Raw genomic sequence first — 112,641 nt, forward strand, 5'->3', positions numbered from 1 at the left:
CCTTGGCCCCCTGCCTGCGCTGCAGCTGCAGCAGCGGCACGAAGCTGGCCGGCTCGTACACCGTGTGCCGGATGCCTTGCCCATCCTGCGTGTGCACCAGCCGGTCGCCGTCCCAGCCGTAGTGGGTAGTCTCCTGATGTCCTTCGCGAACCACGGTCTTGCCCAGACGCCGCCCGAACGCGTCGTAGCGGTAGCGCGCCACCGGCGTCCAGCCCGGCTCACCCGGCGCCTGCTCGAACACCGCCGTCAACTGGTGCAGCGCGTCGTACTCCAGCCGCAGCGTGCGCCCATCGGCGTGCTGCGCCTGCACCCGGTTGCCGAAGGCGTCGTAGCGGTAATGGAGGGTGCCCCCTTCCGCTGCGCTGCTCCAGCCGATGCGGTTGCCCGGCCACTGCTGCACCGGCCCGCCCGCGCGGCCTGGCGCACCGCCCTGCGGCTGCAGCAGATCGAAGCCCGGGTCGTGCAGGTTCTGCTGCACCTGGCTCGCCCAGTCCTGGCGGTCCGCACCCGGGGTTGCCTCCTGGCCCGAGGGGTCCGGCAGCCGGTTGCCCGCCGGATCGAGCCGCCAGCGCCGCTGCTGCACGGTGTCGGCGACCGCATGCGCCACGCCGGTCAGGCGCTGGTGCACGTCGTAGTGGTAGCGCGTGGCATCCAACGGGGTCTGCACGCCCACCAGTTGGCCCAGCGCGTCGTAGGTGTAGCGGCGCACGGCCAGGGCGGCGAGCGGGCCCGGTGCCTGCGCCGCGCCTGCCGAGGGCAGCCCTTGCCAGTCTTGCTGCAGCAGCCGGCCCATGGGGTCCAGGCGCCGGGTCTGGGTGACTGCGGCATGGACCCGTTGCGCGCCGCCCTCCAGCTGCACGCTGCGCGCGACCTCCCGGTGCAGCGCATCGCGTTCGATGGCCAGCACCGGGGTCTTGTCCAGCAGCAGCCCGTGCACATGGCCCGAGCCGTAGGCCAGCCAGTCCAGCTCGCCCAGGCCCTGCAGCTGGCTGCCCAGCCGCTGCCCCAGCGCCCCCAGGCGGTGCGCGATGCGGTGTTCGAACTCGGGCTCTGGTTCGCCGCCCCGCAGGGGCGCGGCATGCGCCTGCCGGTACAGGGTCTGCGCCTCGCCCGTGGCCCGGCCGAAGGCGTCGCGCTCCAGGGCCACGCGCGTGTCGGCGATGAGGCGCTCGGCCTGCAGGCGCTGCGCGGCTTCGGCCAGGGCCGGATCGGGCTCTGCGGCAGAGGTTGCGCCCAGGGCCAGCAGGGCTTGCAGCAGCGGGGCGGGAACGTCCAGCCATTGCTCGCCCAGGGTCTGGGGGTGGGCGCGGCCTTGTTCTGCCGCCCAGGGCAGGTGCGCGCTCCACGTGCGGGCCACGGCGAGGGCGCCGCGGTCGTCGTACTCGTAGGCCTGGATCTGCAGGCTCTCGCCGCGGTCATGGGCGCTGGCGTCGTTGCCCTGCGCGCTTGGCAGGCCCGGGGAGCGGACCAGGACACGGGCCACGATGCGTCCACCTGCATCGTGGTGGTTGCGGCTCCTCACGGTGGCGCCCAGCCCTTGGGCAGCCGTCCCCTGCCCGGCCATTCCTTGCCCAACCATTCCCTGCACGCCCGGGTGGTGGCCCTGCCCGTGCCCATCGCTCTTGCGCACAAGCTGGCCGGCCGCGTCGTAGCCATAGACCTGCACGCGCCCGTCGAATCCCACCTCTTGCACCAGCCGGTCCTGCACGTCGTGCACGAAGCGGGTGACGGCCTGGTTCTCGTTGATGAGCTCCACCAGACGGCCCGCCACGTCGTAGCGCAGCGCGAATCCCTGGCCGGCCTGGGTTTGCGCGACGACGCGGCCCCACAGGTCGTGCCCGTAGGTGACGGAGGTGCTGGGCAAGGCGCTGTGGCCCGCGGCATCCCCCTCCCCCACGGGCTGCGCACTGTGCGTGGCCGCCTGCAATTGGCCGTTCGGGCCCCAGCGGTATTGCACCTGCGAGCCGTCGGGCGCCATGACGCGGGTGGGCCGGCCCGCGCCGTCGTATTGGTATCGCGTGCGCTGGTTCAGGGCATCGATGCTCTCGCGCACTTCGCCAAAGGCGCCGTAGTGCCAGGCATGCACCCGGCCCGAGCAGTCGGTGTGGCGCGTGAGTTGCCCGCAGCCGTTGTAGGCCAGTTCCTTGCGCCCGCCCTGCGCGTCGATGACGGCCACGGGCTGGTCGCACCAGGGCTGCGTGGCGGGGTCGATGGCGCCCTCGGCCGTGAGGGGGGCGTATTCGAAGCGGGTGGCCAGGGCCGGGGCATCCAGGCCCTGGGGATCGCCCACGGTCACCTGCCGCAGCCGGCCCCAGGCGTCGTAGTCCATGTGGGTTGGCAGCGCCCCCAGGCCCACGCTCTGCAGCAGCAGGCCGTCCTGCGCCGAGCCCGCCTCGCCCCAGCGATAGCGGGTGCTGCGCCCGTCGGGGTGCTGCGTGCCCAGCAGCCGCCCGGCGCCGTCGTAGCGCCACCAGGTGGTGCGCCCCAGCGGATCGGTGTGCGCCACGCGCCGGCCCGCGCTGTCGTAGCGGTCGCGCTGCTCGGCGCCATCGGGCAGCACGAGCCGCACCAGGCGCTTGTCTCCGCCCGCGCCTTCGAAGTGGTAGCGGGTGAGCCGGTTCAGGCTGTCGCGCACGCGCACTTCGCTCACCGGCACGGGCTGCGGCATGGACGGCGGCATGGGCTGCGGGGTGTCGGGGACTGGGGTGTCGGGGTCCGTCTCGGACTCGCCGATCGCAGCCGGGGTGGCGGGAGGGATGGCGGGGGGATCGCGGTATTCGAAGAGGTACGACAGTCCCTGCTCGTTGTGCTGCTCCACCACGCGGGCGCCGGGCCGGGGCATGGCCACGCCCTGGTCTTCATAGACGTAGGTGTGCAGCGGTCCGCTGCGCACCCGGTGGCGCACCATGCGGTGCACCCGGTCGTAGCCGAACTCGCGCGTGCGCTGGCCGTCCCGCCCCAGTACCTCCACCAGGTCGCCCGCGCTGTCATACCGGTAGCGCACCAGCGGCACCCGGTAGCCCGGGCCGGTGCAGGCCGCATCCAGCGGGTTGTGCACGCAGTCCACGCCGGTCAGGCGCTCGCCGCTGTCCGGGCCGAGCAGCGGGTGGGCGGTGGCGGTGGTAGTGGCGGTGGTTGGGGCCGCGGCGGCAGCCCCCTCCCGCTCCCGGTTGTAGTGCAGCGCATAGCGCCGCCCGCTGCCGTCGGTGATGCCGGCCAGCCGCCCGTGCTCGTCGTATCCGTAGTGCTGGCTGCGCCCGAAGCGGTCCAGCACCCGGCCCACGCGGTGGCACCCGTCCACCCCCGGCCACAGCAGCCACGCGGTGGTTCCGTTGCCCGAGGCGGCGATCACGCACCGCGCGTCGGCCCGGGCCTCTTGGGGCACGTGGGCCCAGCGCGGCTGCCAGGCCCAGGGCTGCAGTTCGCTAGGGATGCGCGAGGCAGGCGCGCCGGCAGGCAACGCGCTGCCTGCACCGCCACCTCGCATCAGCCACAGGTCTTCGCTGGCGCTGTACAGCGCTTCGCCGGGCGCCAGCGGCTCGCCGAAGGTGATGGCCCGCCCCCCCGGTGTCCAGCAGCACGGTGCGCCCTGCCTCCAGCCGCACGGCGATCTCCATGGGCAGCTTCCAGCCGTAGCCCAGCAGCCCGCAGGCCGCCCCATGTTCTTCGTTGACGTAGCTGCTGTACTGGCGCTGCCACACGAGCGGCATCGGCCCGGGCAGGCTGAAGTCCAGCTCGTCCCCGCCCATCAGCACCTTGGCCCCCAGCGCCGGGTTGACGGGGCTGCCCACCGCCATGCCGCCCGGGCACACGGAGCACGCCACGCCCCCCGCCGAGCCGATCAGCACGGTGGCCGAGCCCTGAACGATCGGCCCGCCCTTTTGGGTCATGTCGCTTTGCCGTGCCGCTGGTTTGCCACTCATGCTGTCGCTCTTTCTTGGGATCGTTTGCCGGGTTCAGGCAAGGGGGAGAGGTAAGGTCTTTGCGCCAATCGCCTCGGGGCTTCCGGCCATCGCATCGGGTTTGGGGCCGCGCCAGCGCGCGAAGGCCATGCAGGGCAGCCCCCGCCGGCCCGCCTCAGCAGTTGAGCTTGTCCAGGCTGGACAGCACTTCGATCAGCGCCGGCGTGAGCCGCACGGTGCTGGCCCCGCAGCGCAGGGTGATCTCCTGGTCCGCCTCCAGCGTGATCTGCTGCGCCTTCACGGCCAGCGCCTTGCCCACCTGCAGGCTGTCGCCGCCCGTCACCTGCGCGCTGCGGTCCCCGCCCACGCTCACGCTGTCGTCCTTGCCCACGCTGCGGCTCCAGTGCATGCCCACCAGGTCGTTGCGCACCATGCCGACGTTCACGCTGTAGGCCATGCCGATGTTCATCATCTTGGCCATGCCGACGTTCTGCAGGGCCACCATGCCCACGGTCTCGGTTTTCATCTTCCCGACCTGGATGGTCCAGTTGCTGCCGATCTGGTCTTTCTCGTTCTTGCCGATGGTCTTGCTGCGGTTCTTGCCGATGCTCACCGTCTCGTCGATGCCGACGTCCTCGCTTCGGTTGTCGCCGATGCTGATCTTTTCGTCGTGGTCCACCCGCTCGGTGCGGTTGGAGTGGACGGTGATGGTCTAGTCGCCATCGACTTCCTCGGTGCGCCAGCCGTGCACGGTGATCTTTTCGTTGCGGTCCACGGTCTCGGTGCGGTCGCGGTGGATGACGTTGGTCTCGTCCCGGTCGATGGTCTTGCGCCGGTCGTTGCCCACCCACTTGTCCTCGTCGTTCTCCACTTCGGTGAGCTGGTCCTTTTGCGCATGCAGCCACAATTGCTCGGCCCCGGCCTTGTCCTCGAAGCGGATGGCGTTGGCATCGCCCGCCCCATTCTTCAATCCGTCGCCGAAGGCCCCGCCCTTGCTCGATTGGGTCTTGATGCCCGACTGCGTGGCGTTGCCCGGCAGCGCCCACGGCGGCATGTTGTCGGCGTTGTACACGCAGCCGGTGATGAGGGGGTGGTCCGGGTCGCCATTGAGGAAGTCGACCACGACTTCCATGTTGATGCGAGGAATGAACATAGCCCCGAAGCCGGAGCCGGCCCAGCTGCTGGAGACCCGCACCCAGCAACTGGAGTTCTCGTTCATGGCACCCACCCGGTCCCAGTGGAACTGCACCTTGACGCGCCCGTACTGGTCGGGCCAGATCTCCTCGCCCGGCGGGCCGACCACCACGGCGGTCTGCGGGCCGGTGGTCCTGGGCTTCGGCGTGGTGCGCGCGGGGGTGTAGGGCACACTGGTGGGCTGGGCCAGCAGGGTGAATCGCTGGAACGAGCCTTCTTCCTGCGCCGTGCCCTTGGGGCCCGGCGCAGCAGCGCTGACCTGGGGGTTTTCCTTGAAGTGGTATTCGAGACCGGTGAGCAGGTAGGCCTGGTTCTGGTCCTCGCGCGGGTAGTTCTCCAGCGTGAAGGTGTAGCCCGGGGCCAGCGCCCGGTGGCGCGACTGGCCCCGCACGGTGCTGTGCCCGGTGAGGCTTTCCTGCAGCCGCACCCGGGCATAGGCTTCGCCGTCGCCGAATTCGGTGTAGCCGCCCGGCCATTCGTAGATTTCGTGGGCGTCGTGCGCATGCCCCGGCGGGGTCTGGCGCATGTTGGACAGGTCCGCGCGCGGTTTCTTGAAGTCGTAGTCGTCGTTGTAGTGCCGCCCCGAATGGATGGCCTGGTGCAGTTCCCAGGCGTGGATGTTCTCCTTGTCGGCGACGGCGGCCTTCTCGGGCGGGTAGAACGGGATGACAGCCGCCCCGGGCAGCGGGCTGTGCGAGGCGACGATGTCGTCGGCCAGGGTCAGGATGTGCTGGCCGGCGCTGTGCTGGTGGTAGTAATAGATGCCTTCGTGCTCCATGAGGCGCGAGACGAAGGCGCAGTCGGTCTCGCCGTACTGCACGCAGTAATCCCAGCTGCGATACGCCCGCGTGAGCCGCTTTTGCAGGGGGTGGCCGTATTTGCCGAGCACCTCTTCGATGATGTCGGGGACGGTCTTGTTCTGGAATATCTTGAAGTCGCTCTTGCGCGTGGCCAGCCACAGCCAGGGGTTCAAGCGCAGGCGGTAGGAGTAATACCGGTGGTCTTCGCCCTGCAGGCCGAACCGGGTGACGATGCCGTCCAGGTAGCGCCGGCCGCCGCCTTCGGTCTCCACCTCCACCGTGGCGTGCTTGCCCAGCAACGCCTTGGGGTCGAGGGATTTGCTCTCGCTCAGCAGGTCCACATCCAACGCAAACAGCTCGCTCAAGGATTCCCGGCCCTGCAGGCGGCGAAACTGCAGCTGTTCTCCCAATGGCGTTTGGATCGTGACGCGGCGTGTCATTGGCTGACGGTCTTTGGACCGCTCCCTCTCTTGATTTAGTGGCGCGGATGATAGCGATCTATCGCCTTTTCAAAAGAGGTAATAAGTATTTTCTATGCGTATTTTTTGTTTCAAGATGAAATGGCTTTTTCAGGTTATCTGATCGGATTAACGACCGCCGAATGTCAAGGGTCACCCATGCTGATCTGGCATTGACTCCAATGTCAACCGCATAACCACACAGTCCAAACCATTACCCATATCGGCCCCTTGCCGACCTTTCGTCAGGAATCGGTTTTTGCCTGCCATGCTTTATGGTGAAAATAATTCCAGAGTACCGGACGCGTTTCGCACACGGTGGCTGCCCGAACTCAAAACTGTGCCCGCCATGCGAACGCTGACACCACCCTTTTGTTGGCCGAAATAAGCACATAGCCAATGCGTTGTTCGGACGCCGGGCACGCGGTGCAAGAATGGCCCGCACCGCGTTGCGCAGGCCTTGCCTGCGCTTCACGCACTCTGTTCCCGTCACCCCAGAAAGAGACAACCCATGCGGATCGAAACCCTCGCCGTCCATGCCGGACAGTCGCCCGACCCCACCACCAAGGCGGTGGCCGTGCCCATCTACCAGACGGTAGCCTATGCCTTCGACAGCGCCCAGCACGGCGCCGACCTGTTCGACCTCAAGGTGCAGGGCAACATCTACACGCGCATCATGAATCCGACCAACGACGTGCTGGAAAAGCGCGTCGCGGCGCTGGAGGGCGGCATCGCCGCGCTGGCCGTGGCCTCGGGCATGGCAGCCATCACCTACGCGATCCAGACCATCGCCGAAGCCGGCGACAACATCGTCTCGGCCAGCACGCTCTACGGCGGCACCTACAACCTGTTCGCCCACACGCTGCCGCAGCAGGGCATCACCACGCGCTTTGCCGACCCGCGCGATCCGGCCAGCTTCGCGCAGCACATCGACGCGCGCACCAAAGCCATCTTCATCGAATCCATCGGCAACCCGCTGGGCAACGTGACCGACATCGCGGCGTTGGCCAAGGTGGCGCACGACCATGGCGTGCCCCTGATCGTGGACAACACGGTGCCCAGCCCCTACCTGCTGCGCCCCATCGAACACGGCGCCGACATCGTGGTGCATTCGCTCACCAAGTACCTGGGCGGCCACGGCAACAGCGTGGGGGGCGCCATCGTGGACAGCGGCAAGTTCCCCTGGGCGAAGCACAAGGCGCGCTTTCCGCGCCTGAACGAGCCCGACGTGAGCTACCACGGCGTGGTCTATACCGAGGCGCTGGGCGAGGCGGCCTTCATTGGCCGCGCGCGCGTGGTACCGCTGCGCAACACCGGCGCGGCCCTGGCCCCGCAGAACGCGTTCCTGATCCTGCAGGGCATCGAGACGCTCGCGCTGCGCATGGATCGCATCTGCGAAAACACGCTGGCCATCGCGCGTGCGCTGCAAGGCCATCCCAAGGTGGAGTGGGTGCGCTACGCCGGCCTGCCGGACCACCCGGACCACGCGCTGGTGCAGCGCCAGCTGGGCGGGCGGGCGTCGGGCATCCTGTCGTTCAGCCTGCGTTCGGAAGAAGGCACGGACCCGCGTGCGGCAGGTGCGCGCTTCCTGGATGCGCTGCAGCTCTTCACGCGCCTGGTGAACATCGGCGACGCCCGCTCGCTGGCCACCCACCCCGCATCGACCACGCACCGCCAGCTCGATGCCGGCGAGCTGGCCAAGGCCGGCGTCACGGAAGGCATGGTGCGGCTGTCCGTGGGGATCGAGCACATCGAGGACCTGCAGGCCGACCTGGCGCAGGCGTTGCAGGCGGTGTGACCGCCACGTGGCCAGGACGGCGGACGGCGGCCGCCCCCATGCGATCCATGGTCTTTTTGGCCTCCAGCACAATCAGTACTATGGCATACCGCTATTAATTCAATAGCAAATCAATCCCGTCACAGATCCCGAGCCAGCCGCAGCCCCGAGAACTGCCAGCGCGCGGTGGCGGGAAAGAAGTTGCGGTAGGTCGCCCGCACGTGCCCGGCCGGCGTGGCGCACGAGCCGCCGCGCAGCACGTATTGGTTGACCATGAACTTGCCGTTGTACTCGCCCACCGCGCCCTCGGCCACGCGGAAACCGGGGTAGGCGGCGTAGCTGGACTGCGTCCACTCCCACACGTCGCCGAACATTTGCATCAGGCCCCGCCCGGCATCAGAGGCCGGCCGCGGGTGCAACGTGCCGCCGTCGGCAAAGTGGCCGCTGGCAGCGTTCGCCCCCTGCACGCCCTGGGAGGTGGCCGCTACCTCCCATTCGGCCTCGGTGGGCAGGCGCGCACCGGCCCACCGTGCATAAGCGTCTGCCTCGTAATACGAAAGGTGCACCGCGGGTGCGTGGGGTTGGAGCGGGCGCGGCCCGGCCAGGGTGAACTCGTACCAGGCTGCGCCCTGGCGTTGCCAGTAGATGGGGTGCGACAGTTGCTGCGCCCGCACCCAGTCCCAGCCCTCGGCCAGCCAGTGGGCGGACTCCTGGTAGCCGCCGTCCTCGACGAACGCCAGGTACTCGGCGGTGGTCACCGGCCGGTTGGCCAGCTCGAACGGCTGCAGGTAGACGCGGTGGCGCGGCCCTTCGTTGTCGAAGGCGAAGCCACCCCGGTCACCGCCCGGATGGCCGATCTCGCACACGCCCCCTGCAAAGGGCTGCCAGGCCAGCGCGACGCCGCCGGCCGGTGAGGGCTGGGCCTGCTGCTGCGACTGTGCCTGTGCATGCCCCGGCAGGCGGTAGGCCGGCCACAGCGGGCTGCACGACAGCAGGTGCTTGACGTCGGTGAGGATCAGTTCCTGGTGCTGCTGCTCGTGCTGCAGGCCCAGTTCGACCAAGGCCGCCAGCGCGGCGTCGTCCGGCCGCTCGGCCATCAGGCGCGACATGCGGCCGTCCACGTCGGCCCGGTAGGCCAGCACCTGCGGCAGTGCGGGCCGGGTGAGCAGGCCGCGCTGCGGCCGCGGGTGCTTGTCGCCCACGCCGTTGTAGTAGGAATTGAAGATCACCCGGAAGGCGGGGTGGAACGGCGCGAAGCCGGGCTCGTTCGGCTCCAGGATGAAGGTCTCGAAGAACCAAGTGGTGTGCGCCAGGTGCCATTTCACAGGGCTGGCGTCGGGCATGGATTGAGCGCAGCAATCCTCGTCGGACAACGGCAGCGCCAGGGCCATGGAGGCGCGGCGCACCTCGGCGTAGCGGGCGCTCAGCGTGCAGGGCGCCACGGCATGGGGGGAGCGGGTGGCGAAGTTCATGGCTGGGCATGCACCACGGCGAACCAGCCCCGCTCGTCCGTCCAGGCCTGCGCGCGCGAAAAACCCGCGCGCGCCAGCAGCGCCTGGAAGGCCGTGAGGCTGTATTTGTAGCTGTTCTCGGTGTGGATGCGCTCGCCCGCGGCAAAGTCGCGCCCTCCGCCGGGCCAGCGCACCTGCGCACCCTCGCGGGCCTCCAGGTGCATTTCGATGCGCGACTGCTCCCCATTAAAGAAGGCCCGGTGCTCCCACGCCTCGGGCGTGAAATCGCTGCCGATGAGCCGGTTCACATGGGCCAGTACATTGCGGTTGAACGCGGCCGTGACGCCGGCGGCATCGTCGTAGGCCGCCTGCAGCACGTCCACGTCCTTGGGCAGGTCGATGCCGATCAGCAGTGCGCCATCGGCATCCACCAGCGCACGCATGCGCGACAGCAGTTCCAGCGCCTGGGGCGGGTCGAAATTGCCGATCGAGGAGCCGGGGTAGAACACCACGCGGCGTGCGCGGGGAATGTCCGGGGGCAGTTGGATGGGACGGGTCAGATCGCCCGCCACCGCATGGGCCTGCAGTGCGGGCAGGTCGCTGCACAGGCGGGCCACGCCCTCGCGCAGGAAGTCCGCCGAGATGTCCACGCCCACGAACCGCTCGGGCTGCAGCAGGCGGCACAGCGTGCGCGCCTTCTCGCAGTTGCCGGCGCCCAGTTCGATGACGGTGCCGCCCTGCCCCACGGCACGGGCGATGTCGTCGCCGTGCGCCCGCATCAGCGCATGCTCGGTGCGGGTGGGGTAGTACTCGGGCAATCGGGTGATTTCCTCGAACAGCTGGGAGCCCCGCTGGTCGTAGAAATACTTGGGGGAAATGCACGCGGGACGGCGGGCCAACCCCTGGAGGATGTCGTGGTGCGGTGTGTTCTGCATGTCGCTCGGGGGATGGGTCTGTCGGATCGCGGCGCACCGGGGGCGGCGCGGCTGCAACGCATGGCCCTCTCCGATCGCTCTTCGGCAACCTGAAACGGCCATGTAACAGAGCATTACAGACGCCCCGCCACCCGGATGTAGGACACGTCCGCAAATCCATCAGCGCCATCCGGCAGCACATCGGCTGCGCTTTCCAGGACACGCATCGCCATCATCCCCGCCACCGCACGGTTTTTTTCGCAGGCCCCATGGCGCGCCCGCGCGGCTGCGCCACACTCCGCCGATCGACACCACCGGCCGGCTACCACGGCCTGCTTCGCCGCCATGGATTCCTTGACCCAGATCGCCCTTGGTTCCGCCGTTTCGCTCGCCGTGATGGGCCGGCGCACCGCCCCTTGGAAAGCCGCGCTGTGGGGGGCGGTGGCGGGCACGCTGCCGGACCTGGACGCGTTCATCGACCATGGCAACGCCATTGCCAACATGGTCGAGCACCGGGCGGAAAGCCATGCCCTGCTGTACCTCAGCCTGTTTTCGCTGCCCCTGGGCGCGCTCGTGGCCCGCCTGCATGGCGAGCAGGCCGGCTGGCGAAGGTGGTGGCTGGCGATGTGGCTCGCGCTCGTCACCCACCCGCTGCTGGATGGCATGACGGTGTACGGCACCCAGCTTTGGAAGCCGTTCACCAGCCACCCGTACGGGGTGGGCAGCATCTTCATCATCGACCCGCTGTACACCGTGCCGCTGATCGTCGGCGTGGTCGCCGCGCTGGCGAGCGGCCCGCCGGTCGGGGCCCGCTGGAACCGCTGGGGCCTGGCGCTCAGCACGCTCTACCTGGCGTGGAGCGCGGGCGTGCAGCAGCACGTCACCGGCGTGGCGATGGCATCCTTGCGCACGCAGGGCCTGCCGGTGCAGACGGTGCTGGTGACGCCCACCCCGTTCAACACCCTGCTGTGGCGGGTGGTGGCGGTCACGCCCACCCAATATGCCGAAGGCTTCTATGCCCTGGCCGACGGCAACAGGCCCATGCAATGGACGGTGCACGAGCGCGGGACCCCGCTGATCCAGCGCTACGGAACCGTGCCGGACGTGCAGCGGGTGGCGCGCTTCAGCCACGGCTTTTATCGCATGCGTTCGCGGGACGGCCGCGTCTTCGTGACCGATCTGCGCATGGGGCAGGAGCCCGACTACAGCTTCCAGTTCGATCTCGGCACGCCCGCGCAGCTGGATGCCGGCCAGCCCGAGGTGGCGCTGCGCGGACAGCGCCCGGACATCGGCACGGCCCTCGCCGCGCTGTGGCGGCGCATGTGGGGGCATGCGGGCGGCTCGGGGCCGTTCGGTGCCGGCACGGCCCCATGAAAAAAGCCGGCGCCACGCGCCGGCTTTCCCCACCAGGCTGTCAGTGGCCGCACCCGCGGCCCGCGGTCAGAATCGCCAGCCCAGGCCCACGCCGGCCAGCACGGGATCGATCTTTAAGGTGCCCAGCTTGGCACCGGCTGCGAACACGTCGGTCTGGATGTAGACCTTCTTCACGTCGAAGTTCAGCACCAGGTTCTTGGTGAGGGGAATGTCCACGCCGACCTGCAGGGCGCCGCCCCAGCTGCTCTTGTCGATGCTCACGCCGGCAGGCAGGCGCACGCTGGAAAACCGCGTGTAGTTCACGCCCGCGCCCACGTAGGGACGAAAGCCCGCGGTGTCGAAGTGGTACTGCAGCATCAGCGAAGGCGGCAGGTGCTTGAGCGTGCCGATCTGCGCGTTCAGGGCGCTGGAGGACAGCCGCTGCTTCTGGGGCACGGTCAGCACCAGCTCGGCGGCGATGTTGCGGTTGAAGAAATAGGAGATGTCGACTTCAGGCAGCGTCTTGTCGTTGATCGACAGGCCCAGGCCGGTGCTGTCCTTGTTGGAGGAATCCAGGTTCACGGCACGCGCACGAACGAGCCAGGGGCCTTCCGCCGTTTGCGCGAAGGCGGCGCCGGAGGTCAATGCGCACAGCACGGCCAGGGCCAGCAGGTTTTTTTTCATACGGAAACTCGATGCGTTGAACGGGGACGACCCCCGTGCATGCATTGGGCCGGCAAACGGCCCGGGCGGCCTTGCCATGGATCAAACCGCCGGCAGGTTGTGCCGCGGGCCGCGAGGGCCTGAAAGCGCCCTCTTCTCCCCGCTCTCAGTGCGCGCCCTTGCCCCGCATGCGCTGCACCAGCGTGACCACCGCCAGCACGGCGGCACCGGCCACGATGCCCACCACCGCATTGAGCAGGTTGGGCACCAGCACGCGCCACAGGCCGCCCGCCGGCCACTGGGCCGCCGATGCGGCCAGGCCCTCGACCGCGTGGTGGATGGCGGGCACGCCATGCACCAGAATGCCGCCGCCCACGAGGAACATGGCCGCCGTACCGGCGACCGAGAGCACCTTCATGAGCCAGGGCGCGGCGGCCACGATGCCGCGGCCCAGCGCCTGCGCAGCGCGTCCCGTCTTGCGGGTGAGCCACAGGCCCAGGTCGTCCAGCTTGACGATGCCGGCCACCAGGCCGTACACGCCCACAGTCATGATGAGCGCGATGCCGGCCAGCACGGCCACCTGCTGCCCGAACGGGGCGCTGGCGACCGTGCCCAGCGTGATGGCGATGATCTCGGCGGACAGGATGAAGTCGGTGCGCACCGCCCCCTTGACCTTGTCCTTCTCGAAGGCGGCGATGTCCACCGCTGGGTTGGCGTTGGCCAGGGCATGCGCCTCGCGGCCCGCCTCTTCCTTGGGGGCATCGCCGTGGGGCAGGAACCGGTGCGCCAGCTTCTCCGCGCCCTCGAAGCACAGGAACGCGCCGCCCACCATGAGCAGCGGCGTCACCGCCCAGGGAATGAAGGCGCTGATCAGCAGCGCGGCCGGCACCAGGATGGCCTTGTTGACGAGCGAGCCCTTGGCCACCGCCCAGACCACGGGAATCTCGCGATCGGCGCGCACGCCCGTGACCTGCTGGGCATTGAGCGCCAGATCGTCGCCCAGCACGCCGGCGGTTTTCTGCGCCGCCACCTTGGTCATGACGGACACGTCATCGGCCATGGCGGCACTCTTCTTGGCAGCGACCTTGGTCATCAGGGCCACGTCGTCCAGAACGGTGGCGATATCGTCGAGCAGCGTCAAAAGGCTGGCACCGGCCATGGGAATCCTTAAAAAATCGAGGGAGGGAGCGGGTCCGTGGGCCACGGCGCGAGAGGCGGCAAGGCCACGGGAGCGCCGCGCGGGCCGGGCATGCCGGCCGAAAAACCAGGCGCCCATCGCCCAGGCGGCGCCTACTATAGCAACGCCCTGCGATGGGTCCGTGTCGGTGCAAGGCGCATACTGGCGGCCTTCCCACCGATATCGGGGTCCTGCACGCGGGCTCTCGCTCCCGCAGCATGCCAGGCTACCTGACCAAGCAAGAAAACATCGCCATCGCCGGCGTCGACGACCTCGTCATCCGCTCCCTGCTGGACCGCCAGCAGTTCTCCGACCCCCTCGGCGACGCCGAAACCCTGGGCATCTCCTCCGCCGCCTGGCCCCTTTTCGGTCTGCTGTGGCCCTCGGGCGCGCAACTGGCCGCGCGCATGGCGGCCCGGCCCGTGCAGGCGGGCGAGCGCATCCTGGAGCTGGGCTGCGGCCTGGCGCTGGCCAGCCTGGTGTGCCACCGGCAAGGCGCCGACGTGACCGCGAGCGACTGCCACCCACTGGCCGGCACCTTCCTGCGCGAGAACCTGCGCCTGAACGGCATGGGCACCATGAAGTACCGCCAGGGCCAGTGGGGCAGCGGCGAAGCGCTGGGCCCGCCGCAGCAGGACGAGAGTCCGCTCGCGCAGGCGCACGGCGGCCCGGTGCACGGGCTGTTCGACCTCATCATGGGCAGCGACCTGCTGTACGAACGCGACGCCCGCGCCAGCCTCGCGCATTTCATCGACCTGCACGCGGGCCCCGCGGCCCAGGTCTGGATCGTGGACCCGGACCGGGGCAACCGCGCCGCCTTCAGCAAGCAGATGGCCGCGCAGGGCTTCGGCCTGCGCGAAGAGCGGCTGGACCGCGCCGCGCTGGACGATGCACCCGCCTACAAAGGCAGGCTGCTGGTGTACCGCCGCACCTGAACGCCGAAGACGGCACGAGCACACAGGCCGCCGGAGCGCGCCGGGCGCGCTCCCGGCTTTTCGGCCTTCCTCATCCCACCCAGCGGCGCGCGTTGCGCCAGATGCGCATCCACGGGCTCAGCGCGCTGCGGTCGCCGCTGGTCCAGCTCATCTGCACATTGCGGAACACGCGTTCGGCGTGCGGCATCATGGCCGTGAAGCGCCCATCGGCCGTGGTCACCGCCGTGAGGCCGCCCGCGCTGCCGTTGGGGTTGAACGGGTACTGCTCGGTGGCCGCGCCGTGGTGGTCCACATACCGCATGGCGGCGATGGCCTGGGCCGGGTCGCCGCGGTACTTGAAGTTGGCGTAGCCCTCGCCGTGCGCCACGGCGATCGGCAGGCGGCTGCCCGCCATGCCGGCGAAGAACAGGCTGGGCGACTCCAGCACCTCCACCAGCGACAGCCGCGCCTCGAAGCGCTCGCTCTGGTTGGTGGTGAAGCGCGGCCAGGCCTCGGCGCCGGGAATGATGTCGGCCAGCTCGGCGAACATCTGGCAGCCGTTGCACACGCCCAGGCCGAAGGTGTCCTTGCGGCCGAAGAAGCCCTGGAATTGCTCCGACAGCACCGGGTTGAACGTGATCGAACGCGCCCAGCCGATGCCCGCGCCCAGCGTGTCGCCGTAGCTGAAACCGCCGCAGGCCACCACGCCGGCGAAGTCCGACAGCTGCGCGCGGCCCGTCTGCAGGTCGGTCATGTGAACGTCGTAGGCCTCGAAGCCCGCCTCGGTGAAGGCATAGGCCATCTCGATGTGCGAGTTGACCCCCTGCTCGCGCAGGATGGCGACCTTCGGCCGCGCGAGGTTCAGGAACGGCGCGGCCACGTCCTCGGCCGGGTCGAACGTGAGCGCCACGTGCAGGCCCGGATCATTGGGCACGCCTGCGGCGGCATGCTCGGCATCGGCCGTGGTCGGGTTGTCGCGCTGCTGCGTGATCTTCCAGCTCACCGCGTCCCACACCTGGTGCAGGTCGGACAGGCTGGCGCTGAACACGCTCTTGGCATCGCGCCACACCTGCAACTCGCCCTTGCCGGCGTCCATGGTGGACGAGGCAGGCCGCGTCTTGCCGATGAAGTGGCTGGACCGGGACAGGCCGTGCTCGCGCAGGGTCTGCATGACCTCGTTGCGCTCGGCGGTGCGCACCTGCAGCACCACGCCCAGCTCTTCGTTGAACAGCGCCTTGAGCGTCAGCTCCTCGCGGCGCGCGCTCACCTGCGAGGCCCAGTTCTTGGCGTCGCCCGTCTCCATGCGGCTGTCGCTGATGCCGTCGCCCTCGGTCACGAGCAGATCGACGTTCAGCGCCACGCCCACATGGCCGGCGAAAGCCATCTCGGCCACCGCGGCCAGCAGGCCGCCGTCGCTGCGGTCGTGGTAGGCCAGGATCTGGCCCTTGGCGCGCAGCGCGTTCACGGCATCGACCAGGCGCACCAGGTCCTGCGCGTCGTCCAGGTCGGGCGCCACGTCGCCGCTCTGGCCCAGCACCTGGCCCAGGATGCTGCCGCCCATGCGGGCCTTGCCATGGCCCAGGTCGATCAGCACCAGCGTGGTGTCGTCCTGCGCCGCGTCCAGCTGCGGCGTGAGCGTGCCGCGCACGTCGGCCAGCGTGGCGAAGGCGCTGACGATCAGGCTCACGGGGGAGGTGACCTTCTTCGCACCGCTTTCATCTTTCCACTGGGTGCGCATGGACAGCGAATCCTTGCCCACCGGGATCGAAATGCCCAGCGCCGGGCACAGCTCCATGCCTACGGCCTTCACGGTGGCGTACAGCGCGGCATCCTCGCCGGGCTCGCCGCAAGCGGCCATCCAGTTGGCGGAGAGCTTCACGCGCGGCAGTTCGATGGGCGCGGCCAGCAAGTTGGTGATGGCCTCGGCCACGGCCATGCGGCCCGAGGCGGGCGCGTCGATGGCGGCCAGCGGCGTGCGCTCGCCCATGCTCATGGCCTCGCCGGCAAAGCCCTGGAAGTCGGCCAGCGTGACGGCGCAGTCGGCCACCGGCACCTGCCAGGGGCCCACCATCTGGTCGCGGTGCGACAAGCCGCCCACCGTGCGGTCGCCGATGGTGATGAGAAAGCGCTTGCTCGCCACCGTGGGGTGCGCCAGCACGTCGATCACCGCCTTTTGCAGCGCCACGCCCGTGAGATCGATGGGCGCGAATTCGCGCTGCACGGTCTTCACGTCGCGGTGCATCTTGGGCGGCTTGCCCAGCAGCACCTCCATGGGCATGTCCACCGGCAGCTTCTGATCGCCGGTGGCGGCCGTGTCCTCCAGCACCAGCTGGCGGTGTTCGGTGGCCGTGCCGATCACGGCGAACGGGCAGCGCTCGCGCTCGCAGAACGCGCGGAACTGCTCCAGCGATTGCGGCGCGATCGCCAGCACGTAGCGCTCCTGGCTTTCGTTGGACCAGATCTCTTTCGGGGCCAGGCCCGACTCCTCGAGCTGCACCGCGCGCAGGTCGAAGTGCGCGCCCCGGCCGGCGTCGTTGGTCAGCTCGGGGAAGGCATTGGACAGCCCGCCCGCACCCACGTCGTGGATCGCCAGGATGGGGTTGGCCGCACCCTGCGCCCAGCAGTGGTTGATGACCTCCTGCGCGCGGCGCTCGATCTCGGGGTTGCCGCGCTGCACGGAGTCGAAATCGAGCTCCGCCGCGTTCGCGCCCGTGGCCATGGAACTGGCCGCGCTGCCGCCCATGCCGATGCGCATGCCCGGGCCGCCCAGCTGGACCAGCAGCGAGCCGGCCGGGAATTCGATCTTCTGCGTGAGGCCCGCATCGATGGTGCCCAGGCCGCCAGCGATCATGATGGGCTTGTGGTAGCCGCGGTCCACGCCGCCCACCGACTGCTCGTACTCGCGGAAATAGCCCAGCAGGTTGGGCCGGCCGAACTCGTTGTTGAACGCCGCGCCGCCCAGGGGGCCTTCCACCATGATCTGCAGCGGGCTGGCGATGTGCTCGGGCTTGCCGAACTCGCCGCCCCAGAGCTTGGACACCGTGAAGCCGGTCATGCCCGCCTTGGGCTTGGAGCCGCGGCCGGTGGCGCCCTCGTCGCGGATCTCGCCGCCCGCGCCCGTGGAAGCGCCGGGGAACGGCGAGATGGCCGTGGGGTGGTTGTGCGTTTCCACCTTCATCAGGATGTGGTTGGTGACGCTACTCTTTTCATAGCACACTGCCCTAGTGGAATTTGCACTGGCGGGCATTTTTGCCAAAAACCGCTCGACGCGCGTGCCTTCCATGACAGAAGCGTTGTCCGAATACGCCACCACCGTGTGCTGGGGCGCCAGCTGGTGGGTGTTGCGGATCATGGCGAACAGGCTCTTGTCCTGCTTCTCGCCGTCGATGGTGAACTGCGCGTTGAAGATCTTGTGGCGGCAGTGCTCGCTGTTGGCCTGCGCGAACATCATCAACTCCACGTCAGTGGGGTTGCGCGCCAGGCCCTGGAAGGCGTTGACCAGGTAGTCGATCTCGTCGTCGGCCAGCGCCAGGCCCCACTGGGCGTTGGCCGCCTCGACCGCCGCGCGCCCGCCGCCCAGCACATCGACGAACTCCATCGGCGCGGCCGGCAGCTCGGTGAACAGGGCCTCGGCGCCCGAGCGGTCCCACACCACCGACTCGGTCATGCGGTCGTGCAGCAGCGCGGCGATCTGCCCGCGCTGCGCGTCGGTCAGCGTGGGCGTGCCGCCCAGCAGGCCGGATTTGAGCGAGAGGCGGTACTCGGTGATGCGCTCCACGCGGCGCAGCGCCAGGCCGCAGTTGTGCGCGATGTCGGTCGCCTTCGACGCCCAGGGCGAAACCGTACCCAGGCGCGGCGTGACGACGATGGCCGGGCCATCGGCCGGGCCGCCGTAGGGGTCCCCATAGGTCAGCAGCGCGGCGAAGCGATCGGTTTCGGCCGGGGTGGGCACCGCGTCGGTGGCCACCAGGTGCACGAAGCGGGCGGCGATGCCCGTGATGCGATCGTGGATGGCCTGCAGCGCGGGCAGCAGCTGGCGCATGCGGAAGGCGCTGAGGGCGTTGCCGCCTTCGAACGTGCTGAGGTGCAAGGAGGGCTTCGTGGACGATGTCGGCGAGATCACTTCGGCGGCCTGTTGGGTGATGGAAAAGGTGCGGCCCCACCCTGAACCGCCGGCCGCTGACTGGGGCCGGCTGGGCAGGGTGCGGAGAATGCTGAGCCCGGCATTTTACCGGGGGCGGATCGCATCGCCGACGAGGCCTTCGCCCGCGTGGCCCGCATCGGCCAAGCGCCGATGGGATAATTGGCCCCATGAGCATCACCATCAAAGACGCCGAAGGCATCGCCGGCATGCGAGAGGCATGCCGACTGGCTTCGGAAGTGCTGGACTACATCGCGCCCCACATCCAGCCTGGCATCACCACGAACGAAATCGACCGCCTCGCGGCCGAATGCATGGCGCAGCAGGGCACCATCTCCGCCACCATCGGCTACCAGCCGCCGGGCTATCCGCCCTACCCCAAGTCGCTGTGCACGTCGATCAACAACGTGGTCTGCCACGGCATCCCGAACGACAAGCCCCTGAAGAAGGGCGACATCATGAACGTGGACGTCACCGTCATCACCAAGGACGGCTGGTACGGCGACAACAGCCGCATGTACCTGATCGGCGACGTCTCCATCGCCGCCAAGCGCCTGTGCAGCCTCACCTTCGACGCCATGTGGATCGGCATCCAGCGCGTCAAGCCCGGCGCCCGCCTGGGGGACATCGGCCACGCCATCCAAAAGTACGCCGAGGGCCACGGCCTGTCGGTGGTGCGCGAGTTCTGCGGCCACGGCATCGGCCAGAAATTCCACGAAGAGCCCCAGGTGCTGCACTACGGGTACCCCGGCACGCTGGATGAGTTGCTGCCCGGCATGACCTTCACCATCGAGCCCATGCTGAACGCCGGCCGCCGCGAGGTGAAGGAATTCGGCAACGACGGCTGGACCATCGTGACCAAGGACCGCAGCCTGTCGGCGCAGTGGGAGCACACCGTGCTGGTGACCGAGACCGGCTACGAAGTCCTGACCCTGTCGGCCGGCTCGCCACCGCTGCCGGCCTTCGTGACCGCCACGAAGACCTGACCGGAACACGGCGCGCGGGCCGGCCGCGCGGCGGCCGGGCGCACGGTTCTTGCTTGTCTGGTGCTAACCTGCCCACCGCTCCGTTGCTCTACCCGCACCCGCCACCCCGCCGCCGTCCATGACCGACCTGCAAACCCTGCGCGACGCCTACCGCCAAGACAAGGCCACCCTGCTCGCGTCGCTGCAATCCACGGGCGCCTCCACGCGCGGCGTTCGCACCCTGCTGCACAAGCTCTCCACCCTGGCGGACCGCCTGCTGCGCCAGCTGTGGCAGCGCGCCGGCATGCCGGACGACCTGGCGCTGGTGGCCGTGGGGGGCTACGGCCGCGCGCAGCTCTTTCCCCATTCCGACGTGGACGTGCTCGTCCTGCTGCCGGACGGCGCCACGCCCAGGGCCGGCTGCGCCTTGTCCACGTGCATCGAATCGTTCATCGGCAGCTGCTGGGACGCGGGCCTGGAGATCGGCTCCAGCGTGCGCACGGTGGCCGAGTGCCTGACCGAATCCGCGGCCGACGTGACCGTGCAGACCTCGCTGCTCGAAGCCCGACGCGTCTGCGGCAGTGCGCCGCTGTTCGCCGCGTTCCAGCAGCGCTACGACGCGCAGATGGACGCGCAGGACTTCCTCATCGCCAAGACGCTGGAGATGCGCCAGCGCCACACCAAGTACGAAAACACGCCCTACTCGCTGGAGCCCAACTGCAAGGAATCACCCGGCGGCCTGCGCGACCTGCAGACGGTGCTGTGGGTCGCCCGCGCGGCCGGCCTGGGACGCGACTGGCGCGAACTGGCCGCCAACGGCATGGCCACGCCGTTCGAGGTGGCCCAGATCGAGCGCAACGAGGCTGTGCTGTTCCTCATCCGCGCGCGTCTGCACGCCGTGGCCGGCCGCCACGAGGACCGGCTGGTGTTCGACCTGCAGACCGCCGTGGCCGAATCGTTCGGCTACCGCTCCCACTCGCCCGACGGCAAGCGCCTGGCCATGCGCGCGAGCGAAACCCTCATGCGCCGCTATTACTGGGCGGCCAAGGCCGTGTCGCAGCTCAGCCAGATCCTGCTGCTGAACATCGAGGAGCGGCTCAGCCCCTCAACGCACGAGCTGCACCGCATCAACGACCGCTTCTTCGAAAAGGCCGGCCTCGTCGAGGTGGCGAGCGACGACCTGTATGAGAAGCACCCCCATGCCATCCTGGAAACCTTCCTGCTCTACGAAACCACGCTGGGGCTGAAGGACCTGTCGGTGCGCACGCTGCGCGCGCTCTACAACGCCCGCGGGGCGATGGACAGCGCCTTCCGCCGCGACCCGGTCAACCGCGCGACCTTCATGAAGATCCTGCGGCAGCCCTCGGGCATCACGCATGCGATGCGGCTCATGAACCAGACCTCGGTGCTGGGCCGCTACCTCTGGCCGTTTCGCCGCATCGTGGGCCAGATGCAGCACGACCTGTTCCACGTCTACACCGTGGACCAGCACATCCTGATGGTGCTGCGCAACGTGCGCCGCTTCTTCATGGCCGAGCATGCGCACGAATACCCGTTCTGCTCCCAGCTGGCCGGCGGCTGGGACAAGCCGTGGCTGCTGTACCTGGCGGCGCTGTTCCACGACATCGGCAAGGGCCGCGGCGGCGACCACTCCAAGATCGGCGCCGAGGAAGTGCGCCACTTCTGCCGCCAGCACGGCGTGGACGAGGAAGACGCGGCGCTGGTCGAGTTCCTGGTGCGCGAGCACCTGGCCATGAGCCAGGTCGCGCAAAAGCAGGACCTGTCCGATCCGGACGTGATCGGCGCTTTCGCCCAGCGCGTGGGCAGCGAGCGCCGCCTCACCGCGCTGTACCTGCTCACCGTGGCGGACATCCGCGGCACCAGCCCCAAGGTCTGGAACGCGTGGAAGGGCAAGCTGCTGGAAGACCTGTACCGCGCCACGCTGCGCGCCCTGGGCGGCCACGCCCCCAATGCCGCCGCCGAAATCGAGGCCCGCAAGCGCGAAGCCATGGTCATGCTGGCGCTGCAGGCCCAGCCGTTCGAGGCGCACAAGAAGCTGTGGGACACGCTGGACGTGGGCTATTTCATGCGGCACGAAGCCGCCGACATCGCCTGGCACACGCGCCACCTCTCGCGCTACGTGGGCACCGGCCGCACCGTGGTCCGCGCGCGGCAGTCGCTGGCGGGCGAAGGCCTGCAGGTGGCGGTTTATGCGCCCGACCAGCCCGACCTCTTCGCCCGCATCTGCGGCTATTTCGACCGGGCGGGCTTCAGCATCCTCGATGCGCGGGTGCACACCGCCCACGATGGCTGCGCGCTCGACACGTTCCAGGTCGTGGCCTCGGAGCAGGCCGGGCATTACCGCGAACTCACGCACATGGTGGAGAGCGATCTCGCCCGCGCGATCGAGGACGAAACCGCGGGCCTGCCCGAGCCGGCGCGCAAGCGCGTCTCACGCCGCGTGAAGAGCTTTCCCGTGGCCCCGCGCGTCACGCTGCGCCCCGACGAGAAAGCCCAGCGCTGGCTCATCAACATCTCCGCCAGCGACCGGGCGGGCCTGCTCTACCTGGTGGCGCGCATCCTTTCGCGCCACCACCTGAGCGTGCAACTGGCCAAGGTCAGCACCCTGGGCGAGCGGGTGGAAGACACCTTCCTCGTGCACGGCCCGGAACTGCAGAGCAACGCGCGGCAGATCCAGATCGAGACCGAACTGCTGAACGCGTTGTCCGAATGAAGGGCCACCGGGGTCCGTCGCATCCGATGCTACTTATTTGATAGCACAATGCCCTAGTATTGTTTGCACTGGCGGCCCATTCCATTCATCTTTTCCGAGGCACCGCTTGCCAGGTCCGTCAGTCGTCCTCCGCGTCGGCGAGCTCGGGAAACAGCACCTCGGTATAGCCGAACTGGGTGAAATCGCGCACCCGCATCGGGTAGAGCTTGCCGATCAGGTGGTCGCATTCGTGCTGCACCACGCGCGCATGGAACCCCTCCGCCGTGCGGTCGATCGGGTCGCCATACGGGTCCAGGCCCTGGTAGCGGATGCGGGACCAGCGCGGCACCTTGCCGCGCAGGCCGGGAACGGACAGGCACCCTTCCCAGTCCTCTTCCTCCTCGTCGCCCAGCGGCGTGATCTGCGGGTTGAGCAACACGGTGCGCGGCACCAGGGGTCGGTCGGGATAGCGGGGGTTCTTGCGGTCCGAACCGAAGATCACCAATTGCAGATCCACGCCGATCTGCGGGGCTGCCAGGCCGGCGCCATTGACCGCCTCCATGGTGTCCAGCATGTCGCGCACCAGCAGGTGCAGCGCGTCGGTATCGAACTCGGTCACGGGCTGGGCCACGCGCAGCAGGCGCGGATCGCCCATCTTGAGAATGTTTTGAACGGTCATGGGAATGAAAAGAAGGGCCGACGGTCAGCGTCGAAGTGACCGCAGCATAGCGCGCCGACCGGCCCCATGCCGCAGGCACAATCCAGGCATGCCGCCCCCGCCCCCGCCAGCGCCTTTGCCACCGCCGCCGCCCCGCCCTGCCCCGCTGCCCCTGCCGGTGCGCTGGCTGCTGCTGTGCTTTGCGGTGCTGAGCCTGGTGACAGGCATCATCGGCATCTTCGTGCCCGGCCTGCCGACCACGGTGTTCATCCTCATGGCCGGCTGGGCGGCGGCTCGCAGTTCGCCCCGGCTGCATGCGTGGCTTTGGCGCCACCCGCTTTTCGGCCCCATGCTGCGCGACTGGGCCAACGGCGGCCAGGTGAGCCGCCGCGCCAAGTGGAGCGCCAGCATCCTCATGGCGCTCGCGGCGGCCGTGCTCGTCTTCAGCCACGCACCCCGCTGGGTGGCCATCAGCGCTTCGCTGTGCATGGCGTGCGTGCTCGCCTGGCTGTGGCAGCGGCCGGAGCCGGCCCGTTGAGGGCCCATGGGAAGCAACCTTCAACCCGATCCATCAGGCAGCCGCAGTTCTTCGAATTTGCTCACTTTTTGTGTATATAATCTAAGTCTTGTTCCTCGATAGCTCAGTCGGTAGAGCGCCGGACTGTTAATCCGTAGGTCCCTGGTTCGAGCCCAGGTCGAGGAGCCAAGATCATCAAGGCCTTGCATGTGTACGCAGGGCCTTTTACATCGCTAGTCAGATACCGAATATTCCTCGATAGCTCAGTCGGTAGAGCGCCGGACTGTTAATCCGTAGGTCCCTGGTTCGAGCCCAGGTCGAGGAGCCATAGACAGCCTTCCAGGCTGTACAAAAGCCCGCTATTTCATCGATAGCGGGCTTTTTTGTTGTCTGCCGGTCCCTTGATTTTTTGGCCAGGCATTGCCGACATCGACCGAATCGACCGTCCGGCCATCGCCTACACCCCGCCCTCTGCCGCTTCGGCATCCTCTGTGGTTACTTGCTGCGGGTCACCCAACCCGCAGGCCATTCAACCATCCCAAAGGAGTGAAGCCATGCAGAAAACCACCACCGCGCTCGTTCTCACCCTCGGCCTGCTGGGCGCCGCCGCACCGGCCATGGCGCAGTACACCGGTCCCACCACAGGCGAACGTGCTGCAGCACCGGCAGCCGGCAGCGGCTACACCGGGCCCACCTCGGTGCCCACGATGACGGTCAAGCAACTGCTCGACACCGCCACGGACGACCAGCACGTCCGCCTGCAAGGCCGCATCGTGTCCCATGACGGTGGCAAAAACTACACCTTCGCAGACGACAGCGGCCGCATGCCCGTCGAGATTTCGGACAAACGCTTTCCGGCAGGCCAACCCATCAGTGCCCAGCAGCGGGTGGAACTGGTGGGAGAGGTCGACAAGGGCATCCGCAAAATGGAGCTCGAGGTGGAGCAGGTTCGCCTGATTCCCTGATCGGATGAAGCAGGGGCCCGAGCGCCGCCACTCGCCCCAGTGAAAGGCCATCCGCGGGGATGGCCTTTTTGCCATCGCCTGCTGAAGGCAGGCTCGGATCGACTCCATCCAAGCAGTCTCCGCCGAACCGATCCGAAGGCCTCCCGCAGCCCTGCGCACTCGGCGACAATGCGTTGCTTCTTCCATTCTTCCCTGTGCATGGCTGACGATCATTTGCCTTGGTTGCAACCCGGCGACGAATTTCCCAGCGTGGCGCTCAGCTGGGGCAGCGAATCCGCGGCCCCGGGACTGCTGGCCGCTGGTGGGAATCTCAGCGTCGCCCAGTTGAAAAGTGCCTACCAACGAGGCATTTTCCCGTGGTTCAGCCCCGGGCAACCCGTGCTCTGGTGGAGCCCCGATCCCCGCATGGTGCTGCCCGTGGCGGAATTTCGGCTGCACCGGTCGCTGCGCCGCACCTTGCAGAAATTCCGCGTTTCGCCGCAGTGCGAAATCCGCGTGGACCATGACTTCGGCGCGGTCATCAAGGCCTGTGCCGGCACGCCAAGGTCGGGCCAGAACGGCACCTGGATCGTGCCGCAGATGGTGGACGCCTATCGTGCATTCCACGCCGCCGGTTTTGCGCACAGTGTGGAAACGTGGGTCGACGGCAGGCTCGTCGGCGGGCTGTACTTCATTGCGCTGGGCAAGGCTGTTTTTGGCGAATCGATGTTCGCCCACGCGACCGATGCATCCAAGGTCGCGCTCGCAGCTTTCGTCTGCTTGTGCCGGCACCACGGCGTGGCACTCATCGACTGCCAGCAGAACACGGCCCATCTGGCATCCTTCGGTGCACATGAAATAGATCGCGCCCGGTTCCTCGACCACGTTGCACAGGCATCCCTGGAAGCACCGGTTTCCTGGAAATTCGAGCCCGTATACTGGACTGCGCTGATGCACCCTACCGGGAACCCGGGATGACGCAACTCAACGATCTGCCGCTGCACACCTTGCAGTTCTACGCCACCGCGCCTTATCCATGCAGCTACCTGCCTGCACGGCAGGCGCGCTCGCAGGTTGCCACACCCAGCCACCTGATCCAGAACGACGTGTATTCGGACTTGGTGGCGCGGGGGTTTCGCCGCAGCGGCATGTTCACCTACCGACCCTACTGCGATGGCTGCCAGGCATGCACGCCGTTGCGCGTGCTGACCAAATCCTTCAAGCCTGATCGCAGCCAGCGCCGCGCGTGGGCGAAGCACGGCACTCTGCAGGCACGTGTTCTGCGCCTGGGCTACGTGCCCGAGCACTATCAGCTTTATCTGCGCTACCAGAACCTGCGCCACTGCGGTGGTGGCATGGACCACGACAGCATCGACCAGTACACCCAGTTCCTGCTGCAGAGCCGGGTCAACTCCCGGCTCGTGGAGTTCCGCGAACCCGACGTGGACGGTGCGCCCGGTGCATTGCGGATGGTCTCGATCCTGGACGTGCTGGACGACGGGTTGTCGGCCGTGTACACGTTCTACGAACCCGATCCCGGCTGCAGCTACGGCACCTACAACGTGCTTTGGCAGATCGAGCAGGCGCGCACCCTGGATCTGCCCTATGTCTACCTGGGCTACTGGATCGAAGAGAGCCCGAAGATGAACTACAAGGCGCGCTTCCTGCCCCACGAGTTGCGGATCGATGGCCAATGGAGACTCGCGCCCTGAGGTGGTGAAGACGGCCGCCCTGCATTTCACAAGATAAAATGCGCGCTTCTCGTCAACACACATCACCATGAAAAAAGACGATGCCGGCGCGCCTGCCAAACCCAGCGTCCAGGTGCTGGAGCGCATGTTTGCACTCATCGACGTGCTCACCTCGCGTGAGGAGGCGATTTCCCTCAAGGAAATCAGCGAGAAGACCGGGTTGCACCCTTCCACGGCCCACCGCATCCTGAACGACCTGACCATTGGCCGCTTTGTGGACCGCCCGGAATCCGGCAGCTACCGCCTCGGCATGCGGTTGCTGGAATTGGGCAACCTGGTGAAAGCGCGCCTGAGCGTGCGCGATGCGGCGTTGACCCCGATGCGCAACCTGCACAAGCTGATCCAGCAGCCCGTCAATCTGAGCATGCGCCAGGGCGATGAGATCGTGTATGTCGAGCGTGCCTACAGTGAACGCTCCGGCATGCAGGTGGTCCGGGCCATCGGTGGCCGAGCGCCGCTGCACCTGACTTCGACGGGAAAACTGTTTCTGGCCGCAGACGACCCACAACGGGTGAGGGCCTATGCGATGCGCACCGGTCTGTCGGGGCACACCCGCAACAGCATCACGCAGCTGCCGGTCCTGGAGCGCGAACTGGGCAAAGCCCGCCAATACGGCATTGCGCGAGACAACGAGGAACTCGAACTCGGCGTGCGCTGCATGGCAGCGGGCGTGTATGACGATCAGGCCCATCTGGTCGCAGGCCTTTCGATCTCCGCGCCCGCGGATCGACTGGATGAGAACTGGTTGCCCAAGCTCCAGGCGACTGCCAGCGAAATTTCCCAGGCCTTGGGCTATTCGACCAACCGGCGCGACAAATCAGCTGCCCCCTAGCGAGCCCCAAGAAAAAACGCGCATTGCAAGCAATGCGCGTTTTTCAAAGGGGTCGGATCGCCTTTGGTCTTTCGCCTCTCCTGATCTCAAGCCCTGCCATTCAAAACAGGCGGGGCCCGCGCAGCGTCAAGGCTTCGTGCCGATGGCGTGCAGAGTGGGCGCACCGCCGATGGAAGGCAGTTTTTCCACCCAATTGCGCACGCGCTCGGCATCACCCAGGCGGCTGAACTTGCCTGCCGAGTCCAGGAAAACCATGATCAGCTTGCGGCCCGATATCTGGGCCTGCATCACCAAGCAACGACCCGCTTCGGAGATATAGCCCGTCTTCTGAAGGCCGATGTCCCAAGCCGGGCTTTTCACGAGTCTATTGGTGTTGTTGTACTGCAGCGTGCGGCGCCCCACGGCCACTTCATAGCTGGGAGACGTGGTGAGTTCGCGCAGCATGGGATCGCCATGGGCAATGTTCACCAAGGTGGCCAGATCGCGGGCACTGGACTGGTTGTGGCTGGACAGGCCCGTGGGCTCCACATAACGGGTATCCGTCATGCCCAGCAGCTTCGCCTTCGCGTTCATCTGCGCAACGAAAGCCTCCAGCCCGCCGGGGAAGGTGCGGCCGAGGGCATGGGCCGCCCGGTTTTCGCTGGACATGAGGGCCAGATGCATCATCTCGCCCCGCGTGAGGGTCGTGCCCACGGCCAAGCGGGAACTGCTGAACTTCTCGGTATCCACATCGTCTTGCGTGATGGTGATGGGCTCATCCATCGGCAAGTGGGCCTGCGATACAAGCAGCCCGGTCATCAATTTGGTCAACGATGCAATCGGCAGAACGGCATGGTCGTTCTTGCTCAGCAGGACTTCGTTGGTCTCCTGGTCGATGACCAAGGCCACGCTGGACTTCAAATCCAGGGGGTCGGTGAGGGAATGCAGGCCTGCAACTTGCCCGAAGGACAGCTTTTCAGGGACGGCCACCATGCGCGTGGCAGCCTTCACGCTGCGCGCGGATGCGCGAGTGGTGGCCTTGACACGGGTCACGGCTTTGCGAGAAACCACCGTGGCAGAGCGTGCCACAGGACGCTGTTTGGCCGTCGAGGATGCAGCCTGCTTCTTGACCTGCACCTTCTTTCGCTCTGCCGCGTGCACCGAGGTGGCCGTGAGCGCAATGCTCATCGCAAGGAATGCGACGGTGCGAAAAAAACGAGAAGAAGCGCGAGGGCGTACGTGCATCAGAATGCTCCAAGCGGTAAATAGTGTTTGTCAGTGTACAGAATCGAAAAAAGTCGCGCAAGATCAATACCTTGCGCGACCTTTCAATAAAGTGAATGAATTATAAATTCGATGGTCAGCCTTGTGCGGCGACTCGATCGGCTTTACTTTGTAATTTGTTCAACGCACTGATGTAGGCTTTGGCTGACGCGACCACGATGTCGGGATCTGCGCCCACCCCGTTCACCACCCTGCCGCTGTTCTGCAGCCGCACCGTCACCTCCCCCTGGCTCTCCGTCGAACCGCTGATGGCATTGACCGAATAGAGCACCATTTCGGCTCCGCTCTTGACGTGCGACTCGATGGCCTTGAGTGAAGCATCCACGGGCCCATTGCCGTCCGATTGGCCCCGCACCTCCTTGCCGCGCACCGTGAAGACGATGGTGGCCTGCGGGCGCTCGCCGGTTTCGCTGTGCTGTGACAACGACACGAAGCCGTATTGCTCCTGCTCGTTGGCAGCACTTTCACCGCTGACCAGCGCCAGAATGTCTTCGTCGAAGATCTCGCTTTTGCGGTCTGCCAGTTCCTTGAACTTGGCGAAGGCGCTGTTGACATCAGTTTCGCTGTCAAGCTGCACGCCCAATTCAAGCAAACGCTGCTTGAAGGCATTGCGGCCGCTCAGCTTGCCCAGCACGATCTTGTTGGCAGACCAGCCCACATCCTCGGCGCGCATGATCTCGTAAGTGTCGCGGGCCTTCAGCACGCCATCCTGGTGGATGCCGCTGGCATGAGCGAAAGCGTTGGCACCCACCACGGCCTTGTTCGGCTGCACGACGAACCCCGTGGTCTGGCTGACCATGCGGCTCGCCGCCACGATGTGCTGAGCCTCGATGCCCAGTTCCAGTCCAAAGTAGTCCTTGCGCGTCTTGACGGCCATCACGATCTCTTCCAGCGAGCAGTTGCCTGCCCGCTCGCCCAGCCCGTTGATCGTGCACTCGACCTGGCGGGCACCACCGATCTTCACGCCCGCCAGAGAGTTGGCCACCGCCATGCCCAGATCGTTATGGCAATGCACCGACCAGATGGCCTTGTCGCTGTTGGGAATCCGCTCCCGCAGGGTTTTGATGAAGTTGCCATACAGCTCGGGAACGGCATAGCCGACGGTATCGGGCACGTTGATCGTGGTGGCGCCCTCTGCGATCACGGCTTCCAGGACGCGGCACAGGAAATCCATCTCGCTGCGGTACCCGTCCTCCGGGCTGAACTCGATGTCGCCAATCAGGTTGCGGGCGAATCGGACCGACTGCTTGGCCTGCTCCAGCACCTGCTCGGGGGTCATGCGCAGCTTCTTCTCCATGTGCAGCGGGCTCGTCGCAATGAACGTATGGATGCGTGCGCTATTGGCCCCTTTCAGCGCTTCCGCCGCGCGCGAAATATCACGATCGTTCGCGCGGGACAGGGAGCAGATGGTCGAGTCCTTGATGGCTTGCGCAATGGACTGTACCGCCTCGAAATCCCCGTTGGAGCTGGCAGCAAACCCCGCTTCAATCACATCGACCTTGAGACGCTCGAGTTGGCGCGCAATGCGCAGCTTCTCGTCCTTGGTCATGGATGCGCCAGGCGACTGCTCGCCGTCGCGCAACGTGGTGTCGAAAATGATCAGCTTGTCTGCCATTGTGTTTCTCCAGAGATGGTGGGGGCCGCAACGTTGAAATTCTGGCACGCAAAGCAAAAAGGCCCGCTGCGGATGCATACGGGCCTTTTTGCAAGAAGAGCGCCTGTGCGCTAGCGTCTTCGCCCGAAAGCGAATAGCGATAGCAGCGGCAGTGCCAGCGTTTTCATGCGGCGCAATGTAGCACACCAGCCTGACGCAGCGGCGCAATCACTTGTGCAAGCCACGTTCGTCCGGCTCGTCAGTGGACATGCTGATCACGCTGCTGTGCTGCCCTTTCGCCTTGCGCCACGCATAGACGAAGTATCCGCTCAGGCCATACAGCACGAACACGCTGAACAGCACGGTGGGTGGGTGGATGTTGATGATGGCGATACCCAGCGCGATCAAAACGATGACGGCGAACGGCACACTCTTCTTCATCTGAATGTCTTTGAAACTGTAAAACGGGACATTGGTCACCATCGTGAGGCCCGCATACAGCGTGAAGCCGAACATGGTCCACGTCACCTGCGACCAACTCATCCAGCCCGTTTCGCCGCGGCGCACACCCAGTTCCGTCAACAACCAGATGAAGCCGGCCACCAATGCGGCGGCGGCCGGCGATGGCAAGCCTTGAAAGTACCGCTTGTCCACCACGCCGGTGTTCACATTGAAACGGGCCAATCGCAGGGCCGCACAGGCGCAATAGACGAAAGCGGCGATCCATCCCCAGCGTCCCAGCCCCTTCAGCGCCCACTCATAGGCAATGAGCGCTGGCGCAGCTCCGAAAGACACCATGTCGGAGAGCGAGTCCATCTGCTCGCCAAAGGCACTCTGCGTATTGGTCATCCGGGCCACGCGCCCGTCCAGGCTGTCGAGCACCATGGCGCAGAACACACCGACGGCCGCAAGGTCGAAGCGGCCATTCATGGCCATCACGATGGCATAGAACCCCCCGAAAAGCGCCGCCAACGTGAACAGATTGGGCAGTATGTAGATGCCTTTTCGCCGCTTGCGCACCACCAGGGGCGTGTCATTGGCGAAATCATTGCCCTCGTGCATCAAATGAACCTCCAGCGCCCACGCCTTCAGCGCAAACAGCTATCAAAATTAGAGTACCTCTGCCGGATCCCTGCGATCTGCGGACAGCGGAGTGTAGTGCCTGCACACACCACGAGAAGCCAAAGAAAAAGGCCACCGAAGTGGCCTCTTTGCAATCTTGGTGCCCACGGCCGAGACCGCAGGCACGCGGCGGCGATCAGTTGCGGGTCTGATCCACCAGCTTGTTCTTGGCGATCCAGGGCATCATCGCGCGCAGCTTGTTGCCCACCACTTCGATGCTGTGGTCGGCCGTGTTGCGGCGGCGAGCCGTCATCGATGGATAGTTCAGGCGGCCTTCCTGAATGAACATCTTGGCGTAATCGCCGTTCTGGATGCGCTTCAGGGCGTTGCGCATGGCTTCGCGCGACTGGGCATTGATCACTTCCGGGCCGGTCACGTACTCGCCGAACTCGGCGTTGTTCGAGATCGAGTAGTTCATGTTGGCAATGCCGCCTTCGTAGATCAGGTCCACGATGAGCTTGAGCTCGTGCAGGCACTCGAAATAAGCCATCTCAGGTGCGTAGCCGGCTTCGACCAGGGTTTCGTAACCCATCTTGATCAATTCGACCGCGCCACCGCACAACACGGCCTGTTCGCCGAACAGATCGGTCTCGGTCTCTTCCTTGAAGTTGGTCTCGATGATGCCGGCCTTGCCGCCACCATTGGCCATGGCGTACGACAGGGCCAGGTCACGAGCCTTGCCGGACTTGTCCTGGTGCACCGCCACCAGATGGGGCACGCCGCCGCCTTGGGTGTAGGTGTTGCGCACGGTGTGGCCGGGAGCCTTGGGAGCCACCATCCAGACGTCCAGGTCAGCGCGGGGCACGACCTGGTTGTAATGCACGTTGAACCCGTGCGCGAAGGCCAGCGATGCGCCCTGCTTGATGTTGGGGGCCACATTGTTCGTGTAGACCTCGGCGATCTGCTCGTCGGGCAGCAGAATCATGACGACGTCGGCAGCCTTCACCGCTTCGTTCACTTCCAGCACATTGAGGCCAGCCTTACCGACCTTGTCCCACGAGGCCCCGCCCTTGCGCAGGCCAACCACGACCTTCACGCCGCTGTCGTTCAGGTTTTGCGCATGGGCATGCCCTTGCGAGCCATAGCCGATGATGGCCACGGTCTTGCCCTTGATCAGGCTCAGGTCACAGTCTTTGTCGTAGAAAACTTTCATGTTGGCTCCAGGTTGAATCGATGAGGGGGTGTTGAAAAAAGGTGAGGAAATAAGCGGAATGGATCAGACACGCAGAATGCGTTCACCGCGGCCAATGCCGCTGGCGCCGGTTCGCACGGTTTCCAGGATGGCGGTGCGGTCGATGGCTTGCAAAAACGCATCGTTCTTGGACTGGTCTCCCGTCAGCTCGACGGTGTAGCTCTTCTCGGTGACGTCGATGATTCGGCCGCGGAAGATGTCTGCCATGCGCTTCATCTCTTCGCGCTCCTTGCCGACGGCACGCACCTTCACCATCATGAGCTCTCGCTCGGTGTAGGCGCCCTCGGTCAGGTCGACCACCTTCACGACTTCGATGAGGCGGTTCAGATGCTTGGTGATTTGCTCGATCACGTCATCGGACCCCGTGGTCTGGATCGTCATGCGCGAAAGCGACGCGTCCTCCGTGGGAGCCACGGTCAGCGATTCAATGTTGTAGCCCCGTGCGGAAAACAGGCCGACGACGCGGGACAGCGCGCCGGGTTCGTTTTCCAGCAGGACGGCAATGATGTGCTTCATGGGTGCAGATTCCTCTTTTCGCTGCCCTCCCCTGGCGCTGGTAAGCGCCAAGCTCGGCAGGCAATAGATTCGTCGTTGGAGATATTGCTATTCAAAGAATAGCTGGAAACGCTTTATGGCAAAGCGCTGAAGAGCGATTAGGCTTAAAGATCTTCCGATCCCAAAAGCATTTCGGTAATGCCCTTGCCAGACTGAACCATCGGGAACACGTTCTCCGTGGGATCAGTGCGGAAGTCCATGAAAACCGTGCGGTCCTTGAGCTTGCGCGCCTCACGCAACGCGGGCTCCACGTCTTGCGGCCGTTCGATCAACAGACCCACGTGGCCATAGGCCTCTGCCAGCTTCACGAAGTTGGGCAACGCATCCATGTAGCTGTGGCTGTACCGGCCGGAATATTCGATTTCCTGCCATTGCCGCACCATGCCCAGGTAACGGTTGTTCAACGCGCAGATCTTGATGGGCGTGTTGTATTGCAGGCAGGTGGACAACTCCTGAATGTTCATCTGCACCGAGCCTTCGCCCGTGATGCAGAAAACTTCGGCGTCCGGCTTGGCCAGCTTGATGCCCATGGCGTAAGGAATACCCACGCCCATCGTGCCAAGCCCCCCGGAGTTGATCCAGCGGCGCGGCTCATCGAATCGGTAGTATTGAGCCGCCCACATCTGATGCTGCCCCACGTCGGAGGTCACATAGGTGTCGGCGTCCTTGGTCATGTTCCAGAGGGTTTCGACCACGTACTGCGGCTTGATCACCTCGTTGTTGCTGCGATCGTATTTGAGGCATTCGCGCTTGCGCCAGCCTTCGATCGTGTCCCACCAGGCAGCCAAGGCACCGGCATCGGCCCGCGTGCTCGATTCGCTGACCATGGTGATCAGCTCCGTCAGCACATCCTTGACGTCGCCAACGATGGGAATATCGACCTTGACGCGCTTGGAAATGCTCGAAGGATCAATGTCGATATGGATGATCTTGCGGTCGTTCTGCGCGAAGTGCTTCACGTTGCCGATGACGCGGTCATCGAACCGTGCGCCAACTGCCAGCAGCACGTCGCAGTTCTGCATGGCGTTGTTGGCTTCGATCGTGCCATGCATGCCCAGCATGCCGAGGAACTTGCGATCGCTCGCGGGGTAGGCGCCCAATCCCATCAGGGTATTGGTCACCGGATAACCCAGCATGTCCACCAGCGTGCGCAACTCTTGCGTTGCATTGCCCAGCAAAACGCCACCACCCGTATAGATGTATGGCCGCTTGGCGGTCAGCAGCAACTGCAAGGCCTTGCGGATCTGGCCGCCGTGTCCTTTGCGAACAGGGTTGTAGGAGCGCATTTCGACGCTCTGCGGATACCCGTTGTAGGCCACCTTCTTGAAGGAGACGTCTTTCGGGATATCGACGACCACCGGACCAGGCCGGCCGGTGCGGGCGATGTGGAAGGCCTTTTTCATCGTCATGGCCAGATCGCGGGCATCCTTGACGAGAAAATTGTGCTTCACGATGGGGCGCGTGATGCCCACGGTATCGCACTCCTGGAAGGCATCCAGCCCGATCGCGGCCGTCGGCACCTGTCCGGAGATGATGACCATGGGAATGGAATCCATGTAGGCCGTGGCGATTCCGGTCACGGCATTGGTCAATCCGGGGCCGGAAGTGACGAGGGCGACCCCCACTTCACCAGTGGCACGGGCGTAGCCGTCGGCAGCATGCACTGCAGCCTGCTCGTGGCGCACGAGCACGTGCTGAATGGTCTCTTGCTTGTAGAGCGCGTCGTAGATGTAGAGAACCGCGCCGCCCGGATAGCCCCAGATGAATTGCACGCCTTCGGCCTGCAAAGACTTGATGAGGATTTCGGACCCCATGAGGTCCTGGGACGGGGAATGCGAAGCGCCCTGCGTGGCAGCGGCCGCCGAAGTGATTTCGGCCTTGGAGATTTCCATGATCAACCTTTGCGAATTTCTCTAACGAAAAACCTTGGGTGCCCCTCGTGCGGACTCTTGTGGAGCCGACTTGGAACTTGAGGCTTCGGACATGGGCGAGATGATTGCTGCGCCGGACCGAAACCCGTTTGCCTTTTGAATTGCAGGCCGGATTATGGCACTGCAACATGGATTCTGGGCACGGCAGGCCCAAAAGACTTGAAGTCGATGCGATAAACTCGGCAATCCACGCGCTGGCCTTTGTCGCCAACGAACCCCAAGCCCCGATCAGCGGGCACCTTTGTCTTGGCTACCGAACAAGAACTCTCCAACTTCCTCAAAAGCGTAGAAAAGCGGGCCTACAAACGCTCGCTCTATCACGTACGCAATGAGGAGTCGGCACTGGACATCGTTCAGGACAGCATGCTCAAACTGGCCGAGCACTATGGTGACAAGCCGGTGGCCGAGTTGCCCATGCTCTTTCAGCGCATTCTGTCCAACTGCACGCTGGACTGGTTTCGGCGCCAGAAGACACGCAATGCGTTGTTTTCCAGCATGAGCGACTTCGAAGGCCCGGGAGAAGACGGTGCAGAGTTCGATCTACTGGAAGCCTATTCGGGTCCCGAAGGAGGCGAGACAGCCCAAAGCGCGGAAGATCTGGTCAGGCGTGCCCAGGTTTTTCATGACATCGAAGCGGAAATTCAAGAGTTGCCGGCCCGTCAACGGGAGGCGTTTTTGATGCGTTACTGGGAAGAGATGGACGTTGCAGAAACGGCGGCTGCGATGGGCTGCTCGGAGGGCAGCGTCAAAACGCACTGTTTTCGTGCCGTCCAGACCCTCAGCAAAGCACTGAAGGCGAAAGGAATCGAACTATGAATTACCAGTCCTCACCCCATCCTGCGGAGATTGCCGCAGAGCGTTTTGCACGCCGTGTGACGGCGCGTCTCTCCGATGGCACGGCCGAGCTTCCCTACGATATTTCCGAACGGCTCCGTGCTGCACGGGTGCAGGCCCTTGCGAAACGCAAGGTGGTGGCGCCGGTGCGACAGACGACTCCCGCCGTGTTGGCGTCCGGCAACAGCGCGGTGCTGGGCTGGGGTGGCGAGGGCGGCAGCTGGTGGCGCGCACTGGTGTCGGCCGTTCCGATCACCGCTTTGCTCGTTGGGCTGGTCGTCATCAATGTCTCGCAGGACGAAAAAGGGGTGAACGAAGTGGCAGAGGTGGACGCCGCCTTGCTCACGGACGATCTTCCGCCATCCGCTTATGCCGATCCGGGATTCCTTCAATTCCTCAAGACGTCCGCCAACCCAACCCACTGACCTTATTGCAGATTGCATGCCCACCAGCCCTTTGGATGCCCCCCGCCTGATGCCAGCCGCCGTGCTGGCTTTTGTCTTGCTGGGCGCGCTCGTCGCGGGCGGCTGGCAAGCCTGGACACAGGTGGGAATGGCACCGGTGGCGCCCATGCCGGCCGAGGCGCTGGCCAGCAAACACACAGCCCGCGGGCCGGAGCTTCGGGTTCAGGACCCTGACAGCGCGGGCTCGGGGTCTGCATGGCAATCGTTGACGGCCGCGCAAAAGGAAGCGCTCGCCCCCCTCGCTTCCCGCTGGAACCTGCTCAGCGAAGCGCAAAAACGACGCTGGATCACGCTGTCGGCGAGCTTTCCCACCTTGTCGCCGCAAGAGCGCGAAAAGATGCTGGGGCGCATGGCCGACTGGGCCAACCTCAGCCTTCAGCAGCGCAGTCAGGCCCGCTTGAACTACGCCGCCACCAAGAAACTGGCCGTGGATGACAAGTGGGCCCAGTGGGAGGCGTACCAAGCCCTTCCTACCGAGGAAAAAAAGCAACTGGCGGCCCGTGCAGCCCCTCGGCCCACCGGCGCGGCCACGGCGATCCGGCCCGTGGCCCCTCGCAAGCTGGCCCGCGTTCCTGCCGCCGCGGTCGCGAATGCGAACCGCCCCAATCCCCCCAAGATTCCGCCGGTGAGCGAGTTCCATCCCACCCAGGCATTGCCGGTATCGGTCCCCGCGGCCAGTGTGACGCCCCCAGTGGAAACAGCCCCAATTTCGGTGCCGATCGCTGTTCCGTCGCCCCTGGCGCCACTGAGCGGCGCAGAGCCGGTGGCCGCCGAGGCAGCCCCCCCTGCCGCCCCGCCCCAGGACAACACCCCGCTCCACCCGCCTCAGTGATACCGCCATGTCTGCTTCTTCGTCTCAGAGCACCATGGTCAGCCATGACGTTTCCCGCGCCGCGATGAACGGCACGACCCCTTCGCTGCGCCGTCGCATGGCTTGCTGGCTCTACGAGGGCATGCTGATGTTCGGGGTGGTGTTCATTGCAGGCTATCTTTTCGGCACGCTCAGCCAGACACGCAATGCGCTGGACAACCGCCATGCGCTCCAGGGATTCCTTTTCGTTGTCTTCGGCATCTATTTCGTCTGGTTCTGGGCCAGAGGACAGACGCTGGCCATGAAGACCTGGCACATCCGGGTGGTGGACCGGCTGGGACGGCCCATCACGCAGACCCGGGCCCTCGCGCGTTACGCGCTGAGCTGGCTGTGGTTTTTGCCGCCGCTGGCGGCCATGGCGCCGTTACAGTTGTCCGGTGGCGAGTCGGCGGTGATTCTGCTGGGATGGGTGGCGGTCTGGGCGTTATTGAGCCGCTTTCAGCCGGAGCGGCAGTTCTGGCACGACATCTGGGCCGGCACGCGGCTTGTGCATTTCGAACACGCCAAAAAGTAAGCCGACAACTTCTTTCGCCGGATGCGATAACTGCCACACAGGCCGGCGAAAATGCCTGGCCTATGTCTGCCCCCTTCACACCCCACCCCCACAAAGCCCGCACCGGCCTGCACCGCCTGTGGCATGCCGGAAAGTATTCGGTTCAGGGCCTTCAGGCCGGCTGGGGCGAGAAGGCTTTTCGGCTGGAGGCATGCATGGCCTTCGTGCTGCTGCCCGCAGCATTCTGGCTGGGCCGTGGCTGGTTGGAGGTCGCGGCGCTCGCCGGCACGGTGGTTCTGGTGCTGATCACCGAACTGCTCAACTCCGGCATCGAATCCGCCATTGATCGCATCGGCCCCGAGTTGCACGATTTGTCCAAGCGCGCCAAGGACATGGGCAGCGCTGCCGTCTTATTGAGTGTGTTGCTGTGCTCAGGCGTCTGGGCTGCAGCCCTGTTTCAGAGGTTTTTCCATGGCTGAGCCGTCTTTTTCCCTGTGCGTCTATCTGGGTTCGCGCCCGGGCGAAAACCCGTTGTTCACCGAATCGGCCATCGCCGTCGGCGAATGGATCGGCCGCCATGGCGGCCAGTTGGTCTACGGCGGCGGTCGCAGCGGCCTGATGGGCACGGTGGCCGAGGCCACACGGCGCGCCGGTGGTCGCGTGCTGGGCGTGATTCCCCGGGCGCTCGTGGACAAGGAACTGGCCAACCGGGATTGCGATGAACTGCACATCGTCGAGACGATGCACGAGCGCAAGGCCATGATGGCCGAGCGCTGCAACGCGTTCCTGGCCCTTCCAGGCGGCATCGGAACGTTCGAAGAGCTGTTCGAGGTGTGGACGTGGCGCCAACTCGGCTACCACGACAAGCCCATCGGCCTGCTGAATGTGGATGGCTACTACGACGGGCTGCTGGCATTTCTGCAAACCAGCGTGGCCAGCGGGCTCATGAGCGACTGGCAGATGGGGCTGATGACGGCCTCCTCCGACCGCGAAAGCCTCCTGCAGTCCTTGGTCGAGGCCGCCGGCACGCAGAACGCGCAGCCGGTTCCACTGCGGACGGTGATCTGATGCGCCGGGGGTGAATCTCGCCGGGCCTACCGGCAACGACCGTGCTGCCACCCAGGCGCGGCATCGACCATCAGACGGCGGCTTCGTCCAGGTCGCCCGTGCGGATGCGCACCACGCGCTCCACGGCGGTGACGAAGATCTTGCCGTCGCCGATCTTGCCCGTGCGCGCCACGTTGACGATGGCGTCCACGCAACGGTCCACGTCGTCGGTCTTCACGACCACTTCCACCTTCACCTTGGGCAAAAAATCCACCACGTACTCGGCGCCACGGTACAGCTCGGTGTGGCCCTTCTGGCGGCCGAAACCCTTCACTTCGGTGACAGTGAGGCCCGTCACGCCGCACTCGGCCAGGGCTTCACGGACTTCTTCGAGTTTGAAGGGCTTGATGACGGCGGTGATCATTTTCATGGCGGAAACTCCTGGAAAGGTGAAATGCGAGGGATGCTCAAGGCCGCGTCGTCGTCGATCGCTCACGCCCGGAAACGGTTGGTGATGGGATAGCGCCAATCCTTGCCGAAGCTGCGGCGGCTGATGCGGATGCCCACCGGCGCCTGGCGGCGCTTGTATTCATTGAGCTGGATGAGGCGCGTCACGCGCTCCACGTCGGCCCGGTCGTAGCCGGCCTGCACGATGGCATCGATGGGCTCGTCGTTCTCCATGTACCGGGCGACGATCGCGTCGAGCACCTCGTAGGGCGGCAGGCTGTCCTGGTCCTTCTGGTCGGGGCGCAGCTCGGCGCTCGGCGGGCGCGTGATGATCCGTTCGGGAATGGGCTGCGCGCCGGTTCCGAAGGGGTCGTTGGCATTGCGCCAGCGCGCCAGCGAGAACACGGCCGTCTTGGCCACGTCCTTGATGACGGCAAAGCCTCCTGCCATGTCGCCGTAGAGCGTGCAGTAGCCGGTCGCCATCTCGCTCTTGTTGCCGGTGGTGAGCACCACCGCACCGAATTTGTTGGACAGCGCCATGAGCAATGTGCCGCGGATGCGCGCCTGCAGGTTTTCCTCGGTGGTGTCTTCGGGCAGGCCGGCGAACTCCTGCGCCAGCGCAGCCTTGAACGCCTCGAATTGCGGGGCGATCGAGATTTCGTCGTAGCGCACGCCCAGGCGCTCGGCCATGTCGCGCGCGTCAATCCAGCTGATGTCCGCGGTGTAGGGCGAGGGCATCATCACGGCGCGCACCTTCTCTGCGCCCAGCGCATCCACGGCGATGGCCAGGACCAGCGCGGAATCGATGCCACCCGACAGCCCCAGCAGCGCGCCGGGAAAGCTGTTCTTGCCGACATAGTCGCGCACGCCCATGACCAGCGCGCTCCACAGATCGGACTCCAGCGCGGGCAGCGGCGCGACCTCGGCCTTCAATTCGATCGCACCCTGCGCGACGTCCACGCGGACCGGAAAGCAGGCTTCCTCGAAGCCCGGCGCGCGCGCGGCCACGAAACCGTTGGACTGCAGGGCAAAGGAGCGCCCTTCGAAGAGCACCTCGTCCTGGCCACCGACCAGGTGGGCATAGACCAGCGGCAGGCCGGTCTCCGTGACCCGCTCGCGCATGATCTGCTCGCGTTCGGCGCTTTTGCCCAGGTGGAACGGCGACGCGTTGATGGTGACCAGCAACTGCGCCCCCGCCTGCGCCGCCCGGCGGGCGGGGCCTTCGAACCAGGCGTCCTCGCAGATCAGCAGGCCGACGCGCACACCCTCCACGTCGAAGATGCAAGAGCCGTCGCCCGGCAAGAAGTAGCGCCGCTCGTCGAACACGTCGTAGTTCGGCAGTTCCTGCTTGAGGTAGGTCTGCTCGACCACCCCGTTGCGCAGCACGCTGGCCGCGTTGTAGCAAAGGCCTTCGCCATCCGCTTCGGCCCGCTGCGGATGGCCGACCACGATGGCCAAGCCCTCGAATCGCGCCGTTTCTTGCGCCACCGTTGCCAGCGCATCCTCGCAACCCGACAGAAAAGCGGGCCGAAGGTAGAGGTCTTCGGCGGCATAGCCGCACAGCGACAACTCGGGCGTGAGCAGCAGGCGCGCGCCGGCCGCATGGGCTTGCTGGGCGCAGGCGATGATCTTGCGGGCATTGCCCGGCAGATCGCCCACCACGAAATTGAGCTGGGCGACGCTGATGACGAATGGCATACGGGGATGGAAAAAGGACTCGGACGATTATGTCACCCGTGTCACGCACGGCAGCACCTGGTGCCACAAGGCCCTGCGTTATCGCCGCGGGCACTGGAAAACTCTGTGGATAAGTCGTGGCTTGCCCTGTAAGGCGAGCCTAAGTCCTTATCAGGGCTGAAGGAATGTCCCCGTGCCCTCTTTTTAGGCACCCGGGCCGGTGTGGATGCCATACCCGCCCTGCGGCGGCGCAGCCCGGTTTGGGCCATGATGGCGGCCACCTTCCAACGACCGCACGCCGCCTTGTCCCAACCCGCCGATACCGCCTACGTCCTGCGCCTGCATCCGTCTCCCGACGACGTGGATGCCGATGCCTGGGATGCGCTCCTGGCCGCCCAGCCCCACGCCACCCCCTTCATGCGCCACGCCTACCTTGCGGCGCTGCACAGCAGCGGCAGCGCGGTGCCGGAAACCGGCTGGACGCCCGTGTTTTGCACGCTCTGGCGGGAGGAGGTGCTGCAGGGCGCGTGCGCGGTGTATGCCAAGCCGCACTCCTACGGCGAATACGTGTTCGACCAGGGCTGGGCCGGCGCCTATGCGCGCCACGGCATGGACTACTACCCCAAGGCCGTCGTGGCCGTGCCCTTCACCCCCGTGCCCGGCGCGCGGCTGCTGGCCGTGGATGCGGTGGCGCGGCATGCGCTGGTGCGGGCGCTGGTGCAGTGGTGCGACGAGGCGGGCCTGTCGTCGCTGCATCTGCTGTTCACCGCGCCGCAGGACGTCGAGGCCGCGCAGGCGGCGGGGCTGATGCTGCGGCACACGGTGCAATTCCATTGGACGAACGCGGCGCCCCCGCTCGGAGCCAGCGCGATCGCCTCGCCGGCCGAGGGGGCGCCCCCGTCCGGGAGCGAGGGGCCCCGGCCGATGGCCGACGCCAGCGGCGAAGCGCCCCCGCCTGCCGGCGAACGGCCGTTCGAATCCTTCGACCATTTCCTGGCCAGCCTGTCGAAGGACAAGCGCAAGAAGATCCGGCAGGAGCGGCGCCGGGTAGCCGACGCGGGCGTGGCGTTTCGCTGGATGCGGGGCACCGACATCACGACAGCCAACTGGGATTTCTTCTACCGCTGCTACGAGCGCACCTACCTGGAGCACGGCAACCCGCCCTACCTCACGCGCGAATTCTTCGCCCGCATGGCCGCCGACATGCCCGAGGCCTGGGTGCTGTTCATCGCCGAACGTGGCGGACACCCCATTGCTAGCAGTTTGATAGCAGTCGGGGCAAACGATACTAGGGCACAAGGCACAAAAGACCCGGAACTGGTGGCGTTCGGCCGCTACTGGGGGGCGCTGGAGCGGGTGGACTGCCTGCATTTCGAGGCCTGCTACTACCAGCCGCTGCAGTGGTGCATCGCGCACGGCGTGCAGCGCTTCGAGGGCGGAGCGCAGGGCGAGCACAAGATGGCGCGGGCCCTGCTGCCGGTGCAGGCCACGAGCGCCCACTGGCTCGCCCATCCCGCTTTTGCCGAGGCCGTGGACCGGTTCCTGGAACGCGAGGGAGAAGGCGTGGCGCAGTACCTGGAGGAACTGCAGTCGCGCAACCCGTTCAAGACGGGCCGGTGACCCGAAGCGCGTGAAAGCGCAGGCGCCCGACCCGGCCAGAACTGAGCCCGTGGCGGCGGCACAGCCGGCCGGGTTCAAGAGTCAAAAGCCCCTCCAGCGCAATATCCACTAGGGCATATCGCTACAAAAAATATAGCAAACGCTGCTGACCTTGGCAGCGGGCTACGCCACGGCAGCCGAGCGCACCAGCCCCATCTCGGCGCTGCTGAGCAGGGATTCGATGTCCATCATGATGAGCATGCGCTCGCCGACGCTGGCAATGCCGGTCACGAAGGCCGAGTCCACCTCGCCCTGGAACTGCGGCGCGGGCCGGATGGCCTCGGCCTGCAGGGGAACCACGTCGGCCACCGCATCCACGACGGCGCCCATCACAGTGCCGCCCACGTTGAGGATGATGACGACGGTGAAATCGGTGTACTCGGCCTGCGCGCAACGCAGCTTCAGCCGCAGATCGACGATGGGGACGATCACGCCGCGCAGATCGATCACGCCCTTGATGAAGTCCGGCGCGTGGGCCATGCGGGTGGGTTGCTCGTACGAGCGGATTTCCTGCACACGCAGGATGTCGATGCCGTATTCCTCCTGCCCCAGACGGAAGGTGAGGTACTCCGCTGCGTTGGCGGCGGCACCCGTGGCATGGCGGGGAGAGGCGGAAGCGGGGGTCGACAGCATGGCAGGTCCTTCACAGATCAGGGTTCAGCACGCGCAGACGACCGTCTGGCGCGCGCGGCAATAGGCCAGCATATCAGCCACGCTGTTACTTGTGCTGACATTTAGCCGATTTCACCTATTCAAAGAAGGCCATTGCTGTGCTAGCAACGGCCTGCCCTCAGGCTTGGGCAGCGCTGGGGCGGCTTCCTGCGGCAGGCCGGCGGGAAGCCCGGGGGCCTTCAAGAACCAGGCCGGCTGCCGGCCCTGTCCGGCGTGCCGACAGGACGGCCTCAGGCCGGCAGCAACGTGACGCCAGTCTTGGCCTGCAGCGCTTCGAAGGTCACGCCCGGCGCGAGTTCGACCACCTGCAGCCCCTTGGGCGTGACGTCCATCACGGCCAGGTCGGTGATGATGCGGTCCACCACGCCCACGCCGGTGAGGGGCAGCGTGCACTGGGGCAGGATCTTGAGGTCTTCGGTGCCGTCCTTCTTGCGCGCCACATGCTCCATGAGCACGATGACGCGCTTGACGCCGGCCACCAGGTCCATCGCACCGCCCATGCCCTTGACCATCTTGCCGGGGATCATCCAGTTGGCCAGATCGCCCTTCTCGCTCACCTGCATGGCGCCGAGGATCGACAGGTTGATCTTGCCACCCCGGATCATGGCGAACGACTGGTCGCTGCCGAAGATGGAAGAGCCCTTGATGGTGGTGACGGTCTGCTTGCCGGCATTGATGAGGTCGGCGTCCACGGCGTCTTCGGTGGGGAACGGGCCGATGCCCAGCATGCCGTTCTCGGACTGCAGCCACACTTCCTTGTCGCCCGTGAAATTGGCCACCAGCGTGGGGATGCCGATCCCCAGGTTCACGTAGAAGCCGTCTTCGAGTTCTTGTGCCGCGCGCGCGGCCATCTGGTCTTGGGTCCAGGGCATCTCAGGCTCCTTCTTTCTTGTTGACGGGCACCGTCACCGTGGGCACGGCTTCGCTGGTGGCAGCGGCCTGCGCGATCACGGCCTGGGCCTCGACCTTGGCAGCGGCCACATCGACGGGCGCGGCGGTCACGGTGCGCTTTTCGATGCGCTTTTCAGGGTTGGGGTTGTGCACGATGCGGTGCACGTAGATGCCGGGCAGGTGCACATCGTCCGGCGCGATGTCGCCCGTCTCCACGACCTCCTCCACTTCCACGATGCAGACCTTGCCGGCCGTGGCGGCCGCGGGGTTGAAGTTGCGCGCGGTCAGGCGGAATTGCAGGTTGCCGGACTTGTCGGCGCGCCATGCCTTGACGAGCGACACATCGGGCACCAGCGAGCGCTCCATCACATAGGTTTCGCCGTCGAATTCGCGCAGTTCCTTGCCCTCGGCCACCATGGTTCCGACGCCGGTCTTGGTGAAGAAGGCCGGAATGCCGGCGCCTCCCGCCCGCAGCTTCTCCGCCAGCGTGCCCTGTGGGGTGAATTCCAGCTCCAGCTCGCCGGCGAGGTATTGGCGCTCGAATTCCTTGTTCTCGCCCACGTAGGAAGAGATCATCTTCTTGATCTGGCGCGTTTCCAGCAGCTTGCCGAGGCCGAAGCCGTCCACGCCGGCGTTGTTGGAGATGACGGTGAGGTCCTTGACGCCGCTGTCGCGCAGGGCGTCGATCAGCGCCTCGGGAATGCCGCAGAGCCCGAAGCCGCCGACGGCCAGCATCTGGCCGCCGGCCACGACGCCCTTGAGCGCCTCGGCCGCGGTGGGAAAAAGCTTGTTCATTGGAGACTCCTCAACATCAGGTTGGATGGCCGCTACGATACTACGTACCCCGCTACGTAGTTCTCCCTAAATACTTCCATGGATGTCGCCGATTACCGCCTCGCTTTCGAAATGGCCCCGGTGGGTCTGGTCATTTCGCGCAACCGCACCATGGTGGATTGCAATCGCCAGGTGTGCGAGATGTTCGGCGCCTCGCGCGAGGTGCTGATCGGCCAGTCTTTCCGGATTCTCTATCCCAGCGCGGACGAATACGAACGCCTGGGCAAGCACATGGAGCCCATCCTGAATGCGCGGGGACACTATGCCGACAACCGCATCATGAAGCGGGCCAGCGGCGAGGTGTTCTGGTGCCATGTCTCGGGCCGGGCGCTCAACCGCGAAGCCCCGCATGAATCGGGCATCTGGAGTTTCGAAGACCTCAGCTCGCAGCGGTCCGTCAAGGCCGAACTGACCGGCCGTGAGCGCGAGGTGGCGGCGCGGCTGCTGGACGGCCTGACCTCCAAGGAGATCGGCCGCGCGCTCGACATCAGCCACCGCACGGTGGAAATCTACCGCGCGCGCCTCATGCGCAAATACGCAGCCTCCACAGCGGCCGATCTGGTGCAGAAGCTGATGGCGGGATGACGGTCGGCAATCAGGGATACCCCTACTAACACTTGCTTTCATCTGCGCTCCCTGGGTGGGGTACCGCGGCAAAGGGGTGGCGGATACCGTCTGCGCATCCCAACCTGCCCGTCGGCGGTGCGGCGCATGGTGCGCGGCGCCGCAGAGGGCAACCCATTCCAAGACCATGCCCACCAGTTCCCATTCGCTCCGCGCGGTAGCCGCTTTCGCCGCCCTCGCCGCATTGACTGCAGCCTCCCTGACCGCGTGTGGCGGTGGCGGAGGCGGAGGCGACGTGACCACCCCGCCCGGCGGCACCCCGGCGCCGGCGCCCACGCCGGCACCCGCCCCATCGCCATCGCCATCGCCGGCACCATCACCCGCTCCGGCACCGGCCCCCACTCCAACCCCCGCACCTTCGGGCAGCAGCTCCGCCGCCTGCTACAACGCAGCGGACTTCAACGAGGGAACCGTGCTCGTCGAAGAGGGGCTCACGAAGATGGACGGGCAACCCGACCTCACGACCACCAGCACCACGACGACCGGAGGCCGGCAGGATTTCGCGGGTGCGAAACCGGTCATGTTCACGCCGCAGTCCACCGGTTCCCTCGGCAACAACCGGCTGTTCCGCGACCGCACGGCCAGCAGCGAACTGGCGTACGGCGTCGTCTCCGACACCTCCACCCAGGTGCTGACGCAGGTCTACGATCCACCGGTGTCCACGCCCTTGGACATGCAGCCCGGCCAGACCGTCCAGCGGAACCACAAGAACCAGTTCACGATCGTGCCCAAGGCGGGCTCGGCGCCCAGCTCCTATTCGGAAACCGTGGAGGACCAGTTCACGTACGTGGGCAGAGAGTCGCTGCAGACCGCCATGGGCACCTTCAACGTCTGCAAATTCAACAACGACTTCGTCACGGTGGGGCCGACCGGGCGCGCCGTGGCCAACTTCCAGACCTGGGTGGTCGCAGAAGGCCCTTACCAGGGCCGGACGATCAAGATCGCCACGTCCAGCTCCAACGGCAGGCCCTCGACTTACGAGGTGACGAAGATCACATATACCCCCAAATAAGGCGCGCAGGCGGGCCGCAGGACGGTGGTGGGCGGCCGGTTCGGAACCGGCATGCCTGCCCCGCCCGGCTGAACCCACGCGCTCAGTGGAGTTTCAGCCGTCCGGACACGCGCTGCTGCAGCAGCCGCGCCAGGGCGAGCACGGCCGTCTTGCCCAGGCCCAGGATGGCCCGGTGGTGGTTCAAGTGCAAGGAGATGTACATCCACTTCGCGATGAGGCCTTCCACGAAGAAGTTGCGTCCCATCAGGCCTCCCATGAGGTTGCCCACGCCCTTGTTATCGCCCAGCGACACCAGCGAGCCGAAGTCGCGGTACACGAATGCCTCGGTCACCTCGCGCTCGCGCAGCATCGCGCCCAGCACCTTGGCCAGATAGTCGGCTTGCTGGTGCGCGGCCTGGGCCCGCGCCGGCACGGTCTTGCCGCCCTCCCACGGGCAGGCGGCACAGTCGCCGAAGGCATAGACGCCGGGCACCGAGGTGCGCAGGCGGTCGTCCACCACGAACTGGTTCAGGCCGTTCACAGCCAGCCCCATGCGGGCGTTGGCATCGGCGGCCTTGATGCCCGCGGCCCAGACGATCATTTCGGCGGGAATGCTACCTTCGGAGGTGACCAGCGCGCCACGGCGCACCTCGGTCACACGCGTGCCGGTGCGCACGTTGACCTGCTTGCGCTCCAGCGCCAGCCGGGCCTGGGCCGATATCTTTTCGGGCAAGCCGCCCAGGATGCGCGGGCCGCCTTCCACCAAGGTGATGTCGAGCCGAAAGCGCTGGCCGTCGCCCATGCTTTCCTGCAGTTCGGCATGGGCCTCCAGCAGTTCGGCCGACAACTCGACCCCGGTCGCCCCACCGCCCACGATGGCCACGCCCAGCGCACGGCTCTCGGAGAACGAGGCGCGGGCGCACGCGGCCAGCCAGTCGGCATGGAAACGCTGCGCATCGCGCACGTTCTCCAGCAGGTAGGCGTGCTCCACGCCGGGCGTGCCGAAGGCATTGGAGCCGCTGCCGATCGCCAGCACCAGGCGTGTGTAGCTCACGGTGCGCCGGGGCACCACGGCTTCACCCTGCGCATCGCGAATCTCGGACAAGGTGATGCCTTTGCGCTCGGTGTCGAGGGCCGCCATCTCGCCCATGGCAAAGCTGAAATGGTTGCGCCGGGCCAGCACGGTGTAGGAGAGCCCTTCCTGGTGGGCATCGAGCGTGCCAGCGGCGACCTCGTGCAGCGTGGGCTTCCAGATGTGGAACGGGCTGCGGTCCACCAGCAGCACCTTCTCCCGCCCTACCCGGGGCCCCAGGCCCCGCCCGAGGCGTGCCGCCAATTCCAGGCCGCCCGCCCCGCCGCCAACGATCACGATGTCGAAATGCATTCCATCTCCCGCTTTTTGTGCGATGCAGCAAGTTTAGGGGGCGCAGGCCTTTCCCGCGTCCAAAAGGGCTCCTTTGCCGCACACGGATGCAAAAAAGCCCACGGCGTCGAAGCCGCGGGCTTTTCCCGAAGAAAGCGCGCCGGCTCAGCAGAGCCGACGCGGCAGGTCAGGCCAGATCGAAGCGATCGAGTTCGGTGACCTTGGTCCAGGCTGCTACGAAGTCGTCCACGAACTTGCGCTTGGCGTCCGCTCCGGCGTACACCTCGGCTTGGGCCCGCAGCAGCGCGTTGGAGCCGAACACGAGGTCCACGCGCGTGCCGGTCCACTTGACCTCGCCGGTCTTGCGGTCGCGGCCCTCGAAAACCCCAGCGTCCTGGGCCGAGGCCTTCCACTCTGTGCCCATATCGAGCAGGTTGACGAAGAAGTCGTTGGTGAGCGAGCCGGGCGTTGCGGTCAGGACACCGTGGCGGGTTCCGTTGGCATTGATGTTGATGGCACGCAGCCCGCCGACCAACACCGTCAGCTCGGGCGCTGTCAACGTCAGCAACTGGGCCTTGTCGATCAGCAGCACCTCGGCAGGCACGCTGTAGCGGCGCATTTGGTAGTTGCGGAAACCGTCTGCCACGGGTTCGAGCACGGCGAACGATTCCACATCGGTCTGGTCCTGCCGCGCGTCGGTGCGGCCGGGGGAGAACGGCACCGTGATCTCGAAGCCCGCGCTCTGGGCCGCCTGCTCCACGCCTGCGGCCCCCGCCAGCACGATCAGGTCGGCCAGGGAGATGCGCTTGCCACCCGCAGCGCCGCGATGGAAGTCGCTCTGGATGCCTTCGAGCACCTGCAGCACCCGGGCCAGTTGCGCCGGCTGGTTGGCGTCCCAGTCCTTTTGCGGCGCCAGGCGGATGCGGGCGCCATTGGCGCCGCCGCGCTTGTCCGAACCGCGGAAGGTGGAGGCCGAAGCCCAGGCCGTGCCCACCAGTTCGGACACCGACAAGCCGGAGGCCAGGACCTGCGCCTTGAGGGCCGCCACATCGGACGCCTCGACCAGCGGATGGTCCACCGCGGGAACGGGGTCTTGCCAGAGCAGCACTTCCTTCGGCACTTCGGGGCCGAGGTAGCGCGCGCGCGGCCCCATGTCGCGGTGCGTGAGCTTGAACCAGGCCCGCGCGAAGGCTTCGGCGAAGGCCTGGGGGTTGTCCAGGAAACGGCGCGAGATTTTTTCATAAGCCGGGTCCATGCGCAGTGACAGGTCGGTGGTCAGCATGGTCGGCAGGCGCTTCTTGGCGGGGTCGTGCGCGTCGGGGATGATGGCTTCGGCGTTCTTGGCCTGCCATTGATGCGCGCCGGCCGGGCTCTTGGTGAGTTCCCATTCGTACTTGAACAGGTTCTCGAAGAAGTTGTTGCTCCACTGCGCGGGCGTGGTGGTCCAGGTCACCTCCAGGCCGCTGGTGATCGCATCGCCGGCCTTGCCGGAGCCGAAGCTGCTGGCCCAGCCCAGGCCCTGCTGCTCGATGCCTGCGGCTTCGGGCTCGGCGCCCACATGGTCGGCCGCGCCGGCCCCATGGGTCTTGCCGAAGGTGTGGCCGCCGGCGATCAGGGCCACGGTTTCCTCGTCGTCCATCGCCATGCGGCCGAAGGTTTCGCGGATGTCGTGCGCGGCGGCGATCGGGTCCGGATTGCCTTCGGGGCCTTCCGGGTTCACGTAGATCAGGCCCATCTGGACCGCGGCGAGGGGGTTTTCCAGGTTCCGCCCCTGGCTGTCCGTGCGGTCGGTTTCCTGGCCGTGCATGGCGGGGTCGGCCACCAAGGTGCCGTCGCCTGGGGCACCCTTGCCGTAGCGGGCGTCGCCACCGAGCCATGTCTTCTCGCTGCCCCAGTACACGTCCAGGTCAGGCTCCCACGTGTCTTCGCGGCCGCCGGCGAAACCGAAGGTCCGAAAGCCCATGGTTTCCAGCGCGACGTTGCCGGTCAGCACCAGCAGGTCGGCCCAGGAAATTTTTTGACCGTATTTTTGCTTAATGGGCCAGAGCAGGCGGCGCGACTTGTCGATGTTGACGTTATCAGGCCAGCTGTTGAGCGGCGCGAAGCGCTGCTGCCCACGGCCCGCACCGCCACGGCCGTCGCCCGTGCGGTAAGTGCCGGCGGCGTGCCACGCCATGCGGATGAACTGCGGACCATAGTGTCCGAAGTCGGCCGGCCACCAGTCCTGCGAGTCGGTCATGAGCGCGCGCAGGTCTTTTTTAAGGGCTTCGTAGTCGAGCTTCTTGAACTCTTCGGCGTAGTTGAAGCTGCCGCCCAGGGGGTCGGACTTGGACGAATGCTGGTGCAGCAGGTCCACGCGCAACTGGTTGGGCCACCAGTCCTTGTTGAGGGTTCCACCATTGACGGCGGCGGCATGGAACGGGCACTTGGTCTCTTGGCTCATGGGGCATTCCTCTTGCGGCTGATTGATGGGTGAATGCTAGAGAAAAGGCTCCCGCCGGAAAAGGCAATTAATCACATGCCTGGAATAGTTTTTCGAAATGATCAGCCGCACCCGAGCCCTCGCCAACAAGCGCGCGGCAAGCGGCGGGCGCATGGCTCTCCCCGCCCTGCTCCTTGCTCTGGCAGGATTAGCCGTCGAGCGCTGCGCCGGTGTGCAGCGGCAGCCCCGATGCCTCCATTCCGGCGCGCAGGATGCAGCCATGGGTGGAGTCGGTCACATACAGCGTGCGCAGGTCCGCACCGCCGAACGCCAAGTTGGTGGTGGAGCTTCCCGGCACACCGCGCAGCACCTGCACCGGCTCAGCCCGGCCATTGAGTACCCAGACCCAGCCAAGTCCGGGATTGGCCACGAGCAAACGGCCCAGTGCATCCACCGCCAGTCCGTCCGGGCCGCTCGGGCCGTAAGAGGTGAAGAACTGGCTCACCTTGGCCACGCTCCCGTCGGGCAACAGCGGTACGCGCCACACGCAGTTGCCACGCGTCACGGCCAGGTAAAGCACACGGCCATCTGGCGACAACGCCACGCCGTTGGGACTGGGTACGTTATTCAGCAGCAGATCAAGCTGGCCGTTCGGACGCAGGCGGTAAAGGCGGCCCGACGGGTCGTGCAGGCCACTTTGGCCCTGGTCGGTGAAGTAAAGATTGCCTTCGGCATCGAACACCAGATCGTTCACGCCCTTGAAGCGCTCGCTGTTTCGGCGCTCCAGGTAAGGCGTGACGGTGCCGCTCGCCACATCCAGTCGCACCAGACCGTTCTTGTAATCGGCTATGAGCAACGTGCTGGCGTCCAGGAACTTCATGCCATTGGGTTCGCCGTCGTACTCCGCGACCAGGCTCCAGCCGCCCTGCGGGTCGATGCGGAAGATGCGCCCCCATGGAATGTCGGTCACGTACAGGTGGCCGGCGGTATCGAACACCGGGCCTTCGAGGAATGAATCGGTGATGGTGCCGCCGCGGTTGGCATCGGCCCATGCGCTGCGCGCCGGGCGCCGGAACGCATCGGGCAACGAGGTGAACGGCTCCAGTTCACGGACCTGTGGGGCCTGTAGCAAGAACATGGGATCGGCTTTCTTTGAAGAATGACCCGTCCCGGCGAAATCCTGGGCCAGGGCAGGAAACGGAATGCGATTTTCAGACGGCTTCGAACCCGTACAGCTGCGCAGGGTTGTCCACCAGGATGCGGTCCATCGCCGCGGCCTGCGACCCTGTCCAGGCGTGCAGCAGATCCACCAGATCGGCATCGTTCACCGTGCCGGGCGGCTCGGTGGTGTGGGGCCAGTCGCTGCCCCACACCAGCCGCTCGGGCGCGGCCTGCACCAGCGCGCGGCCCAGAGGCAGCGTGTCGTCATAGGTCGGGCCTCCCACCGTGGAACGCATGTAGGCACCGGAAAGCTTGACCCAGGTGTTGCCCCCGTCGAGCAGCCGGTGCAGCACGCCGTAGGCCTGGGCGGACGGGCCTTCGGCCGGGTCGATGCGGCCCAGATGGTCGATCACCAGCGGCACGGGCAACGCCTGCAGCACCGGCCGCAGCGCGACGATCTGCTCCGCATCCGCGAAGACCTGGATGTGCCAGCCACCACAGTGCGGATGGCGCGCGACCCGGCTCGCCAGCGTGGTGAGCATCTCGGGCGTGGTCGCACCCCAGGACTGCGGCGATACGAAGTTCACCCGCAGGCCGCACACGCGGCGCGCGGCCAGGTGTCCCAGTTCGGCATCGCTCACGCCCGCGCCCACCACCGCCACGCCCCGCGCGGTGTCGCCGAGCTGCTCCAGGGCATCCAGCGTGCAGGCGTTGTCCGTGCCATAGGTGGAAGGCGTCACCACCACCGAACGCGCCGTGCCCAGGCGCTGCTGCAGCCGCCGGTAGGCGGCCACCGGCGCATCCGGCGGCAAGCGCTTCCAGTGCACCGACGGTGCAAAGCGCGGATCGAAAATGTGCATGTGGCTGTCGCATGCCATCGCAGGCAGCAAGCGCGACGGGCGGCTCACCCCCGCGGAATGCGGCACTGGTGCGGGAATCGCAGGCAGGTGCATGGTGCCCGTCAGTCCAGTTTGATGTCGCCCTTGCGCACCACCTCGCCCCACTTGGCGTCTTCCTTCTTGAGGAAGGTGACGAACTCCGCGGGCGTGGAACCGATCGCCTGGGCGCCCAGATCCGCGAGGCGCTGCTTCACCTCGTCTTCCTTCAGCACCTCGACCAGGGCCTGCTGCAGCTTGGCGGCCACCGGCTCGGGTGTGCCCGCGGGCAGGAACACGCCGTTCCATTCATAGGCCTCATACCCGGGAATGACGGTCTCGGCCACCGTGGGCACATCGGGCAGGCGCTTGGACCGCTCGGGGGCCGATACCGCCAGTGCACGCAGTTTGCCGCCCGACACCAGCGGGTACGAGGCCGCGATGGTGCCGAACATGAAGTCCACCTGCCCGCCCATCACATCAGCGATGGCGGGGCCACCACTCTTGTAGGGCACATGCACCATGTCCAGTTGCAGCTTCTGGCGGAACAGCTCCGCCGCCAGCCGCTGCACGGTGCCGCTACCGCCCGACGCGAAGTTCAGTTTGCCAGGCTCGGCTTTCGCCTTGGCGATCAGGTCGTTCACGTTTTTGAAGGGCGAGTCGGCTTTCACGATCAGCGCGTTCGGAGCCAGCAGCACCAGGGACAGCGGCTGCAACGCCGTGCTGGCATAAGGCATCTTGGGGAACAGGTGCGGATTGATGGAATACGGCGTAGCGTCGTACAGCATGGTGTAGCCGTCGGCAGTGGCCTTGGCCACATAGCTCGCGCCGATCGTGCCGCTGGCGCCGGCCTTGTTGTCCACGATCACGCTGGCACCCAACCGAGCGCCCATGCGCGTGGCCAGCACACGGGCCACGGCATCTGCAGCACCACCCGGGGCGTAGGGCACGACGATCGTGATCGGACGGTCCGGGAAAGCGGCCTGTGCCACGGTGGCGGCAAGGGCGCAGGCGGCGATCAGGGGGGAGATGACAAAAGCACGCATGAGGTCTCCTGGTTCGAATGGCAAAGCGACAGAGAAAAAGCAAACCGCAACCCGCCGCGAGCCACGCGGCCCGGGCCCTGGACAGTTGCGTTGGAAGGCACGCCGGTGGTCAGTCGGCCTTGAGATTCAGGTCGAGGGCAATCTGCGTATAGGTGGCCACTTCACGCCCGACCCGCGCCACGAAGGCAGCGCCACAGGTGGACTCGGCGTCCAATCCCAGGCCACGCAGTTTTTCGGCAGCGGCCTCGCTCTTGGCGAAGTCAGCGGCCACGCGTTCCAGCGCCTGCGCGACCGGCTCGGGAATGCCGGCGGGCGCCAGCACGCCGTACCACGCGTCGGCCGAGTAGTTGCCGCCCCCCGATTCCGCGAAGGTGGCGACGTCGGGCAGTAGGCCGGAACGCTGTGGCGATGCCACCGCCAGCGCCGTCAGCTTGCCGCTGCGGATCTGCGGCAGGACCGAGCCCAGCGTGGCGAAGGAGCTGTCGAGCTGCCCGCCCATCAGGTCCGTGACCACCGGTGCGGCGCCTTTGTAAGGCACATGGTTGAGCTGCAGGCCGTTGGAGCGGGCGAACATCTCGGTCGCGAAGTGGCCCGAGCTGCCGATGCCAGCCGTTCCGGCAGTGATGCGGCCGGGCTCCTTGCGGGCTTTGGCCATGTAATCGGCCAAAGACTTCATCGGCAGGCCCGGGCCGACCACCAGCACCGTCGGGCTGGTCGCCACCGTGCACAGCGGGCGGAAGGAGCGCACCGCATCGAACTTCACCCGGTTGCTGTACAGCCCGGGAATCATCGTGTGGTTGGTCGCACCGAACAGCAGCGTGTAGCCATCGGCCGGCGCGCTGGCCACCGCCTGTGCAGCCAGGATGGTGTTGGCGCCCGGCTTGTTGTCGATGATGAATGGCTGGCCCAGCGCGCGGCTGGCATGGTCAGCAAACGCCCTGGCCACCACGTCGGTGGGGCCGCCTGCCGCAAACCCCACCACCAGCTTCACGGGCTTGGAAGGATAGCCACCGGCCTGCGCGAAACAGGTGGCGGACACCATGCACAGCGCAACCGCCAGCGCCTTGCGCACCGGCGCTGCCAGCCTTCTGGTTTCAAAACTCTCGCTCATTGAATGTCTCCTGTCAGGGGCCGCACTGGCGGCGGCTTCTTGTTGTGGCGCAACCGGCATCCCACACCGGTCGGGGAAAAGCGGACACGCAACGCTGGCGTGCCCAGCCTCGGGTCTTGGTTACGAGGCTGCGGCAACGGCAGCCGGGGCGCGGGCCAACACCTCCAGCAGGTTCTTGGCAGCCCCCACGCCCATGTTCACGTAGGCATCGCCCGTCACGCCGCCGATGTGCGGGCTCAGGATGAAGCGTGGCTCGCCCTGGAACGGGTGGTTGGCCACCATGGGCTCCACGGCGAAGCTGTCCAGGCCCGCTGCCATCACCTGCCCCGATCGCACGGCAGCCAGCAGGGCGGCTTCGTCGATGAGTCCGCCACGCGCGGTGTTCACCACGATCACGCCGCGCTTGCATCGTGCCAGCGTGGCCGCATTCAGCATGCCCCGGTTCTCGTCGGTCAGCGGGCAGTGCAGTGAAATCGCGTCGGACTCGCGCCAGATCGTCTCCAGGTCCACGCTCTGCACACAGGCCGGCAGGTCCTTGGCGAAGGGATCGAACCCGATCACGCGCATGCCCAGCGCATCGGCCATCCTGGCGAAGCGCAGGCCAATGGCGCCCAGGCCCACGAGGCCCACCGTGCGCCCACCCAGCTCCAGGCTCTTGTGCGTGGCCTTGTCCCAGTGGCCGGCGTGCATGCGGGCATCGAGTTGCACCACCGACTTGGCACAGGCCAGCAACAGGGCCAGCGCCTGCTCGGCCACCGCCGCGGCGTTGGCACCCGCAGCGGCCACGACCTCTACGCCACGGGCCTTGGCGGCCACCTTGTCGATGGTGTCGGTGCCGCTGCCGTGCTTGGAGATCACCTTGAGCGATGGCGCCGCATCCATCACGGCGGCGCCCACCTTGCCGTAGCGCACGATGATGGCCACCGGGTCATGCTGCTGGCACAGCGCCACCAGGTCGTCTTCCGTGGGTGTCTTGCCGGCATAGACGATCTCGAAATCCTGAAGCAGATCGAGTGCCTGCTGCGCCAGGTCGGCGCCGGTCACGAGGATGGCGCTCACAGCGATTCCCCTTCCTTCAGCACGCCGGCGGCGCGCAGCGCGGCGGGCAGCCATTTGGAGGCCGTATCGCCACGGGCGATCGCCTCGATGCGCGCGGCCTCATCGGCCACCTTCTTGTCGGCCAGCGCCATCATGGCGGGCGCCTTGGCACGCTCGATGACCACCACGCCATCGGCATCGCCCACCACCAGGTCGCCCGGGTTCACCACTGCGCCGCCGGCCGAGATGGGATGGTTAATGCGGCCCGGCACGTACTTGGTGGGGCCGGCCGGATTGAAGCCGGCGCTGAACACCGGGAAACCGAGTTCCAGCAGTTCCAGCTTGTCGCGGATCGCACCGTCCACGATCACGCCGGCCAGGCCGATCTTCTTGCAGGCGCTGAGCATCAGCGTGCCCATGAGCGCGGCGGTCTGGTCGCCTTTGCCGTCGATGACCAGTACGTCGCCCGGCTTCGCCAGCGCGATGGCCGCGTGGATCATGAGGTTGTCGCCCGGGCGCACTTCGACCGTGAAGGCCGGGCCGGCCACCTTCATGTCCTGGTGGACGGGCGCCACGCGGGCATGCAGGGTGCCGCGGCGTCCGGCCACATCGGCCAGGATGGCGGCCTGGAAGGTCGCGGCCTTGGCGACGACCTCGGCGCTGACGCGCTCGATGTCACGGATGACTTCTGGGAGTTGGCTCATGGTGGTTCCAGTGAGTTGGGAAGAAAAAGAAAAACGGAAGAAACGTTGGCCTGCAGCGAGCTCACTCGGCCTTGATGTTTCCGTCCTGGATGACCTTGGCCCACTTGGCGGAGTCGGCCTTCTGCAGGTCGCCCAGCTGCCGGGGCGTGCCGCCGACCAACGTCACGCCCAGCTTGTCGGCCAGCGCGGCCACGCCCGGGTCCTTCAGCGCCTTGCCGATCTCCTGGTTCAGGCGCTGCACGATGGCGGCGGGGGTCTTGGCTGGTGCAAACACGGCCTGCCACTGCTCGACGACAAAGTCGTTCATGCCGACTTCGCCCATGGTGGGCACGGTCGGCAGGGACTTCAGGCGCTGCGCCGACGTGACGGCCAGCGCACGCAGCTTTCCCGCCTGCACGTGCGGCAATGCAGCGGCGGCAGGCGCGAACATGAATTGCACCTGTTCGGCCAGCGTGTCCTGCAGCGCCGGGGTGTCGCCCTTGTACGGCACGTGGATGAAGCGCGCGCCCGACTGCTGCTGGAGCAACTCCCCCTGCATCTGCAGGATGGTGCCGTTGCCGCCGGAGGCGAAGGCGAGCTTGCCCGGCTGCGCCTTGGCCGCAGCCACGAGATCGGCCACGGTCTTGAACGGCTGGTTGGCGCCGACCACGAGGATGTGCGGAATGGTGCCGATGGTGATCACGGGTTCGAAACCGGCGATCGGGTCATAGGGCAGTCTCCCCATGAGGTGCGGCGCAATGGCCTGGGGACCGATGGAAGTGCCCAGCAGGGTGTAGCCATCCGGCGGCGCCTTGGCGACGAACGCCGCGCCGATGGTGCCCGTGGCACCGGCCTTGTTGTCCACGATCACGTTCGTGCCCAGTGCCGCGCCGACGCGCTGCGCCACGTTGCGGCCGAGCACATCGGTGCTGCCGCCCGGCGGGTACGGAACCACCCAGGTGATGATCTTGCCGGCGGGCCAGTCGCCCTGGGCCAGCGCGGGGCGGGTGAGCAACGGGCCGAGCAGCGCGGCGCCTGCAGCGGCCAGCAGGCTACGGCGTGCGAGGCGGGTCTTCGGAGAGGAAGGGATCGAGGTGGTCATGTGCTTGTCTCTTGTTTGGTCAGGCAAAGGAGGAAGGCGGCGTGAAGCCGTACAGCGCGGCGGGGTTGTCCACCAGCACGCGATGCAGGGTGGCCGCATCGCCGCTCTGGCCGGCCCAGTCCACTAGCCGATCCACCTGTCGCGCGTCGTCCGGCATGGGGTGCGCACCGGACGATGCGGTGGCGTGGGGCCAATCGCTGCCCCAGACCACGCGCTCGGGCGCGCAGCGCAGGTAACTCGCGGCCAGCGCATCGAGGGCGGGGTCTTCGGTCGATTGGCGTTCGCTCACGATGTAGCCGCCGGACAGCTTGATCCACGCCTGTCCGCGCTGCAGCAGGTCCTGCAGCAGCGCGTGTGCGGGGTGTTGCCCGGCCTGCGCCGGCGAAATGCGGCCGAAGTGGTCGAAGACCAATGGAACGGGCAGCCGGCGTAGCACCTCGCCCTGCGCCGCCAGCAGATCCGGGGCCATCAGCAATTGCAGGTGCCAGCCCAGCGGCGCGATGCGGCAGGCCAGCGGCGTCAGCGATTGCACGGTGCCAGACACGCCGAGCGACAGGTTCAGGCGTGCGCCGCGCACGCCGGCGTCATGCAGGCGCTGCAGTTGGGCGTCGCTCTCGTGGCCGTCGATCACGGCCACGCCGCGCGCCTGCGGGCCCAGCGCCGCCAGGCCTTCGAGCATGCAGCGGTTGTCGGTGCCATAGGTCGAGGGTGTGACCAGCACGGTGCGCGCGGTGCCGATGCGTTGCTGGAGCGCGCGGTAGTCCTGCGCCGAGGCGTCCGGCGGCAGCAGCCTGGCGCCCGGTGCCGCGGGAAAGCGGCCGTTATAGACATGCACGTGGCAGTCGCAGGCGTCTTTCGGCAGCACCGTGCGAGGCGCAGCGCTACCGGCCGAGAAACGCACAGGCGTGGCAAAGCTTTCGCGGTGCATGGCGAGGGCTCGATGGGCGTGGGAAACGGGGCTTCGCAGGGCGCCGCGTCAATCCAGGCTGGCGCCCGAATCCTTGACGATCTTGGCCCAGCGGGGCACTTCGGACTTCAGCAGAGCGCCGAACTTTTCGGGGGTGCCGCCCAGCACGTCACCGCCTTCGGAGCGGAGCTTTTCCGCCACGTCGGGCTGCGCCAGCGCCTGATTGATGGCCTTGTTCAACTGCTGCACGATGGGGGCGGGCGTGCCGGCCGGGGCCAGCACGCCATACCAGGAAGCGGCCTCGAAATCCTTGTAGCCCGACTCGGCCAGCGTGGGCGTCTGCGGCAACTGGTCGGATCGCTTGAGCGACGTGATCACCACCGCACGCAGCTTGGCATTGCGCACCTGCCCCAGCAGCGTGGGCACAGCCGACATGTACAAGTCGATCTGCCCGCCCACCAGGTCGGTCATGGCCTGGGCCGCGCCCTTGTAAGGCACGTGGCGCAACTTGATGCCGGCGGCGTTCTCTGCCAGTTCACCGGCCAGATGGGCGACAGTGCCGTTGCCGGAGTAACCCAACGTGATACCGTCCGGCTTGGCCTTGGCGGCGGCGACCACATCGGCGAACGTCTTGTAAGGCGAGTTGGCGGGCGCGGCCATCACGATGGGGGCCGACGACACCAGCGCCACCGGGACCAGATCCTTCAAGGGGTCGTAGGGCAGCTTGGCATACAGCGAGGGGTTGATGGCCAGGTTGCTGGTCTGCCCCATGACCAGCGTGTAGCCATCGGGGGCCGACTTGGCCACGGCATCCACACCCAGGTTGCCGCCCGCCCCAGGGCGGTTGTCCACCACCACATTCCACTTGTGCTGCTCGGTCAGCTTCTGCGCCACGGTGCGCGCGATCATGTCGGTGCCGCCGCCGGGCGGGAACGGCACGATCAGGCGGATCGGCTTGTTCGGGTAGCCGGATTGCGCTTGCGCAGTGCCGGCGGAAAAGGCCAGTGCCGTGATGCCCAGCAGGGCGATGGACAAAGGTGCGCCCAGGGCGCGCCGGGTCAGCGAGAAAGTTGGCATGGTTTGTCTCCGTTGTGATGGACCTGTCGCGCCTTGTTCTCAGGCGTTGCCAAGACTTTACGAAAACGTTTCAACCCATACAATACAGTTTCATACAGCGAAACATATTGCACCATGAGCAACGCAACAAGCGGCAGGCCAAAGGCCTCCTCCGCAGCGCCGCAGGGGCCTGGCGAGGCAGCACCCGCCGCCCCGACGTCCTCCTCTTCGGCCACCGCGAAAGAAACCGTCGGGGTCATCGCCGTGACACGCGCCCTCCAGTTGCTGGAAGCGTTCTCCCTGGGCGAGTCGCATCTGCCGCTCGCAGAGCTGAGCCGACGCTGCGGGTTGCACAAGACCACCGTGCTGCGCCTGGCGCGCACGCTGGCGCAGTCCGGCTTCATGGTGCAGCGCGAGGACGGCGACTGGCGCCTCGGGCCGGCGGCGGGCTGGCTGGGGGCGCGCTACCAGGCGGGGTTCGACGTGCAGAACGTGCTGGAGCCTGCCTTGCGCGAGCTCACCCAGGCCACGGGCGAAAGCGCGGCGTTCTATGTGCGTGAAGGCAATGTGCGCACCTGCCTCGTGCGGGTGGAGGGTCCGCAGGCGCTGCGCCACCATGCCCGCATGGGTGAAGGCCTGCCGCTCGACAAGGGCTCGCCGGGCCGGGTGATCCTGGCGTTCTCGGGCGAGCCCGGCGCGGACTACGAAGACATCCGCCAGCGTGGCTACCACTGGTCCATCGGCGAGCGGGAGCACGGCGTGGCCACCGTCTCTGCGCCCGTATTCGGCATGCATTGGCGGCTGATGGGCTCGGTGTGCATATCGGGGCCGGAATCACGCCTGCCCGAAGCCCGTCTGCAGGCGCTGGCCAAGACGGTCACTGCAGCGGCCACACGGCTGTCCTATGCGCTGGCGGGCAGTTCAGCGCCACCCTCCTCCACAGGGATGCGCGCGACCCAGTGGCATCCGTGATAAGTTGCAGGCGGCTATTCGCGCCAGCCACAACACAACGGAGACAACCCTTGAGCCGCTACCCCTTCCCCGACCTCGCCGCCCTGCCCGACGACATCCGCACCCGCATTCTCGAAGTGCAGGAAAAGGCCGGCTTCGTGCCGAACGTGTTCCTGGCATTTGCGCGGCGACCCGCCGAATGGCGTGCGTTTTTCGCCTACCACGACGCCTTGATGCTCAAGGAGGAAGGCAGCCTGACCAAGGGCGAACGCGAGATGATCGTCACCACGACCAGCGCCGCCAACCAGTGTCTCTACTGCGTGGTCGCGCACGGTGCCCTTCTGCGCATCTACGAAAAGAAGCCGCTGGTGGCCGACCAGGTGGCGGTCAATTACCGCAAGGCCGACATCAGCCCGCGCCAGCGGGCCATGCTCGACTTCGCGATGAAGGTGTGCAGCCAGTCGCATGCCATCGAGGAAACGGATTTCCCCGCCCTGCACGCCCACGGCTTCGACGACGAGGACATCTGGGACATCGCGGCCATCACCGCGTTCTTCGGCCTGTCGAACCGCATGGCCAGCTTCGCGGGCATGCAGCCCAATCCCGAGTTCTACCTGATGGGCCGCGTGCCGCGCCAAAAATAGCCCCGTCGAAATGCGTTGACCCGCCCCAGGCGCCTCCGCCATACTGGGACAAAGCAATCACACGGCAAGAGCTGCAGCCAGCAGCCGCCTCGGCTTTGCAATACCCGCAAGAGGGGGAGGAAAACCATGGAACTCGCGTTTCGGAATGCGTGCGCGTCTGCGTCTGCAGCCGCCTTTGCCACGGCGTTGGCGTGCACCGCCGCACTGCCCGCACAAGCCCAGTCAGACACCCCGCGGCGGGTGTCCAACCCACCCCTGCTGGAACTGCAGCGCAAGGCGCCTCGCAGGCTCCAACTCGCAGCGGGCCCGGCTACGCGCGCGGTGTTCCACGAAGCCTCGCTGGACCTGAACGTCGTCTACACCGACGGCAAGCTCTGGAACCCGGCCGAGCAGCGCTTTGACAAGGTGCGCCTGCGCAGCTACCAGGGCACCCGCGTCGATCCCAAGGCGCCTTTCGTCTCGCCCATGCTGGAGATCCGCCCCGGCGACACCATCCGCATCCGCCTGAACAACCAGTTGCCGCCCGACCCGAGCTGCATCACGTTCACCGACGGGGTCAATACGCCGCACTGCTTCAACGGGACCAACCTGCACACCCACGGCCTGTGGGTGAACCCGGCAGGCAATGGAGACAACGTGCTGATCTCCATCAACCCGACGGTGAGCTTCGAGTACGAATACAACATTCCCTCGGACCATCCCGCCGGTACCTTCTGGTACCACACGCACCGCCATGGCTCCACCGCGCTGCAGGTGGCCAGCGGCATGGCGGGCACCCTCGTCATCCGCGGCGACCGGCCGCCCACCCCCACGCAGACGGGCGATGTGGACACCCTGCTGCGGCCCACCGCCCGCCAATCGTTCAGGGAACGGGTGCTGGTGCTGCAGCAGATCCAGTACGCCTGCCGCGACAAGAACAACCGCATCCAGTTCAACCCGGACGGAACCTACCGCTGCAACGAAGGCGACGTCGGTGGCATCGAGCACTACAAGGCCGTGGACAAGGAGGACAAGGACCAGTTCGGCCCCGGGTCTTGGCCGGCCTCTGGGCGCTACACCAGCATCAACGGTGAGGTGCTGCCCACCTTCGAGGGCGCGAAGGCCGGGCAGATCGAGCGCTGGCGCACCATCCATGGCGGCGTGCGCGACACCATCAACCTGGAATTCCGCAAGCTGCGGCCGGGCGCACGCAGCGCACAGGCGCTGCGCGCCAGCGAGCACGATGCCTACATCGAACAAAATTGCACGGGCGCCCCGCTGCCCCAGCACCTGATCGCAGCCGACGGGCTGACCACCGCTGCGGCGATCCCCAGCACGCAGACGGTGTATCAGCCGGCCTACCGCTGGGACACCTTGATGGTGTTTCCCGAGGCGGGCGACTACTGCGTGATCGACGCCGCCTCACCCGCTTCGGCCAGCGTGAACCAGGCGCCCCCGTCGCGCCAGTTGCTCGGCACCGTGAGCAAGGTCGCCCCCGGCAATCCCGTTCCGCAGAACATTTCGGCGTACCTTGCAGCGGAACTGGCCGCCGCTGCCGCCGTCAACCTGCCCTCGGACGTGCGGGCCCAGGTCAGCGCTGAATTGAAGGATGGACTGAAGCTCACCAGCTTCGTGCCCCACCCCACCGTGCAGGACAGCGAAGTCACGGGCACGCAGACCCTCGCATTCAACATCGACCTGAACGCCCAGCCGATCCAGTTCCAGGTGAACGGCAAGCCCTTCGATCCGAACCGCATCGACCGCGTGCTGACCTTGGGCGGGGTGGATGAATGGACGCTGCAATCGGACTTCGTGAGCCATCCGTTCCACATCCATGTGAACCCGTTTCAGATCGTCAAGATCCTCGACCCGGACGGCAAGGACGTGTCCGGACCGGACGGCGACGACAAGGCGGACGGCACCATCGACCCGCAATACCGCGCGCTCAAGGGCGTGTGGAAAGACACGCTCTGGGTCAAGAACATCGCGACCAAGGAAAAGCCCAACGGCAAGTACACGCTGATCGTGCGAACGCGCTACCAGCGCTATATCGGGGACTACGTGCTGCACTGCCACATCCTGGACCACGAAGACCAGGGAATGATGCAGATCGTGCGGGTGGCCTTGCCGGACGGCGCTGGCGGGGCCAGCAAGGGCCACCACTGACCTCACGGCCCGACGCCCCCCCGACCCCGGAGAACCTCCACATGATCAGCAAGAGAAACGCACTGAAAACCGCGGTCGCCGCCGGCCATCACCACGTTCTCGGGCCTGATGCCCCGAGGGACCTGATCTTCATGATGCACCGGCAACATCGACCGCATCTGCCCGTCCGGGAACGCGCGTGGCCGACGGGAGATCACCGCGCTCCGCGGTGCACCCACTGCGCGCCTTCACCGCGGCGCAGCCACAGCGCAGTCAGCGGTTTCTCGTCTCCCTGGCAGGTGATGCCCTCCCGCCCCCGGCGGGGCAGCCGGTCTGCCTGCTGATCGGTTTTCCCATCGACGGCAGCCCCCACGAGGGGGGGCGAGCCGACCTTGCCATTGGACTCTTTCCCAACAAATGACCATGCCTGCAGCATCCCATTCCACACCTGCCACGGCCTTTCCACGCACCCAACGCATCGGGATTCTGGTGTTTCCCCAGTTCGAGCCGCTCGACGTGTGGGGCTTCATCGAGGCGTTTTCCATCGCACGCTTCATCGGTACCTCCTATGCCGATGCGCCGGCCCTGCCGTTCGAGATCGTGCTGATCTCCAACGAGTGCAGGCCGGCCGCGAACGGTGCCAGCCCCACGCCGGTTCCCGCGCCGGTGGCCAGCTTCAACGGCCCCCGCGTGGCGCCGGATCTGTTCCGCGACGAGGCGCTGGAGCAGCCGCTGGACCTGCTCATGATCCCCGGCGGACAAGGGGTCGGCACCTTGCTGATGGACCCAGACACCGCCGCCGTCCAGGCCTTGCTGCAATGGGTGCAGGCCATGGACCAGCACGTGGCCGTGGTCACTTCGGTCTGCACCGGCGCGGCCATCCTGGCGCGATCCGGCCTGCTGGATGGGCGGCCGGCCACCACCAACCACCAGGCCTTCGGCTGGGTGGCGGGCTTCGGTCCCGCGGTGCTGTGGGACAACGTTTCGCGCTGGGTGGATGCGGGCAAGTACGTGACCTCGGCGGGCGTGTCCGCAGGGACCGACATGGCATGGCACCTGGTCGCTCGCCTGGCCGGCCGTGCCGTGGCCGAAACGGCCGCCCTCGCCGCCGAGTACGACTGGCACCGCGATCCGGCGCAACCCATCTTCTACCCCCAGCAGGCTGCGGTGCCTTCTTCCTGAGTCCTCTGCCGACGGCAGCAAAAGGGGGTGGCGCTAATCCCCCGCGTCGGCGCGCAACATGCCCCACAGCATGCGCACCAGTTCGTCCTCGAACGCGGGCTGCCCCAGCAGGGGCGAGTCCTCCAGCGCGGCGCTGCGGATGGCGCCCATGATGGCGCGCGTGGCAACGAACATCATGGCCGGCGTGGGAGCGCGCACCGAGGTATCGCCTACCTCGATCAGGCGGGCCAGCGCCAGGGCATTGCGCTCCGCCCCTTCGCGCAGCGCGGCCGTCACGCGGTCGTGGTGGTCGATGCGCCAGCCCAGCCGCACCATGCCGCGCCGAACCCGCGAATGGCCGCCGGTGCCGAAGGCCGCCACCAACAGCCGAACCACATCGCGCAGCACGGCCCGCACCTCACGCCGCTGGGCCACGGCCTCGTCCAACAGCTCGCGCAATTGCTGCTGCACGCGGTTGCGCTCGCGCTCCACCATGGCCAGCACGATGGCCTCCTTCGAGGGGAAATACTGGTAGAGCGTGCCGATGGAAAAGCCCGCCACCTGCGCGACCTTGTTGGTGGTGATGCCCTCCTCGCCTTCCTTTTCCACGATCTGGGCGGTGGCGCCGAAGATGGCCTCGATGGTCTGGCGCGCCCGCGCCTGCGTGGGCTGGCGGCGCATGCCGGAGGCACTGTCGGGGGATGGAGATTTCTTCAAAGACGGCTTTCGAGCGATGGACGCGGGTACGGCAGGGCCACGCCCCGGAAACTGAATGGTGCTCAGAAACAGTGGCGGCGGCAAGGGTGCGAGCGTCACCTGGCCCCAACCATCCGCCCCTTCAGCCGGCGGATGCCGTCGATTGCCGCTCGATCAGGCGAAAGCCCAGATCGAAGATGGTTTGCGGGCCCGCGTTGCCCCGGCAACGGTCGATGACCAGTTGCGCCGCCAGCCGGCCGATCTCCGGGCCATCGACATGCACGGTGGTGATCGAAGGCAGCATGTGCTCGCTGAAGTCGGCATTGCCGAAGCCGCAGATGGCAAGGTCCTGCGGCACCCGCAGCCCGCGGGCCGCGGCCTCGACGAGCACGCCGTGCGCCAGCGTGTCCGAACTGCACGACACGGCCTGCAGCCGCGGCTCTTGCGCCAGCAGCTCCGCCAGGGCCCTTCGCCCCAGCGCCAGGCTGCTGGGTGCTGGCACCGTGGCGGTCGGCACGTCCCGCCCCAGGGTGGCAACGAAACCTTCGCGGCGCAGCATGGCACGGTGGTCGCCGCCCGTGGCGATTCCCACGCGCTGCCAGCCCCGGGACAGAAAGAACCCCGCCACCGCGCTGCCCACTTTCAGGTGCGAAAAGCCCACCACCATGTCCACGGGGCGGTCGCTCAGGTCCCAGGTTTCCACCACGGGAATGCCGGATCGGCGCAGCCGGTCACGCGCGCGCTGCGATTGCACCAGCCCGGTCATCACCAGCCCGTCGGGCTGCCGGCCGATCATGGTGTTCAGCACGGCCTCTTCGCGCTCGGCGTCGTAGGCGGTCTGGCCCAGGATGAGCTGGTACCCCTCGGCAGCCAGCGTGGTCGTCAGGCTTTGCACGGTGGGCAGGAACTGCGACACCGACAGCGCCGGGACCACGGCCGCCACCATCAGGCTGCGGCGGGACTTGAGCCCCCCCGCCAGCAGGTTGGGGATGTAGCCCGTCGCCTCGACGGCCTGCTGCACCCGGGCCTTCGTTTTCTCGGACACCACCCCCGGATTGCTCAGCGCACGCGAGGCGGTGATCAACGACACGCCAGCGGCCTTGGCCACGTCGTGAAGCGTGGCCGCCTTGAAGTTGGAGGGGGCGTTCATGGGTTTCGGAGCACACCGGTCGGGCGAAAGACGAGGACCATACCGCATTCCACGGCACCGCCCGTGGCCAGTGCACAGCTGCATTCCAGAGCACGTCCCGGACGCCAGCGGCAGCCACGGACAAGGGGAAAACCCCCAACAGAAAAGCTTGCCGACCGGAAATGACAACGATATCATTTCCAATGCGCGCACACAGCGCAACTGAAAAAAATCATAAAAACATGTCGATCCTGTAATGTTTATGGCGGTGCTTCACCTTTCAACCAAAAATGACAACGTTCGCATTTCCATTTAGGAGACAAATCATGAAACGATTCCTGGCAGCCATTTCCCTCGGCATTCTGGCCCTCGGCGCCCAGGCACAAGCCTGGCCCGAAAAACCCGTGACCCTGGTCGTGCCCTTCCCGCCCGGCGGCTCGACCGACCAGGTCGCACGCGCCGTGGGGCCGCGGTTGACCGAGAAGTTCAAGCAGTCTTTCCTGGTGGACAACAAGCCCGGTGCCACCGGAACGATCGGCGCCACGTTCGTGCAGCGGGCCGCCCCCGATGGCTACACGTTCCTCGTGACCTCCCTGGGCCCGCTGGTCATCGTGCCGCACCTGCTCAAGGGCCTGCAGTACGACGCGCTGCATGGCTTCGACCTGATCACCGTGGCGGTGCAGTCGCCCAACGTGCTGGTGGTGCCGGCCAACTCCCCGCACAAGACCGTGGCGGACGTCATTGCCTACGAGAAAGCCAACCCCGGCAAGATGAGCTTCGCTTCGGCCGGCAACGGCTCGAGCGACCACCTGACCGCCGAGCTGTTCTGGCAGCAGACGGGCACCAAGGGCGTGCACATTCCCTACAAGGGCGGCGCACCGGCCCACACCGACCTGATCGGCGGTCAGGTGGATGCCTCGTTCCAGAACATCAACGCCGTGTCGCAATACATCAAGGCCGGCAAGATGCGCGCGCTGGCCATCACCAGCGCCAAGCGCTCGCCGGTGCTGCCCGACGTGCCCACGCTGGCCGAAGCGGGCGTGCCCAATGTCGAGGTCGCTTCCTGGCAGGCCATCGTCGCACCCAAGGGGCTGCCACCCGCCGTGCGCGAAAAGGCCCATGCCGCGTTCGTCGAGGCGCTCAAGGATCCGAAAGTGCGCGAGCAGTTCACGTCGATCGGCTTCGAGATGGTCACCAACACGCCCGAGCAGTTCGCCGCCTTCCAGCAGCAGGAGTTCGCCCGCTGGAAGAAGGTGATCGAGACCGGAAAGATTTCGATCGACTGACCCCCATCCGCCCCGCCTGGCCTGCGCCCCGTTTTGCCCGAATGACCTGCACTGCACCATGACCGCTTCCTCGTCTCCCTCCTCTTCCAGCGACAGCATCGCCTGGGTCCGTATCTCATCGTGTTACCTGCCCCTGGCCAACCCCATCAGCGATGCCAAGGTGCTGACCGGCCGGCAAAAACCCATGACCGAGATCGCCATGCTGTTCGCCGAGATCGAGAGCAAGGACGGCCATCGGGGCCTGGGCTTCAGCTACTCCAAGCGGGCGGGCGGGCCGGGGCAGTTCGCGCACGCCCGGGAGGTCGCGCCGGCGCTGCTGGGTGAAGACCCGAGCGACATTTCCCGGCTGTGGACCAAGCTCTGCTGGGCCGGCGCGTCGGTGGGGCGCAGCGGCATGGCGGTGCAGGCCCTCGGCGCCTTCGACGTGGCGCTGTACGACCTCAAGGCGCGCCGCGCGGGCCTGTCGCTGTCCAAGCTGCTGGGCTCGCAGCGCGACTCGGTGCGCTGCTACAACACCTCGGGCGGCTTCCTGCACACGCCGCTGGACCAGCTGCTGCGCAACGCCAGCGCCTCGCGCGAGCGCGGCATCGGCGGCATCAAGCTGAAGGTGGGCCAGCCCGACCATGCGCTCGACATCCAGCGCGTGGAGGCGGTCCGCAAGCACCTGGGCGATGCCATGCCCATCATGGTCGATGCCAACCAGCAGTGGGACCGCCCCACCGCGCAGCGCATGTGCCGCGTCTTCGAGCCCTTCAACCTCGTGTGGATCGAAGAGCCGCTGGACGCCTATGACTTCGAAGGCCACGCCGCGCTCGCCGCCCAGTTCGACACGCCGATCGCCACCGGCGAGATGCTCACCAGCGCGGCCGAACACGGCGAGCTGATCCGCCACCGCGCGGCCGACTACCTCATGCCCGATGCACCCCGCGTGGGGGGCATCACCCCGTTCCTCAAGATCGCCGCGCAGGCCGAGCACGCGGGCTTGAGCCTGGGCCCGCACTTCGCGATGGAACTGCACGTGCACCTGGGCGCGGTCTATGCCACCGAGCCCTGGGTCGAGCACTTCGACTGGCTCGAGCCGCTGTTCAACGAGCGCCTGGAAATCCGCGACGGCCGCATGATGGTGCCCACGCGCCCGGGCCTCGGCCTGAGCCTGAGCGAGCAGGCGCGCGGCTGGACCCGCGATGCGGCGGAGTTCGGCACCCGCGCGTGAGCCCGGCGCCATCGACAATCGAGCGGCATGCCGCATGCAAAGCCCCCAGAACATCGCCCCACCCACGACGACCGCCCCATGACCGATTCCGCTTCACCCACCCGCCCGCCCCTGACCGTGCAGATGCACGCGGCCGACAACGTGGCCATCGTCGCCAACGACGGGGGCCTGCCCGCAGGCACGGTGCTGGCCTCGGGCCTGACGCTTGTCGACCGCGTGCCCCAGGCCCACAAGGTCGCCCTGGAAGACATCCCACAGGGCGCCGCCGTGCGCCGCTACAACGTGCCCATCGGCTACGCGATCCAGCCCATCCCCGCCGGCAGCTGGGTGCACGAGCGCCTGCTGCACATGCCCGATGCCCTGTCGCTGGAGGGCCTGCCCCTGGCCACCGTGCGCCCCGAGCCCCTGCCCCCGCTCACCGGCTACACCTTCGAGGGCTACCGCAACGCCGACGGCTCGGTCGGCACCCGCAACATCCTGGCCATCACCCAGACCGTGCAGTGCGTGGCCGGCGTCACCGAATTCGCCGTCGCGCGCATCAAGGCCGAACTGCTTCCCCGCTTTCCCAATGTGGACGACGTGGTGGCGCTGGAGCACACCTACGGCTGCGGCGTCGCCATCGACGCGCCGGACGCCGTCATTCCCATCCGCACCCTGCGCAACATCAGCCTGAACCCCAACTTCGGCGGCGAGGTGATGGTGGTCAGCCTGGGCTGCGAGAAGCTCCAGCCCGAGCGCCTGCTGCCCCCGGGCAGCATCCCGCTGGTGGACGAGCGCAGCGTGGCCGACGTGGGCACCAGCGCCGAACCCAAGCTGGACGTGGTTTGCCTGCAGGACGACGCCCATGTGGGTTTCATGTCCATGATCGACTCCGTCATGCGGCAGGCGGAAAAGCACCTGGAGCGCCTGAACGCCCGCCGCCGCGAGACCGTGCCCGCCGCCGAGCTGGTGGTCGGCGTGCAGTGTGGAGGCAGCGACGCCTTCAGCGGCGTCACCGCCAACCCGGCCGTGGGCTTTTGCACCGACCTGCTGGTGCGGGCGGGCGCCACCGTCATGTTCTCGGAAGTGACCGAGGTGCGCGACGGCATCGACCAGCTTACCTCGCGCGCCAGCACCCCGGAAGTGGCCCAGGCCATGATCCGCGAGATGGCCTGGTACGACGCCTACCTGGACAAGGGCCGGGTGGACCGCAGCGCCAACACGACGCCGGGCAACAAGAAAGGCGGCCTCTCCAACATCGTGGAAAAGGCCATGGGCTCCATCGTCAAATCGGGCAGCGCCCCGATCTCGGGCGTGGTCTCGCCCGGGGACAAGGCCACGCAGAAAGGCTTGCTGTATGCCGCAACACCGGCCAGCGACTTCATCTGCGGCACGCTGCAGCTCGCGGCCGGCATGAACCTGCACGTGTTCACCACCGGGCGGGGCACGCCCTACGGGTTGGCCGAGGTGCCGGTGATCAAGGTGGCCACGCGCAGCGACCTGGCGCGGCGCTGGCATGACCTGATGGACATCAACGCCGGGCGCATCGCGGACGGGCAGGCCACCATCGCGGACGTGGGCTGGGAGATGTTCCACCTGATGCTGGAGGTGGCCAGCGGGCGCAAGAAGACCTGGGCCGAGCAGTGGAAGCTGCACAACGCCCTCGTGCTGTTCAATCCCGCGCCCGTGACCTGAGCGGCCCGGCGGCACCGGCCGCCGAACGCGATGACGGCGGCGTCACCCGCCCACCAGCGCGCGCACCCAGGCCGGCAGGTCCACGGCTTTCTTGCGCGGAAAGTCCACCCAGATGGTCGTGGCACCGCCGGCCGCGCACACCACGCCGGGCTGGTCCGCGCGCTCCATGGTGCCCCAGGTCTCGAACGTGGTGCGCCCCGGGTCGCTCACGTAGAGCTTGAGCAGCACCTCGGCCGGGTATTCGAGCTGCTGGTAGAAATTGCAGAAGGCATTCACGATCACCGGCCCCTGGCCCTGCGGGTCGAGGTTGCAGCCCGCCGCGACCAGCCAGTCGATGCGGGCCGTCTCCAGATAGCGGAAGTACACGGTGTTGTTCACATGGCCCATGGCGTCCATGTCGCCCCAGCGCACGGGAAAGCGCATCGTGTGCACGAGCGTCTTGGCTTCGGGAATCTCGATCTTCATCGGCGGCCTCGGTTGGTGCCGGGCGTGCGGGGCGGAACGCGCTGCAGACAGCCCGGCGAAGAATGGCGTCCACCAGCACAGCGTATCGCACGGCAGTCCCTGCACAGCGACCTTTTCCAAAACATGAGCAAGGCGGCCAGGGCCTGGACGGTCGCACGATCGGCTCACGCCTGAAACGCAGTACCCACGTGGTCCCAGAGCCTTATTCCAGGTGATCGGGCTGCCCCGAAAAACCTGAGCGGTAGGCGAGTAGCGCGCCCGCTCTAAAACTGAATAATCCTCAGAAAACGGAGCCCGGCGGCGTTGCCGGGCCACCGCCGTTTCTGGAAAGCCGCCTCCCATGTCCGAGATCCCCGCCTCCCCCGACCCCGCGCCCGCCGCAGCAGCCGCCGCCACCACCCTCCCCGTGCGCAAGCTCGAAGTGGACCTGCAAAAGGGCTTCGCCCGCCACTGGCACGGCGGCGATGCCTTCCGCACGCAGTTCTTCAATGCGCTGTCGATGAGCTTTCCGGTGGGCGAGCAGTTCTTCATCGATTCCGTGCGCGATGCCACGCCGCTGCTGGGCAATCCCCATGGGCCGCTGGCCACCCGCTTCCAGGCCCTGCTGCGCGGCTTCATCGGGCAGGAGGCCACGCACCGGCATCTGCATGGGCTCTACAACGCCGAGCTGGAGCGCCAGGGCCTGCAGAACCACTGGCAGCACTGGGCGCGCGGACGCATCGCCCGCCTGCACCTGCGCACCAAGAATCCGCTGCACGCCCTGGCGGTCACCTGCGCCTACGAGCATTTCACGGCCCTGCTGGCCGACGGCACGCTGCGCCATGCGCGCTGGCTCGATGGCGCCGACGCCACGCTGCAGACCGTGTGGCGCTGGCATGCCGCCGAGGAGACCGAGCACCGTGCCGTCGCCTTCGATCTCTACCGCGCCGCGGGCGGCAGTAACGCCTGGCGGGTGCGCTGGTACTTGTATGTGGCGCTGGTGTTCACCGTCGATGCGATGCGCCAGACGGTGCTCAACCTGCAGCGCGACGGCACGCTGTGGCGCCCCTCCACGGCCTGGAGTGCGCTGCGGTTCTTCTGGGGGCGCGATGGCGTGGCCTGGCGCTCGCTGCCGGCGCTGGTGCGCTACCTGCGCAGCGACTTCCACCCCGATCAGGAACACGCATCGCCCACCGCCGCGGCGCTGGCCCAACAATGGCTGCAGGCGAACGCCGAGCGCTTTCGCGTGGTGGGGCGTAGTTGACCACCATTACTATTATTTTTATAGCAACATGCCCTAGTTCCCATTGCGCTGGAGGGCGATTTGGCTTGAAGCCCCGCGAAGGCTCATCGCGCGGGTGAACCGGCAAATTCGCCGCGCTGCAGCTGCGACACATCGTTGCCCCGCGCGTCCCTGGCGCCGAGGTCCGCGCCCTTGGCGGCCAAGGCCTGCAGCAGTTCGGTCCGCTGGAACAGGGCGGCGTACATGGCAGCGGTCTGGCCGGCGTTGTTGCGCTGATCGGGGGCGCAGTCGGCCTGCACCAGCCGCCGCGCGATCGCCACCTCGCCCTTGAAGATCGCGCCCATCAGGGCGGTGTTGCCGCGCAGGTCCTGCACGCAGGGGTCGGCGCCGGCCTTGAGCAACTGCTCCACCACCTCGCGGTGCCCGTGGTAGGCCGCCAGGATGAGCGCGGTGTAGCCTTTTTCATCGCGGACATTGAGGTCGTAGCGGGCGGCGATGAACTCGCCCAGCATGTCGCGCCGGCCCTCGCGGGCCGCATCGAAGAAATAGCGGCGCAACTGCCGCTGGACCTGGGCCGGATCGGTCGGGGCTGCCGGCTCGGCCCCCGCCGCGGCTGCGGGTGGCGACGCATATGCAGCCGCTGCCGTGCCCGGGGCCGCGCTGGGGGCCGCACCCGCTGCGCCAGCCGCCATCGCGCCCACGCACAGCATTGCCAGCACCCAGGGGCGCGATCGATGGGAAAGGGACATGCCGATCTCCTTGGAATGGGGGACGGTCTTGGGAGGGGCACCGCCAGCGGCGCCCCTCGATGCAGCACGCGGGCGCCAGGACGGCGCCACACGTGCATCGCATTTCCGCGTCAGTCTTGCAGCGCGGAGGCCAGTTGCTTCACGCGAGCCAGGTCGCCCTTGGCCACGCGGGCCACGCCCGTGCCGTACTCGGGATCGGCCTTGTACAGGAACGACAGGATGATGTGCTTGCTCTCGGCATCGGCGCCGGCCAGCGATTCGCCGAAGCTCTGGATCAGGTCCTCGCGGTCCTTCTTGCCGTAGCTGCGGTACAGATCACCGGCTTGCTTGAAGTTCTGCTCCTTGCCGATCTTGGCCTGCTGCGTGGTGCCGGACAACGGCAACTGGCTGTAGCGCGCCGCCGAGACCTGCGGGCGGGGCTCCAGGCGGCTGGGCTCGTAGTTCACGCCGCTGGTGGTCTGGCCGAAGTTCAGCGTGCCGTCCTGGTTGCCGTTGTTCACGCCGACGCGGGGGCGGTTCACCGGCAGGCTCAGGCCGTTGGTGCCCACCCGGTACAACTGCGTGTCGGCGTACGAGAACACGCGGCCCTGCAGCAGGCGGTCTTCCGAGGGCTCGATGCCCGGCACCACGTTGGCGGGCGCCATGGCGACCTGTTCGGTTTCCTGGAAGAAGTTGTCCACGTTCTTGTTCAGCACCATCTGGCCGATCTTGCGTTCAGGCACATCGTGCCAGATCTTGGTGGCGTCCAGCGCGTTGAACTCGAACTTGTTCAGGTCCTCGGGCTTGAGCACCTGCACGTACAGGTCCCACTTGGGGAAATCGCCCTGCTTGATCGCATTGACCAGGTCGTTGGTCATGTGGCTGTAGTCCTTGGCCTGGACGGCGGCGACCTGCTTGGGGTCGAGGTTCTTCAGCCCCTGCAGGCTCTTCCAATGGAACTTCACGTAGTGCACCTGGCCCTGGCTGTTGACCAGCTTGTAGGCATGCACTCCGTTGCCGTCCATGAACCGGTAGCCAGCGGGCGTGCCCTCGTTCGAATACAGCAGCGTGAGCGTGCGCGTGGCCTCCGGCACATGCGAGAAGAAGTCGAAACGGCGGGAATCGTCGTCCAGGTTGGTGCGGGGGTCCGGCTTGAACGCATGCACCATGTCGGGAAACTTGATGGCGTCGCGGATGAAGAAGGTGGGGAAGTTGTTGCCCACCAGATCCCAGTTGCCCTGGCTCGTGTAGAACTTGGTGGCGAAGCCGCGGGGGTCGCGCAGCGTCTCGGGGGAATGGTTGCCGTGCACCACGGAAGAGAACCGCACGAACACCGGGGTGCGTTCGCCGGCGCTGAACACCTTGGCCTGGGTCAGCGAAGACAGGTCTTCCGTCGCCACGAACTCGCCGCGCACGCCGGTGCCGCGGGCATGCACGACGCGCTCCGGAATGCGCTCGCGGTCGAAGCGCTGCAGCTTCTGGATCAACTGCACGTCCTGCAGCAAGGTGGGGCCGTTCGGGCCGGCGGTCTGCGAATTCTGGTTGTCGCCCACCAGGGCGCCGTTGTCGCGCGTGAGGGCGGATTGGGCGAACGCCGCAGGCGCTACCAGCACGCCTTGCAGCACCAGCGCTGCGGTGAAGATTTTTCTGGTTGTCATGGAAACTCCGCTCCAGTCGTTAAGGGAAGCGAATGATCCACGTGGCGGAATGTCGCTCACAAGAGGGGTTTGGCTATGGCCGCGATGAATATTGCCGATGGGCCCCTCACAACCCTTTGGATGGAGTGCAGTAAATGCCGGAAAGAGCGCGGACGGGCGCTATTAAAAAAATAGCAATCTACGAATCGAAGCACCCTGCCGGTCGCTTTTTATTACATATCCGAAGCGCTTTCCGGGGTCTTTCGGTTAATTGCCGTCAGTCCAGCCAGCCCAGCAACGCCGCCCCCGCAGCCGCCGTCTTGTTGGGCGTCTGCAGTTTGGCGGTGGCGTTCTTGAGGTGAAACCGCACCGTGTTTTCGGACACGTCCAGAATCTGCGCAATATCCGCCATGGTTTTCCCGTCCGCCGTCCATTTGAGGGCCTCCAGCTCGCGCGGGGTCAGAAACGCCTTCTGGCGGGTGCCGTGCAAAGCCTTCATCGCGCGGACCATGGCTTCGTACGAGGCGCTTGCAAGGAACGACATGCGGGGCTCGTTCGCCTTGAGTTCCTCCTCCGCCAGGGGAACACGGGAGCGCACCAGGGTCAGAACGCCGCGCAGGCTGCCCGCGCTCTGGTTGGCCTGCGACCAGCCGACCTTCAGCCCATGAGACTGCGCTTCACGCCACAACTCGGGCGCCGAGGCGAAAAGCTCGTCGCTCCAGACCACGGGCCGCTCGGATTTGCGGCAATGGGCCACGGTGGGGTCGATATGGTGGTATTCGGCGACGGAATATCGCCTTTGCCACGCTTCCGGGAAATCGTCCACCTGGACCACCTGCGGGCGGGAGATGGGGACGGGAATGTAGAGGGTATACGCGCATCGCTCGAAACCCACTTCCGTCGCCGCGGACTTGATTTTGCTGAAGATTCTGTTCTTGCAGGTCTCATTGGAGAAACATTCGGAAACCTCCCGCTGCCACGACTGTGCTGCCATCACCACCCCCTTTTTTGATTAACTATTTATTAATCAGTCTACCCAGCAATGTTTTGGGAGGGCGCCCTTTCGCCATGCCGCGCATAACCCGGCCCGAATCCACGGACGCTTGGCGGGGCCGGGCAGGACTCAGCGGTGGGCCTGGATGGTGGCCAGAATGCCCAGGGTAAACATGGCGCACGCGGCCCATTGGGCAGGCGCCGGCCAGTGGCCGTCCCAGGCGAACGAATAGACGAGAGCGAACAGGGTCTCGCTCACGATCAGCTGGCCGCACAGGCTGGCGGACAGGCGTTGGCTGGCCACATTCCAGAGGATGGTGGCCAGCCAGGTCGCGCCCAACCCGATCGCAAGGCACACCAGCACGAAGGCGCCGAAACCCGGCTGCGCCGCCAGTTCTGCCAGGGGCGAGCCCTTCACCCCCCACAGCAGCAATCCACCCAAACCCGTGGCCACGCCCAGCCAGTTGGCCCATTGCGTCGCGCCCACCTCGGGGTGGCGCTGCACCCAGGCCGAATTGAGGATGGCGAATGCGGTCCAGAAGACCAGCGCCACCAGCACGATGCCGATGCCGCGCCACCAATACGCCCCGCCGCCCGCCGCCGGCGATCCGCCCTCGCCGTGCGGCGCGAACGCCATCAGCGCCAGGCCCGCCAGGGTCAGGGCCAGCCCCGGCACCAGGGCCGCCCAGCGCAGCCCCTTCGGTTTGCCCAGCAGCATCACCCATATTGGAATGGTGCCGATGATGAGGGCCGGCACCTCCACCCCCGCATCGCGGATCGCCAGCACCAGCAGCAGGTAGTAGCCGGTGAAGCCCAGCACGCTCAGGCCCAGGGCGGCCCCGGCCTGGCGGGCCGTCGGCCAGCGCACCGCCGGGCGCGTGCCGGGGCGCAGCCCCCACAGCAGCATGCCCACGGCCATGGCGCCATAGGCCACGAAGCGGCCGGCGGTGAGGTCCACCGACGCGAACCCGGCCGCCATGCGCGGCGCGACGAACACCAGCCCCCAGAGCGCGCCCGCGGCGAGCCCTGCCAGGATTCCAGTCAGCATCGGCCGGCGGTCAGACCGCGAAACCGTCGTCGGCGGCGATCACCGCGCCGTTCACGAAGTGGCTCTGGTCGCTGGCGAGCATCACGATGAGCGCGTCCAGGTCCTTGGGCTGGCCCACGCGCTTGCGCGGGAGCATGTCCAGGAGCTTGCGGCCCTGCTCGGTCTGCCAGTGGTGGTGGTTGATCTCGGTGTCGATGTAGCCCGGGCACAGGGCGTTCACCGTGATGCCGAAGCGGCCCCATTCGAGCGCCATGGCCCGCGTCATGTGCACCACGGCCGCCTTGCTCATGCAGTAGGCGCCGATCTGCGGCAGCACCTTGAGGCCGGCCATCGAGGCGATGTTGATGATGCGCCCGCCGGTGAAGCTGCCCGGCGCCGCCCCGCGCGAGCGAGCCAGCATGCGCTTGCCGACCTCCTGCGCCACGAAGAAGGCGCCCTTCACGTTGGTGTCGAAGATGAAGTCGAAATCCTCGGGCTCCACGTCCTGCAGGCGCTGGGTGGTGGAGACGCCCGAGTTGTTGACCAGGATGTCGATGGAGCCCATCTCCGTCTCGGCGTGGGCCACCGCCGCCTTGATGGAGTCGTGGTCGGTCACGTCCAGTTCGATCACATGGGCGTCGCCGCCTTCGCCTTCGATGCGCGCGCGCAGCTCCTTGAGCTTTTCCACGCGCCGGCTGGCCAGCACCACGCCGGCCCCTGCGGCGGCCAGCGTGCGGGCAAACTGCGCGCCGAGCCCGCTCGATGCCCCGGTCACGAAGGCGACGCGCCCTTCCAAATCGATGCTGTAAGCCATGGGATGTCTCTCTTGTCAGAAAATAGAACGATCGTTCGATTGTCGGTTTTCCGTGAATACAATCTGTCCGACCGACGGACTGCGCGCAGGCCAGTCGCCCGCGGCGGATCACCCATTATCAAACCACCACGAGACACCCATGACCCCAGAAGAAATCCTCGCCCAACGCGGCCCCCGCGAAGCCATGGAGTACGACGTGGTGGTCGTCGGCGGCGGCCCCGGAGGCCTGGCCACCGCCATCCGGCTCAAGCAGCTCGCCACAGAAAAAGGCCAGGACATCTCGGTCGTGGTGCTGGAAAAGGGCTCCGAGACCGGCGCGCACATCCTGTCGGGCGCCATCATGGACCCGAAGGCGCTGACCGAGCTGATCCCCAACTGGAAGGAACTGGGCGCGCCGCTCAACCAGCCCGTCACCGACGACGCCATGATCTTCCTGGGCGAAAAGTCGTCCTGGCGCACCCCCAATTTCCTGCTGCCGCAGTGCTTTCAGAACCACGGCAACTACATCGTGAGCCTTGGCAACGTGGTGCGCTGGCTCACCACCCAGGCCGAAAACCTGGGCGTGGAGATCTTCCCCGGCTTTCCAGCCGCCGAAGTGCTCTACAACGAAGACGGCTCGGTCAAGGGCGTGGCCACCGGCAACCTGGGCGTGAGCAAGGAAGGCGAGCCCACCGCCGACTTCCAGCTGGGCATGGAGCTGCACGCCAAGTACACGATCTTCGCCGAGGGCGCGCGCGGCCACCTGGGCCGCCAGCTCATCAGCCGCTTCAAGCTGGACCAGGGGCGCGACCCGCAGGCCTATGGCATCGGCGTGAAGGAGCTCTGGGAAATCGACCCCAAGCGCCACCAGCCCGGCTTCGTCATGCACACGGCCGGCTGGCCCATGGACAGCGACACCTACGGCGGCGCGTTCCTCTACCACGCCGAGGACAACAAGGTCACGCTGGGCTTCATCACCGGGCTGGACTACTCCAATCCCTACCTCAGCCCGTTCGAGGAATTCCAGCGCTGGAAGACCCACCCCAACATCCGCTACTACCTGGAAGGCGACGAGGCCAAGGGCATCAAGCCGGCCAAGCGCATCGGTTACGGCGCACGCGCCATCACGGCCGGCGGCCTGCTGTCGCTGCCCAAGACGGTGTTCCCGGGCGGCGCGCTGGTGGGCTGCGAGGCGGGCTACCTCAACGTGAGCCGCATCAAGGGCAGCCACGCGGCCATCAAGACCGGCATGCTGGCGGCCGAAGCGGCCTACGACGCGGTGCACGCGGGGCGCCAGCACGACGAACTCACGGCTTACCCCGAGGCGTTCGAAAAGAGCTGGCTCTACGCCGAGCTGAACAAGGCGCGCAACTTCAAGGCGTGGTTCAAGAAGGGCCTGGCCACCGCCACGCTCATGAACGGCATCGAGCAGTTCGTGCTCAAGGGCAACATTCCCTGGACGCTGCACCGCGACAAGCCCGACCACGCCTACCTGAAGCCCGCGGCCGAGTGCAAGCCCATCGTGTACCCCAAGCCCGACGGCAAGCTCACCTTCGACCGGCTGTCCAGCGTGTTCATCAGCAACACCAACCATGCCGAGAACCAGCCGGCGCACCTGACGCTCAAGGACCCGAGCGTGCCGGTCAACATCAACCTCGCCAAGTACGCCGGCCCCGAGGCGCGCTACTGCCCCGCCGCCGTGTACGAGTTCGTGCCCGACGAGGCCAAGGGGGGCGATGCCCAGCGGCTGCAGATCAACGCGCAGAACTGCGTGCACTGCAAGACCTGCGACATCAAGGACCCGACGCAGAACATCGTCTGGGTCACGCCCGAAGGGGGCGGCGGCCCGAACTACTCCGGCATGTGATGCCGCCACCGCCCTCGCCAGGGCGACCCGAAGGGCCTGCTCTGCAGGCCCTTTTTCGTGGGGATTCCGACGGCCTTTGCAGGAACGCGCCTACAGGACCCTCCTGACCTGCGGGCGAGACTGTCTGGCCTTTCCGCGCCGCGCACTGCAGCGCAGCATCAAAACCCACCACGCCATCGAAGCAGGAGACCCCATGGCCCGTTCCCCCGCCCCACGCTACCGCACCCACCGTCGCCCGCTCTGGCCTCTGGCCGTGGGCGCAGCCGCCGTGGGGGCAGCGCTGGCATTCTCGGCCAGCGCATCCGTGCGGGCCCCACGGGGCGTCGAGGTGGTGGAGGATTTCAACGTGGACCGCTATGCCGGGCACTGGTACGAGCTGGCCCGCATCGACCACCGCTTCGAAAAGGGCCTGGTCCAGACCAGCGCCCACTACAGCCGGGGCCCGGACGGATCGGTGCAGGTGCTCAACCGCGGGTTCGATCCGGCCCGCAAGCGCTGGCGCGAATCGCGCGGCCGGGCGGTGTTCATCGGCCGCCCCGACCAGGCCTCGCTCAAGGTGTCGTTCTTCGGCCCCTTCTATGGTGGCTACCACGTGGTGGCGCTGGACGAGGACTACCGCTGGGCCATGGTCGTGGGCGCGAGCCTCGACTACCTGTGGATCCTGTCGCGCACCCCCACCCTGCCCCGCGGCGTGCGGCCCCGCCTGCTGGCCCAGGCGCGCGCGATGGGCGTGGACATGGACCGCATCGTCTGGGTGCCGCAGGACGAGGACGGCGCCGTGCGCATCGCGGCCTGACGCGACGTCAACGTCTCACCCAATTGCTACAAAATTAATAGCAACCAAGACAATAAGAACTAGGGCGAGCGGCACTTTTCAGCAAAATCCGCTGGCCGTAGCGCCCTGGAGCCCCGCGCAGCCCCTTGACCGTCACTGTGCGAACAAGGGCAGGTCGGCCCGCTTGAGCGTGCGCAGCACGAAGCTCGACCGGCTGTGGCGAATGCCCTTGATCTTGTAGAGCTTCTCGCGCAGCAGCCGCTCGTAATCGCGCGTGTCCTTGACCACCACGCGCAGCAGGTAGTCGTAGTCGCCCGACACCAGGTGGGCCTCGATGACCTCGGGAATGCTGGCCAGCGTTTCGCCGAACTTCTCCAGCGTGTTGTCCGAATGGCTGTCGAGCGTGACCTGGACCAGCACCGTGTCGTTCAGATCGAGCGCCTTCGGATTCAGGCGCACGGTGTAGCCCTCGATCACGCCCGCCTCCTCCATCTTTTTGATGCGGCCCCAGCAGGGCGACGGGCTCAGGCCCACGGCGTTGCCGATCTCCTGCAGGCTGGCGCGGGCGTCGGCCTGCAGGACGGAGAGGATTTTTCTGTCGAGGCGGTCCATGCACCGCATTGTTCTTCCAATTTCCACATTTCAGAAGAATTTTCTTCAAATCGGGGATTTTTGAAGAAATTCAGAAGATTCATCCAGCGAGCGCACGGCACACTTCATTCATCAAGGCGCCCTTACCGGGGCGCACGAAACAGGCAGGGCCCCGGCGGATTACCGTTCGCCGGGGCACTTGGCTTTTTTGGAGGGCATTGGCTTTCTCGAACACGGCAAGCCCCCTCGCACCCCGCGGTCGGATCGCCCGGCGCGCACCGGCGCTGCAGTTAGAATCCGCCCGGTCAGGAGAGAGCGCCGCCCCGTCACCGGGATTGCCGGCGCCGCCGAAGGCGCAGGGTGACCCCGAACGCTCAGGCAAAAGGACTGGCAAAACGCCCGCAGGGATGCGGGCGTTCCCCTTGCTGGAGAGAGGTCCGCCGCGTGCGCGGGCCCACCGAAGGAGCAAGCCCCGCGCCGCCTTGGCACGTGGGTGAATCTCTCAGGTAAAGCGGACAGCGGGGCAAAGGCGTGGCCATGGGGCCGCGTTCCCATTTGCCCTTGCTGGAGATTGCCATGTCCGCCGCCGACGCCGCCCTGCTCACCACCCCGCTGAATGCCCTGCACCTCGAACTCGGGGCCCGCATGGTGCCGTTCGCCGGCTATTCCATGCCCGTGCAGTACCCCGCCGGCCTGATGGCGGAGCATCTGCACACGCGCCAGGCCGCCGGCCTGTTCGACGTGTCGCACATGGGCCAGTTGCGTCTGGTGGGCAGCGATGCCGCGGCCGCCTTCGAATCCCTCATTCCCGTGGACGTGATCGACCTGCCCGTGGGCAAGCAGCGCTACGGTCTGCTGCTGAACGACGAGGGCGGCATCATCGACGACCTGATGTTCATCAAGCAGGGCGAGGGCGACATCTTCGTGATCGTGAACGGCGCCTGCAAGGCCGGCGACATCGCGCACATCCAGGCCCGCATCGGCCAGCGCTGCGAGGTCGTGCCCATGCCCGACCATGCGCTGCTGGCGCTGCAGGGACCGCAGGCCGTTGCGGCGCTGTCGCGGCTGGCGCCCGGCATCGAGCAACTCGTCTTCATGACCGGCGGGCGCTACGAGATTGCGGGCTGCGATGCCTTCGTCACCCGCAGCGGGTACACGGGCGAGGACGGGTTCGAGATCTCGGTGCCCGCATCGCAGGCCGAGGCGCTGGCGCGCGCCCTGCTCGCGCAGCCCGAGGTGAAGCCGATCGGCCTGGGCGCGCGCAACTCGCTGCGCCTGGAAGCGGGCCTGTGCCTGTACGGCAACGACATCGACACCAGCACCACGCCCCCCGAAGCCGGCCTGAACTGGGCCATCCAGAAGGTGCGCCGCACGGGCGGTGCGCGGGCCGGCGGCTTTCCCGGCGCGGCCAAGGTGCTGGCGCAGATCGACGACCCGGCCACCCTGGCGCGCAAGCGCGTGGGCCTCACGGCACTGGAGCGCGTGCCCGTTCGCGAACACACCCCGCTGCAAAGCGCCGAGGGCGAGGCCCTCGGCGAGGTCACCAGCGGCCTGCTGGGCCCGAGCGTGAACCAGCCCATCGCCATGGCCTACGTGCCCCCGGCGCTGGCCGCCATCGGCACGCGCGTGCAGGCCATCGTGCGCGGCAAGCCGGTGCCCATGCAGGTGTGCGCGATGCCGTTCGTGGCGCCCCGCTACTACCGCGGCTGAAGCGGGCAGCCGGGGCCACCGCCAAGGCGGCGGCCACCGCTACATTCCAGATTCCTTTTCTTCATTTTTCAGGAGCCCCCATGACCGTTCAATACTCCCGCGATCACGAGTGGATCGACGCCGCCGATGCCAACGCCGCCGTGGTCGGCATCACCGTCCATGCCCAGGATGCCCTGGGCGACGTGGTGTTCGTGGACCTGCCCGAAGTCGGCAAGACCTTCTCGCAGGGCGAAGTGGCCGGCGTGGTCGAGTCCGTCAAGGCCGCCGCCGATGTGTACATGCCCGTCTCGGGCGAGGTGGTGGAAGTGAACGAGGCGCTGCGCGCCGACCCGTCGCTCGCCAACTCCGATCCCTTGAACGCCGGCTGGTTCTTCAAGGTCAAGCTGTCCGATCCGGCCCAGTTGTCCGGCCTGATGGACGAAACGGCCTACACCGATTTCGCCAAGAACGCCTGAGCCTTTTCCTTCCCTTTTCCTTTTCCGTCCACGGTCCTCTTCCATGCTGATGCAATCCGCCCTGCCGCTTGGCGCGCTTGAAAACGCCACCGAGTTCCTGCCCCGCCACATCGGCATCGACGGGGCGGACGAACAGCACATGCTCTCCGCCATCGGCGAGGCCTCGCGCCGCGCGCTGGTGGACGGCATCGTGCCGCGCTCCATCGCGCGCAGCCGGGCCATGGACCTGCCGCCCGCCACGACGGAGGCCGCGGCACTGGCCGAGCTGAAGGCCATCGCCGCACAGAACCAGGTGCTGCGCAGCTTCATCGGCCAGGGCTACCACGGCACGCACACGCCGGGCGTCATCCTGCGCAACATCCTGGAGAACCCCGCCTGGTACACGGCCTACACGCCGTACCAGGCCGAGATCTCGCAGGGCCGCATGGAGGCGCTGGTCAACTTCCAGACCATGGTGTGCGACCTCACGGCCATGCCCATCGCCAACGCCTCCATGCTGGACGAGGCGACCGCGGCGGCCGAGGCCATGACGCTGGCCAAGCGCTCGGTCAAATCGAAAAGCACGCGCTTCATCGTGGCCGGCGATGCGCACCCGCAGACCATCGAAGTGATCCAGACGCGCGCCGCGCCGCTGGGCATCGAGGTGGTGCTGGCCAACTCGCTGGCCGAGTGGAATGACGCGCTGGACGGCGACTACTTCGCCGTGCTGGCGCAGTACCCCGCCACCAGCGGCCGCATCGACGACCTGGCGGCCGATGCCGCCCGGGCCCATGCCAAGGGCGCGGCCTTCATCGCCGCGGCCGACCTGCTGGCCCTCACCCTCATCACGCCGCCCGGCGAATGGGGCGCGGACATCGTGGTGGGCACCACGCAGCGCTTCGGCATGCCCATGGGCGCGGGCGGCCCGCACGCCGCCTTCATGGCCTGCCGCGACGAGTACAAGCGCTCCCTGCCCGGCCGCCTGGTCGGCGTGAGCGTGGACGTGCACGGCAAGCCCGCCTACCGCCTGGCGCTGCAGACGCGCGAGCAGCACATCCGCCGCGAAAAGGCCACTTCCAACATCTGCACGGCCCAGGTGCTGCCCGCCGTGGTGGCCAGCATGTACGCCGTGTACCACGGGCCCCAGGGCCTGATGCGCATCGCCCAGCGCGTAGCCGCCTACACCGCCATCCTGGCCAAGGGGCTGGAGCAACTGGATGCGCCGCTGCGCCCGCAGGCCGCCTTCGACACGCTGTCGCTGCACACCGAAGGCGCGACGCAAGCCATCGCGGCCCGCGCCGTCTCGCTGGGCGCCAACCTGCGCGTCTATTTCGAGAACTACTTGTGCATCTCGCTGGACGAGACCACCACGCGTGCCGACATCGAGCTGCTGTGGAAGGTGTTCGCCCGGGACGGCCAGGCGCTGCCCACCTTCGCCGCCTTCGAAAAGGGCGTGGAGCCGCTGATCCCCACGGGGCTGCGCCGCACCAGCGCCTTCCTCTCGCACCCGGTGTTCAACACCCACCATTCCGAGACCGGCATGCTGCGCTACATCCGCCAGCTGTCCGACAAGGACCTGGCGCTGGACCGCAGCATGATCCCGCTGGGCAGCTGCACCATGAAGCTGAACGCGACCAGCGAGATGATCCCCATCACCTGGCCCGAATTCGCCAACGTGCACCCCTTCGCCCCGGCCGACCAGCAGCGGGGCTACCGCCTGCTCGACGAGCAACTGCGTGCCTGGCTGTGCGAGGCCACCGGCTACGCCGGCATCAGCCTGCAGCCCAACGCGGGCTCGCAGGGCGAGTACGCCGGCCTGCTGGCCATCAAGGCCTACCACGCGGCTCAGGGCGAGGGCCACCGCAACATCTGCCTGATCCCCAGCAGCGCGCACGGCACCAACCCCGCCAGCGCCCAGATGGTGGGCATGCAGGTCGTGGTGACGGCCTGCGATGCCAACGGCAACGTGGACCTGGCCGACCTGCGCGCCAAGTGCGAGCAGCACAGCGCGCACCTGGCCTGCGTGATGATCACCTACCCCAGCACGCACGGCGTGTTCGAGACGCAGGTGAAGGAGCTGTGCGCGCTGGTGCACCAGCACGGCGGGCGCGTGTACGTGGACGGCGCCAACATGAACGCCCTGGTGGGCGTGGCCGCCCCCGGCGAGTTCGGCGGCGACGTGAGCCACCTGAACCTGCACAAGACCTTCTGCATCCCGCACGGCGGCGGCGGCCCCGGCGTCGGCCCCGTGTGCGTGGTGGCCGACCTGGTGCCCTACCTGCCGGGCCACCGCACCGCGGCCGCGCAAGGCGCCCTGGGTGCCGACACGAACGCTGCCAACGGCGTGGGCGCGGTCAGCTCCGCCCCGCTGGGCAATGCCGCCGTGCTGCCGATCAGCTGGATGTACATCCGCATGATGGGCGCCGAAGGCCTGCAGGCCGCGACCGAGACGGCCATCCTGTCGGCCAACTACATCAGCGCGCGCCTGAAGGACCACTACCCCACGCTGTACGCGAGCGCCAACGGCCACGTGGCCCACGAGTGCATCCTGGACCTGCGGGGCCTGAAGGAAACCAGCGGCGTGATGGCCGAGGACGTGGCCAAGCGACTGATCGACTACGGCTTCCATGCGCCCACGCTGTCGTTCCCGGTGCCCAACACGCTGATGGTGGAGCCCACCGAGAGCGAAACGCTGTCCGAGCTGGACCGCTTCATCGACGCGATGATCGCCATCCGCGAGGAGATCCGCCAGATCGAATCCGGTGCCTGGCCGCAGGACGACAACCCGCTCAAGCACGCGCCCCACACGGCCGAGAGCCTGCTCTCCACGGAATGGACGCGGCCCTATGCCCGCGAGACCGCGGCCTTTCCGGTGGACGCCTTGCGCCGCAGCAAGTACTGGTCGCCGGTCGGCCGCGTGGACAACGTCTGGGGCGACCGCAACCTGTCGTGCAGCTGCATTCCGGTGAGCGACTACGCGTGACGGCGAGGGGTGCGCCGGCCGCGCCACGGGCCCGGCCGGCCTGGCCCTCCAACATGGGGTTACAGGGCCGCGGGCAGACTCTTTAAGATCGCGGGCTACCTTTTTTCAGGAGATGCTTTCGTGCGAAATTCCTTGTGCGCCCTGCTTGCCGGGCTTGTGATCGTTCCCGCCGCCATGGCGCAGACCGCCCCCGTCACCCTGCCCAGCGGGCTGGTGTACGAGTCGCTGAAAGAAGGCACCGGCACCTCGCCCAAGGCCACGGACACCGTCAAGGTGCACTACAAGGGCACGCTGCCGGACGGCAAGGAGTTCGACAGTTCCTACAAGCGCGGCGAACCCACCGAGTTTCCGCTCAACCGCGTCATTCCCTGCTGGACCGAAGGCGTGCAGCGCATGAAGCCGGGCGGCAAGGCCAAGCTGACCTGCCCGCCGGCTATCGCCTACGGCGAGCGCGGCGCGGGCGGCGTCATTCCCCCCAACGCCACGCTGAACTTCGAAATCGAACTGATCTCGGTCCGCTGACCCGTCCGAGGGCCCGCCACCCATGCTGCTCCAGGTCGGCGAGCTGGCCCGGCGCACCGGCCTCACGGTGCGCACGCTGCACCATTACGACGAGGTGGGTTTGCTCAAGCCCTCGGGCCGGTCCGAGGCGGGTTACCGCCTCTACAGCCCGTCCGACGTGCAGCGGCTGCACGGCATCCAGACGCTGCGACAGATGGGCCTGCCGCTCAGCGACATCGCGGCCCTGCTGGCGGGCGACGGCATGGCGCCCGAGCAGATCATCGGGCAGCAGATCGCGCAGGCCACCGAGCTGCGAGGCCGCCTGTCGCTGCTGCGCGACGGGCTGGAGGCCGGCGCCGAGCCCGACATGGGCGACTGGCTGCAGGCGCTGGCGCTCATGGCCACCTATGGCAAGTACTTCAGCGCGGCCGAGCTCAAGCACATCTTCTCCCATTGGCACCGCATCGAAGCGGACTGGCGGGTCGTCAGGGACCGGGTGCGCCAGGCCATGGACGAGGGCCTGCCGATCGATGCGCCCGCGGTCCAGGCGCTGGCCTACCGATGGATGGCGCTGATGCTGCACTGGATGGACGGCGACATGGACCTGCTGGAACGCTGGGGCCACATGTTCCGCACCGAGCCCAGCACCCAGGGCCGCAACCATGCGCCGCCGGGCGACATGATCCGGTACATCGAAGGCGCCATCCAGTTGCGCATGGACCTGCTGCTGCGCTACCTGGACCGTGACGACCTGCGCCGGCTGGGCCAGGTACACCACACGCAATGGCAGCACCTGGAGCAGGAAGTGCAGCAGTTGCTGGACCAGGGCATTCCCCCGGGCCATCCGCGCGCGCGGGCGGCCGCTGTGCATTGGGACGCCCTGTTCGGCACCCTTTGCCGCAACGACGCCGGGCTGCGCGCCAAGCTGATGCGCGCATCGGCCAGCGAGCCTCTGCTGCGCGCCGGCTCTCCCTTGAGCGAGCCCGTGCGCAACTACCTGCACGCCGTGCCGCGCCTGCCGGCCGCCGCGCCATCGCCCTGAAAAAAAATGGCTTGACCCTCACGCTACGTGAGGCTTCACAGTCGGCCCCCATCGCTGCCCCTGCGCAGCCAACGGACCGACCCATGACCCCTTTGCCCCAACACCCGCGCGCCGCATTGCTGCAGGACTCCAACTTCCGCTGGATGGTCAGCGGCACGGCCCTCACTCTTCTGGGCGACCAGTTCACACTCATCGCCCTGCCCTGGCTCGTGCTGCAGATGACCGGCGACACCCTGGTGCTCGGAACGGTGCTGGCCCTCATGAGCGTGCCGCGCGCGCTGTTCATCCTGATCGGCGGCGCCCTGGTGGACCGGCACTCGCCCAAGCAGGTGCTGATGCGCACCAAATACGCCAACCTGGCCTTGCTGGGCCTGCTCAGCGGGCTGGTGCTGGCGGGTGCGCTCACGCTGTGGATGGTCTATGCCCTGTCGCTGGCCATCGGCCTGGCCACCGCCTTCAGCATCCCGGCCGGCACGGCCATGCTGCCGCACGTGGTGCCGCGCACGCAGTTGCAGGCGGCCAACGGCATCAGCATGGGCATTCGCCAACTCACGATGTTCCTGGGGCCGCTGCTGGCCGGGCTGCTGATCGCCCTGTTCGGCGATGGCAGTCGCACCCACGGCACGGGCACCGGCGCCATGGCCAACGCGACGGGCATCGGCATTGCCTTCGGGCTCGATGCGCTCAGCTTCGGCGTGTCGGCCTGGACCCTGTCGAAGGTGCGGCTGCTGGCTGCGGTGCCGGCTCCCTCCGGCCACACCGAGGGCTCCACCGCCTCCACCCCACCCGCCGCGCCGGACAAGGCTTCACCGGCGGTGCTGGCTTCGGTGGCGCAGGGGCTGGCGCATTTCTGGCGCGACCGCGAATTGCGCACCTGCTTTCTCTACTGGAGCGCCGTGGCCATCCTCATCATGGGTCCGCTGCACATCGCCATGCCGGTGCTGGCGAGCAGCCTGCCCCACCTGGGCGCCGCCGCGTTCGGCACGCTGGTGGGTGCCCACGGTGCCGGCACGCTCGCGGGCATGGTGGCCTCGGGCATGCTGCCGCGCCTGCGCTGGGGCAGCCTGGGGATGACGCTGCTGGCATTCGACGCCACCATCGGCCTGCTGTTCATGCCCATGGGCGTGATCGGCGCCCTCTGGCAAGGGGTTGCGCTCATGCTGGCCATCGGCCTGCTGGGCGGCTTCATGCAGGTGCGCATCTTCACGTGGATCCAGCAGCGGGTGCCGCCGGCACTCATCGGCCGGGCGATGGCGCTGTTCATGTTCATCTTCATGGGGCTGGCGCCGATCTCCGCCGCCGTCACGGGCTGGGTCATGAAGGGCATCACGCTGGCCCAGCTGTTCGCGGCCTGCGGCGGCGCGCTGGTGGCGGTGGCAGCGCTGGCCTTCCTGCTCACGCCGTTGCGGCAGGTGAACGACGCGCCGGGCACCGTGCCGCGCTGAACCGCGGCGTGGCGGCCACCGGCCCGGTGAACGCTGCCGATGGCCGGAAAGGGCTGCGCCGCGCCGCCGCGTGAAAGGCACTTCCTGCAGCAGGCCACCGGCTGGCCGGCACCCAGGGGCGGGCGTACACTGAGCCCCTTCCGTGCGGCGCTGGCGCCGCTGCCGCTCTGCCTGCCGTCGCTGCCTCGCCCATGAGCCGTCCTGATCTTTCCCTGCTCCTGCCCCCGGGTTCGGAGAACCCGCCCGCGCCCATTCCGCCCGAGCGCCGCGCGCCCACGAGCCGTGCCGAGGGCCCCGTGGCCGCGCTGATCGGCGAATTGCGCGCCTACCAGGCCGAGCTGGAGGTGCAGAACAAGGTGCTGCGCTACAGCCAGGCCGCGGCGGAAAGCGCCTCGGAGCGCTTCGAGACGCTGTTCGCCAGCGTGCCGCTGTCGCTCATGGTGCTCGACGAGCACGATATCGTGGTGCAGGCCAATTCCATGGCGCACCGCTCCTTTCAGCCCACCGAGGCCGACCGCCCCGTCACCTCGCTCATGCCGTTCGTGAGCGCGGCCGATGCCGAACGCGTGCGCGAGGCCTTCGCGCAGGCGCGCGAACTCGGCCACAGCGAGGCGACCGAGGTGGTGTTTCCCGTGGGCTCGGGCGGCACCATCACCGGCGACCTGCACATCGCCCGCATCGAGGCGCCCCAGGAAAGCGGCCCGCCGGTGCTGCAATTCCTGTGCGCCGTGATCGACCAGGGACCGCTGCTCACCGAGCGCCAGGCGCTGCAGCAAAGCGCCCAGGCCCTGCAGGAGCGCAACGCCCAGTTGCACGCCAGCGAGCGGCGGCTGGAGGCGGTGATCAACTCCGCCCTCGATGCCATCCTGTGCGTGGACCAGCACCAGCGCATCACCGTCTTCAACCCCACGGCCGCGGCGCTGTTCCAGTGCGCCACGGCCGACGCCATGGGCAGCCGGCTCGACCGCTTCCTGCCCGATGCGGCGCAGGCGCTGGCGTTCGCGCAGCTCACCACGCAGGCCGTGCTGGGCGAGATGGTGGCCTGCACCGCCAGCGGCAAGGAGCTGGCGGTGGAGGTGAGCATGTCGTTCGAGCGCCATGCCGAGGGCGAGACCACCACCGTCTTCGCGCGCGACCTCACCGGCCGCAAGAAGGCCGAGGCCCACCGCAGCGAGCTGGAAGCGCAGCTGCGCGAGTCGCACAAGATGCAGGCCGTGGGCACCATGGCCGGCGGCATCGCGCACGACTTCAACAACATCCTGAGCGCCATCCTGGGCAACGTCGAGCTGGCCAAGGCCGACTGCGATGCCGCCTCGCCCGTGCTGGAGAGCCTGCGCGAGATCGACAAGGCCGGCCGGCGCGCGCGCGACCTGGTGCGCCAGATCCTCACCTTCAGCCGCAACGAGCCGCCGCAGCGCACCGCCGTGAGCGTGCACGACGCCATGCACGACACCGAGCGGCTGCTGCGCGTGACCCTGCCGCCCGCCATCGAGTTGCGCATGCGCCTGGATGCGGGGCTGCCGCCCGTGCTGGCCGACGCCACCCAGGTCGAGCAGGCGCTGCTCAACCTGTGCACCAACGCCATCCATGCGATCGGCGAGGCGCGCGGCATCGTCAGCATGGAGGCCTCGGCCCTGGAGCCCGACCTGCGGCTGTGCGAGCGCCTGGGCCTGCCCCTGGGCGAGTACGTGGCGCTCACCGTGGTGGACAACGGCCCGGGCATCGACGCGGCCACGCAGCAGCGCATCTTCGAGCCCTTCTTCACCACCAAGCCCGTGGGCCAGGGCACCGGCCTGGGCCTGGCCGTGGTGCACGGCGTGATGCGCACGCACGGGGGCGCGGTGGACGTGCACAGCGCTCCCGGCGAAGGCAGCCGCTTCACGCTGTACTTCCCCGTGGCGCCGGATTCGGCGCCGAGCGCACCCCCCCAGCCCGCCGCCCCGCCGCCCGTGCAGAGCGCCGACGAGCGCATGCGCCACGTGATGTACGTGGACGACGACGAGGCGCTGGTCTTCCTCGTGCGGCGCCTGCTGCGCCGCCGCGGCTACCAGGTGACCGGGTTCACCGATCCGCACGAAGCCACCGAGGCCCTGCGCGCCGACCCGCGCAACTACGACCTGCTGGTGACCGACTACAACATGCCCGGCTACTGCGGCGTGGACCTGGTGCGCGAGGCCAAGCGCATCCGCCCTGACCTGCCGGTGGCCCTGGCCTCGGGCCACGTCACCGCGGAGATCGAACAATCGGCCCTGGCCGAAGGCGCGAGCGCCCTCATCCACAAGCCCAACGACGTGGAAGAGCTTTGCGCCACCGTGCACCAGTTGGTGCATGGCACGGCCAAGGGCCCCGATGACCCGGCCGATGGCGGACGCCATTGAGGCGGCGCCAGGCGCCGGGGAAGCCGCACCGCCGCCCGATTGCCTGTACGCCGACGACGACCTGCTGGTGCTGGCCAAGCCCTCGGGCCTGCTGTGCGTGCCGGGGCGCGGCCCCGACAAGCAGGACTGCCTGAGCGCCCGTGCGCTGCAGCACTGGCCGGACGCCCTGGTGGTGCACCGGCTGGACCAGGCGACCTCCGGCATCGTGCTGATGGCGCGGCATGCGACGGCCCAGCGCACGCTGGGCGACGCCTTCGCCGCACGGCAGGTGGACAAGCGCTACGAGGCCGTGGTGCAGGGCCCCGCGCCCGCACCGCCCGCCGCCGATGGGACCGGCGGCGGCTGGCAGGCCATCGACCTGCCGATCGCCGCCGACTGGGAGCGCCGCCCGCTGCGCGTGATCGACGCCGCACAGGGCAAGCCGAGCCTGACCCACTGGCGCGTGATCGCCCACGACGACGCCGCCCACACCACCCGCGTCGAACTGCAGCCCGTGACCGGCCGCACCCACCAGTTGCGCGTGCACCTGGCGGCCATCGGCCACCCGATCCTGGGCGATGCGCTGTACGCGCCCGTGGCGGTGCAGGCCCGCTCGCCGCGCCTGCTGCTGCATGCGCGCCAGGTGGCGTTCACGCATCCGCGCACCGGGCAGCCCATGGCGTTTTCGTGCCCCACGCCTTTTTAGTGTTTTGGGCCACCAGCACAATCAACACTAGGGCATATTGCTATATTTTTAATAGCATGCTGGGCCGCGGAAACCGGCGCACCCCCGAAGCCCCCGTCGGCCACGACCGTGGGCCACGCAGTACCATCGCCGGATGCCAAAACACCTCACGATCTTGACCGGCGCCTCGCGCGGCATGGGCCTGGCGATGGCCCGCCAGTTGCTGCAGCCCGGCCACGCGCTGCTCACCCTCTCACGCAACGCCCATCCCGAACTGGCCGCCGAAGCCGCCCAGGCCGGCGCCACGCTCGAGCAGTGGGAACAGGACCTGTCCCAGGGCCTGCACGCCGCGGCCCGCCTGCGCACCTGGCTGGCCAACGTGCCGGCGGGCGAGTACGCCAGCGCCACCCTCATCAACAACGCCGGCGTGGTGCCGCGCATCGCACCGCTCTCGGGCAGCGACCCGGCCGACCTGGCGCACGCGCTGCGCGTCGGGCTGGAGGCCCCGATGCAGCTGAGCGGCGCCTTCCTGGGCGCCACCGAGAACTGGCCGGTGCCGCGCAAGGTGCTGAACATCTCCTCGGGCCTGGGGCGCCGCGCGATGGCCTCGCAGGCCGCCTATTGCGCCGCCAAGGCGGGCATGGACCACTTCACCCGCTGCCTGGCGCTGGACGAGGCCGCCAAGCCGAACGGCGCCAAGGTGTGCTCGCTCGCGCCCGGCGTGATCGACACCGACATGCAGGCCCACCTGCGCGATGCGAGCGCCACCGACTTCCCCGACGTTCAGAGCTTCGCCAACCTCAAGGCGGGCGGCCAGCTCACCTCGCCCGCCGATGCGGCAGCGCGCGTGCTGGCCTGGCTGGAGCGTGCCGACTTCGGCCAAACGCCCGTGGCCGACGTGCGCGACGCCTGAGGGCCACCCCCGTGCAAACGCTATGCTTTCAATAGCAATATGCCCTAGATAATATTGCGCTGAAGGCCATTTTTGCCTTGCATCGACTGGCTTGAACTTCCCCCGCAAAAAATGGAGACACGACCGATGATCCGCAGCCTGCTTTCCTTCACCGCGCTCGCCCTGGCGCTGGGCGCCACCGCCCAGGCGCAGACGGCCCCGCCCGCCGCCACCTACCCCACCAAACCGGTGCGCCTGATCGTGCCATTCCCGCCCGGCGGCGGCACCGACATCCTCTCGCGCCTGGTGGCCACCAAGCTGACCGAGGTGACCAAGTGGACCGTGGTGCCCGACAACCGTGCGGGCGCCGGCGGCACCATCGGCATCACCGAGGCCGTGAAGGCCGCCCCCACCGGCTACGACCTGGTGGTGGGCCAGAAGGACAACCTGGTCGTCGCGCCCTGGCTGTACAAGAACCTGCCCTGGGACCCGACCAAGGACCTGATCGCCGTGGCCCACGTGGCCTACACGCCGGTGATCATCGCCACCGGCGCCAACTCCCGCTTCAAGACCCTGGCCGACGTAGTGGCCGCCGCCCGCGCCGAACCCGGCAAGATCACCTACGGCTCGCCCGGCAACGGCACCACCATCCACCTGGCCGGCGACCTGTTCGAGAAGGCCGCAGGCATCAAGCTGAGCCACATTCCGTACAAGGGCTCCAACCCCGCGCTGATGGACGCGCTGGCGGGCAACGTGGACCTGCTGGTGTCCTCCGTGCCCTCGGCGATGGGCCAGATCAAGTCGGGCAAGCTGCGCCCGCTGGCCGTCACCTCGGCCAAGCGCAGCTCGTCGCTGCCGGACGTGCCCACCGTGGCCGAGTCGGGCTACAAGGGCTTCGACGTGAGTTCGTGGTACGGCATCTTCGCGCCGGCCGGCACGCCCGCCAACGTGGTGACCACGGTGAACACCGAGGTCAACAAGCTGCTGGCCTCGCCGGAGATGCAGGCCGCCATCCAGGCGCAGGGCGCCGAGCCCGAGTCGCTGTCGGCCGCGCAGTTCTCCACGCTGCTCAAGACCGACTACGCGAAGTGGAAGGGCATCGTGGAAGCCTCCGGCGCGAAGATCGAGTAGGCACGGCACGGGGCCTTGTACGCTCCTGCTGCCTGCGGGCAACGCGCCCCATGCAAAACGGCTCCCGAGGGAGCCGTTTTGCTTTGAGGGCCGGGTCAACGCCGGCACCCATGGCATCGACTGGCGATCAGTCGCGCACCACCAGCACGGGCACGTGCACCGCGCCCAGCACGCGCTGCGTCACGCTGCCCAGCACCAGCTTTTCCAGGCCGCGGCGGCCATGCGAGCCCATCACGATCAGGTCGGCCTGGCTGGTCTCCAGAGCGCGCAGGATGCCGTCGTGCACCGCATGGCCCTCGCCCACCACCGCCGTCACCGGAACGCCGGCTTCCTGCATGGCCTTCTTGACGCCGTCCAGCGCCACGTTGGCCTCGGCCGTGGCAGCGCTCAGGTACTGCGACTGGCCATAGGCAAAGTCCGCGCCCACGCCCGTGAACGGGTACGGGTCCACCACGTACACGGCGGTCACGGCCGCACCGAACGCCTTGGCCAGGCCGGCGGCCTTGGACACGGCGGTCATGGAGGTGGGCGAGCCGTCCACGGGAATCAGGATGTGCTTGAACATGGTTACTTCTCCTTCGGTTGATGGATCAGGCAGGGCCTGGGCCGGGGGGATCGCCTGCGCGATCCGTGCCCGCCTCAGGCCCCAGTGTCGCGGCGGCCGGTTGGCCGGCCGTTGATCCGCATCAAGTCATGGGCCTCAAGCCGGCGCGTCCTGGAAGCCCCCGCGCCGGCAGGTCACGACCAGCGTGTCGCGGAACCCACCGTCGGCCATCGGCTGGATGGGCGTGGTCTCGTGGATCATGCGCGCATCGTCCAGCAGCATCAGCGACCAGGGCTCGCTGAGCGTGAAGCGCTGCCCGCTGGGCCCGGACGCTTCGAATATACGCGTCTCGCCGCCCTTGACCCGCTCGCGGCCGACGAGGAAAACCGCCACCAGGTCCACGCCGTCGCGGTGCGCGCCCTCCGGCGTGGGCCGGCCGATGCCGTCTGTGGTGTCGATGCGGAACTGGTGCGCCTCGACGAACCAGCGCTCGGGCTGCGCGGCCAGGGCCTGCTGCGACACGCGGGCCAGCGCGGCGATCAATTGCCGCCACGCCGGGCGCGCCACGGTGGTGTCCAGCATCGGCGCGAACATCCGCTGCATGCCGCCATGCAGCGCGTTGTATTCCACCGGCTGCCAGTGCGCGCGGTGGGGCACCGCCTGCACGCTGTCGCCATCGGCGACGAAGCTCGCGTGGCGGCGGCGGCGGTACCGCCCGCCGTCCTTCAGGAACTCATCGGGCGGCAGGCCGCTCCAGTCGGCGTGCAGCGCCTGGAGCTCGCCCAGCGGGCAACCGATCCACGCCGCGGTGTCGGCAGGCCGCAGCACGGCATAGCCGGCGCTGCGCAGATGGCTTGCCACTTGGTCCGGTGGCAGGTACGGAGGGGAGAAGGTGATGTGCGCCATAGGCGGCCAAGCTTAACCCGGCCTGCCCCTGGAACCTGCTGCAAAAGTGCCAGCCATCCGCTGGCGGCATCACAACCGTGCAGTAGCATGGCGGGGCCTTCGCCATTCCAGGAATCCGCCATGCCCCATGAACGCCGCCACTACGTCCGTGTGGCTTTCGATGCACCCGCGCTGCTCACCACCGGCCTGGGCACGTTCGACGTGCAGGTGCTGGACCTGTCGCTGCAAGGCGCGCTGCTCGCCCTGGGTGCGGAGCCCGCGGCCGCCCAACTGCCAGCCGGCGCGCCGTGCCAGTTAGTGATCGCCTTGTCGGCCGACAACGACCACATCGCCATGACCGGCGACATCGTGCACATCGAAGGCCCGCATGCCGGCCTGCAGTGCCGCACGATGGACCTGGACAGCGTGACCCACCTGCGCCGCGTGATCGAGCTGCAACTGGGCGACCCCGCCCTGCTGGAGCGGGACCTGGCGGAACTCATTGCCGCGCACGCGGCGCAGTGAGCGGCGCGGCGCTGCCCATCAGGCAGCGGCAGGGCTGGCCAGCTCGGCCTCCTGCAAGGCCCGCCACATGACCTTGCCGCTGCCGCTCTTGGGCAGCGCGTCCACCAGTTGCACCACGCGCGGCACCTTGTACACGGCCATGTGGTCGCGGCACCAGGCGATGACGTCCTCGCCGGTCACCTGCCCGCGGTGCTCCTGGCGCAGCACCACCACGGCCTTGACCGTTTCGCCGCGGTAGCTGTCGCGCGCGGCGATGATGCAGGCCTCCTGAATGGCCGGGTGGCGGAACATGAGCGCCTCCACCTCGGCCGGCCAGACCTTGAAGCCGCTGGCGTTGATCATCCGCTTGAGCCGGTCGGTCAGGAAGAAATACCCTTCGTCGTCCACCCGCCCCAGGTCGCCCGAGCGGAAGAACCGCTTGCCGTCCAGATCGATGAAGGCCGAGGCCGTGGGCCCGGGCAGCTTCCAGTAGCCGCTGAAAACGCCCGGGCCGTGGATCACGATCTCGCCCTGCTCGCCGGCGGGCAGCTCCTGCAGAGTGTCGGGGTCGATGATGCGGGCATCGGTGCTGATGAACGGAATGCCCAGGCACTGCTGCTTGGGATGGTCCGGCGGGTTGGTGTGCGACGGCGCGGCGGTCTCGGTGAGGCCGTAGCCCTCGGTGTAGCGCAGGCCGTACTGCTCGAACAACCGCTGCGCCACCGCCTGCGGCATGGCCGCCCCGCCGCCGCCGATGTACACCAGGCTGGACAGGTCGTACTGGCCGAAGCTCGGGCTGCCCATGAGGTCGATCACCATCGTGGGAATGTTGGTCCAGTTGCTCACGCGGTAGCGGGAGATGAGCCGGCCGGCCAGGTCCCGGTCCCAGCGCGGCATGAGCACCAGGGTGGCCCCCACGTAGATGCAGGAATGCATGACGCTGACCATGCCGGTGATGTGGAACATGGGCACGACGGCCAGCGTCACGCTCTCGGGCGTGGCCGTGCCCCACAGGCTGCTGGCCACGGCGTTGTGCATCAGGCTGCGGTGCGGGTGCATGCAGCCCTTGGGCAGGCCGGTGGTGCCGCTGGTGTAGGGCAGCACGGCCAGATCTTCGGGCCCGACCGTGAGATCCGGGGCGGGCGCCGTGCTGGCCAGCGCATCCGTCCAGGCATGCACCTGGCCGCCGGCCAGGGCCGGCAGCGGGTGGCGGGTGCAGAGCCAGTCGCGCCAGGCCGGCGGAATCGCGTCGGCGCCGGCCTCCTCGGGGGAGAACGCATCGGTGAACTGCGCCACCACCAGATGGGCCAGTCCGGTGCCCGGCGCCAGCGCATCGCTGGCCTGCACCAGCTCGGGGGCCAGGTCGGCCGTGGTGATGGCCAAGCGCGCGTCGGGGTCGGTGATGTAGTGGGTGAGTTCCTGCGCCCGGTTCATCGGGTTGACCGGCACGACGACCGCGTTGGCCCGCAGGATGGCGAAGTGCGCCAGCACCAGTTGCGGACAGTTCTGCATGCACAGCAACACCCGGTCGCCCTGACGCACGCCCAGGGCATGCAGGTGCGCGGCCATCCGTTCGGCGCCGTCGGCGAGCGCGCGGTAGGTCAGCGTGCGCCCGAAGAACACCAGCGCCGGCTTGTCCGGGTAGCGGCGGGCGCTGATCGCCAGGTTGTCCCAGAGGGAGGTGGCGGGCGGCGTGAGCGCGTGCGGCAGGCGTCGGGGCCAGAAGGCGTGGTGGGCAGGCATGGGCGATTCGGTTCCTTTCGCTTGCAGCCTAGTGACCTGCCCCGGGCCCGGCATCGGGGATGCCCCCTACGGCCGGTCGCGTGGGCGACCCGGTCTGCCCATGGCCCGCCGAGGTGCGGCAATGGTGCCAGGACGGAGACTTTTGTAACCGCGTGTCCCGCACCGGCGCTTTGAGCGGGCTTGCGCGGCGACGCGGCCGCGCGCATCAACGACAATGTGCGGCTGGGCCAAGCGCCCTGCCCCGCCGGCACCGCCCGGGCCCGGCAGGCCGCGCGGCACGATTCTTTCGATTTCTGCGGCAGGGTCCTCCCACAGGCCCTGCCCCGCAGCTTGCGGGTTTTTACGGACAACATGAACATTGTCATTCTCGACGACTACCAGGACGCAGTGCGCAAGCTGCATTGCGCCGCACGCCTGGACCCCTACAACGCCAAGGTGTACACCAACACCGTCAAGGGGCTGGGCCAGCTTTCGGTGCGCCTGAAGGACGCGGACATCATCGTGCTGGTGCGCGAACGCACCCACATCTCGCGCCAGCTGGTCGAAAAGCTGCCGCGCCTCAAACTCATCGCGCAGACCGGCAAGATCGGCCCGCACGTGGACGTGACGGCCTGCACCGAGCGCGGCATCGCGGTGGCCGAAGGCGTGGGATCGCCGGTGGCACCGGCTGAACTGACCTGGGCGCTCATCATGGCCGCGATGCGCCGCCTGCCCCAGTACATCTCCAACCTCAAGCATGGCGCCTGGCAGCAGTCGGGCCTGCGCGCAGCGTCGATGCCGCCCAACTTCGGCGTCGGCACCGTGCTGCGGGGCAAGACGCTGGGTCTTTGGGGCTATGGGCGCATCGGGCAGATCGTCGCCGGCTACGGCCGGGCCTTCGGCATGAACGTGCGGGTGTGGGGCCGCGAGGCCTCGCGCGCCCAGGCCCTGAGCGACGGGCTGCAGGTGGCGACCACGCGCGAGGAGTTCTTCGCCCAATGCGACGTGATCTCGCTGCACCTGCGCCTGAACGACGAGACGCGCGGAATCATCCGGCTGGAAGACCTGTCGTGCATGAAGCCCACCGCGCTGCTGGTGAACACCTCGCGCGCCGAACTGATCGAGGCCGATGCCCTGATCGCCGCCCTGAACCGCGGCCGTCCCGGCATGGCCGCCGTGGACGTGTTCGAGAGCGAGCCGATCCTGCAGGGCCATGCCCTGCTGCGGCTGGAGAACTGCATCTGCACGCCGCACATCGGCTACGTGGAGCAGGACAGCTATGAGCTGTACTTCGGGGCCGCGTTCGACAACGTCGTCAACTACATCCGGGGCACGCCCACCAACATCGTGAACCCGGGCGCGCTGCAGGTCCGGCGCTGAAGCGCCCATCCCCCGGCCACACCGGAATCGAGCGCGACCCGTTTCGGCCGCACCATGAAAAAAGGCCTCCGAACCGGAGGCCTTTTGCTTGGCGTGGACCACCGGTCTTTCAACCGGCGGTGCCGCTGCGCGCTCAGTTCAGAGGCGTCTTCTTGCCGTCCTTGTACACGTACAGGGTGATGGCGGGGTTCTTCAGTTCGCCATTGGGCTCGAAGGCGATGTTGGCCGTCACGCCCTTGTAGTTGGACTTTTGCAGTTCAGGGATGTAGACCTTGGGATCCCACGAGTTGGCACGCTTCATGGCATCGACCAGCAGCATGGTGGCGTCGTAGGTGTAGGGGCTGTACACCTGGAACTGGTTGGGGTACTTGGCGTCGTACTTGGCGCGCCATGCGGTGCCGCCAGGCATCTTGGCCAGCGAAGCGCCGCCTTCGGCGCAGACCACGTTGTTCAGCGTCTTGGCGCCGGCGGCCAGCTTGGCCACTTCAGCGGTACAGATGCCGTCGCCACCGAAGTACTTCACGTTGCCCATGCCCAGCTGTTCCATCTGGCGCAACATCGGGCCGGCTTGGGGGTCCATGCCGCCGTAGAACACCGCATCGGGGTTCTTGGACTTGATGGCCGTCAGGATGGCCATGAAGTCGGTGGCCTTGTCGGTCGTGAACTGCTCGTCCACCACCTTCATGCCCTTGGCCGCTGCCGTCTTCTTGAACACGTCGGCAACGCCTTGGCCGTAGGCCGTGCGGTCATCGACGATGGCCACGGTCTTGAGCTTCAGCGTGTCGGCCGCATAGAACGCCAGGCCAGCGCCCAGAGCGTTGTCGTTGGCGATGATGCGGAAGGTCGTCTTGTAGCCTGGCTTGGTCAGGTTGGGGTTGGTGGCGGCGCCGGTGACGTGCGGAATGCCGCAGTCGTTGTACACCTTGGAGGCAGGGATGGTCGTGCCGGAATTCAGATGGCCCACCACGCCAGCAACCTTCGCATCGCACAGCTTCTGTGCGGCGGCGGTGCCTTGCTTCGGATCTGCAGCGTCGTCTTCCGCCTGCAGTTCGAACTTGATCTTCTTGCCGCCAATCGTGACGCCTTGTGCATTCAGTTCTTCAACTGCCATGCGGGCGCCGTTTTCGTTGTCCTTGCCGTAGTGAGCTTGTGGGCCGGAGACCGGTCCCACGTGACCGATCTTGACCACCTGCTCTTGTGCAGAGGCCGCGCCGGCAAAAGCCGCGATAGCGGCAACCACGGTCAGTTTCAACTTCAGTTGCATATGAATCTCCATTAAGGGGTGAGCGCTGAGAAGTATTGTTGTGTCTCAACGCCGGAAACATATCGCAATTTATGGGCCAGATCACTAGGGAACACGATGACATGCGGCAGAAACCACAGGGGAATACCCTGTCACTGACCCAACGCACCTGCAGCAGAGGTCAAACGGGGGGCGTTCCGGCGTGCCCGGCCAACTCTTCGGCCACGGCTTCGTACACCGCATGGCGCACCACCGACTCCACCTCTTCGCGCAACCGGGGCACGATGGAGCGCGTCTGCTCCAGGACGACGGTGGCGATCGCCTCGCGCAGCCGCTGATCCAGCACCACGTCCACCCGCTGCATGACACGGTGGATCACCACCTCTTCGATGTCCTTGAGGCCTTCCGCCGACCGCCCGAAGTCCATGGGCGAAGGCACCGGGGCGCGGGGCGCTACCGGCGCAGCGGGCGGCACCACGGACCGCGCCATGGACGGCGCCACGACAGGGGACAGCACCGGCCGGGGCGGCAACCCGGCGACCACCGGGGGCTTCGGGAACGACGGCGAAACCGCAGGCGCTGCGGAGGCTGGAGAACCGGGCATCGCGGGGCCCGGCTGCCCCACGCCGGGTACGCCGTCCGAAAGCTGCACCACATCGGTGAGCGTGGGCACAAATCTGGGGGGCGCCTTGGGTGGGGAAGACATCACGCGCCTTTCAGTACGAGGTCGTGCCGCACGATCTGGTAGCCGCGCGACGCATAGTGGCGCCACCGGTCGCGCGCACCGCTGCGGTCGGCCTCGTCGTGCGCGCTCACCACTTCCACCAGCTTGCCGAACCGCTCGAAACCTGGCGGCACCGCACCGCCCAGGTTCAGCAGCACCTCATGGTGGGTCGCCAGGCGCAGGTCCTGCGCCAGCAGCACGGGCGAGGCCTCGCGCAGGTCTTCGCCGTCGCGCTCGTTGCAGTGGGCAACGAAATCCTGCGGGGCCATCGCCCAGAGCGCGCGATCCAGGCCGTCGAGCGCGGACTCCGGCCCCGTGATGACCAGCCGGGCATCGCTGCGCAGCACCTTGCGCGCGAAGCGGCAGGCATAGGCCAGCTTGTCCGGCGCATTGAAGTGGAAGGCGATTTCCGTCATGGCCAACCGGTCGGTGCGATCAGCGGGCCGCCACGCGCGGCGCGCGCGCGGCCTTGGCCGCCGGCTTGCGGGCAGGCGCCTTGGCGAGGGGTTGCGCGGCCGCATCAAGCAGGTATTGCACCAGCAGGCCGACCGGCCGGCCCGTGGCGCCCTTGGCGGCACCGCCCTTCCAGGCCGTGCCGGCGATGTCCAGGTGCGCCCAGGGCGTGTCGCCCACGAAACGCTGCAGGAACTTGGCTGCCGTGATGGCGCCGCCAGCCCGCCCCGCCACGTTCCCCATGTCGGCGAAGTTGCTCTTGAGCCCGTCGCCGTATTCGTCGTCCAGCGGCATGCGCCAGCAGGGGTCGAGCGCTGCATCGCCAGCCGTCTGGAGGCTTTGCGCGAGCGCGTCGTCGGTGGCGAACAGGCCGCTGCGCAGGCCGCCCAACGCGACCACGCAGGCGCCGGTCAGGGTGGCGATGTCCACCATCGCCGCCGGCTTGAAGCGCGCCGCGTAGGTGATGGCATCGCACAGCACCAGCCGGCCTTCGGCGTCGGTATTCAACACTTCGATGGTCTGGCCGCTCATGCTGGTGACCACGTCGCCGGGCTTGACCGCACGGCCATCGGGCATGTTCTCGCACGCGGGAATGAGGCCCACCACGTTGATGGAGGGCTTGAGCTCGGCCAGTGCGCGGAACACGCCCAGCACGCTGGCGGCGCCACCCATGTCGAACTTCATCTCGTCCATCTCGGCCGCGGGCTTGATCGAGATGCCGCCCGTGTCGAAGGTGATGCCCTTGCCGATCAGCACCGTGGGCGCCTGCCCGCGGGCGCCGCCGTCATAGCGCAGCTCGATGAAGCGCAGCGGCTCTTCCGAGCCGCGCGCCACCGCCAGGAAGGCACCCATGCCCAGCTTGGCGGCTTCTGCGGGACCCATGACCTTGCATTGGATGGACGGGAACTTGGCCAGGGCCTTCGCGGCGCCGGCCAGCAGCGTGGGCGTGGCATGGTTGGCCGGGCGGTTGGCCCATTCACGGGCGTATTCGATACCCGACACCAGGGCCGTGCCACGCGCGAACTCGGACTTGGCCGCAGCGACGTCCGCCACGCCGACCACCACGCGCGACAGAACGCGGGGCTCGGTCTTGGATTTGGTGGCGGTGTAGATGTAGGTGGCTTCGGCCAGCGCCTGCACGGCGGCGCAGACGGCCCCGCTGGCGGGTGGCGCGGCAAAGCACACCGCAGCGCGCTTGACCTGGGGGGATTTGAGCAAAGAGGCCGCAGCCAGGATGGCCTGGCGCGTGGCGCGCGCGGAGCCGTCGCCACCGCCCAGCAGCACCACGCGGCGTGCAGCCACGGCGGGCATCTGGTAAAGCTGCAGGCTCTTGCCGGCCTTGGTGTCGAAGTCGCCGTTCTTGAGGGCATGGGCGATCAGGCTGGGCAACGCACCGCCGGCGGGTTTTGCGCCGTCGGGCACCACGATGGCCAGCAGGTCGCATTTCTCGGCGGCGGCGCCGTCAAGGCTCAGGGTCTTCAGATCGAAGTTCATAATCGGTGTTTTCCTTCGAGCCAATGTTATTCGATTCATCCATTCGCAAGGAGCTGGCGCGCAGCTTCGGCGCGACCCTGGTGGTGCTGGTCACCGTGGTCATGACCATGATGCTGATCCGCACGCTCGGCCAGGCCTCGCGCGGCAGCGTCAATCCCTCCGACGTGATGCTCGTCATGGGCTTCACCGTGCTCGGGCAGTTGCCCACCATCCTGAGCCTGAGCCTGTTCGTGGCCGTGGTCGGAACGCTCTCGCGCATGTACCGCGACAGCGAGATGGTGATCTGGTTCGCCAGCGGCCGCGGGCTCATCAACCTGCTCACCCCGCTGCTGCGCTTTGCCTGGCCCGTGATGCTGGTCATCGCGACCCTGGCGCTGGTAATCTGGCCCTGGGCCAATCAGCAGATCCAGGCCCTCAAGGTGCAGTACGAACAGCGCGGGGACGTGGACCGCATCGCGCCCGGTGAATTCCAGGAGTCCGCCAATGGCAGCCGCGTGTTCTTCATCGACCGCGAAAGCCCGGACAACGAACAGGCCAGCAACGTTTTCATCGCCTCGACCGAGCGCGGCCGCGAGACCGTGACATCCGCCCGCAGCGCCCGGCTGGAGACGCGCAACGGCGAGCGCATGGTGCTGCTGAGCGACGGCCAGCGCCTGGAGACCACCGTGGACAAACCCGGGCTCAAGGTGAGCGAGTTCATCGAATACGGCACGCGCATCGGATCGGCACCGCCGGGCGCGCAGGATGAGCAGGCCGTCAAGACCATCTCCACCCCTGCCCTGCTGGCCTCGGCCGAGCCGGCCTTCCGCGCTGAACTGGGCTGGCGTTTCGGCCTGGCGGTGGCCGCCCTCAATTTCGTGGTGATGGGGCTAGCGCTCGCCAGCGTGAACCCCCGCGCCGGCCGCAGCAGCAGCCTGGTGCTGGCGCTGTTCGCCTTTGTCGTCTACTACAACCTCATGACCCTGGGACAAAGCTGGATCAGTTCCGGACGGCTCGGCGTGGTGCCGTTCATGCTGCTGCTGCACGGCGGCACGCTGGCCCTGGGCCTGGCGCTGCTGACGGCACGCCACCATCGCTGGTCGCCCAGCATGCTGTGGCGCCGCGGAGGCCGCGCATGAAAACCATCCGCCGCCTGATCTACCGCGAAGCCCTGTCGGCCGTGGCTTTCGTCACGCTGGGCTTTCTCGCGCTGTTCTTCTTCTTCGACATGGTCGATGAACTGCGCTGGGTGGGCCGCACGGGGCCGGACGGCTACCAGCTGTCCCATGCCATGCTGTTCGTCGCGCTCAGCATTCCCAGCCATCTCTACGAGCTGCTGCCGATCACGGTGCTGATCGGCACGATCTTCGTGATGGCGCGGCTGGCGCAAAGCTCGGAGTTCACCATCATGCGCACCAGCGGCCTGGGGCCCTGGCGCGCGCTGCGCACGCTGCTGGTGCTGGGCCTGGGGTTCGTCATGCTGACCTTCGCTGTCGGCGATTACATCGCCCCCATGACCGACCGCGCGGCGCAGCTGGTCAAGGCGCGGCACTTGGGGCAACTGACCACCGGCGCGACGGGCGCCTGGCTCAAGGAGCGTCAGGGCACCCATTCGATGGCGGTGAACGTGCGTGCGCTCAGCCCCGATGGCGGCATGCTCAACATCCGCGTGTTCGAGTTCGATGCGGATGGCCGGGTGGCCTCCACCCTGCAGGCCGCCAGCGGCACGGTCGGCAGCGACCAATGGGAGCTGAAACAGGTCAAGCGCAGCGTGTTCCATCGCAGCGGTGAGGCGGAGGCACGAGTCGAGCGCCTGCAGGAGGCCGAACTGCGCTGGCCCACGCGCATCAGCGCCGACATGGTGTCCGCGGCGCTGCTCAAGCCCGACCGCATGGCCACCATCGACCTGTTCCAGTACATCCGCCATCTGGAGGCCAACGGCCAGTCGGCGCAGCGCTATGAGATCGAGTTCTGGCGCAAGGTGTTCTACCCGCTCAGCTGCCTGGTGATGGTGGTGCTGTCGCTGCCCTTCGCCTACCTGCATTTCCGCTCCGGCGGCATCGCGGGCTACGTGTTCGGCGGGGTGATGGCTGGCATCAGCTTCTTCCTGCTGAACAACGTCTTCGGCTACGCGGGCAACCTGCAGAACTGGTCGCCCTGGCTCACTGCGGCGGCGCCGGGATTGATCTATTCGGTGCTTTCGCTGGCCGCCTTCGGCTGGCTGGTGCTGCGCCGGTGACCCAAGGAGCGCACGCGTTGACTGCTAATCCACCCCGAGGCGTCGTGCTGTTCGCCCATGGTTCGCGCGACCCGCTGTGGCGCGCCCCCATGGAGGCCGTCCAGGCCCACCTGCAGCAGCATCGCCCCGAACTGCGGGTGCGCTGCGCCTATCTCGAATTGACCACGCCCGACCTCGCGGAGGCCGTGCAGTCGCTGGTGGACGAAGGTGCCCGGCATGTGACGGTGGTGCCGATGTTCCTGGGCACGGGCAAGCACGCCCGCGAGGACCTTCCGCTCTTGGTACAGACCCTGCGCGCCACGCACCCCGACGTGCACTTCGAAGTCCAGGGCGCCATCGGTGAGGACCCGCGCATGACCGCATTGATGGCGGAGATCGCCGGCTCGGCCTGACGCGGACATCCAGGCGGGAAGGTAGCCTTCCGGACGCGACCCGGGCCCTTTCAAAAATTGGACAGCCGCTGTTTTGATCCTTAGACAGCTGCAGCATAATGATCGCCTTCTTTAGCAGCGATACGATATGAATCTGCACCAATTCCGCTTCGTTCAGGAAGCCGCGCGCCGCAACCTCAACCTGACCGAAGCCGCCAAGGCGCTGCACACCTCGCAGCCCGGCGTGTCCAAGGCCATCATCGAGCTGGAAGAGGAATTGGGCGTGGACATCTTCGCACGCCACGGCAAGCGGCTCAAGCGCATCACCGAGCCGGGCCAGCACGTGCTCAAGAGCATCGAGTTGATCATGCGCGAGGTCGGCAACCTCAAGCGCATCGGCGAGCAGTTCAGTGCGCAGGACAGCGGCACCCTCAGCATCGCCACCACCCACACGCAGGCGCGCTACGTGCTGCCCCTGCCCGTGGCCAAGCTGCGTGAAGCGTACCCCAAGGTGAACATCAGCCTGCACCAGGCCACGCCGCACGAGGTGGCGCGCATGGTGATCGACGAGGTGGCCGAGATCGGCATGGCCACGGAGTCGCTGGCCGACTATCCCGATCTGGTCACCCTGCCCTGCTATGAATGGCAGCATGTGCTGGTGATGCCCACCGCCCACCCGCTGGCGCAAAAGGAGCGCCTGGGCCTGGACGACATCGCGCACGAGGCCCTCATCACCTACCATCCGTCGTTCACCGGCCGGGGCAAGATCGACCAGGCGTTCGCCGCCCGCAAGCTGCAGCCGCGCATCGTGCTGGAGGCCATCGACTCCGACGTGATCAAGACCTACGTGCGCCTGGGCCTGGGCATCGGCATCGTGGCCGAGATGGCGATGCGCGACGACCCACTGGGCGACCTGGTGGTGCGGCCCGTGGGCCACCTCTTCGGCCAGAGCGTGGCGCGGGTGGCGTTCAAACGTGGCGCCTACCTGCGCAACTTCGTCTACAAGTTCGCCGAGTTGCTGAGCGACCGCCTGAACCGCGAACTCATCGCCCGGGCCATGACCGGCCACGTGAACGATTACGAACTCTGAACCCGCACCGCCCGCATACCGAGTGGCTTTCGCTCCGCATCGAACCCGCTCTTTTCCCAGACCGTCTTTCCAGCCAGCCCCTCGCGCCATGACTTCCACCGACATCGCACCGCGCACGCCCGCCTTTCCCAGCAAACTGCCCCAGGTGGGCACCACCATCTTCACGGTGATGTCGGCCCTGGCGGCCGAGCATGGCGCCGTGAACCTGGGCCAGGGCTTTCCGGACTTCCACTGCGACCCGTCACTGATCGATGCCGTGGACCGCGCCATGCGCGCCGGGCACAACCAGTACCCGCCCATGGCAGGCGTGCCTGCGCTGCGCGAAGCCGTGGCTGCCAAGATAGAAGCGCTCCATGCCCGCCGGTATGACGCCAATACGGAAATCACCATCACCGCTGGCGCCACGCAGGCGATCCTGACCGCCATCCTGGTGACGGTGCATGCGGGTGACGAGGTGATCGTGCTTGACCCCTGCTACGACAGCTACGCCCCCAACGTGGAACTGGCAGGTGGCACGGTGGTGCGGGTGCCGCTCACGCCGGGCAGTTTCCGGCCCGATTTCGGCAAGATCGCCGCGGCCATCACGCCGCGCACGCGCGCGCTCATCATCAACAGCCCGCACAACCCCAGCGCCACCATCTGGACGGCCGAGGACATGCGCACGCTGGAAGAACTGCTCGCTCCCACCGATGTGCTGCTCATCAGCGACGAGGTGTACGAGCACATGGTGTTCGACGGCGCGCAGCACGAGAGCGCGGCACGCTTTCCCGGCCTGGCAGCACGCGCGTTCATCGTGTCGAGCTTCGGCAAGACCTTCCACGTCACCGGCTGGAAGGTCGGCACCGTCGCGGCTCCGGTCGCGCTGACGGCGGAGTTTCGCAAAGTGCACCAGTTCAACGTGTTCACCGTGAACACGCCGATGCAGCACGGCTTGGCGGCCTATCTGCAGGACCCGGCGCCCTACCTGCAATTGCCCGCTTTCTACCAGGCCAAGCGCGACCTGTTCCGCCAGGGGCTGGAAGGCTCGCGCCTTCGGTTGCGGCCCAGCACGGGAAGCTACTTCCAGTGCGTGGACATCTCGGCGGTGAGCGATCTGAACGAGTCCGACTTCTGCCAATGGCTGACCCGCGAGGTGGGCGTGGCGGCGATCCCGCTGTCGGCTTTCTATGGCGACGGGTTCGACCAGCGCATGGTGCGGTTTTGCTTTGCGAAGCAGGACGACACGCTGCGCCAGGCACTGCAGCGGCTGCGCAAGCTCTGATCACAAAGGGCGATCATTCTGGTTGACCCGCCAACGCGTCGCGCAGCCAGTCGAGAAAAGCCGGCCCTGTGCGACAGGGCATCAGCAAAGGCGCCATGGGGCGCGATGGGACGCCGCGCCCAAGTGGGCTGATGGAAGCCGTCAGGTGTCCTTTGCAAATTCTGTGGACCTGCAGGCAACCAAAGACGGACCGTTGGGGCACTCACGCTGCGACACCTCTCAAGGCGCCCCGTGCGTCACGCCATGCTCCTCAAGAATGCGCTCGTCTTCGTTCACCTGCTCGCCATGGCCGTTGCCGTGGGAAAGATGCTGGAGTATGACTTCCGATTTCTTCGCTCCGTCCACCGCCCGATTTCAGCGCAGCAGTGGGAGAACCTGCTCCATACCAAGCGAACGATGACGGTGGCGTTGGGCGTGCTGTGGTTGACCGGGCTGGGCTTTCTCTACGTCGGCCAAGCACAGTACCCCGGGTATCTGGCCAACGAGAAACTCTGGATGAAGGTGCTCACCGTGTGCGTGTTGACGCTGAACGGAATGCTCATGCACCATTTCGCATTTCCGCACATGCAGCAGGGCACGGTCTTCCTGCAGTGGCCTCTGGGCCGGGTGCTGCTGCTGACCGGGTTTGCCACCGTGTCTTCAATCTCGTGGCTGTACGCCTCGTTTCTCGGCATCGCACGTTCATGGAACGACACCGTGGCGTTCGAACATGCGCTTGGCGTCTATGTGGCGCTGCTGCTCCTGGCAGCCGCTGGCACGGCAAGGCCCATGGCTTTTTTGCACCACCGCCACGCCAGGGGCATTCAGCCGGGTCCACTGCCATGCACCGGCCCCCGTGGCGGCTGCCCGCGTTGAGTGGCATGCGCCGTCCGTGAATGTCCTGCCGCGCGAAAACCAGCGAATTCAGTCGGCAAGCCAGTTCCACAGGCAAGGCGCGACCAGGAGGCTGGCGCGCATTCGATGGCTTGCCAAAAGCGCTGATGGCCCGCCCCGCCCGTTCAGCCCACGCGGACGCCCAGGCCACCGATGAGTGCAGCGGCCTGATCCATCGACAGCATCGCACCCTTGAACGATTGGGCCACATTGGTCACCGTCAGGCCGCCCAGGTCCACCGAGCGCAGGTCCGCGCCGTCGAAGCGCGCATTCTTCAGGTTCGCATCCCGCAGGCTGCCGCCTTCGAAGACCGCGTCGCGGAAATCGCATCCAGCCAGGTCGGCTTCGGACAGATCCAATTGCTCCAGGCTGCGCTTGCGGAACGAAAGGCCGCGCAGGTCCGCGCCCACCAGTCGGCACTGGTGAAACTCCAGCCCCAAGGTGGTCGCCTGATTGAAATGCGCCCCTGTCAGCTTGGCCTCGGTGAACAGCACGCCCGCCAGCTTGGTGCCGGTCCAACGCGTGTTGTTGAAATCGCTGCTGCACAGCCGGGCGCCGGACAGATCGGCCAAGCTGAAATCCGCTTGCCGCGCCTTGCAATCGAGCCAGCGCGAATCCGCCAGCATCGCCTTCTCGAAGCGGGTCTCGGCGAAGGTGCAATCCAGGAACCGGGCACCGCCCAGGTCCAGGCCGGAAAGGTCTTCTCCGTCGAACCGGCAGTGCTCGAACGCCAGCGGGCCATGCGGCCCTGCGAGGGCCGCCACCAGCGCACCGCGCGAAAAAACCTGGTCGCTGAAAAGCGCGGAATCCATGTCGGAACGGGCCATCACGATTCAATGCCCCGTGCTCTTGGAAAAGAGATTGACCACCAGCACCCCCGCGATGATCAGCCCCAGGCCGACCATCGCCGGCGCATCGAGCCGCTGCCGAAACACCACCCAGCCCACCACCGAAATCAGCACAATGCCAACGCCCGACCAGATGGCATAGGCGACCCCCACCGGAATCGTCTTCAAGGCCAGCGAGAGTGCATAGAACGAGGCGGCATACGCCACCCCGGTGATCAGGCTGGGCACCAGGCGAGTGAATCCGTCCGACGCCTTGAGCGCGGTGGTGCCCACCACCTCCAAAGCGATGGCCAGTCCCAAGATGAGATAGCTGGGATGCACGATCATGGCGCGGTTCCTTGGGTGAGTTCGAGCAGAAGGGAAAGAAGGCGATCTTTGCGGTCTGGCGGCGTGCCGTAGACATCCAGCAACCGATCGAACCAGAAGCCGTCGGCCGCCAGGCGGCACAGGAACAAGCGGTCCGCGGCGGCGGGGTCGGCACGGTCCTCAGCCAGCAGGGCGCGCATCTTGGCGCTCCAGCGCTCGCGGCAGGCCGGCAACGCCAGAGCCAGCAAGGCAATGGCACGCTGCGTGACGCGCTCTTCGGCAGTCTGGCCGCCTTGGAAACAGGTCTTTAGGTAGGCCCGCGCATGCCGCCCTGGAGCTTCGGGCTCGGATTTGAATGCCGCGGCGTAGAACACGTCGAATGCATCGAACAACTGATCGCACAGCGCATCCAGCAGCGCTTGCTTGGTGCGAAAGTGGTGCTGCAAGCCGCCTTTGGTCACACCGGCACGGTGCGCGACGGCGTCCAGAGTGACCGCTTCCGGGCCATCCTGCACCAGCAGATCGGCCGCCACGGCAAGTAACTGGTTTCGCACCCACTCGGGTTGTTTCAGGCGTTTATGGGCTTCAGACATACATACAAACCATCCAGATGGATTGTTTATTATGGCGTCGGCATCCACCATGGCGCTATCGATTCCTTGTGTTTTCCGGGGCTGATCCAGGGGCCGCTTGACCGCGCCCCGATAAGGATTGCAAGTTGGCTGGTGGGGCGGCAAGCCCGCTTCTCAGAGCAGCACGATGTCGTACTGCTCCTGCCCCACCGCCGTTTCCGCCTGCAACGAGATGGGCTTTCCGATGAAGTCCGACAGCCCCGCCAGATGCTGGCTCTCCTCGTCGAGGAACAATTCCACCACGCGCGGCGAGGCGACCACACGAAACTCGCGCGGGTTGAACTGGCGCGCCTCGCGCAAGATTTCGCGCAGGATGTCGTAGCACACGCTGCGCGCGGTCTTCACAATGCCTTTGCCCTGGCAATGCTCGCAGGGTTCGCACAGCATGTGGGCCAGGGATTCGCGGGTGCGCTTGCGCGTCATCTCGACCAGGCCCAATTGCGAAAAGCCCCCGGCCATGGTCTTAACCCGGTCGCGAGCAAGCTGCTTCTTGAACTCCGCGAGCACGGCCTGCTGATGGTCTTCGCGCGCCATGTCGATGAAGTCCGCAATCACGATGCCGCCCAGATTACGCAGCCGCAGTTGTCGCGCGATGGCCTGCGCCGCCTCCAGGTTGGTCTTGAAAATGGTGTCGTCGAAATTGCGGGCGCCCACATAGCCGCCCGTGTTCACATCGATGGTGGTCAGGGCTTCGGTCTGGTCCACGATCAGGTAGCCGCCCGACTTCAGATCGACGCGCCGGCCCAGGGCGCGGCCGATTTCCTCGTCGATGCCATACAGGTCGAAGATGGGCCGCTCGCCCTTGTACAGCTGCAGCTTCGGCGCCGCAGCCGGCATGAACTCGTGGCCGAAGGCCTGCAGCGCGGAAAACTGTTCGCGCGAGTCGATGCGGATGGTGGCCGTTTCCTCCCCCACCAGATCGCGCAGCACGCGCTGCAGCAGGCTCAGGTCCTGGTGCAGCAGCGACATGGGTGGCAGGCGCAGCGAGGCGTCCTTGATGCGCGCCCAGGTCTTGCGCAGGTAGGCGATGTCTTCGGCCAGTTCGGCGTCGGTGGAGTCTTCCCCATTGGTGCGCAGGATGAACCCGCCGCCGCCTCCCGACGCCTTGTCGCCCACCAGTGCCTGAAGCCGCCCACGCAGGGCATCGCGCTCGTCGGCGGGGATCTTCTGCGACACGCCCACATGGTCGTCCTGGGGCAGAAACACCAGCAGCCGTCCCGCAATGCTGATCTGCGTGGACAGGCGCGCGCCCTTGGTGCCGATGGGGTCCTTGATGACCTGCACCATGAGCGACTGACCTTCGAACACCTGTTTCTCGATCGGCACCGGTGGCTCGCCCTTGCGCGCGAACATGGGTGCCTCGCCGCCTTCCTGCCGGTGCCACACGTCCGCCACGTGCAGGAACGCCGCGCGCTCCAGGCCGATGTCGATGAATGCCGACTGCATGCCGGGCAGCACGCGCGAGACCTTGCCCAGATACACGTTGCCCACCAGGCCCCGCTCCAGGGTGCGTTCCACGTGCAGTTCCTGCACCGCGCCGTGCTCGACCACCGCCACGCGGGTTTCTTGGGGGGACCAGTTGATCAGGATGTCTTGTTGCATGGGGTCGGAAAAAAGTGGCCACCCATGATGCCTGAAACCCGCCTGCATGGCGGGCTCACCGAACCCACATCGCCATTCAGTCGCGCAGCATGCCGGCCGAGCGCAGCAATTGCGCCGTCTCGAACAAGGGCAATCCCATGATGCCGGTATAGCTGCCGGCCAGGTGCGACACGTACTGCGCCGCGGGCCCCTGGATGCCATACGCGCCGGCCTTGCCCATGGGCTCGCCGCTGTCCACATATGCCGCGATCTGGGCGGGCGTGAGAGTAGCAAAGGTCACTTTCGAGACCGACAGCGCGAGCGACCGGGTTTCGCCGTGCTGCAAGGCCACCGCAGTGAGCACGCGGTGCGTGCGCCCCGACAACTCGCCCAGCATGCGGCGCGCGTCGGCGGCATCCTCGGGCTTGCCGTAGATCGTGCGGCCGCAGGCCACCGTGGTGTCCGAGCAAAGGATGGGCGCATCCGGCAACCCGCGCCGGGCACGGCGGGCTACGGCCGCATCGAGCTTGAGCCCCGTGACGCGCTGCACATAGCGGGCGGGCGGCTCGCTGGCCAGCGGCACCTCGATGGCCTCTGCGTCTTCGGCCACATCGCCATCGGCATTGGGCAGCAGCAGTTCATGGCGAACCCCCAACTGATCGAGCAGTTGGCGGCGGCGCGGGCTTTGGGATGCAAGATAGATGAAGGAAGGAATAGAGGACGGCACGGGGCGCGAGGATAGCCGATCGCTCTCGCTGTGCCGCTTCGGTTCGCCGTCGGCTGCTTCGGGAACCGGCGGCCCTGCGCTGCCGGCCTTTTCAAGAATGGCGCATGACCTTCTTTCCCACATTGGAGACACCGCGGCTCAGGCTGCGCAAGATGGTGGCGGCCGATGCGCCGACCATGCTCGCCATGCATGCGGATGCGGATGCGGAGTCGAGGCAGTGGGCCGGCTACAACGCGATCCATGACCTGGAGGGTGCGATGGATTTCGTGAACTGGGCCGATCAGTTGACGCAGCGGCCCGTCCCGGGGTTCTGCTGGGCCATCGAGCGCAAGGACGAGCCGGGCATGATCGGGCAATGCAACTTCACGCAATGCGACGCCGCCACGCTCAGCGCCGCGCTGGGCTATGAACTGGCGGCGCCCTACCAGGGCCGGGGCTTCATGAACGAAGCGATCGGCAGGGTGCTGAACTGGTGCTTCCTTCATCTCCAGCTGATGCGCATCAGCGCCACGGTGCATCCCGACAACCTGCCATCGATCCGCATGCTGCAGCGCTGGATGTTCCAGCGGGAAGGGCTGCT

At 67.1% G+C, this 112,641-nt stretch carries 98 protein-coding genes, 2 tRNA genes, 2 pseudogenes and 2 riboswitches (1 of these 104 only partly in view); of the genes and pseudogenes, 50 read left to right on the forward strand and 52 right to left on the reverse strand.

Annotation, left to right across the window (positions count from 1 at the left end):
- The 3 genes and pseudogenes from AVAK2825_RS14785 to AVAK2825_RS14790 all read right to left on the reverse strand — a co-directional run.
- Positions 1 to 3,487: pseudogene (locus AVAK2825_RS14785) on the reverse strand (RHS repeat-associated core domain-containing protein); the annotation flags it as partial.
- A complete protein-coding gene (locus tag AVAK2825_RS24810) occupies positions 3,426 to 3,923 on the reverse strand; it encodes a DUF6531 domain-containing protein (RefSeq protein ID WP_349817176.1) in 498 nt (165 codons plus the stop codon). The gene AVAK2825_RS24810 and the pseudogene AVAK2825_RS14785, both read right to left, overlap by 62 nt.
- Before the next feature lie 154 nt (positions 3,924 to 4,077).
- Positions 4,078 to 6,336 (reverse strand): annotated as a pseudogene (locus AVAK2825_RS14790) (type VI secretion system Vgr family protein).
- A 529-nt stretch (positions 6,337 to 6,865) separates the two neighbouring features.
- Between AVAK2825_RS14790 and AVAK2825_RS14795 the strand changes: the two are divergent.
- Positions 6,866 to 8,152 (forward strand): O-acetylhomoserine aminocarboxypropyltransferase/cysteine synthase family protein, encoded by a 1,287-nt coding sequence (locus AVAK2825_RS14795; protein WP_284400128.1) that lies wholly within the window; start codon positions 6,866 to 6,868, stop codon positions 8,150 to 8,152.
- A 119-nt stretch (positions 8,153 to 8,271) separates the two neighbouring features.
- Here AVAK2825_RS14795 and egtB read toward each other — a convergent pair whose 3' ends face one another.
- Complete coding sequence (gene egtB, locus AVAK2825_RS14800; RefSeq protein ID WP_284400131.1) at positions 8,272 to 9,603, reverse strand: ergothioneine biosynthesis protein EgtB; 1,332 nt, start codon at positions 9,601 to 9,603, stop codon at positions 8,272 to 8,274.
- Positions 9,600 to 10,517, reverse strand: coding sequence for an L-histidine N(alpha)-methyltransferase (egtD, locus tag AVAK2825_RS14805; RefSeq protein WP_284400133.1), 918 nt, complete (start codon positions 10,515 to 10,517; stop codon positions 9,600 to 9,602). Before egtD ends, egtB begins: the two co-directional genes overlap by 4 nt.
- Before the next feature lie 324 nt (positions 10,518 to 10,841).
- Here egtD and AVAK2825_RS14810 point away from each other — a divergent pair, with 324 nt between their 5' ends.
- Entirely contained in the window at positions 10,842 to 11,870 is a 1,029-nt protein-coding gene (locus tag AVAK2825_RS14810; RefSeq protein ID WP_284400135.1) for a metal-dependent hydrolase, read from the forward strand.
- A gap of 66 nt (positions 11,871 to 11,936) precedes the next feature.
- Here the strand turns inward: AVAK2825_RS14810 and AVAK2825_RS14815 are convergent, their stop codons facing one another.
- Positions 11,937 to 12,533 carry an OmpW/AlkL family protein gene (locus AVAK2825_RS14815; protein WP_284400138.1) on the reverse strand — a complete coding sequence of 199 codons (597 nt, stop codon included), beginning with the start codon at positions 12,531 to 12,533 and terminating at the stop codon, positions 11,937 to 11,939.
- Between the two features lie 145 nt (positions 12,534 to 12,678).
- A complete protein-coding gene (locus AVAK2825_RS14820; protein ID WP_284400141.1) occupies positions 12,679 to 13,671 on the reverse strand; it encodes a DUF808 domain-containing protein in 993 nt (330 codons plus the stop codon).
- Between the two features lie 236 nt (positions 13,672 to 13,907).
- Between AVAK2825_RS14820 and AVAK2825_RS14825 the strand changes: the two genes are divergently transcribed.
- Entirely contained in the window at positions 13,908 to 14,624 is a 717-nt protein-coding gene (locus tag AVAK2825_RS14825) for a class I SAM-dependent methyltransferase (RefSeq protein WP_272569477.1), read from the forward strand.
- Between the two features lie 70 nt (positions 14,625 to 14,694).
- Here the strand turns inward: AVAK2825_RS14825 and purL are convergent, their stop codons facing one another.
- Positions 14,695 to 18,693, reverse strand: a complete 3,999-nt coding sequence (purL, locus tag AVAK2825_RS14830; protein ID WP_502870545.1) for a phosphoribosylformylglycinamidine synthase — start codon at positions 18,691 to 18,693, stop codon at positions 14,695 to 14,697.
- A 221-nt stretch (positions 18,694 to 18,914) separates the two neighbouring features.
- On the opposite strand from purL, the gene map reads away from it, so the two are divergent.
- On the forward strand, positions 18,915 to 19,730 hold the full coding sequence (gene map / locus AVAK2825_RS14835) for a type I methionyl aminopeptidase (protein ID WP_272569475.1): 816 nt from the start codon (positions 18,915 to 18,917) through the stop codon (positions 19,728 to 19,730).
- 118 nt (positions 19,731 to 19,848) lie between these two features.
- On the forward strand, positions 19,849 to 22,443 hold the full coding sequence (locus tag AVAK2825_RS14840; RefSeq protein WP_284400147.1) for a [protein-PII] uridylyltransferase: 2,595 nt from the start codon (positions 19,849 to 19,851) through the stop codon (positions 22,441 to 22,443).
- Positions 22,444 to 22,561: 118 nt separating this feature from the next.
- Here AVAK2825_RS14840 and def read toward each other — a convergent pair whose 3' ends face one another.
- Entirely contained in the window at positions 22,562 to 23,101 is a 540-nt protein-coding gene (def, locus tag AVAK2825_RS14845) for a peptide deformylase (RefSeq protein ID WP_284400150.1), read from the reverse strand.
- Positions 23,102 to 23,189: 88 nt separating this feature from the next.
- Between def and AVAK2825_RS14850 the strand changes: the two genes are divergently transcribed.
- The 7 genes from AVAK2825_RS14850 (at position 23,190) to AVAK2825_RS14880 (ending at position 27,124) form a co-directional block, all read left to right on the forward strand.
- Complete coding sequence (locus tag AVAK2825_RS14850) at positions 23,190 to 23,618, forward strand: YbaN family protein (RefSeq protein WP_284400154.1); 429 nt, start codon at positions 23,190 to 23,192, stop codon at positions 23,616 to 23,618.
- Positions 23,619 to 23,710: 92 nt separating this feature from the next.
- Positions 23,711 to 23,786 (forward strand) — tRNA-Asn (locus AVAK2825_RS14855).
- Positions 23,787 to 23,849: 63 nt separating this feature from the next.
- Positions 23,850 to 23,925, forward strand: a tRNA-Asn gene (locus tag AVAK2825_RS14860).
- A gap of 226 nt (positions 23,926 to 24,151) precedes the next feature.
- Positions 24,152 to 24,562 carry a YgiW/YdeI family stress tolerance OB fold protein gene (locus AVAK2825_RS14865; RefSeq protein WP_284400157.1) on the forward strand — a complete coding sequence of 137 codons (411 nt, stop codon included), beginning with the start codon at positions 24,152 to 24,154 and terminating at the stop codon, positions 24,560 to 24,562.
- A 198-nt stretch (positions 24,563 to 24,760) separates the two neighbouring features.
- Complete coding sequence (gene aat, locus AVAK2825_RS14870) at positions 24,761 to 25,519, forward strand: leucyl/phenylalanyl-tRNA--protein transferase (protein WP_284400161.1); 759 nt, start codon at positions 24,761 to 24,763, stop codon at positions 25,517 to 25,519.
- The gene (locus AVAK2825_RS14875; protein ID WP_284400163.1) at positions 25,516 to 26,253 is read left to right on the forward strand and encodes an arginyltransferase; all 738 of its coding nucleotides are present in this window, start codon (positions 25,516 to 25,518) and stop codon (positions 26,251 to 26,253) included. The genes aat and AVAK2825_RS14875 overlap by 4 nt, the downstream gene beginning before the upstream one ends.
- A gap of 67 nt (positions 26,254 to 26,320) precedes the next feature.
- A complete protein-coding gene (locus tag AVAK2825_RS14880; RefSeq protein WP_272569465.1) occupies positions 26,321 to 27,124 on the forward strand; it encodes an IclR family transcriptional regulator in 804 nt (267 codons plus the stop codon).
- A 126-nt stretch (positions 27,125 to 27,250) separates the two neighbouring features.
- Here AVAK2825_RS14880 and AVAK2825_RS14885 read toward each other — a convergent pair whose 3' ends face one another.
- From AVAK2825_RS14885 to AVAK2825_RS14910, 6 genes are all read right to left on the reverse strand, one after another.
- A complete protein-coding gene (locus AVAK2825_RS14885; protein ID WP_272569464.1) occupies positions 27,251 to 28,348 on the reverse strand; it encodes a serine hydrolase in 1,098 nt (365 codons plus the stop codon).
- Between the two features lie 115 nt (positions 28,349 to 28,463).
- Positions 28,464 to 30,002: a 2-isopropylmalate synthase gene (locus AVAK2825_RS14890; protein WP_284400168.1), complete on the reverse strand. Its 1,539-nt coding sequence runs from the start codon at positions 30,000 to 30,002 to the stop codon at positions 28,464 to 28,466.
- A gap of 207 nt (positions 30,003 to 30,209) precedes the next feature.
- Positions 30,210 to 31,043 (reverse strand): CDP-diacylglycerol--serine O-phosphatidyltransferase, encoded by an 834-nt coding sequence (gene pssA, locus AVAK2825_RS14895; protein ID WP_272569462.1) that lies wholly within the window; start codon positions 31,041 to 31,043, stop codon positions 30,210 to 30,212.
- 196 nt (positions 31,044 to 31,239) lie between these two features.
- Entirely contained in the window at positions 31,240 to 32,256 is a 1,017-nt protein-coding gene (ilvC, locus tag AVAK2825_RS14900) for a ketol-acid reductoisomerase (protein ID WP_272569461.1), read from the reverse strand.
- 63 nt (positions 32,257 to 32,319) lie between these two features.
- A complete protein-coding gene (gene ilvN / locus AVAK2825_RS14905; RefSeq protein ID WP_092743827.1) occupies positions 32,320 to 32,811 on the reverse strand; it encodes an acetolactate synthase small subunit in 492 nt (163 codons plus the stop codon).
- Positions 32,812 to 32,954: 143 nt separating this feature from the next.
- Complete coding sequence (locus AVAK2825_RS14910) at positions 32,955 to 34,742, reverse strand: acetolactate synthase 3 catalytic subunit (RefSeq protein ID WP_284400174.1); 1,788 nt, start codon at positions 34,740 to 34,742, stop codon at positions 32,955 to 32,957.
- 285 nt (positions 34,743 to 35,027) lie between these two features.
- Between AVAK2825_RS14910 and AVAK2825_RS14915 the strand changes: the two genes are divergently transcribed.
- From AVAK2825_RS14915 to AVAK2825_RS14940, 6 genes are all read left to right on the forward strand, one after another.
- Positions 35,028 to 35,597, forward strand: a complete 570-nt coding sequence (locus AVAK2825_RS14915; RefSeq protein ID WP_284400177.1) for an RNA polymerase sigma factor — start codon at positions 35,028 to 35,030, stop codon at positions 35,595 to 35,597.
- Positions 35,594 to 36,040, forward strand: a complete 447-nt coding sequence (locus AVAK2825_RS14920) for a DUF3619 family protein (RefSeq protein WP_284400179.1) — start codon at positions 35,594 to 35,596, stop codon at positions 36,038 to 36,040. Before AVAK2825_RS14915 ends, AVAK2825_RS14920 begins: the two co-directional genes overlap by 4 nt.
- A 16-nt stretch (positions 36,041 to 36,056) precedes the next feature.
- Positions 36,057 to 36,911, forward strand: a complete 855-nt coding sequence (locus AVAK2825_RS14925; protein WP_284400181.1) for a DUF3106 domain-containing protein — start codon at positions 36,057 to 36,059, stop codon at positions 36,909 to 36,911.
- Positions 36,912 to 36,945: 34 nt separating this feature from the next.
- Complete coding sequence (locus tag AVAK2825_RS14930; protein WP_284400498.1) at positions 36,946 to 37,464, forward strand: RDD family protein; 519 nt, start codon at positions 36,946 to 36,948, stop codon at positions 37,462 to 37,464.
- Positions 37,465 to 37,526: 62 nt separating this feature from the next.
- The gene (locus tag AVAK2825_RS14935) at positions 37,527 to 37,922 is read left to right on the forward strand and encodes a diacylglycerol kinase (protein ID WP_284400185.1); all 396 of its coding nucleotides are present in this window, start codon (positions 37,527 to 37,529) and stop codon (positions 37,920 to 37,922) included.
- A complete protein-coding gene (locus AVAK2825_RS14940) occupies positions 37,915 to 38,511 on the forward strand; it encodes an LOG family protein (RefSeq protein ID WP_284400187.1) in 597 nt (198 codons plus the stop codon). The genes AVAK2825_RS14935 and AVAK2825_RS14940 overlap by 8 nt, the downstream gene beginning before the upstream one ends.
- 70 nt (positions 38,512 to 38,581) lie before the next feature.
- Here the strand turns inward: AVAK2825_RS14940 and AVAK2825_RS14945 are convergent, their stop codons facing one another.
- Together AVAK2825_RS14945 and AVAK2825_RS14950 are read right to left on the reverse strand one after the other, a co-directional pair.
- Positions 38,582 to 38,920, reverse strand: a complete 339-nt coding sequence (locus AVAK2825_RS14945) for a P-II family nitrogen regulator (protein WP_092743842.1) — start codon at positions 38,918 to 38,920, stop codon at positions 38,582 to 38,584.
- A 62-nt stretch (positions 38,921 to 38,982) separates the two neighbouring features.
- Complete coding sequence (locus AVAK2825_RS14950; protein WP_284400189.1) at positions 38,983 to 40,635, reverse strand: NAD+ synthase; 1,653 nt, start codon at positions 40,633 to 40,635, stop codon at positions 38,983 to 38,985.
- Positions 40,636 to 40,917: 282 nt separating this feature from the next.
- Between AVAK2825_RS14950 and AVAK2825_RS14955 the strand changes: the two genes are divergently transcribed.
- Positions 40,918 to 42,234 carry a GNAT family N-acetyltransferase gene (locus AVAK2825_RS14955; protein ID WP_284400191.1) on the forward strand — a complete coding sequence of 439 codons (1,317 nt, stop codon included), beginning with the start codon at positions 40,918 to 40,920 and terminating at the stop codon, positions 42,232 to 42,234.
- Between the two features lie 162 nt (positions 42,235 to 42,396).
- Here the strand turns inward: AVAK2825_RS14955 and AVAK2825_RS14960 are convergent, their stop codons facing one another.
- From AVAK2825_RS14960 to AVAK2825_RS14970, 3 genes are all read right to left on the reverse strand, one after another.
- Entirely contained in the window at positions 42,397 to 42,906 is a 510-nt protein-coding gene (locus AVAK2825_RS14960) for a chemotaxis protein CheW (RefSeq protein WP_272569450.1), read from the reverse strand.
- A gap of 269 nt (positions 42,907 to 43,175) precedes the next feature.
- A complete protein-coding gene (locus AVAK2825_RS14965) occupies positions 43,176 to 43,817 on the reverse strand; it encodes a 3-oxoacid CoA-transferase subunit B (RefSeq protein WP_284400194.1) in 642 nt (213 codons plus the stop codon).
- A 1-nt stretch (position 43,818) separates the two neighbouring features.
- A complete protein-coding gene (locus tag AVAK2825_RS14970) occupies positions 43,819 to 44,631 on the reverse strand; it encodes a CoA transferase subunit A (RefSeq protein ID WP_272569448.1) in 813 nt (270 codons plus the stop codon).
- 78 nt (positions 44,632 to 44,709) lie between these two features.
- On the opposite strand from AVAK2825_RS14970, the gene AVAK2825_RS14975 reads away from it, so the two are divergent.
- Both AVAK2825_RS14975 and AVAK2825_RS14980 read left to right on the forward strand, forming a co-directional pair.
- Positions 44,710 to 45,255, forward strand: a complete 546-nt coding sequence (locus tag AVAK2825_RS14975) for a PAS and helix-turn-helix domain-containing protein (protein ID WP_272569447.1) — start codon at positions 44,710 to 44,712, stop codon at positions 45,253 to 45,255.
- A 274-nt stretch (positions 45,256 to 45,529) separates the two neighbouring features.
- On the forward strand, positions 45,530 to 46,306 hold the full coding sequence (locus tag AVAK2825_RS14980; protein WP_284400198.1) for a hypothetical protein: 777 nt from the start codon (positions 45,530 to 45,532) through the stop codon (positions 46,304 to 46,306).
- Between the two features lie 82 nt (positions 46,307 to 46,388).
- Here AVAK2825_RS14980 and AVAK2825_RS14985 read toward each other — a convergent pair whose 3' ends face one another.
- The 11 genes from AVAK2825_RS14985 to AVAK2825_RS15035 form a co-directional block, all read right to left on the reverse strand.
- Complete coding sequence (locus tag AVAK2825_RS14985) at positions 46,389 to 47,669, reverse strand: NAD(P)/FAD-dependent oxidoreductase (RefSeq protein WP_272569444.1); 1,281 nt, start codon at positions 47,667 to 47,669, stop codon at positions 46,389 to 46,391.
- Positions 47,670 to 47,835: 166 nt separating this feature from the next.
- The gene (katG, locus tag AVAK2825_RS14990; RefSeq protein ID WP_284400203.1) at positions 47,836 to 50,091 is read right to left on the reverse strand and encodes a catalase/peroxidase HPI; all 2,256 of its coding nucleotides are present in this window, start codon (positions 50,089 to 50,091) and stop codon (positions 47,836 to 47,838) included.
- A gap of 187 nt (positions 50,092 to 50,278) precedes the next feature.
- A complete protein-coding gene (locus AVAK2825_RS14995; protein WP_284400206.1) occupies positions 50,279 to 51,208 on the reverse strand; it encodes an SMP-30/gluconolactonase/LRE family protein in 930 nt (309 codons plus the stop codon).
- A 73-nt stretch (positions 51,209 to 51,281) separates the two neighbouring features.
- The gene (locus AVAK2825_RS15000; RefSeq protein WP_284400208.1) at positions 51,282 to 52,184 is read right to left on the reverse strand and encodes an amidohydrolase family protein; all 903 of its coding nucleotides are present in this window, start codon (positions 52,182 to 52,184) and stop codon (positions 51,282 to 51,284) included.
- 8 nt (positions 52,185 to 52,192) lie between these two features.
- On the reverse strand, positions 52,193 to 53,152 hold the full coding sequence (locus AVAK2825_RS15005) for a Bug family tripartite tricarboxylate transporter substrate binding protein (RefSeq protein ID WP_284400210.1): 960 nt from the start codon (positions 53,150 to 53,152) through the stop codon (positions 52,193 to 52,195).
- A gap of 109 nt (positions 53,153 to 53,261) precedes the next feature.
- The gene (locus AVAK2825_RS15010; RefSeq protein ID WP_502870548.1) at positions 53,262 to 54,194 is read right to left on the reverse strand and encodes a Bug family tripartite tricarboxylate transporter substrate binding protein; all 933 of its coding nucleotides are present in this window, start codon (positions 54,192 to 54,194) and stop codon (positions 53,262 to 53,264) included.
- A 189-nt stretch (positions 54,195 to 54,383) separates the two neighbouring features.
- The gene (locus AVAK2825_RS15015; protein ID WP_284400214.1) at positions 54,384 to 55,322 is read right to left on the reverse strand and encodes an NAD(P)-dependent oxidoreductase; all 939 of its coding nucleotides are present in this window, start codon (positions 55,320 to 55,322) and stop codon (positions 54,384 to 54,386) included.
- Complete coding sequence (locus AVAK2825_RS15020; protein WP_284400217.1) at positions 55,319 to 56,005, reverse strand: RraA family protein; 687 nt, start codon at positions 56,003 to 56,005, stop codon at positions 55,319 to 55,321. The genes AVAK2825_RS15015 and AVAK2825_RS15020 overlap by 4 nt, the downstream gene beginning before the upstream one ends.
- 61 nt (positions 56,006 to 56,066) lie before the next feature.
- Positions 56,067 to 57,086 (reverse strand): Bug family tripartite tricarboxylate transporter substrate binding protein, encoded by a 1,020-nt coding sequence (locus AVAK2825_RS15025; protein ID WP_284400220.1) that lies wholly within the window; start codon positions 57,084 to 57,086, stop codon positions 56,067 to 56,069.
- A gap of 19 nt (positions 57,087 to 57,105) precedes the next feature.
- On the reverse strand, positions 57,106 to 58,014 hold the full coding sequence (locus AVAK2825_RS15030; protein ID WP_284400223.1) for an amidohydrolase family protein: 909 nt from the start codon (positions 58,012 to 58,014) through the stop codon (positions 57,106 to 57,108).
- 48 nt (positions 58,015 to 58,062) lie between these two features.
- Positions 58,063 to 59,070 carry a Bug family tripartite tricarboxylate transporter substrate binding protein gene (locus tag AVAK2825_RS15035; protein ID WP_284400226.1) on the reverse strand — a complete coding sequence of 336 codons (1,008 nt, stop codon included), beginning with the start codon at positions 59,068 to 59,070 and terminating at the stop codon, positions 58,063 to 58,065.
- A gap of 114 nt (positions 59,071 to 59,184) precedes the next feature.
- Here AVAK2825_RS15035 and AVAK2825_RS15040 point away from each other — a divergent pair, with 114 nt between their 5' ends.
- The 4 genes from AVAK2825_RS15040 to AVAK2825_RS15055 all read left to right on the forward strand — a co-directional run bounded on the left by AVAK2825_RS15040 (position 59,185) and on the right by AVAK2825_RS15055 (position 63,950).
- On the forward strand, positions 59,185 to 60,021 hold the full coding sequence (locus tag AVAK2825_RS15040; RefSeq protein ID WP_284400230.1) for an IclR family transcriptional regulator: 837 nt from the start codon (positions 59,185 to 59,187) through the stop codon (positions 60,019 to 60,021).
- 50 nt (positions 60,022 to 60,071) lie between these two features.
- The gene (locus tag AVAK2825_RS15045; RefSeq protein WP_284400234.1) at positions 60,072 to 60,644 is read left to right on the forward strand and encodes a peroxidase-related enzyme; all 573 of its coding nucleotides are present in this window, start codon (positions 60,072 to 60,074) and stop codon (positions 60,642 to 60,644) included.
- Between the two features lie 240 nt (positions 60,645 to 60,884).
- Positions 60,885 to 62,789, forward strand: coding sequence for a multicopper oxidase family protein (locus AVAK2825_RS15050; protein WP_284400237.1), 1,905 nt, complete (start codon positions 60,885 to 60,887; stop codon positions 62,787 to 62,789).
- Positions 62,790 to 63,191: 402 nt separating this feature from the next.
- A complete protein-coding gene (locus tag AVAK2825_RS15055) occupies positions 63,192 to 63,950 on the forward strand; it encodes a DJ-1/PfpI family protein (protein ID WP_284400241.1) in 759 nt (252 codons plus the stop codon).
- 33 nt (positions 63,951 to 63,983) lie between these two features.
- Here AVAK2825_RS15055 and AVAK2825_RS15060 read toward each other — a convergent pair whose 3' ends face one another.
- Positions 63,984 to 64,610, reverse strand: a complete 627-nt coding sequence (locus tag AVAK2825_RS15060; protein ID WP_284400244.1) for a TetR/AcrR family transcriptional regulator — start codon at positions 64,608 to 64,610, stop codon at positions 63,984 to 63,986.
- A 157-nt stretch (positions 64,611 to 64,767) separates the two neighbouring features.
- Complete coding sequence (locus tag AVAK2825_RS15065; RefSeq protein WP_284400247.1) at positions 64,768 to 65,775, reverse strand: LacI family DNA-binding transcriptional regulator; 1,008 nt, start codon at positions 65,773 to 65,775, stop codon at positions 64,768 to 64,770.
- Positions 65,776 to 66,080: 305 nt separating this feature from the next.
- Between AVAK2825_RS15065 and AVAK2825_RS15070 the strand changes: the two genes are divergently transcribed.
- The 3 genes from AVAK2825_RS15070 to garD all read left to right on the forward strand — a co-directional run bounded on the left by AVAK2825_RS15070 (position 66,081) and on the right by garD (position 69,927).
- On the forward strand, positions 66,081 to 67,040 hold the full coding sequence (locus tag AVAK2825_RS15070; RefSeq protein WP_284400249.1) for a Bug family tripartite tricarboxylate transporter substrate binding protein: 960 nt from the start codon (positions 66,081 to 66,083) through the stop codon (positions 67,038 to 67,040).
- A 58-nt stretch (positions 67,041 to 67,098) separates the two neighbouring features.
- On the forward strand, positions 67,099 to 68,253 hold the full coding sequence (locus tag AVAK2825_RS15075) for an L-talarate/galactarate dehydratase (protein ID WP_284400251.1): 1,155 nt from the start codon (positions 67,099 to 67,101) through the stop codon (positions 68,251 to 68,253).
- 78 nt (positions 68,254 to 68,331) lie between these two features.
- Positions 68,332 to 69,927, forward strand: coding sequence for a galactarate dehydratase (gene garD, locus AVAK2825_RS15080; RefSeq protein ID WP_284400254.1), 1,596 nt, complete (start codon positions 68,332 to 68,334; stop codon positions 69,925 to 69,927).
- A 42-nt stretch (positions 69,928 to 69,969) separates the two neighbouring features.
- On the opposite strand, the gene AVAK2825_RS15085 is transcribed toward garD, so the two are convergent.
- Positions 69,970 to 70,392 (reverse strand): acyl-CoA thioesterase, encoded by a 423-nt coding sequence (locus tag AVAK2825_RS15085; RefSeq protein WP_284400256.1) that lies wholly within the window; start codon positions 70,390 to 70,392, stop codon positions 69,970 to 69,972.
- Positions 70,393 to 70,732: 340 nt separating this feature from the next.
- On the opposite strand from AVAK2825_RS15085, the gene AVAK2825_RS15090 reads away from it, so the two are divergent.
- Positions 70,733 to 71,635 carry a metal-dependent hydrolase gene (locus tag AVAK2825_RS15090; RefSeq protein ID WP_284400258.1) on the forward strand — a complete coding sequence of 301 codons (903 nt, stop codon included), beginning with the start codon at positions 70,733 to 70,735 and terminating at the stop codon, positions 71,633 to 71,635.
- A gap of 83 nt (positions 71,636 to 71,718) precedes the next feature.
- Here AVAK2825_RS15090 and AVAK2825_RS15095 read toward each other — a convergent pair whose 3' ends face one another.
- From AVAK2825_RS15095 to AVAK2825_RS15115, 5 genes are all read right to left on the reverse strand, one after another.
- Positions 71,719 to 72,363 (reverse strand): ankyrin repeat domain-containing protein, encoded by a 645-nt coding sequence (locus AVAK2825_RS15095; RefSeq protein ID WP_284400259.1) that lies wholly within the window; start codon positions 72,361 to 72,363, stop codon positions 71,719 to 71,721.
- Positions 72,364 to 72,473: 110 nt separating this feature from the next.
- Positions 72,474 to 74,000 (reverse strand): catalase KatB, encoded by a 1,527-nt coding sequence (gene katB, locus AVAK2825_RS15100; RefSeq protein ID WP_284400261.1) that lies wholly within the window; start codon positions 73,998 to 74,000, stop codon positions 72,474 to 72,476.
- Positions 74,001 to 74,256: 256 nt separating this feature from the next.
- Positions 74,257 to 74,973, reverse strand: coding sequence for an autoinducer binding domain-containing protein (locus AVAK2825_RS15105; protein WP_284400264.1), 717 nt, complete (start codon positions 74,971 to 74,973; stop codon positions 74,257 to 74,259).
- 129 nt (positions 74,974 to 75,102) lie between these two features.
- Positions 75,103 to 76,020: a DMT family transporter gene (locus AVAK2825_RS15110; protein WP_284400267.1), complete on the reverse strand. Its 918-nt coding sequence runs from the start codon at positions 76,018 to 76,020 to the stop codon at positions 75,103 to 75,105.
- A 10-nt stretch (positions 76,021 to 76,030) separates the two neighbouring features.
- Entirely contained in the window at positions 76,031 to 76,813 is a 783-nt protein-coding gene (locus tag AVAK2825_RS15115; RefSeq protein WP_272563733.1) for an SDR family oxidoreductase, read from the reverse strand.
- A 139-nt stretch (positions 76,814 to 76,952) separates the two neighbouring features.
- Here AVAK2825_RS15115 and AVAK2825_RS15120 point away from each other — a divergent pair, with 139 nt between their 5' ends.
- Entirely contained in the window at positions 76,953 to 78,659 is a 1,707-nt protein-coding gene (locus AVAK2825_RS15120) for an electron transfer flavoprotein-ubiquinone oxidoreductase (protein WP_284400278.1), read from the forward strand.
- A 193-nt stretch (positions 78,660 to 78,852) separates the two neighbouring features.
- Positions 78,853 to 79,455, forward strand: a complete 603-nt coding sequence (locus AVAK2825_RS15125; RefSeq protein ID WP_272563735.1) for a lipocalin family protein — start codon at positions 78,853 to 78,855, stop codon at positions 79,453 to 79,455.
- 132 nt (positions 79,456 to 79,587) lie between these two features.
- Here AVAK2825_RS15125 and AVAK2825_RS15130 read toward each other — a convergent pair whose 3' ends face one another.
- Positions 79,588 to 80,046, reverse strand: coding sequence for an Lrp/AsnC family transcriptional regulator (locus AVAK2825_RS15130; protein WP_272563736.1), 459 nt, complete (start codon positions 80,044 to 80,046; stop codon positions 79,588 to 79,590).
- A 283-nt stretch (positions 80,047 to 80,329) separates the two neighbouring features.
- A riboswitch (glycine riboswitch) is annotated at positions 80,330 to 80,417 on the forward strand.
- Between the two features lie 23 nt (positions 80,418 to 80,440).
- Positions 80,441 to 80,554: riboswitch (glycine riboswitch) on the forward strand.
- A 47-nt stretch (positions 80,555 to 80,601) separates the two neighbouring features.
- Here AVAK2825_RS15130 and gcvT point away from each other — a divergent pair.
- The 10 genes from gcvT to AVAK2825_RS15180 all read left to right on the forward strand — a co-directional run bounded on the left by gcvT (position 80,602) and on the right by AVAK2825_RS15180 (position 93,205).
- Positions 80,602 to 81,735, forward strand: coding sequence for a glycine cleavage system aminomethyltransferase GcvT (gene gcvT / locus AVAK2825_RS15135; protein ID WP_284400282.1), 1,134 nt, complete (start codon positions 80,602 to 80,604; stop codon positions 81,733 to 81,735).
- An 80-nt stretch (positions 81,736 to 81,815) separates the two neighbouring features.
- On the forward strand, positions 81,816 to 82,190 hold the full coding sequence (gcvH, locus tag AVAK2825_RS15140; RefSeq protein WP_284400287.1) for a glycine cleavage system protein GcvH: 375 nt from the start codon (positions 81,816 to 81,818) through the stop codon (positions 82,188 to 82,190).
- Positions 82,191 to 82,233: 43 nt separating this feature from the next.
- Positions 82,234 to 85,152: an aminomethyl-transferring glycine dehydrogenase gene (gene gcvP, locus AVAK2825_RS15145; RefSeq protein WP_284400290.1), complete on the forward strand. Its 2,919-nt coding sequence runs from the start codon at positions 82,234 to 82,236 to the stop codon at positions 85,150 to 85,152.
- A gap of 174 nt (positions 85,153 to 85,326) precedes the next feature.
- Positions 85,327 to 85,674 carry an FKBP-type peptidyl-prolyl cis-trans isomerase gene (locus AVAK2825_RS15150; protein WP_442867280.1) on the forward strand — a complete coding sequence of 116 codons (348 nt, stop codon included), beginning with the start codon at positions 85,327 to 85,329 and terminating at the stop codon, positions 85,672 to 85,674.
- Between the two features lie 22 nt (positions 85,675 to 85,696).
- Positions 85,697 to 86,695 carry a MerR family transcriptional regulator gene (locus AVAK2825_RS15155; protein WP_284400295.1) on the forward strand — a complete coding sequence of 333 codons (999 nt, stop codon included), beginning with the start codon at positions 85,697 to 85,699 and terminating at the stop codon, positions 86,693 to 86,695.
- Positions 86,696 to 86,778: 83 nt separating this feature from the next.
- Positions 86,779 to 88,140: an MFS transporter gene (locus AVAK2825_RS15160; protein WP_284400299.1), complete on the forward strand. Its 1,362-nt coding sequence runs from the start codon at positions 86,779 to 86,781 to the stop codon at positions 88,138 to 88,140.
- A gap of 191 nt (positions 88,141 to 88,331) precedes the next feature.
- Entirely contained in the window at positions 88,332 to 90,518 is a 2,187-nt protein-coding gene (locus AVAK2825_RS15165; protein ID WP_284400302.1) for a PAS domain-containing hybrid sensor histidine kinase/response regulator, read from the forward strand.
- Entirely contained in the window at positions 90,502 to 91,203 is a 702-nt protein-coding gene (locus tag AVAK2825_RS15170; RefSeq protein ID WP_284400305.1) for an RluA family pseudouridine synthase, read from the forward strand. The genes AVAK2825_RS15165 and AVAK2825_RS15170 overlap by 17 nt, the downstream gene beginning before the upstream one ends.
- Positions 91,204 to 91,336: 133 nt before the next feature.
- Positions 91,337 to 92,095, forward strand: coding sequence for an SDR family NAD(P)-dependent oxidoreductase (locus tag AVAK2825_RS15175; RefSeq protein WP_284400308.1), 759 nt, complete (start codon positions 91,337 to 91,339; stop codon positions 92,093 to 92,095).
- A 126-nt stretch (positions 92,096 to 92,221) separates the two neighbouring features.
- Positions 92,222 to 93,205: a Bug family tripartite tricarboxylate transporter substrate binding protein gene (locus tag AVAK2825_RS15180; RefSeq protein ID WP_284400311.1), complete on the forward strand. Its 984-nt coding sequence runs from the start codon at positions 92,222 to 92,224 to the stop codon at positions 93,203 to 93,205.
- A 127-nt stretch (positions 93,206 to 93,332) separates the two neighbouring features.
- On the opposite strand, the gene AVAK2825_RS15185 is transcribed toward AVAK2825_RS15180, so the two are convergent.
- Both AVAK2825_RS15185 and AVAK2825_RS15190 read right to left on the reverse strand, forming a co-directional pair.
- Entirely contained in the window at positions 93,333 to 93,770 is a 438-nt protein-coding gene (locus AVAK2825_RS15185) for a universal stress protein (protein ID WP_272552433.1), read from the reverse strand.
- A 135-nt stretch (positions 93,771 to 93,905) separates the two neighbouring features.
- Positions 93,906 to 94,655 (reverse strand): 2OG-Fe dioxygenase family protein, encoded by a 750-nt coding sequence (locus AVAK2825_RS15190; protein WP_284400315.1) that lies wholly within the window; start codon positions 94,653 to 94,655, stop codon positions 93,906 to 93,908.
- Positions 94,656 to 94,775: 120 nt separating this feature from the next.
- On the opposite strand from AVAK2825_RS15190, the gene AVAK2825_RS15195 reads away from it, so the two are divergent.
- Positions 94,776 to 95,159 (forward strand): PilZ domain-containing protein, encoded by a 384-nt coding sequence (locus AVAK2825_RS15195; protein WP_284400318.1) that lies wholly within the window; start codon positions 94,776 to 94,778, stop codon positions 95,157 to 95,159.
- A gap of 18 nt (positions 95,160 to 95,177) precedes the next feature.
- Here the strand turns inward: AVAK2825_RS15195 and AVAK2825_RS15200 are convergent, their stop codons facing one another.
- The gene (locus AVAK2825_RS15200; protein WP_284400321.1) at positions 95,178 to 96,881 is read right to left on the reverse strand and encodes a long-chain fatty acid--CoA ligase; all 1,704 of its coding nucleotides are present in this window, start codon (positions 96,879 to 96,881) and stop codon (positions 95,178 to 95,180) included.
- Between the two features lie 351 nt (positions 96,882 to 97,232).
- Between AVAK2825_RS15200 and AVAK2825_RS15205 the strand changes: the two genes are divergently transcribed.
- Complete coding sequence (locus AVAK2825_RS15205; protein WP_272563749.1) at positions 97,233 to 98,240, forward strand: D-2-hydroxyacid dehydrogenase family protein; 1,008 nt, start codon at positions 97,233 to 97,235, stop codon at positions 98,238 to 98,240.
- Between the two features lie 133 nt (positions 98,241 to 98,373).
- Here the strand turns inward: AVAK2825_RS15205 and AVAK2825_RS15210 are convergent, their stop codons facing one another.
- The 4 genes from AVAK2825_RS15210 to AVAK2825_RS15225 all read right to left on the reverse strand — a co-directional run bounded on the left by AVAK2825_RS15210 (position 98,374) and on the right by AVAK2825_RS15225 (position 102,154).
- Positions 98,374 to 99,504 carry a branched-chain amino acid ABC transporter substrate-binding protein gene (locus tag AVAK2825_RS15210; protein ID WP_272563750.1) on the reverse strand — a complete coding sequence of 377 codons (1,131 nt, stop codon included), beginning with the start codon at positions 99,502 to 99,504 and terminating at the stop codon, positions 98,374 to 98,376.
- Between the two features lie 160 nt (positions 99,505 to 99,664).
- Positions 99,665 to 100,189, reverse strand: a complete 525-nt coding sequence (locus AVAK2825_RS15215) for a hypothetical protein (RefSeq protein WP_284400325.1) — start codon at positions 100,187 to 100,189, stop codon at positions 99,665 to 99,667.
- Positions 100,189 to 100,623, reverse strand: a complete 435-nt coding sequence (locus AVAK2825_RS15220; protein WP_284400327.1) for a DNA polymerase III subunit chi — start codon at positions 100,621 to 100,623, stop codon at positions 100,189 to 100,191. Before AVAK2825_RS15220 ends, AVAK2825_RS15215 begins: the two co-directional genes overlap by 1 nt.
- 19 nt (positions 100,624 to 100,642) lie before the next feature.
- Positions 100,643 to 102,154, reverse strand: a complete 1,512-nt coding sequence (locus AVAK2825_RS15225) for a leucyl aminopeptidase (protein WP_284400330.1) — start codon at positions 102,152 to 102,154, stop codon at positions 100,643 to 100,645.
- Positions 102,155 to 102,177: 23 nt separating this feature from the next.
- Between AVAK2825_RS15225 and lptF the strand changes: the two genes are divergently transcribed.
- The 6 genes from lptF (at position 102,178) to AVAK2825_RS15255 (ending at position 107,949) form a co-directional block, all read left to right on the forward strand.
- The gene (gene lptF, locus AVAK2825_RS15230) at positions 102,178 to 103,272 is read left to right on the forward strand and encodes an LPS export ABC transporter permease LptF (RefSeq protein WP_272563754.1); all 1,095 of its coding nucleotides are present in this window, start codon (positions 102,178 to 102,180) and stop codon (positions 103,270 to 103,272) included.
- The gene (gene lptG, locus AVAK2825_RS15235; RefSeq protein WP_272563755.1) at positions 103,269 to 104,372 is read left to right on the forward strand and encodes an LPS export ABC transporter permease LptG; all 1,104 of its coding nucleotides are present in this window, start codon (positions 103,269 to 103,271) and stop codon (positions 104,370 to 104,372) included. The genes lptF and lptG overlap by 4 nt, the downstream gene beginning before the upstream one ends.
- Before the next feature lie 17 nt (positions 104,373 to 104,389).
- Positions 104,390 to 104,764 carry a sirohydrochlorin chelatase gene (locus AVAK2825_RS15240; RefSeq protein WP_284400334.1) on the forward strand — a complete coding sequence of 125 codons (375 nt, stop codon included), beginning with the start codon at positions 104,390 to 104,392 and terminating at the stop codon, positions 104,762 to 104,764.
- Between the two features lie 127 nt (positions 104,765 to 104,891).
- Positions 104,892 to 105,833, forward strand: a complete 942-nt coding sequence (locus AVAK2825_RS15245) for a CysB family HTH-type transcriptional regulator (protein WP_092743937.1) — start codon at positions 104,892 to 104,894, stop codon at positions 105,831 to 105,833.
- 88 nt (positions 105,834 to 105,921) lie between these two features.
- Positions 105,922 to 107,094, forward strand: coding sequence for a pyridoxal phosphate-dependent aminotransferase (locus AVAK2825_RS15250; protein WP_284400336.1), 1,173 nt, complete (start codon positions 105,922 to 105,924; stop codon positions 107,092 to 107,094).
- Positions 107,095 to 107,337: 243 nt separating this feature from the next.
- Positions 107,338 to 107,949: a hypothetical protein gene (locus tag AVAK2825_RS15255; RefSeq protein WP_284400338.1), complete on the forward strand. Its 612-nt coding sequence runs from the start codon at positions 107,338 to 107,340 to the stop codon at positions 107,947 to 107,949.
- Positions 107,950 to 108,092: 143 nt separating this feature from the next.
- Here the strand turns inward: AVAK2825_RS15255 and AVAK2825_RS15260 are convergent, their stop codons facing one another.
- The 5 genes from AVAK2825_RS15260 to AVAK2825_RS15280 form a co-directional block, all read right to left on the reverse strand.
- Positions 108,093 to 108,779, reverse strand: coding sequence for a pentapeptide repeat-containing protein (locus AVAK2825_RS15260; protein ID WP_284400340.1), 687 nt, complete (start codon positions 108,777 to 108,779; stop codon positions 108,093 to 108,095).
- Between the two features lie 21 nt (positions 108,780 to 108,800).
- The gene (locus tag AVAK2825_RS15265) at positions 108,801 to 109,142 is read right to left on the reverse strand and encodes an SMR family transporter (RefSeq protein ID WP_284400343.1); all 342 of its coding nucleotides are present in this window, start codon (positions 109,140 to 109,142) and stop codon (positions 108,801 to 108,803) included.
- Entirely contained in the window at positions 109,139 to 109,765 is a 627-nt protein-coding gene (locus AVAK2825_RS15270) for a TetR/AcrR family transcriptional regulator (RefSeq protein ID WP_284400345.1), read from the reverse strand. Before AVAK2825_RS15270 ends, AVAK2825_RS15265 begins: the two co-directional genes overlap by 4 nt.
- Positions 109,766 to 109,867: 102 nt before the next feature.
- The gene (gene rng / locus AVAK2825_RS15275) at positions 109,868 to 111,355 is read right to left on the reverse strand and encodes a ribonuclease G (RefSeq protein ID WP_284400347.1); all 1,488 of its coding nucleotides are present in this window, start codon (positions 111,353 to 111,355) and stop codon (positions 109,868 to 109,870) included.
- Between the two features lie 76 nt (positions 111,356 to 111,431).
- Entirely contained in the window at positions 111,432 to 112,049 is a 618-nt protein-coding gene (locus AVAK2825_RS15280; RefSeq protein WP_284400500.1) for a Maf family protein, read from the reverse strand.
- Positions 112,050 to 112,165: 116 nt separating this feature from the next.
- Between AVAK2825_RS15280 and AVAK2825_RS15285 the strand changes: the two genes are divergently transcribed.
- Positions 112,166 to 112,641, forward strand: the 5' portion of a protein-coding gene (locus tag AVAK2825_RS15285; protein ID WP_284400349.1) for a GNAT family N-acetyltransferase. It continues 157 nt past the right edge of the window; only the first 476 of its 633 coding nucleotides appear in the window; the start codon lies at positions 112,166 to 112,168; the stop codon falls past the right edge of the window.

It is taken from the genome of Acidovorax sp. SUPP2825 (assembly GCF_030158995.1).
GTDB lineage: Bacteria > Pseudomonadota > Gammaproteobacteria > Burkholderiales > Burkholderiaceae_C > Paracidovorax.

Excerpts from the sequence above, each read along its gene's own strand:
- AVAK2825_RS14885 (WP_272569464.1), bottom strand. The coding sequence starts at position 28,348 with ATGCACGTACGCCCTCGCGCTTCTTCTCGTTTTTTTCGCACCGTCGCA.
- AVAK2825_RS15195 (WP_284400318.1), top strand. The coding sequence starts at position 94,776 with ATGCCCCATGAACGCCGCCACTACGTCCGTGTGGCTTTCGATGCACCC.
- AVAK2825_RS14940 (WP_284400187.1), top strand. The coding sequence starts at position 37,915 with ATGGCTGAGCCGTCTTTTTCCCTGTGCGTCTATCTGGGTTCGCGCCCG.
- katG (WP_284400203.1), bottom strand. The coding sequence starts at position 50,091 with ATGAGCCAAGAGACCAAGTGCCCGTTCCATGCCGCCGCCGTCAATGGT.
- AVAK2825_RS15115 (WP_272563733.1), bottom strand. The coding sequence starts at position 76,813 with ATGGCTTACAGCATCGATTTGGAAGGGCGCGTCGCCTTCGTGACCGGG.
- AVAK2825_RS15155 (WP_284400295.1), top strand. The coding sequence starts at position 85,697 with ATGCTGCTCCAGGTCGGCGAGCTGGCCCGGCGCACCGGCCTCACGGTG.
- AVAK2825_RS14965 (WP_284400194.1), bottom strand. The coding sequence starts at position 43,817 with ATGCCCTGGACCCAAGACCAGATGGCCGCGCGCGCGGCACAAGAACTC.
- AVAK2825_RS15150 (WP_442867280.1), top strand. The coding sequence starts at position 85,327 with ATGGCGCAGACCGCCCCCGTCACCCTGCCCAGCGGGCTGGTGTACGAG.
- AVAK2825_RS14950 (WP_284400189.1), bottom strand. The coding sequence starts at position 40,635 with ATGCCATTCGTCATCAGCGTCGCCCAGCTCAATTTCGTGGTGGGCGAT.
- AVAK2825_RS14970 (WP_272569448.1), bottom strand. The coding sequence starts at position 44,631 with ATGAACAAGCTTTTTCCCACCGCGGCCGAGGCGCTCAAGGGCGTCGTG.
- AVAK2825_RS15110 (WP_284400267.1), bottom strand. The coding sequence starts at position 76,020 with ATGCTGACTGGAATCCTGGCAGGGCTCGCCGCGGGCGCGCTCTGGGGG.
- AVAK2825_RS14995 (WP_284400206.1), bottom strand. The coding sequence starts at position 51,208 with ATGTTCTTGCTACAGGCCCCACAGGTCCGTGAACTGGAGCCGTTCACC.
- AVAK2825_RS24810 (WP_349817176.1), bottom strand. The coding sequence starts at position 3,923 with ATGAGTGGCAAACCAGCGGCACGGCAAAGCGACATGACCCAAAAGGGC.
- AVAK2825_RS15105 (WP_284400264.1), bottom strand. The coding sequence starts at position 74,973 with ATGGCAGCACAGTCGTGGCAGCGGGAGGTTTCCGAATGTTTCTCCAAT.
- AVAK2825_RS15130 (WP_272563736.1), bottom strand. The coding sequence starts at position 80,046 with ATGGACCGCCTCGACAGAAAAATCCTCTCCGTCCTGCAGGCCGACGCC.
- egtB (WP_284400131.1), bottom strand. The coding sequence starts at position 9,603 with ATGAACTTCGCCACCCGCTCCCCCCATGCCGTGGCGCCCTGCACGCTG.
- AVAK2825_RS15265 (WP_284400343.1), bottom strand. The coding sequence starts at position 109,142 with ATGATCGTGCATCCCAGCTATCTCATCTTGGGACTGGCCATCGCTTTG.
- rng (WP_284400347.1), bottom strand. The coding sequence starts at position 111,355 with ATGCAACAAGACATCCTGATCAACTGGTCCCCCCAAGAAACCCGCGTG.
- AVAK2825_RS15250 (WP_284400336.1), top strand. The coding sequence starts at position 105,922 with ATGACTTCCACCGACATCGCACCGCGCACGCCCGCCTTTCCCAGCAAA.
- AVAK2825_RS15245 (WP_092743937.1), top strand. The coding sequence starts at position 104,892 with ATGAATCTGCACCAATTCCGCTTCGTTCAGGAAGCCGCGCGCCGCAAC.
- AVAK2825_RS15185 (WP_272552433.1), bottom strand. The coding sequence starts at position 93,770 with ATGTTCAAGCACATCCTGATTCCCGTGGACGGCTCGCCCACCTCCATG.
- AVAK2825_RS15070 (WP_284400249.1), top strand. The coding sequence starts at position 66,081 with ATGAAACGATTCCTGGCAGCCATTTCCCTCGGCATTCTGGCCCTCGGC.
- AVAK2825_RS15085 (WP_284400256.1), bottom strand. The coding sequence starts at position 70,392 with ATGAAGATCGAGATTCCCGAAGCCAAGACGCTCGTGCACACGATGCGC.
- AVAK2825_RS15030 (WP_284400223.1), bottom strand. The coding sequence starts at position 58,014 with ATGCACCGCGAAAGCTTTGCCACGCCTGTGCGTTTCTCGGCCGGTAGC.
- lptG (WP_272563755.1), top strand. The coding sequence starts at position 103,269 with ATGAAAACCATCCGCCGCCTGATCTACCGCGAAGCCCTGTCGGCCGTG.
- AVAK2825_RS14815 (WP_284400138.1), bottom strand. The coding sequence starts at position 12,533 with ATGAAAAAAAACCTGCTGGCCCTGGCCGTGCTGTGCGCATTGACCTCC.
- AVAK2825_RS14975 (WP_272569447.1), top strand. The coding sequence starts at position 44,710 with ATGGATGTCGCCGATTACCGCCTCGCTTTCGAAATGGCCCCGGTGGGT.
- AVAK2825_RS14920 (WP_284400179.1), top strand. The coding sequence starts at position 35,594 with ATGAATTACCAGTCCTCACCCCATCCTGCGGAGATTGCCGCAGAGCGT.
- AVAK2825_RS15065 (WP_284400247.1), bottom strand. The coding sequence starts at position 65,775 with ATGAACGCCCCCTCCAACTTCAAGGCGGCCACGCTTCACGACGTGGCC.
- AVAK2825_RS14910 (WP_284400174.1), bottom strand. The coding sequence starts at position 34,742 with ATGGAAATCTCCAAGGCCGAAATCACTTCGGCGGCCGCTGCCACGCAG.
- AVAK2825_RS15260 (WP_284400340.1), bottom strand. The coding sequence starts at position 108,779 with ATGGATTCCGCGCTTTTCAGCGACCAGGTTTTTTCGCGCGGTGCGCTG.
- AVAK2825_RS14865 (WP_284400157.1), top strand. The coding sequence starts at position 24,152 with ATGCAGAAAACCACCACCGCGCTCGTTCTCACCCTCGGCCTGCTGGGC.
- gcvH (WP_284400287.1), top strand. The coding sequence starts at position 81,816 with ATGACCGTTCAATACTCCCGCGATCACGAGTGGATCGACGCCGCCGAT.
- AVAK2825_RS15010 (WP_502870548.1), bottom strand. The coding sequence starts at position 54,194 with ATGGTGTCCGCCACCTGTTTCGCGCAGGCCGGTGGCTATCCTTCCAAG.
- map (WP_272569475.1), top strand. The coding sequence starts at position 18,915 with ATGAGCATCACCATCAAAGACGCCGAAGGCATCGCCGGCATGCGAGAG.
- AVAK2825_RS14810 (WP_284400135.1), top strand. The coding sequence starts at position 10,842 with ATGGATTCCTTGACCCAGATCGCCCTTGGTTCCGCCGTTTCGCTCGCC.
- AVAK2825_RS14875 (WP_284400163.1), top strand. The coding sequence starts at position 25,516 with ATGACGCAACTCAACGATCTGCCGCTGCACACCTTGCAGTTCTACGCC.
- AVAK2825_RS15270 (WP_284400345.1), bottom strand. The coding sequence starts at position 109,765 with ATGGTGGATGCCGACGCCATAATAAACAATCCATCTGGATGGTTTGTA.
- AVAK2825_RS14850 (WP_284400154.1), top strand. The coding sequence starts at position 23,190 with ATGCCGCCCCCGCCCCCGCCAGCGCCTTTGCCACCGCCGCCGCCCCGC.
- AVAK2825_RS15120 (WP_284400278.1), top strand. The coding sequence starts at position 76,953 with ATGACCCCAGAAGAAATCCTCGCCCAACGCGGCCCCCGCGAAGCCATG.
- AVAK2825_RS14880 (WP_272569465.1), top strand. The coding sequence starts at position 26,321 with ATGAAAAAAGACGATGCCGGCGCGCCTGCCAAACCCAGCGTCCAGGTG.
- AVAK2825_RS15215 (WP_284400325.1), bottom strand. The coding sequence starts at position 100,189 with ATGTCTTCCCCACCCAAGGCGCCCCCCAGATTTGTGCCCACGCTCACC.
- AVAK2825_RS15200 (WP_284400321.1), bottom strand. The coding sequence starts at position 96,881 with ATGCCTGCCCACCACGCCTTCTGGCCCCGACGCCTGCCGCACGCGCTC.
- def (WP_284400150.1), bottom strand. The coding sequence starts at position 23,101 with ATGACCGTTCAAAACATTCTCAAGATGGGCGATCCGCGCCTGCTGCGC.
- AVAK2825_RS14840 (WP_284400147.1), top strand. The coding sequence starts at position 19,849 with ATGACCGACCTGCAAACCCTGCGCGACGCCTACCGCCAAGACAAGGCC.
- AVAK2825_RS14925 (WP_284400181.1), top strand. The coding sequence starts at position 36,057 with ATGCCCACCAGCCCTTTGGATGCCCCCCGCCTGATGCCAGCCGCCGTG.
- ilvC (WP_272569461.1), bottom strand. The coding sequence starts at position 32,256 with ATGAAAGTTTTCTACGACAAAGACTGTGACCTGAGCCTGATCAAGGGC.
- AVAK2825_RS15005 (WP_284400210.1), bottom strand. The coding sequence starts at position 53,152 with ATGCGTGCTTTTGTCATCTCCCCCCTGATCGCCGCCTGCGCCCTTGCC.
- AVAK2825_RS15060 (WP_284400244.1), bottom strand. The coding sequence starts at position 64,610 with ATGCGCCGCCAGCCCACGCAGGCGCGGGCGCGCCAGACCATCGAGGCC.
- gcvP (WP_284400290.1), top strand. The coding sequence starts at position 82,234 with ATGCTGATGCAATCCGCCCTGCCGCTTGGCGCGCTTGAAAACGCCACC.
- AVAK2825_RS14820 (WP_284400141.1), bottom strand. The coding sequence starts at position 13,671 with ATGGCCGGTGCCAGCCTTTTGACGCTGCTCGACGATATCGCCACCGTT.
- AVAK2825_RS15170 (WP_284400305.1), top strand. The coding sequence starts at position 90,502 with ATGGCGGACGCCATTGAGGCGGCGCCAGGCGCCGGGGAAGCCGCACCG.
- ilvN (WP_092743827.1), bottom strand. The coding sequence starts at position 32,811 with ATGAAGCACATCATTGCCGTCCTGCTGGAAAACGAACCCGGCGCGCTG.
- AVAK2825_RS15225 (WP_284400330.1), bottom strand. The coding sequence starts at position 102,154 with ATGAACTTCGATCTGAAGACCCTGAGCCTTGACGGCGCCGCCGCCGAG.
- AVAK2825_RS15075 (WP_284400251.1), top strand. The coding sequence starts at position 67,099 with ATGACCGCTTCCTCGTCTCCCTCCTCTTCCAGCGACAGCATCGCCTGG.
- AVAK2825_RS14890 (WP_284400168.1), bottom strand. The coding sequence starts at position 30,002 with ATGGCAGACAAGCTGATCATTTTCGACACCACGTTGCGCGACGGCGAG.
- aat (WP_284400161.1), top strand. The coding sequence starts at position 24,761 with ATGGCTGACGATCATTTGCCTTGGTTGCAACCCGGCGACGAATTTCCC.
- AVAK2825_RS15210 (WP_272563750.1), bottom strand. The coding sequence starts at position 99,504 with ATGCAACTGAAGTTGAAACTGACCGTGGTTGCCGCTATCGCGGCTTTT.
- gcvT (WP_284400282.1), top strand. The coding sequence starts at position 80,602 with ATGTCCGCCGCCGACGCCGCCCTGCTCACCACCCCGCTGAATGCCCTG.
- AVAK2825_RS14960 (WP_272569450.1), bottom strand. The coding sequence starts at position 42,906 with ATGCTGTCGACCCCCGCTTCCGCCTCTCCCCGCCATGCCACGGGTGCC.
- AVAK2825_RS14945 (WP_092743842.1), bottom strand. The coding sequence starts at position 38,920 with ATGAAAATGATCACCGCCGTCATCAAGCCCTTCAAACTCGAAGAAGTC.
- AVAK2825_RS15055 (WP_284400241.1), top strand. The coding sequence starts at position 63,192 with ATGCCTGCAGCATCCCATTCCACACCTGCCACGGCCTTTCCACGCACC.
- AVAK2825_RS15000 (WP_284400208.1), bottom strand. The coding sequence starts at position 52,184 with ATGCACCTGCCTGCGATTCCCGCACCAGTGCCGCATTCCGCGGGGGTG.
- AVAK2825_RS14825 (WP_272569477.1), top strand. The coding sequence starts at position 13,908 with ATGCCAGGCTACCTGACCAAGCAAGAAAACATCGCCATCGCCGGCGTC.
- lptF (WP_272563754.1), top strand. The coding sequence starts at position 102,178 with ATGTTATTCGATTCATCCATTCGCAAGGAGCTGGCGCGCAGCTTCGGC.
- AVAK2825_RS15025 (WP_284400220.1), bottom strand. The coding sequence starts at position 57,086 with ATGACCACCTCGATCCCTTCCTCTCCGAAGACCCGCCTCGCACGCCGT.
- AVAK2825_RS15040 (WP_284400230.1), top strand. The coding sequence starts at position 59,185 with ATGAGCAACGCAACAAGCGGCAGGCCAAAGGCCTCCTCCGCAGCGCCG.
- AVAK2825_RS15125 (WP_272563735.1), top strand. The coding sequence starts at position 78,853 with ATGGCCCGTTCCCCCGCCCCACGCTACCGCACCCACCGTCGCCCGCTC.
- AVAK2825_RS14930 (WP_284400498.1), top strand. The coding sequence starts at position 36,946 with ATGGTCAGCCATGACGTTTCCCGCGCCGCGATGAACGGCACGACCCCT.
- AVAK2825_RS14985 (WP_272569444.1), bottom strand. The coding sequence starts at position 47,669 with ATGCATTTCGACATCGTGATCGTTGGCGGCGGGGCGGGCGGCCTGGAA.
- AVAK2825_RS15090 (WP_284400258.1), top strand. The coding sequence starts at position 70,733 with ATGTCCGAGATCCCCGCCTCCCCCGACCCCGCGCCCGCCGCAGCAGCC.
- AVAK2825_RS15095 (WP_284400259.1), bottom strand. The coding sequence starts at position 72,363 with ATGTCCCTTTCCCATCGATCGCGCCCCTGGGTGCTGGCAATGCTGTGC.
- AVAK2825_RS14795 (WP_284400128.1), top strand. The coding sequence starts at position 6,866 with ATGCGGATCGAAACCCTCGCCGTCCATGCCGGACAGTCGCCCGACCCC.
- AVAK2825_RS15035 (WP_284400226.1), bottom strand. The coding sequence starts at position 59,070 with ATGCCAACTTTCTCGCTGACCCGGCGCGCCCTGGGCGCACCTTTGTCC.
- garD (WP_284400254.1), top strand. The coding sequence starts at position 68,332 with ATGACCGATTCCGCTTCACCCACCCGCCCGCCCCTGACCGTGCAGATG.
- AVAK2825_RS15160 (WP_284400299.1), top strand. The coding sequence starts at position 86,779 with ATGACCCCTTTGCCCCAACACCCGCGCGCCGCATTGCTGCAGGACTCC.
- AVAK2825_RS15205 (WP_272563749.1), top strand. The coding sequence starts at position 97,233 with ATGAACATTGTCATTCTCGACGACTACCAGGACGCAGTGCGCAAGCTG.
- AVAK2825_RS15165 (WP_284400302.1), top strand. The coding sequence starts at position 88,332 with ATGAGCCGTCCTGATCTTTCCCTGCTCCTGCCCCCGGGTTCGGAGAAC.
- AVAK2825_RS15220 (WP_284400327.1), bottom strand. The coding sequence starts at position 100,623 with ATGACGGAAATCGCCTTCCACTTCAATGCGCCGGACAAGCTGGCCTAT.
- egtD (WP_284400133.1), bottom strand. The coding sequence starts at position 10,517 with ATGCAGAACACACCGCACCACGACATCCTCCAGGGGTTGGCCCGCCGT.
- AVAK2825_RS14935 (WP_284400185.1), top strand. The coding sequence starts at position 37,527 with ATGTCTGCCCCCTTCACACCCCACCCCCACAAAGCCCGCACCGGCCTG.
- AVAK2825_RS15190 (WP_284400315.1), bottom strand. The coding sequence starts at position 94,655 with ATGGCGCACATCACCTTCTCCCCTCCGTACCTGCCACCGGACCAAGTG.
- AVAK2825_RS15180 (WP_284400311.1), top strand. The coding sequence starts at position 92,222 with ATGATCCGCAGCCTGCTTTCCTTCACCGCGCTCGCCCTGGCGCTGGGC.
- AVAK2825_RS15255 (WP_284400338.1), top strand. The coding sequence starts at position 107,338 with ATGCTCCTCAAGAATGCGCTCGTCTTCGTTCACCTGCTCGCCATGGCC.
- AVAK2825_RS15020 (WP_284400217.1), bottom strand. The coding sequence starts at position 56,005 with ATGAGCCAACTCCCAGAAGTCATCCGTGACATCGAGCGCGTCAGCGCC.
- pssA (WP_272569462.1), bottom strand. The coding sequence starts at position 31,043 with ATGCACGAGGGCAATGATTTCGCCAATGACACGCCCCTGGTGGTGCGC.
- AVAK2825_RS15175 (WP_284400308.1), top strand. The coding sequence starts at position 91,337 with ATGCCAAAACACCTCACGATCTTGACCGGCGCCTCGCGCGGCATGGGC.
- katB (WP_284400261.1), bottom strand. The coding sequence starts at position 74,000 with ATGACAACCAGAAAAATCTTCACCGCAGCGCTGGTGCTGCAAGGCGTG.